This window comes from Microbulbifer sp. ABF4_143 (assembly GCF_056160225.1).
On record NZ_JBSWWT010000001.1, the window covers coordinates 229,222 to 338,228 of the forward strand.

Here is a 109,007-nt window from a genome sequence, read left to right on the forward strand (position 1 = left end):
CCCTCCTCGACGGTGATAACGCCGTCGCGGCCCACCTTCTCCATCGCCTCGGCGAGTATCTGGCCGATATCGGCGTTCCAGTTGGCGGACACTGTGCCCACCTGGCCGATGGACTTGCTGTCATTGCAGGGCTTGGACAGCTTGGTCAGCTCCTCGGTGGCGGCCTTCACGGCGGCGTCGATACCGCGCTTCAGGTCCATCGGGTTCATGCCCGCGGCGATGGCCTTGTGGCCCTCGCGCACCAGCGCCTGCGCCAGCACCGTGGCGGTGGTGGTGCCGTCGCCGGCGACATCCGCGGTCTTGGACGCGACTTCCTTCACCATCTGCGCGCCCATGTTCTCGAATTTGTCTTTCAGTTCGATTTCCTTGGCGACGGACACGCCGTCTTTGGTGATCCGCGGCGCGCCGAAGCTCTTGGACAGAACCACGTTGCGGCCCTTGGGACCGAGGGTGGCCTTCACCGCGTTGGCGAGGATATTCACACCGGCCAACATGCGCTCGCGGGCATCGTCGGAAAACTTAACGATCTTTGCGCTCATGCTGCTTGCTCCTGTGCTGCACTCTCATCCAGAATGGCCAAAATGTCGGACTCTTTTACGATCAGATAGGTTTCTCCGTCGAGCTTGACTTCCGTTCCGGCGTACTGGCCGAACAGGATGCGCTCGCCCACCTTGACCGCCAGCGGCCGCAGCTCCCCGTTGTCCAGCTGCGCGCCCTGCCCCACGGCAATAACCTCACCCTGGCTGGGCTTTTCCGCAGCCTTGTCGGGAATCACGATACCGCCTTTGGTGGTGGTTTCGGCCGGCAGCCTCTTGACGACCACCCGATCGTAAAGCGGTCTGATACTCATCGGATTTCCTCCCATAAGCATTCACAAAACACAGGTAAAAGAAATCGTACAGTCGGGAGCGGGCCGACAGATTTCCCCGGTCTCCCAAGCGGCAAAATAGGAGCGGGCCGGCTCTTTTCAAGAGCGCTGAAACGGCATTTTTTATAATTAATTTTTCTAAAAATCCGGGCTCTGCCAGTAGAAGGCGTATAAATCTGGACTTATATTTTTAGAAGGGTTAACGCCACAGGAGGAACGCAGATGGCCTTAGTTTCTCACCCCGCGTTTGAGAGCGCGCTCGCGGACTACTTTCGCGAGCGGTTACAGGATCTCGGCCGCCAGCTGCAGCCGCAGCCGCGCGAGGACACACTGTGGTATCTGGGCAACCTGCTCGCCCGCTTCGGCGACAGCGATCAGCTGTTCGGCTACGACCGCGAGGGGATGAGCATCCGCCCGCTGGCGCTGCTGTACAAGGACGCGCGCGAGGCCGGCAGCCACTGGGAGCGCTGTCAGCTGTTGCGGCAACTGGGGGATATGGCGCTGTTTCTCGGTGCGCTCTTCCCGGAGACCTACGCCCGGCGCGGCATCCGCCGGGACTACTTCGTCGGTATGGGCGGCGGCGCCTACGACTACCTGGGGGAAAACGCGCAGCAGAACCGCCATGTGTTCGTCGAACTGGCGCAGCGCTTCGTGCGCCTGCTGGAGCTGGTGGCCAGGGCCTGTGCGCGCGAGCAGGCGTTCGACGCCATAGATGTGCTCGATCTCTACCAGCGCTGGCGACAGAGCGGCAATCCGCACCTGGCCGAACAGCTGCGCGCGCTGGGTATTGCGCTGCCCGAGTCCAACGCGGCGCACTAGAAGCTGTTTCACAACTACTATACGGGCGCCCGGCGGTGCTCGGCCTCCTCATGTACTAGTCGTACACTGCGGTGCCTCCGCTCCGGCGGCCGCCACCAGGCGCCCGGAACAGCTTCTAGGGAAGAATACAGCTGCCCGTATCCCGCTCGTAGCTGCCGCCGGCATCCAGGCAGCGGTCGATCTGCCAGAACTCCGCCGTGTGCATACGCACCAGCAGCAGCGCGCCGAGGGCTATCAGCAACAGGCCGGCCGCGGTGGCCTTGTTGCTCCAGCGCAGTCGGGACAGGATCAACAGCAGCAGGCCGGCGGGGATCAGCAGTATCCCGGCCAGCACCAGCAGCTGTTCGAAAAATGATTCGCTCATCCCCATCGGTATAGCACCGGTGGGCGCGGGAGGGTTACTGCGGCAGCGGCCGTGTGCGCCCGCGGTCGTCGATGGCCACGAATACGAATTCGCCCTCGGTCACCTTCACCTGCTCGCCGGAATCCACCCGCGTCAGCCAGACTTCGACCATGGTGCGGATCGAGGAGCGGCCCACTTCGATGGCCTCGGCGTAGCAGCTGACCGTCGAGCCCACCGGCACCGGGCGCAGGAACACCATGCTGCCCACCGCGACGGTGGTGACGCGGCCGCGGGCGATACTCTGGGCGAGGATGGCACCGGCCAGGTCCATCTGCGACATCAGCCAGCCGGCGAATACATCCCCCTGCGGGTTGGTATCCCGGGGCATGGTCTGCGTCTGCAGCGTCAGGGTGCCTGTGGGTTGCGGATCTTCATCAAGTGCGGACATCGATTGCTCACGGATTGTTAGAGTTATTCGATCCCGCCGGCGCTTGGCGGGTGGCGCATTCTAGCACAAACTGACCAGCATTTAGCCAGCACCAACCGGCCCTAGCCGGAAAGCGCGGCCGGCAGCCAGGTGGCCAGCGACGGCCACAGGGCGAGCCCGCACAGCAACAGCAGCTGTATCGCGATAAACGGTATCACGCCGCGGTAGATGGCCCCGGTGGGCACCTCGCCCGGCGCGACGCCGCGCAGGTAGAAGAGCGCGAAGCCGAACGGCGGCGTCAGGAAGGAAGTCTGCAGGTTCAGCGCGATCATGATGCCGAGCCATACCGGGTCCACGCCCATCGCCAGCAGTACCGGGCCGACGATCGGCACCACGACGAAGGTGATCTCGATAAAGTCGAGAATAAAGCCGAGCAGGAAGATGACCACCATCACCAGCAGGGTCGCGCCGACCACGCCGCCGGGCAGGCTGTTGAAGATACCGGTCACCAGCTCCTCGCCGTCGTAACCGCGGAACACCAGCGAAAACAGCGAGGCGCCGATCAGTATCGCGAATACCATGGCCGTGACCTGCAGCGTGTTGCGCCCCACCTCGCCGGCGCGGTTCCAGCTCAGCGCGCCGCGGCTCCCGGCCAGTATGCCGGCGCCGAGTGCGCCGACCGCGGCGGCCTCGGTGGGTGTGGCGGCGCCGCTGATGATGGAACCGAGCACCAGCAGCATCAGCAGGATTGGCGGCAGCAGGCTCTTCAGTGTCTCGCGCAGGTTCACCGTTTCGCCGCCGGCCGGGGCAGCCGCCGCCGGTTCGCGGCCGGCCACGAACAGCAGGTAGATGATATAGGCCGCCACCAGCAGCAGGCCGGGCACAATCGCGCCGATAAACAGGTCGCCGACACTGACCGGCTGCGGGTTGAAGATGCCCGCGGACAGCTGCGCCTGCTGGTAGGCGTTGGACAGGGTATCGCCGAGCAGCACCAGCGCGATGGACGGCGGGATTATCTGCCCCAGGGTGCCGGTGGCGCAGATGGTGCCGGTGGCGAGCCCGGGCGAATAGCCGCGCTTCAGCATGGTCGGCAGCGACATCAGCCCCATAGTCACCACGGTGGCGCCGACGATACCGGTGCTGGCGGCCAGCAGCGCGCCCACTACGACCACCGATACCGCCATGCCCGCCGGCACCCGCGCGAAGACCCGGGCCAGGTTGACCAGCAGCTCCTCGGCGATGCGCGCCCGCTCCAGCATCACGCCCATCAATACGAACAGTGGCACCGCCATCAGGGTGCCGTTTTGCATGATGCCGTAGAGGCGGTCGGGGAAGGCGCGCAGCAGCTCCGGGTCGAAGATGCCGAACACGATACCCAGGCCCGCGGCCGCGAGCGCCGTGCCGCCGAGGGTGAAGGCCACTGGATAGCCGAACATCAAGAGCCCGCATACGGCGGCGAACATCAGCAGTGGGATCAGCTCGATCACGCGCCGGCCTCCTCAACTTCCGCGCGCACCGCCGCGCCCGCGGCGGCGCGCGGGGCCCGCGGCGCCACCTGCATCAGTTGCGCCAGCGCGCGCGCGAACTGAGCCAGGCCGGCCAGCGCCAGCGTGACGGCCGCGAGCGGAATCAGGCTCTTCAGCAGGAAGATGCCGGGCAGGCCGCCGGCGTTGGCGCTGCCCTCCAGCACCGCCCAGCTGCTGGCGGCGAACTGCCAGCTGCCGACGAGAATAAAGGCGCACATCGGCAGCAGGAACACCAGGGTGCCGGCCGCGTTGACCCAGGCGCGGCCGCGCTCTCCCATGCGGCGGTAGAAGACGTCGACGCGCACATGGGCGTCCGTGTAGAGCGCATAGGCCAGGCCGAGCATAAAGGCGGCGCCGTGCAGGTAGATGACCGATTCCTGCAGCGCCACCGAACCGCCGTCGAAGCCGTAGCGCAGCAGCACCACCGCGCTCTGCAGCAATACCATCGCCAGCGTGAACCAGCCGAGCAGTCGCCCGGCGCCGCTGGCCAGCCGGTCGAGGGCGCGCGCGCCGCCTAACAGAAGGGACATGGGGAGCTCTCTCAATGCATCTTATTGTTGTGGCTCAAAGCCTACCGCCTCGGAGGATCAGGCGCCAGTTGTGCAATTCGGTGATCTGTAACCTTTTTGTCATCTTTCATTCATAGAATCGTCACCCGTTGTTCGTAGTGTGCGCCTCGTACCTCAAACACACTCACTGGAGTAACCCATGAACAAGCACGGTTTTGCCAAGAAAATAGTGGCCTCCTCCCTGGCGGCACTGACCATCGCCGCCTCCCAGGCGGCCCTGGCGGCCCGCGATCATATCAGCATCGTCGGCTCCTCCACCGTATACCCCTTCACCACCACCGTGGCGGAGCGCTTCAGCCGCGCGACCCAGTTCAAGACTCCGGTTGTGGAATCCACCGGCACCGGCGGTGGCATGAAGCTGTTCTGCCAGGGCGTGGGCGAGAGCACCGCCGACATCACCGGCGCCTCCCGCCGCATCAAGCAGTCCGAGCTGGATATGTGTAACGACAATGGCGTCGACGTGGTGGAAGTGCAGATCGGCTACGACGGCATAGTGCTGGCCAACGCCAAGAGCGCCGAGCCTTTCGAGCTGACCCGCAAGGACATCTTCCTGGCCCTGGCCAAGGATGTGCCGAATCCGGACGGTTCCGAAACCCTGGTACCCAACCCCTACAAGACCTGGAAGGACGTGAATCCGGCCCTGCCCGCGCACAAGATCGAAGTGCTGGGCCCGCCGCCGACCTCCGGTACCCGCGACGCCTTCGCCGAGCTGGCGATGGAAGGCGGCTGCAAGCAGTTCGACTGGATCGCGGCCAAGAAGAAAGCCGACAAGAGCGCCTACAAGGCCATCTGCCACAACATCCGTGAAGACGGCGCCTATGTGGAGGCCGGCGAGAACGACAACCTGATCGTGAACAAGCTGGTGGCTAACCCGAATGCGCTGGGTATCTTCGGCTTCAGCTTCCTGGACCAGAACGCCGACAAGGTGCAGGGCTCCCTGATCGAGGGCCAGGCGCCGACCTTCGACTCCATCGCCGAGCAGAGCTATCCGGTGTCCCGCCCGCTGTTCATCTACGTGAAGAAGGCGCACGCCGACGTGGTGCCGGGCATCAAGCAGTTCCTGGCCGAGTTCACCAGCGAGCGCGCCTGGGGTGAGGACGGCTACCTGGCCGACAAGGGCATGATCCCGCTGCCGGCCGAGAAGCGCCAGCAGGTGGCCACCGACGTGCGCAAGCTGAACGCACTGGGCAACCTGGCCAAGAAGTAAGTTTCGGAAAAGCAGTAGGTAAAAGGATTTACCGGCCAGGCCCTCGGGCCTGGTTTTTTCGTTTTTTCGCACCCGCACCGGCCTGTGCCGGTGGCGGAACCGAGAGTCGAGCTGCCCTGCGGCAGCCATGCAAACGCAATAGAAAGCCCGGATAATGCCGGGAAAACTTTAGCCTAGAGCGAATCGATGCAAACACCCACACTGTTCGCGCTGTTGTTGCTGCTGATCCTGGTCGCCTACGGCATGGGCTTCAGCCGCGCGCTGGCGGCGGCGCGCGCCCGCGGCGGCCTGCGCAACCTGGCCTCGCTGCCCAGTTACTACGGCCTGCACACGGCTCTGCTGTGCGGCCTGCCGGCGCTGATCCTGCTCGGCGCCTGGCTCGCGTTCGACGACGCGATCATCCGCGCGCTGGTAATGCACAGTATCGCCGACAAGCCGGACAGTGTCTCAGGGCAGAACCTGCTCTACGCACAGATCCAGAACCTGGCCGCCGGCCATCTGATCGGCGAGGCGTCGCCGCAGCTGCAGGCCGCCGCGGAGCGGCTGCAGAGCCTGCAGAACAGCTCGCGTAATCTGCAGGCGGCGCTCAGCCTGATTCTCGCCACCGGTCTCGGCGCCTTCGCGCTGCTGCGCTTCTCCCCCGCACTGCGCGCGCGCGAGAAGGTGGAAAAGATCCTGCGCGGCGTGCTGATCACCTGCGCCTGCGCCGCCATCTTTACCACCGTCGGCATACTGCTGTCGGTGCTGTTCGAGTCCCTGCGCTTCTTCCAGTCGGTGCCGGTGACCGAATTCCTGTTCGGCCTGCACTGGAGCCCGCAGATGGCCTTGCGCGCCGACCAGGTGGGCTCCAGCGGTGCCTTCGGTGCAGTGCCGCTGTTTACCGGCACCTTGATGGTCTCCGCCATCGCGATGTTCGTGGCGGTGCCGGTGGGTTTGATGTCCGCCATCTACCTGGCCGAGTACGCCAGCAAGCGCGTGCGCGCCGTGGCCAAGCCGGTTATCGAAATCCTCGCCGGCGTGCCGACGGTGGTGTACGGCTTCTTCGCCGCGCTGACGGTGGCGCCCTTTATCCGCGATCTGGCCACCGCGGTAGGCCTGCAGGCCTCCAGCGAGAGCGCCCTGGCCGCCGGCCTGGTGATGGGCATCATGATTATTCCGTTCGTGTCGTCCCTGTCCGACGATGTGATCAACGCGGTGCCCCAGTCCCTGCGCGACGGCGCCCTGGGCCTGGGCTCGACCCATTCCGAGACGGTGCGCAAAGTCGTGATTCCGGCCGCCCTGCCCGGCATCGTCGGCGGCGTGCTGCTGGCGGTATCGCGCGCGATCGGCGAGACGATGATCGTGGTCATGGCCGCCGGCCTGGCCGCCAACCTGACCGCCAACCCGCTGGAATCGGTGACCACGGTGACGGTGCAGATAGTGACCCTGCTGGTGGGGGACCAGGAGTTCGACAGCCCCAAGACGCTGGCCGCCTTCGCCCTGGGTCTGATGCTGTTCCTGTCCACTCTGGTGCTGAACTTTATCGCCCTGCACGTAGTGAAGAAATACCGGGAACAGTATGACTGATTTGACCCAGACCAATCTGACACAGCAGCAGGTGCGCGCGCGCATCGAGCAACGCCTGGCCAGCCGCCACCGCAAGGAAAAAATATTCCGCGGCCTGGGTATCGCCAGTATCGCCTTCGGCGTGTTCGCGGTTGTTGTGCTCTTCACCGACATCATCTCCAAGGGCAGCGGCGCCTTCGTGCAGAGCGCGATTGAGCTGCGGGTGCACTACGACGCGCAGGTGCTCGGCATCGACAAGGTGGACGACGAGAGCCTGGCCTGGGCCAACTTTACCGGCGTGATCCGCGAGGCGCTGCGAGAGCGCTTCCCGGAGGCGCAGAGCCGCAGCGAGAAGCGCGAGCTCTACAGCCTGGTCTCCACCGGCGCACCCTTCACGCTGCGCGACCGCCTCGCGGCCAACCCGGAACTACTCGGCCAGACGGAGACGGTGTGGCTGGCCGCCGACGACGATGTGGACACCTTCGTCAAAAGTCTGGACGACTCCAAGGAGGGCTTTCGCGGCCGCACCTCGGATCAGAAGGCCGGCTGGATACAGCAGCTGCTGGACAGCGGCGAGCTGAAGAAGCGCTTCAACAGCACCTTCTTCACCAACGGCGACTCGCGCGAGCCGGAACAGGCCGGTATCCGCGCCGCGCTGGTCGGTTCGGCGCTCACGCTGCTGGTGACCCTGGTGTTGTCCTTTCCGATTGGCGTGGCCGCGGCCATCTACCTGGAGGAGTATGCGCCCAAGAACCGCTGGACCGACCTGATCGAGGTGAACATCAACAACCTGGCGGCGGTGCCGTCCATCGTCTTCGGCCTGCTGGGGCTGGCGATCTTTATCAACTTCTTCGAGCTGCCGCGCTCGGCGCCCCTGGTCGGCGGCCTGGTGCTGACGCTGATGACGCTGCCGACCATCATCATCTCCAGCCGCGCGGCGCTGAAGGCGGTGCCGCCGTCCATCCGCGAGGCGGCCATGGGCATGGGCGCTTCGCGGATGCAGGTGGTCTTCCACCATGTGCTGCCGCTGGCCATGCCCGGCATGCTCACCGGCGCGATTATCGGTATGGCGCAGGCCCTGGGGGAGACGGCGCCGCTGCTGATGATCGGCATGGTGGCCTTTATCGTCGACGTGCCGTCCGGTATCACCGATCCGGCCACGGTGCTGCCGGTGCAGATTTTCCTCTGGGCCGACAGCCCCGAGCGCGCTTTCGTCGAGCGCACCTCCGCCGCGATCATGGTGCTGTTGAGCTTCCTGATCGTGATGAATACCGCAGCGGTGCTGCTGCGCAAGAAACTCGAGCGCCGCTGGTAAGCCAGCGCAGATGCTAAGATAGCGGGACCATTTATGAACACCATGACCCTGGACGCCCCCGGCCACGCCGAGCCGGGACAGCCGAAAGCCCCCAATCCCGAAACTTTGGACAGAGAAGCCGTGGATACCCGGACCAAGGTACGCGAAACCGTCGGCAGGCCCTTCTGCGACGATGCCAAGCTGCGCATGCGCAACGTCAACGTCTTCTACGGCGAGACCCAGGCGATCCACGATGTGAGCCTGGATATCGGCCGCAACGAAGTGGTGGCGATGATAGGCCCGTCCGGTTGCGGCAAGTCCACTTTCCTGCGCTGCCTGAACCGTATGAACGACACCATCGAGGGCTGCCGCGTCGAGGGCGAGCTGAGCCTGGACGGCGAGCCGATCTACGGCCCCAAGGTGGACGTGGTGCCGCTGCGCGCGCGGGTCGGTATGGTGTTCCAGAAGCCGAACCCGTTTCCGAAGTCCATCTACGAGAACGTCGCCTACGGCCCCAAGATCCACGGCATCGCCAGCCGCCGCGCGGAACTGGATGAAATTGTCGAGAACAGCCTGCGCCGCGCCGGCCTGTGGAACGAGGTCAAGGACCGTCTCGACAAGCCCGGCACCGGCCTGTCCGGCGGCCAGCAGCAGCGCCTGTGTATCGCCCGCGCCATCGCCGTGAGCCCGGAAGTGATCCTGATGGACGAGCCCTGCTCGGCCCTGGACCCGATCGCCACCGCGCGCATCGAGGAGCTGATCGACGAGCTGCGCGAGAACTACACCATCGCGATAGTGACCCACTCGATGCAGCAGGCCGCGCGGGTCAGCCAGCGCACCGCCTACTTCCACCTGGGCCATTTGGTGGAGGTGAACGATACCGAGACGGTATTTACCAACCCGCAACACGAATTGACCGAGGCCTATATCACCGGCCGCTTCGGCTGAGGCAAACACTATGGAAATGCATTTCGACCAACACATCTCCCGTCAATTCAACGAGGACCTGGAGAGCATAAAGACAGAGATGCTGGAAATGGGCGGTATGGTCGCGCGCCAGGTGGCGGACGCGGTGGATGCGCTGTCCAACGCCGACAGCGAACTGGCGGAGAAGGTGCTGCGCATCGAGGAGGACATCGACAAGCGCGAGATGGCCCTGGACGAGCACGCGACCCTGATTATCGCCAAGCGCCAGCCGGCCGCCTCCGACCTGCGTATGGTGATGTCCGTGACCCGCATCGCCCGCGACCTGGAGCGCATCGGCGACGAGGCCAGCAAGGTCGCCAAGATGGCCATAGCCCTGACCGACGAGGGCACCTCGCCGCGCGGCTACACCGAGATCCGCCATATCGCCAACGCGGTGCGCCGGATGCTCAACGACGCCCTCGACGCCTACACCCGCTTCGACGTCGCCTCCGCGATGCGCACCCTGGCGGAAGACGAGCAGGTGGATATGGACTACCGCACCGCCCTGCGCGAACTGATCACCTATATGATGGAAGATCCGCGCAGCATCTCGCGGGTCATCAACGTCCTCTGGACCCTGCGCTCCCTGGAGCGCATCGGCGACCACGCGAAGAATATCTGCGAGCAGGTGGTCTACCTGGTCGAGGGCGCCGACATCCGCCACGGCCACGAGGGCAAGCTGAAAAAATCCTGATCTGTGGGGGCGAACCTTGTTCCGCCCCCTGTGTCAGATTAAAAATGGCCGCATCAGCGGCCATTTTTGTCGGGGTGGAATCTGTGAAATATATCTTCGAGGTCCGCATCAAGGAGGGGCACAGCGCGGAGGAGTACGCCGATATCTGGCTGCGCGCGTCCGAGCTGATTCAGCAGTTTCCCGGCGCGCGCGGCACCGAGCTCAGGCGCAAGATCGGTGATCCCAACACCCTGCTGGCCATCGCCAGCTGGGCCAGCAAGGCCGAGCGCGATGCGATGGAGGCGGATCACAGCGCGCGGATAGACGAAATCATCCGCAGCGCCGCGCCCTTCGTCGAGGTGCGCCCTATCGGCGAATTCGAGGAGCCTGAGTGGGTGGTGCTCCCCAGACCGGGCGGGTCTGAAACACCATAGACTCGTTAAGCGCGCTTCGTGCAAATATTTCCCGGCCAATTCATTTACCATTCAGGAAAAATCCTTAGAATGCGCGTCTCCTATTGGAAACAAGGTAATACAAGGAAATTGTGATGAAGTTCAAATTTGCCGCCCTGCCTCTGATGCTGCTGTCCGCCACCGCTGTCGCGGAGCAGTACACCTCCATTTCTGAGGCCGGCTACAAAAATACCGAATACGCTTCCGCCGATACCGATGAGTTCAAGATCGGCACCACCTATTACTTCGCGCCGAAGGAGAGCCTCGGTCCGCTGAAGGAATTCGAATATATCAACAAGGTCACCAACATATCCGCCGACTACAGCTATCTGGACTTCGATGGCGGTGACGTGGATGAACTGAACTTTGGTGGTGAGTACTTTGCCGCGAATGGCTTTGTCGTTGGCGCCACTCTTTCAACGACCAATGTGGATGTCGGCCAGCGCAGCGAGAATTTCGAACACCACACCCTGTCAGCGGGCTACCTGTTTACGCCGGATTTCCTCGCGCAGGTGCACCGCATAAAGCCAGAAGATGGCGATGCCGTCTACGTCGCGGACCTTCGCTACAACCATCGCCTGAGCGGCAATGACTATATCGGATTCAACTTCGAGACCGACGACGAATTCGACAGCCGCACCCTGTCTTCCAAGTTCTTCAAGGGCCTGGGCGGCGATACCTGGTTTGTGGCCGATGCCAGCTACACCAGCAACGACGAGGCGGATAACGACTGGAAAGTAGGTGGCGAGTACTACTTCAGCAAGGAGACCTCTGTTTTCGCAGACTACAACAAGGCCGAAACCTTCGAGCTGGGTGTTTCCCACTTCTTCAACCGCAACATCGCCGGCAAGCTGGCCTACAGCACCAACAGCGATACCGATGTTGACGCTTTCCAGCTGGGCGTAACCGTACAGCTGTAAGCTTTTACGGCGCAGAGATAAAAAGGGCTCCCTCGGGAGCCCTTTTTTTGTTTGCGCCGTTCCGCTATCCCCTGCCGCCCAGCGCCTGCATCCGCGCCTGCGCCCTGCTGCCGATATCCCCGCCGGCACGGGCGGCGGTCTGGTAGTGGCTGTAGGCGCTTCGGGTGTTGCCCTGCTGTTCATACACCTGGCCCAGGTAGTAGTGGGCGTGCGGCGTCTCCAGATAGCGCAGCGAGCGGTTCAGGTCCCGCTCGGCGGCCGTGTAGTCCTTCAACTGGGCGCTGACCATGCCGCGCTTGAGCCAGTTGGAGAAGAGGCCGGGGTTCTTCTGCACCGCGCGGTCGTAGGCGGCGTGGGCCTCCCTGTACTGCTTCTTGTAGGCGAGCAGGTCGCCCTCCAGCGCGTAGAAGGCCGCCTCCTTTGGCTGCTGTCTCTGCGCCTGCCTGGTCAGTGCCAGGGCGCGGTCGTACTGCTTTTTGTTGATGGCCGCCAGGGCCTCGTCGTAACTCTTGTAGGCGTCCGCGTCGCGCTTCAGCTGCGCTATGGCCTTTTGGTAGGCGGCGCGGTTGGTCGCGCCGCCCCTGGGCAGCTTTTTCGCGTGTTCGATATTGGCGTTCACGCGCGCCTGGGACGGCGGGTGGCTGGCGAAGAGCGCTTCCAGGGCACCGGCCTGGCGGCCCTTGGACAGCTCGACGAACTTGCGCTGCAGGCGCACCGCGCCCTCGGGGTCGTAGCCGGCGGCGGCCATATACTTCATGCCGTACTCGTCCGATTCCAGCTCGTTGCCGCGGCTGTAGCGGGCGATATAGGCGGAGCCGCCCAACTGGCCGCCGAGTGTCACCAGATCGCCGTAGGCGGTCTCGCGGGTGGCGGCACCGAGCACGGCCAGGCCGGCGCCGAGCACCTGCTGCTGGGACATGGCGGCGGCGGAGTGGCGCGCGGCGGCGTGCACTATCTCGTGGCCGAGCACCGCGGCCAGTTCCGCCTCGTCCTCGAGCAGCACCAGCAGGCCGCGGTTCACCGCTATCTTGCCGCCGGGTAGCGCCCAGGCGTTGGGCACCGAGTTGTTCAGGACGACGAACTCGTAGGGCAGCTGCGGCTGGTCGGATACCCTCGCCAGCTTCTGCCCCACCCGGCTGACGTAGTCCTGCAGTGACGGGTCGATGATGTACTGGCCGCCCTGCTGCTGCTGGTTGATCGGATACTGCTGCTCGCCCAGGGCCAGCTCCTGGCCCGGTGACAGCAGCGACAGCTCCTTCTCGCCGGTGACCGGGTTGACCGCGCAGCCGGCCAGCAGCGATGCGGCCAACGCAGCTGCGGTGAGGTTGAGTGCACGCGAGATCATCGCTTCCTCCCTGTATAATGTTCGGCTTGTTAGCGATCCATTTTACACAGTCCGGAGAGAGAGGTTATGACGGCACTGCAGGTGATCGAATTGTTCGCCGGTACCAATCCCGATGGCGAACCGGTGGTGGAGCGGCTGCAGGTGCGCGTCAACGAGGACGACAGCTGCCAGCTGGTGCGCTCGCCGGCCTTTATCAAGGGCATCGCCAGTGGTGACACCATCAAGGTGGACAGGGACAAGCAGCAGTTCGAGCTGCTCAAGCGCTCCGGCAACCTGGCCATCCGCGTCTTCTGCCGCAGCGACAGCGCCGCCCTGTCCGACCAGCTGACGCCGCAGCTGGAAAAGCTCGGCGGCGAGCTGGACTTGGAGAACCCGCGTCTGCTGGTCTACTCGATCCATGTCAGCTGCGGTTTCGACAAGATCGAAAAAATACTGAACGGCGCCTGCGACGGCGCCAACAGCGTCTGGTACTACGGCAATGTCTACGACCCCGAGGACGGGCAGACGCCGCTGAACTGGTGGCAGGACATCCTGAAACCGGAGTAGAGGCGCAAGTGCCGAGCCCCAGCTCGGCCTTGGCATCCATCGAAGCGATTGCCGAGCTGGGGCTCGGCGCTCCCGGTACACAAGGAAACCGATGTTAATCGTTATCTCCCCGGCCAAGACCCTCGACTACGAGAGCGAAATCCCGGAGTTCGAGACCACCCAGCCGGAATTCCTGAAGGAATCCGCCGCGCTGATCGAGGAGCTGCGCCAGCTGAGCCCGCAGCAGATCTCCGAGCTGATGAAGATCTCCGACAAGCTGGGCCTGCTCAACTACGACCGCTTCCAGCAGTGGAAGCGCCCCTTTAGCGCAAAGAACGCCCGCCCCGCCCTGCTCGCCTTTAAGGGCGACGTCTACACGGGGCTCGCGGCGGAGACGATGGGTAAACGGGATTTCAGCTATGCGCAGAAGCACCTGCGCATGCTGTCCGGCCTCTACGGCCTGCTGCGCCCGCTGGACCTGATGCAGCCCTACCGGCTGGAGATGGGCACCAAATTTGAAAATGCGCGCGGTGCAAACCTGTACGAATTCTGGGGCGACCGGATCACCGGGGCGCTGAACGAACAGCTGCGCAGCCTCCGCAGCAGAGAGCTGGTCAACCTGGCCTCGAACGAATACTTCAAATCGGTGCGGCCCGCCGGGCTCGACGCGGAGATCATCACCCCGCACTTCAAGGACCTGAAGAACGGCCAGTACAAGATGATCAGCTTCTTCGCCAAGAAGGCCCGCGGCATGATGGCCCGCTGGGCCATCGACAAGCGGGTCAAAAAGGCCGAAGCGCTGAAAGACTTCGATGTGGCCGGCTACGCATACAATGCGGCCATGTCCAGTGGCAATGACTGGGTCTTCACCCGGGACGAGCCGCAGTGAGCCCTGAGCTGCCGGACGCGCCCTCGTGCGCGCGCAATCGCGAGCCGATACTGGAACAGCTGAAGCGCCTGCTCGCCGACAGCCGCCAGGTGCTGGAAATCGGCAGCGGCACCGGGCAACACGCGGTGTATTTCGCCCCGCGCCTGCCGCATCTGGTGTGGCAGACCTCGGACCGGGCGGAAAACCTGCCCGGTATCCGCGCCTGGCTGGCGCACAGCCCCGCACCAAATCTGCGCGCGCCGCTGGCGCTGGACGTGAACGACGACTGGCCGCCGCTTGTCGTCGACACTATTTTTACCGCTAATACCCTGCACATCATGTCCGCCGATTCGGTGCGGCGGTTTTTTCGCAAGCTGCCTGAGATTTTGCAGCCCGGCGGGCAGCTGTTAGTGTACGGGCCGATGAAAATCGGCGGCGACTATGTGGGCCCGACCAATGCGGATTTCGACCGCTGGCTGAAGGCGCGCGATCCCGAGAGCGGTATCCGCGACCTGGAGTGGCTGGACCGGCTGGCGCTGGATGCGGGCCTCGCGCGCGAAGAACTGAATGACCTGCCGGCCAACAACCATCTTGTGGTCTGGCGCAGAACAGAGAAGGGGAGCTGAAATGCCCGAGTGGTTTGAAACGACGGTGATTATCGCATTCGCGATCGCGGCGGTGTTTTTCTTTGCCAAATACCGCGAGACGGCCGCGGCGCTACACGAGTGCGAGCGCATGAAGAAGCGCCTGTCCAGCGACCTGGACCGCTACCGGGACATGCCGCGCCTGCGCGCGCTGCGCGATGCCCTGGTGGGCACCGAAGCCCTGCCGGTGGACGACGACGGCCGCGAGCACCTGCTGCTGCGCGACGGCGACCTGCAGCTGCACCACCTGACTCTGCGCCGCCAGTGCAATGCGGTGGGTGAGGGAGAGAAGGTGACCTATACGAAAGGCGGCGAGGAAGTGGTATTGCAGGAGCTGGAGTAAAACGGTTATTTCCATGGTGTAGGAGCGGCCCATGACCGCGATCGGAGTCCGGCAGAATCCGGATAGATCGATCGCGGCCATGGGCCGCTCCTGCAGTGGGGGCAGAATACTCGAAACCGCTCAGGCGGCCGCAGTCGACCCCAGCTTCCTGGTTGGAAAGTGCAGGGTAAAGGTGCTGCCGCGCCCCGGTGTGCTGTCGACGCTCATCTCGGCGCTGTGGCGCAACAGCACGTGTTTGACGATCGCGAGACCGAGACCGGTGCCGCCGCTGTCGCGGGAGCGGCCGGCGTCGACGCGGTAGAAGCGCTCGGTCAGGCGCGGGATATGTATCGGGTCTATGCCGATACCGCTGTCCTTGACCGAGAAGTGGCCGCCGCGGCCGTCCAGCCACCAGCGCAATTGAATCGGCCCGCCGGCGGGGCTGTATTTCACCGCATTCAGGACCAGGTTGGCGAAGGCGCTGTGCAGCTCGCTGGCGTCGCCGGTGATGGTCGCGTCTTTTTCGCAGTCCACGCTGATTTCGTGGCGGCCGCCGCTGAAACTGCGCGCCTCCCGCGCCACGCGCTCCATCAGTTCCCCCACCGCCACCTGTTCGCGCCCGCTGTCGCGCTCCGAGGTCTCCAGGCGCGCGAGCAGCAGCAGATCGTTGACCAGCGCGGTCATGCGCGCCGTCTGCTCGCGCATCTGCGCCAGCGGCCGCTGCCAGCCCCGCGGCGCCTGGCCGCTGCCCTCGAGGGTTTCCAGATAGCCGGCGATCACCGTCAGCGGCGTGCGCAGCTCGTGGGACACATTGGCGACGAAGTCGCGGCGCATCTGCTCCAGATTGTGCAGGCGGGTGACGTCGCGCACTATCACCAGCGCCTCATCCTGGCCGTAGCGGGTCACCTCCAGCTGTAGGGTGCGCGCGTCGTCGCCCGGCGCCGGTAGGGTCAGCGGCTCGCGCGCGCCCTGCTCGCAGCGGTGGAGGTAGCGGACAAAGCCCGGGTCGCGCACGAAGTTGACCAGCGGCTGGCCGGCGTCGCCGGGCTGCAGGCCGAGCAGTTCGCCGGCGGCGGGGTTCCACCAGGCCAGGTTGCCGTCGTCCTCCAGCGCGACTATGCCCTCGCGCAGCGCGCTGGTGCTGTCCTGCACCCGGCGCAGCATCGCGTGTAATTTCTGCTTCTCGCGCCGGTGGCGGCGCTGCATGCGGTAGAAGTCGTCGGAGATCTCGCCCCAGATACCGAAGGCGGTGGGCGCGGGGCCGCGGCGGCCGTTGGCCAGCCAGCGGTTGAAGCGGCTCTGTTGCCACAGAATCCAGCACAGGTAGACCGCCAGCGCGAGGATCAGCGCCAGTGGCCAGTTACCGGTGGAGAAGCCGAAGATGGTGCAGCCGAGGGCGATAACTACAAAGCGCGAGAATTCGCCAATACTGCGATCCAGCATAGTGATGTCGTCTTATGCGGTGTTGCGCGCTAGCTTACACTTTTTCCGCGGTCTGCACAGAAAAGCGGTAGCCGGTGCCGCGCACCGTCTGTATATAGCGGTCGTGACCGTCCACCGCCAGCGCCTTACGCAGGCGGCGGATATGCACGTCCACGGTGCGCTCCTCCACATAGACGTTGCCGCCCCAGACGTGGTCCAGCAGCTGGGTGCGGGTGTAGGCGCGCTCCTGGTGGGAGAGGAAGAAGGTCAGCAGGCGGAATTCGGTCGGTCCCATCTCCACCGGCTGGCCGTTGATGGTGACGCGGTGGCTGAGGGGGTCCAGCACCAGGCCGCCGGCGGTCAGCGGCTCCTCCGGCGTGGCGGGGCCCGCGCGGCGCAGCACCGCCTTCAGGCGCGCGACCAGCTCGCGCGGCGAGAAGGGCTTGGTGATGTAGTCGTCGGCACCCGTCTCCAGGCCCTTGATCTTGTGGTCTTCCTCGCCCTTGGCGGTCAGCATGATGATCGGCAGTGCCGCGGTCAGCTCGTCGCGCTTCAGGCGCCGCGCCAGCTCCACGCCGGACACGTCCGGCAGCATCCAGTCCAGCAGTATCAGATCCGGCTTCTCGTCGATGACCAGCGCGTGGGCCTCCTGCGCATTCTCCGCCTCGATACAGCGGTAGTCCGCCATCTCCAGCGCCACGCGCAGCATATCGCGCACCGCGGCCTCGTCGTCGACTATCAGGATCGTTTTACTGTGCATCTGGCTGCCATACCCTAAATTCCTGTCGGACATTTAACGGCATTTTTGTGACAAATATATGACGAACGCCAGCCTATCCCAAACGGCAGCTCAACTGAGCAGATAGTGGAAGAAAATTCCTGCAAATAGCGCCGCGCCGACCCAGTTGTTATTCAGGAAGGCCCGAAAGCAGGCATCGCGTTCGCGTTCGCGCACCAGCCACTGCTGGTAGGCGAAGAGCGCGGCGGCGGCGCCCAGCCCGGCGTAGAAGGCCGCGCCCAGCTCGAAGCGCTGGCCGACCAGCAGCAGCGCGAACAGTGTCAGCAGCTGCAGGGCGCCGGTCATGGCCCTGTCCAGCTCGCCGAAGAGTATCGCGGTGGATTTGACGCCTATCTTCAGGTCGTCGTCCCTGTCCACCATCGCGTAGAAGGTGTCGTAGCAGACGGTCCACAGCAGGTTCGCTGTGTACAGCAGCCAGGCCTGCGGCGGCACCTCGCCGGTCGCGGCGGCGAAGGCCATCGGAATGCCCATGCTGAAGGCGGCACCGAGCACCAGCTGCGGCAGGTGGGTGTAGCGCTTTGCGAACGGATAGCAAAAGGCCAGTGCCAGCGCCGCCAGCGACAGCAGAATGGTCAGCCGGTTGGTGGTCAGCACCAGGGCGAAGGCGGCCAGGCTGAGACCGGCGAAGAGCACCAGGGCGCCGCGCGGGCTGACGCTGCCGGTGGCCAGCGGCCGCGCCGCGGTGCGCCTGACGTGGCCGTCGATCTCGCGGTCGGCGAAGTCGTTGACGGCGCAGCCGGCGGCGCGCATCAGCAGCACACCGAGGGTGAAGACTGCGAACAGGTGCAGGCCCGGCCAGCCGCCGGCGGCCAGCCACAGCGCCCACCAGGTGGGCCACAGCAGCAGCAGCGAGCCTATGGGTCTGTCGAAGCGCGCCAGCTGCCAGTAGGGCAGTGCGGCGGGCCAGCGCTGGGATATCTGTTGGCTGATCACAGGGTTTTCTCCGTATTCTGCCGTTATTCTGTCTCGACGGCGGCTTCGGCCTTGGCCTGCGGCGGCCGCTCGGGCCGGAAGGCGCTGAGGAAAGTCTCGGCGACCAGCAGCGGCTTCTCCCGCAGCCAGAAGGTGGAGCGACGCCCCCAGGCGCTGTCCCCCTCGCCGGCCAGTTCGCGCAGCTGGCAGCGCGGGTTGCGCTGCAGCTGGTTCAGCACGATCGGGCCGCGGCGGATATCCGGCTCGCTGAACAGCAGCTCCCCCAGCGGGCGGCTGTCGAGGCTGCGCAGGTAGCGGGATCTGCCCTGCAGGCAGCGCTCCGGCAGCACGCTGCGGGCGTAGATCCACGGCTGCCCGCAGCCGTAGAGCAGCACCTCGCGCACCAGCGCGCGGCTGCGGTCGCGCAGGTTCAGCTCGCGGCGCTCCTCCAGGCGCGGCTGTTGCCAGCGCTGGCTCAGCACCTGCACGCGAAAGTCGCCGCCGGAGAGCTGCTTCAGCGCCGCGGTCAGGGATCCGGGGTGCAGCAGCCACGGCAGCAGCGCCGCCGGCGGCTGGCGGTGCAGGGATTCCAGCGGCTGCGCCAGCCAGTCGCCGCTCGGCTCGAATGGGGATTCAAATGGGGACGGGTACAACGGTCACTCCGCGACTTCGCAAAGGGGCATTGTACAGTGGCCGGCGGCCGCTCGTCTTTGCCCCGGAAGGCGCCAGTGGCTATAGTGCTCGGCTGCTCTGACAACACAAAACAGAAGAGAATTTGTCCATGGGTCTCACTACCAGAATCCTGATCGCGATGCTCGCGGGCATTGTCGCCGGGGTGTTGCTGAACTTCCTCAACACCAGCCAGCTGCTCGGCAGCGGCGTCACCGGCGCCGTCAACGGCTACCTCACCGAGGGGCTGTTCGATATCGCCGGGCGCATTTTTATCGCGTCGCTGAAGTTGATGGTCGTGCCGCTGGTGTTGGTGTCGCTGGTGTGCGGCGCCTGCGCCCTGTCCGAGGGCAGCCGCATAGGCCCGCTGGCGGGCAAGACGGTGCTCCTGTATATGCTCACCACCGCGGTGGCCATCAGCCTGGCCCTGCTTATGGCGATGGTGGTGCAGCCGGGTGTCGGCGTGGATGTGGCCCCCAGCGGCAACTTCGAGCCGAAGGAGTCGCCGCCGCTCTCCGATGTGCTGGTGAATATCTTCCCGACCAACCCGGTGGCGGCGATGGCCCAGGGCAATATGCTGCAGATCATCGTGTTCGCGCTGCTGATGGGCTACGCCATCTCCCGCTGCGGCGAGCCGGGCAGGCGCGTGGCGGCCTTCTTCAACGACCTCAACGAGGTGATATTGCGCATGGTGGGCGTGCTGATGGTGTTCGCCCCCTACGGCGTGTTCGCGCTATTGGCGAAGACCTTCGCCACCCTGGGTATGGATTTCATCCTGGATCTGGGCAAGTACTTCCTGGTGGTGTTGGCCACGCTGTTACTGCACGCCTTCGGGGTCTACTCGCTGCTGCTGAAGCTGCTGTCGGGCCTCAACCCGGTGGAGCTGTTCAAGAAGATGCGCCCGGCGCAGGTGTTCGCGTTCAGTACCGCCTCCTCCGCCGCGACTCTGCCGGTGACCCTGTCCACGGTGGAGAAGCGCCTGGGGGTGGACAACAAGGTGGCCGCCTTCACGGTGCCGCTCGGGGCCACGATCAATATGGACGGCACCGCGATCATGCAGGGCGTGGCCACGGCCTTTATCGCGCAGATGTACGGTATCGAGGTGGGTCTGATGGGCTATCTGACCGTGATCCTGACCGCGACCCTGGCCTCGATCGGTACCGCCGGCGTGCCGGGCGTGGGGCTGATCATGCTGGCCATGGTGCTGCAGCAGGTGGGCCTGCCGCTGGAGGGGATCGCGATAGTGATGGGGGTGGACCGGCTGCTGGATATGGTGCGCACCGCGGTGAATATCACCGGCGATTCGGTGGTGAGCACGATCGTGGCCAAGAGCGAGGGCGCCCTCTCCGAGGAGACCTTCAACGACCGCAATTACGACAGTGTGGCCGACGGCAAGGTGGCCAGCGCCTGAAGGCCCCCGCTGGGTGGTTAGTGGGCCATGCGGAAAGTTGTGTAACAGTTTGCGTCGCCAAAGCGCCCAGCTCTGCGTTGAGAAAGCTTGATCTGAACGCTTTGGCTGTGCTCCTTTGTTACCGAACTTTCCGCATGGCCCACTAGCGGCGCGGCCGCTCAGCCATTCAGCAGTTCGCGCAGTTCGTCCGCCTCCAGCTCGTCCTCCAGCTCATCGAGGATCTGCTCCACCACTTCCGACAGGGCCAGCTTGATGGCCTCTTCGGTGGTGTCCTCTGCGGCGCCGCCATTCAGCGGTGATTTGACCCGGTATTTCTGCCGGATATCCATCTCGGCGATATTCAGGCTGCCCTCACGCAGCGTGCGGTCGTCGTAGCTTCGGAGCTGGTAGTGGAAGCTGCCGGACAGCTCCACGGTGCCCTGCTCCAGCTCGTAGCCGCCTTTGCTCTGCAGGTCGCTGAAGTGTTTTACCACCCTCACGTCCAGCCGATTGTGCAGGGAGAGAAGCCCTTCCCTATCCACCAGCGGAACCGCCTCGTCGTCAAAGAAGGCGCGCAGCCGCGTGTCGAGTTCGCGCTCCAGGTGCCGGTGGTACTTGCGCAGCGCGGCATCCTTGAGCGAACTCAGGTTGCCGCCCTCGCCCGCCTGGGCCAACAGCAGCGCCAGGTTGGCGCTGTTGACCGGCATCGGGACATCGATGGCGATTTCCGCCGGGGGCAGTTTGAGGCTGGGGTTTTCACTGTCTGCGCCGAGGCCGAGGAAGCCCTGGGCCTGGGCGGCGGAGGCGGCAAACAGCAGCACACCGGCGAGCGCGAGGCTACGGATTCTCATCAGCGTACTCTCCCTGAGTTCTCGTTATTGTGAAGTGGCGAACGGATTTCGCGCCGGGACTTCTCTATAGAACCCAAGGCTGCCACCGCCGCGGGGCGCTGGCAAAAAAAATTTTGACTGGTCGGTCAGAATCGGGCGGCTCAGCGCGCGGCCAGTTCCCGCAGCTGGTCCGCCTCCAACTGGTCCTCGATGCGATCCAGCAGCCGCCGCACCATTTCCACCAGCGCTTCTTCGATGGCCGCGTCGGTGGTGTCCTCCACCTCGCCGCCGCCGTGCGGGGTCTTCACGCGGTAGTTTTCGCGCACGCGCAGCGAGCCGAGATCGATGCGCTGCTCGCGCAGCGTGGTGCCGGCGGCATTCTGCAGCCGGTAGGAGAATTCGCCGGACAGTTCCAGCGTGCCGCGCTCCAGCTCGTATTTGTCCGAGGTCTTCAGGCCGATCAGCTGTTTGCCGACCGAAACATCGGCGGCGCTGTACAGCGTCAACTGGCCGTCTTGCTGTGCCAGCGGCACTTCCTCGTCGGCGAAGAATGCCTCCAGCCGGTGGTGCAGTTCGAGCCGCAGCTGGGCGCTGAATTTCTGCGCGGCCTTTTCCTTCAGCGCGCTGAGGCCGTTGCCGCTGCCGGCCTGGGCCAGCAACAGCGCCAGATTGTTGCCCTGAACCGGGGTGGGTACATCCACGGCGACCTCCGCCGGGGCCAGGGTCAGGCTGGGGGTCTGCTCGTCGCCGCCGATGCCGAGAAAGCCGCCCTGGGCGACGGCGCCGCTGTTCAAACAGAGAAACAACAGGCCGAACTGTAGCAGCCTGCTTATTGATGGATGGTGCACGGGACTCCCCCTGAGTGCTCTCAGATGTATCGCCGTTATCGGTCGCTGCTTTCGGCAACCGACAATTTTTATAGTGTTAGGGAACCTCTGAATAATTCCGCAATGCCTCTGCAAGCCCCGCAGAGGCATTGCGGAATTATTCAGAGGTTGTGCGGTCAGGCTGCCACTACGCGGGGCGCAGCGCAAAAATATTGGTGACCGCAGGGAGGGCTTCGGTATTGAAAACGGACTGCGGGGTCAGGCTTCGGCGAAGCGCGGCTTGTTCTGCAGCCAGCGCCGGATCAGCAGCCGGCGCTGTTCCTCGCCCAGCGCCGGCGAGGCGGCGATGCGCTGTACCTGCGGCAGCAGCTGTGCGTCCCGCTGCAGGTCGGCGATGCGGTGCTGTATCTCGCCGGTCTGGCGGGTGCCGAGTATCTCGCCGGGGCCGCGCAGGCGCAGGTCTTCCTCGGCGATGGCGAAGCCGTCGCTGTGCTGTCTGAGCGCCTGCAGGCGCGCGCGGCCGTTCTGTGACAGCGGCGTGCCGTACAGCAATACGCAGTGGCTGGCGATGGAGCCGCGGCCGACGCGGCCGCGCAGCTGGTGCAGCTGCGCCAGGCCGAGGCGCTCCGGATTCTCGATAATCATCAGGCTGGCGTTGGGTACGTCCACGCCCACCTCGATTACCGTGGTGGCTACCAGCAGATCCAGCTCGCCGGCCTTGAAGGCGTTCATGACCCTGTCCTTGTCGTCCGCCTTCAGGCGCCCGTGCACCAGGCCCACGCGCACGCCGGCGAGCGCCTCGGCCAGCTCGCTGGCGGTGGATTCGGCGGCCTGGGCCTGCAGGCGCTCGGACTCCTCGATCAGGGTGCAGACCCAGTAGGCCTGGCGCCCCTCGGCGATGGCGCTGTGCACCCGCTCTATCACCTGGTCGCGGCGCTCGTTGGAGATGGCGACGGTGTTGATCGGCTGGCGCCCCGGGGGCAGCTCGTCGATCACCGAGCAGTCCAGATCCGCGAAGGCGGACATGGCCAGGGTGCGCGGGATCGGCGTCGCGGTCATGATCAGCTGGTGGGGCTGCAGCCGGCCGGTCGCACCGCTTGCAGTGCCCTTCTCGCGCAGCTCCAGGCGCTGGCGCACGCCGAAGCGGTGCTGTTCGTCGATGATGACCAGGGCCAGGTTGTGAAAGGTCACTTCCGGTTGGAAGAGTGCATGGGTGCCGACGACCAGTTGCGCCTCGCCGCTCTCTATCGCCGCCAATTGGGCGCGGCGCTCGGCGGCCTTGAGACTGCCGGTCAGTTGCCCGACGCGGATACCGAGCGGCGCCAGCCAGGCGCTGAAGTTGCGCCTGTGCTGCTCGGCGAGTATCTCCGTCGGCGCCATCACCGCCACCTGGGCGCCGGCACCTATGCCTTTCAGCGCCGCCATGGCCGCCACCAGCGTCTTGCCGGCGCCCACGTCCCCCTGCAGCAGCCGCATCATCGGGCGGCTCTGCGCCAGGTCCGCGGCTATCTCGGTGCAGACCCGCTGTTGGGCGCCGGTCAGTGCAAACGGCAGCCGCGCGAGGAAGTCCCGCTCCAGCGCCTCGTTGGCGGGCAGCGGCGGCGCCGCGACGGCGGCGCTGCTGCGCCGCAGTTCCAGCAGGCTCAGGTGGTGGGCGAGCAGCTCTTCCAGCGCCAGGCGCTGTTGCGCCGGGTGCACGCCGGCGGCCAGCTGCGCCAGGTCGGCGCCGGCCGGCGGAGAGTGCAGATATTGCAGCGCATCCTTCAGCGGGTAGCGCAGCGCCGCCGGCAGCAGCTCCACCGGCAGCAGTTCCACCACGCCGCCGTCGGCCAGCAGCGCCAGCGCCTGCTGCACCAGGCCGCGCAGGCGCAGCTGGGTGACGCCCTCGGTCAACGGGTAGACGGGGGTCAGGGTGTCGGGCCTGTCCGGCGCCTCGCTGCCGACGATTTCCGTCTCCGGGTGGTACAGCTCCAGGCCGGCGGCGCCGCGGCGCGCCTCGCCGAAGCAGCGCAGGCGCACGCCGCGGGCGAAGCGGTTCTTCTGCGCGGCGGTGAAATGGAAGTAGCGCAGGGACAGGGTGCCGCTGCCGTCCTGCAGCTTCACCATCAGGCTGCGGCGGCGGCCGAAGACCACGTCGGCGGCGCGCACCTCGCCCTCTACCACCGCGTCCACACCCGGCATCAGCGCCGCGATCGGGGTCACGCGGGTGCGGTCCTGGTAGCGCAGCGGCAGGTGGAACAGCAGGTCCTGCACCGTGGCGATATGCAGCCTGGCCAGCACCTGGGCGAACTTGTCCCCCACGCCCTTGAGCGCGGTGACCGGTGTTTCGGCGAGGCTGTTTGCGGGTCGCTCAACGGACACGGGATTCTTTGTCTGGCTCCGGTTTCTTTACTCTTCGCTCAACTGGCACTGGCCTATGGCCTCGCGCAGTATGTCGATGGCCTTGTGGCGCGGGAAGCTGGCGCGCCAGGCCAGGGCCACGGTGCGGCGGGGGCTCGGCGCTGCGAAGGGGCGCGTTTCCAGCAGGCCGCTGGCGTACTGGGATGCGGTGGCGGCGGACAGCGGCAGCACCGTGATGCCGAGGCCCGAGGCGACCATATGGCGCAGCGTCTCCAGGGAGCTGCCGTCGGCGGCAGTGCGGATATGGCCGTTGCCGGCCTCGCGCTCGATCGTCTGCTGCAGCTGCGGGCAGGCCTCGAGCACCTGGTCGCGGAAGCAGTGGCCCTCGCCGAGCAGCAGCACATTGTCCCGGGACAGCTGGTCGGGGGTGATCTGCGCTTCCCGCGCCAGCGGGTGGCCGGACGGCATCAGCACCACGAAGGGCTCGTCGTAGAGCGGCTGGGTGACCACGTCCGGTTCGGTGAAGGGCAGCGCAATGATGATCGCGTCCAGTTCCCCTTTGCGCAGCCGCTGGCGCAGCGTGGCGGTATAGCCCTCCTCCACATACAGGGGCATCTCCGGAGCCAGCTTCTGCAGCTGGGGGATAAAGTGCGGGAACAGGTAGGGGCCTATGGTGAAGATGGCGCCCACCGACAGGGGGCTGGTCAGTTGGTCCTTGCCGGCGCTGGCGATATCCTTGATGGCCGCGGCCTGCTCCAGCACCAGCTGCGCCTGGGCGACAATGCGCTCGCCCAGCGGCGTCGCCTGAACCCGGGTCTTGGAGCGCTCGAACAGCGCCACGCCCAGTTCCTTCTCCAGCTTCTTGACCGCGATGGACAGGGTCGGCTGGCTGACGAAACAGCGCTCGGCGGCGCGGCCGAAATGCTGCTCCTGGGCCAGGGTCACGATATAGCGCAATTCATTCAGCGTCATGGCATTGACAATTAGCTGCTGGCAGGTGATAGCAATTATTCATAAATAATAGTTCCTGACTACTGGAGACTGTGACTCCGGCTTTTTCCGGGGTTGATTAGAAAATTTTGCTATTTATGGGACCAGTTCTGCGATAAAGGCGCAAAATTTTGCTATATCTGTATGGTCAAGTTTGCGAGGAATATCGCCATGGGCATTTTTTCCTGGATTATTCTCGGGTTGATCGCCGGCGCACTGGCGAAGTGGATTATGCCGGGGCCGGACCCGGGTGGCTGGATCGTCACCATTGTTATCGGCATCGTCGGCGCCTTTATCGGCGGCTGGCTGGGTTCCCTGGTGGGGATCGGCGGACCGGTGACCGGCTTTGGTCTGGGTGACATAGTCACCGCGACTATCGGTGCGATCATTTTTCTGGCCGTGTACCGGATGCTCAAGCGGCGCGGAAGCTAGGGAACCTCTGATTAAGTCCGTAATGTCTCTGCGGGGCTTTCATGGAGTTATTCAGAGGTTCCCTAGCGGTCGAGCCGATACGGGGGCGCCGTATCGGCAACTTTGCAGACAAAAAAATCTGCCGCCGCAGCTGCGTCGGCGGTGACAAATACGGGTTGATCAATTTTTTTCGAAGAGCGCGGCCGCCCGCTGATTCCAGCGGCGGGTTTCCTTTTGTTTGGGATGGGGAATTTTCCTTGCGGACCGGCGTTTCTTCGGCGGGGCTGATTACGACAAGATAAAGGGGAATGCGGCAGAGGGCCCTAGTGGTTCAAGCGGTAAATTCGGTAACTAAAGCTCACAGCCACAGGCATCAGGGCAAGGCGAAAAAGCGCAGGACTAGCAGGGCTAATTCAAGCTTTTTCAACGCAGCCCTGGGGCCTGTGGCGAAGAGATCGGTTAGCGAATTTACCGCTTGGACCACTAGCGGCCCGCAACTTCGCCGCGGCTTTTTATGGCAAAAGAAAAACTTTGGATTTTCGGTTGCGGCGACCTCGGCGCGCGCCTGGCGCTGCGCCTTAACCGGCAGGAATACGCCGCCTACGGCGTGCGCCGCAATCCGCTGGTGGCGCTGGCGAGCAAGCGCCGCGCGGATGTGGTCAACTGGCGCCGCGGCGACGCCACCAAGAGGGAGAACATAGAGCGCCTGTTGGCCGACGGCGCCGACGTGGTGCTCGCCACCTTCACGCCGGACGAAAACACCCGCAGCGGTTACCACAGGGCCTATATCGACACCGCCACCGCACTGGCTGAGGCGCTGCCGAATCTGCCGCAGCCGCCGCGCATGCTGATCTGGGTATCCTCGACCCGCGTCTACGGCCAGAGCGGCGATCAGTTTATTGATGAGCAGACACCGCCCATTCCCAGCGGTTTCCAGGGCGATATCCTGTTGGCCGCGGAGGAGATCATCCGCGGCGCGGTGCCGACCACCTGCGTGGTGCGCTTCGCCGGCATCTACGGCCCCGGCCGCGACCGGCTGTTGTCGCAGGTGCGCGCCGGCCGCTGCGCCCCGCCGCAACCGCCGCAGTACAGCAATCGCATCCACGTGGACGACTGTATCGGCTTCCTGCTGCACCTGATCGAAAAGCAAAAACAGGGCTGGTCGCCGGAGCAGCTGTATATCGGCGCCGATTCGGAGCCGGTACCCATGCACGAACTGCAGCAGTGGCTGGTCAAGGCCATGGGCTACACCAGCGCCCACCTGCGCGAAATCGTCGAGACCAGCGAGCGCCGCTCGAAAAAGCTCAGCAACAAGCGCATGCTGGCGAGCGGCTACGAACTGAAATACCCGGACTACAAGGCCGGCTACAGCGCGCTGCTGGAGTCGGAGGGCTGAAGGCGCCGCGAATACCTGCAGCGGCCGGACTGGCCGGGCCGGAGTGCGCCCCGGGATGGCCGCTTGAGAAGAATGATCCCGCGTGGGGGCATAACTATCGCGAAAATTTAGTTCCTCCTTAGACCGCCCTCCATGACTGCAAACCACCGCACCATCTGGCAGACCCCGAAGGCCGGCAGTATCGCCAGGCTCCGCCAGAAAACCGAACCTGTGAGTGCCCTGGCGCCGGACCGCGTGCGCGTCGATGTGCGTGCGGTGGGGCTGAACTTCGCCGATATCTTCGCGCTGACCGGTCTCTACTCCGCCACGCCCAGCGGTCCCTTCGTTCCCGGCCTGGAGTTCGTCGGCACGGTAGTGGAGACCGGTGAAAACACCGCGGGCTTCGCCGCCGGGGACAGGGTCATGGGCGTGACCCGCTTCGGCGGTTACGCCTCGGTCATCGACAGCGAGCCGGATTACCTGATGCCGCTGCCGGGGGATTGGGATTTCGCCCAGGGCGCGGCCTGGCCGGCGCAGACGCTGACCGCTTGGTATGCGCTGACCCGACTCGGCGCACTGCGCTCGGGCCAGACGGTGCTGGTGCACAGCGCCGCCGGCGGTGTCGGCCTGCAGGCGATGAAGCTGACCCGCGCACTGGGCGGTATTCCGGTGGCTACGGTCGGCAGTGCCGACAAAGCCGGCTGGCTGGCGGCACAGGGGTTCGATCGGGTGCTGGTGCGCGAGAAGAACTTTGCCCGCCAGCTGCGGCGCGAGGGACTGCACTTCGATCTGGTCCTCGACGGGATCGGCGGCTCGGTACAGAGAGCCAGTTTCGACGCGCTGAGACCCATGGGGCGACTGGTGGTCTTCGGCGCGGCGGAATTCACCCCGCGGGGCAGCCGCCCGGACTACCTGCGCGCGGCCTGGCGCTACCTGCGCCGCCCGCGCTACGACGTAATGGAGATGATCAGCAGCAACCGCTCGGTGCTGGCCTTCAACCTGATCTGGTTGTGGGAACAGAGGGCCGAACTGAAATCGCTGCTGGCGGAGCTGGGCCAGGTGCCGCTGCCGCCGCCCCATGTGGGTCATCGATTTCCGTTCGACGAGGCCCCGGCGGCGCTGGAGCTGCTGCGCTCGGGGCGCTCCATCGGCAAGGTGGTGCTGGAGTGCTGAGCGCGCAATGATGGATGGGGGTGGAGGGCCCGTGCCAGTCGCTGTGGCCGGTGCGGGCCGATCGTCAGATCGCGGCCAACGGCCGCTCCCGCGGGGATGTGCCCGATCGCGTGTTCATCATTCCTCATTCATCGTTTATTAGATGACCATAACCCCTTCCGCCTCGAACAGTGCGCCCTTCGGTAGCTCCTTGACGCCGACCGCCGCGCGCGCGGGATAGGGTTGCTGGAAAAACTCCGCCATCACCTCGTTGACGGTGGCGAAATTGCCGAGGTCGGTCAGGTAGAGGTTCAGTTTGACGATATGATTCAGGGAGCCGTTGGCCGCCTCGCACACAGCGCTCAGGTTGCGGAATACCTGCCGCGCCTGGGCGGCGAAGTCGCCCGGGACTATCTCCATGCTCTGCGGATCCAGCGGAATTTGCCCGGACAGGTAGATGGTGTTGTCGACCTTGACCGCCTGGGAATAGCTGCCGATGGCGGCCGGGGCCTTGTCGGTCTTGATTACGGCGCGGTTGGGCATGGGGTACTCCGTGACTTTGTGAAAGAGTGTTTGCCGAAAAAGAAAGCCGGCAAATATAGCGCCCTTCTGCGCTGATTGGGAGCGGGGGGAATCGAGAAAGCGTCACTTTTGCCGGCCGGGCGGCCTTTGGCTGCCGGCCGTCACAAAATCGTCAGGGCCGCGCGATGCGAATCACCGAGGGCAGGTTGCGCAGCCGCTTCATGACCCGCGCCAGGTGCACGCGGTTGCTGACTTCGAGGGTCAGGGAGATGACGCTGTTGTGCGCGTCCTTCTCGTCCACGTGGATCTGCTCGATGCTGGCGCCCTCCTCGGTGATGCGGGTGGCGAGCCGCGCGATGATGCCGCGCTCGGACTCCACTTCGACGCGCACGTCGCCGAGGAACTCCCCCTTCACGTCCGGCGACCAGTTCACCAGCATGATGTTTTCCGGGTGTTCGCGGAATTCGGTGGTGTTGCGGCAGGTGTCCCTGTGCACCACGACGCCCTTGCCGGAGCTGATATGGCCGATAATGGTATCGCCGGGAATCGGGCGGCAGCAGCGCGCAAAGCTGATCAGCATGCCCTCCTGGGCATCGATGGTCAGCGGCGAGGAGATATGGCTCGCCTCCGCCTCCTCGCTGCCCTCGGGCGCCAGCAGCTTGGCCGCGGAGAAGGCCACCTTGTTGCCGAGGCCTATCTCCTCCAGCAGCTTTTCCAGGGTCGCGCACTTGGTCTCCTGCAGGCCCCTTTCCAGCTGCTCCTCGGTCAGGTCCTCCAGGCGCGTATTGAACTTGCCCAGGGCCTTTTCCAAAAGGCGCCGGCCCAGGGCCACGGAATCGTGGTGGCGCTGGTGCTTCAGGTAGTGGCGTATCGCGCTCCTGGCCTTGGCGGTGACGACGAAGTTGAGCCAGTTGGGGTTCGGCTGCGCATTCTTGCGGGTCAGAATCTCCACCTTCTGGCCGCTCTCCAGCGGCTGCGACAGCGGCGCCAGGCGCTGGTTGATGCGCACCGCGACACAGGAGTTGCCTATGTCGGTGTGCACCGAATAGGCGAAGTCCACCGCGGTGGCACCGGCGGGCAGGTCGACTATCTGCCCCTTGGGGGTAAACACATAGACCTCGTCCGGGAAGAGGTCGATCTTCACGTTCTCGATAAATTCCAGCGAGTCGCCGGCGCGCTGCTGCATTTCCAGCAGGCCCTGCACCCAGCGCCGCGCGCGCACCTGGCTGGTGCCGCCGGTGTTGATCACCTCGTCGCCGGAGGCCTTGTACAGCCAGTGGGCGGCGATGCCGCTGTTGGCCATCTCGTCCATCTCCTTGGTGCGCACCTGTACCTCGATGGGTACCCCGTGCATGCCCAGCAGCACCGTGTGCAGCGACTGGTAGCCGTTGGATTTGGGGATCGCGATATAATCCTTGAACTCGGAGATCACCGGCTTGTACAGGTTGTGCATCACCCCCAGCACCCGGTAGCAGGTGTCCACGCTGTCGACGATGATGCGGAAGGCGTAGACATCCATGATCTCCTTGAACGACTTCTTCTTCGCGCGCATCTTCTGGTAGATGCTGTACAGGTGCTTCTCGCGGCCGATCACCAGCGCATCTATGCCCTCGCGCTGCAGGCGCACCTCTATCGCGTTCTGGATCTTCTCCAGCAGTTCCTTGCGGTTGCCGCGCGCCGCTACCAAAGCCGCGCGCAGGCGGCTGGCGCGCAGCGGGTAGATGGCGAAGAAGGCGCGGTCCTCGAATTCGATGCGCACGTCGTTCATGCCCAGGCGGTGGGCGATCGGGGCGTAGATCTCCAGGGTCTCGCGCGCGATGCGCGCGCGCTTTTGCGGTTTCAGCGCGCCCAGGGTGCGCATGTTGTGCAGTCGGTCGGCCAGCTTGACCAGGATCACGCGGATATCCCGCGCCATGGCCAGGGCCATCTTCTGGAAGTTTTCCGCCTGCTTTTCCGCCGGGCTGTCGGTCTCGAACTGGGTCAGCTTGGAGACCCCGTCCACCAGGTCCGCCACCTCGTCGCCGAACTGCTCCGCCAGCGCCGCCTTGGGAATGCCGGTGTCCTCGATCACGTCGTGCAGCATGGCCGCGGCCAGGCTCTGGTGATCCATATGCATGCCCGCCAGTATCGTGGCGACGGCCAGCGGGTGGGTGACGTAGGGTTCGCCGGAGCGGCGCTGCTGGCCGTCGTGGGCCTGCTCCGCATAGAAGTAGGCGCGGCGGACGAACTGGATCTGGTCGGGTGGCAGGTATGAGGAGAGGCGGTGGGCCAGACTATCGATGGTGTGCAAAGCCGTGCGCGCCTCTCAGTGTGCAATCGGTGGAAGGGATAAATCAGATTTCCTGATCGGACAGGTAGACAGGCGCGGCCATGGACTGGGCCGGGGCCTCCTCCTCTTCCGGCTCGTCGAGGATGCTGGCGTCCACCAGTCCCTCCTCGATCTCGCGCAGGGCGATTACCGTGGGCTTGTCGTTTTCCTCCGGCACCAGCGGTTCTTTGCCGCCGGTGGCGATCTGGCGGGCGCGCTTGCTGCCCACGATAACGAGCTCGAAGCGGTTGTCGACGTGCTCGAGGCAATCTTCAACGGTAATACGTGCCATAAACTTTCGGTTCCATTAACAGTGCGTATAGGGTGCCCCGTGGGCGAATTCGGTTCAGGGGACCGGCTATTTTACCGGACCGCGGAGTGTACGTAAATCGATCAGCCGGCGCCGCGGCGCCCGGTTTACGCGCGCTTCAACAGCGCCTGCAGCAGTTCGCCGTGGCGTTCCTGCTGGTGCTTCAGGCGGTTCCGCTGGGCGCTGACTATGGCGCGCAGCTCGGCCAGCGCCTCGTCGAAGTTGTCGTTGATCACCAGGTAGTCCGCCTCCACATAGTGGGACATCTCGTCGATGGCCTGCGCCATGCGCCTGTCGATCACGCTCTGCTCGTCCTGGCCGCGGCCGGTCAGGCGCTCGCGCAGCGCCTGCTGCGATGGCGGCAGTATAAAGATGCCCACGGTGTCCGGCAGCAGCCGGCGCACCTGGGCCGCGCCCTGCCAGTCGATTTCGAGGATCACGTCGCGGCCCTCGGCCAGTGTCTCCTCGACCCACTCCTTCGAAGTGCCGTAGTAGTTGTCGCCGTATACCTGCGCGTGTTCGAGGAAGGCGTCCCGTTCCAGCATCTGCAGGAACTCGTCGCGGCCGACGAAGTGGTAGTTGACCCCGTCCTGCTCACCCGGGCGCATCGGCCTGGTGGTATGGGACACCGACACTGTGACCTGGCTGTCGCTGTCCGCCAGCGCCTTTACCAGGCTGGTTTTTCCCGCACCGGAGGGCGCGGACACGGTAAAAAGGGTTCCTGTTTGCACAACTGATCCTGTATCCGGGCAAAGCGGTCATTATAACGGAAGCAGTTGGATAGGGCGGGTAAAAGGCTAAACCCCGGCCGGGTTGGGGGGGGAGTGTTGGGATTTTTCAGGGGCGCGGCATCCACCACAAACTGCGTGGCGCCTGCTGCGCCCCCGAGCCCGGCCGGGATCGCCCGGCGGAAGCCGGTCCGGCCACCACCTACAGTCTGTGACCGGGTTCAACTTCCTGTTGCTAATCGCTAACGAGAGCGACTGTAGCGCCTTTGCCCGTAAAAGCCAACCACCACCAGCCGAGCGCGCTGAAAAGGATATAGCAGCCGAGGGCGGCGGACAGCGCCGGCGGCAGCAGGGCGACGGCCGGAACCAGCGCCGCCAGGCGCACCAGTTCCGCGATCCGCGCGAGGCGGTGGCCGTCGAGAATGCGGCCGTTGACGATCAGGCCGAGGGCGAGCAGCGCCACCGCGATCAGCTGTTCGGAGTAGGTCATTTTCTGTGCATACCAGAGCAGTGCCAGGGTCGCGGCGGAGTAACACAGGTGCTGCACCAGCGCGTAGATGCGCCGGCCGCGGCCTATCTGTGGATCGAAGCGCTGGAAGTTGTCCAGGTCGCAGGAGGGCACCGGCATGGCCGCCTCGGCGTCCGCCGGGCGGTAGCCGGTGCGGCGGAACCAGAGGGTGAGCTTGTCCCACCAGCTGTTCGTATACCAGGCATCCAGGGCCATGCGTTTGTAGTGCTGCAGGTTGGCGGCCAGTGGGTCGAAGCTGTTCAACGGCTTGCGCACGCCGTAGATGCACGGCTCCTCCTCCAGCTCCTCCTGGTAGGTCCCGAACAGGCGGTCCCAGACGATAAAGACACCGCCGTAGTTGCGGTCCACATAGATCTTGTTCTGTGCGTGGTGCACGCGGTGGTTCGACGGCGTGACGAAAATCCACTCCATCCACTTCACCTTGGGGAACTTCTGCGTGTGCACCCAGAACTGGTAGATCAGGTCGATGGCGCCGGCGGTGATCAGCAGTTCCGCCGGCAGGCCGATCAGCAGCAGCGGCATATAGAAGATCCAGCCGATCGGCGGCCCGCCGCTGGGCTGGCGCAGCGCCGTGGTCAGGTTGTAGTCCTCGCTCTGGTGGTGCACCAGGTGGTCGGCCCAGAAGATGTTGATCTCGTGGGCGATGCGGTGCTTCCAGTAGTAGCAGAAGTCGTAGGCCACCACCGCCAGCAGCAGGTGCCAGCCGTTGTCCATGGACCAGTTGAAGCCCACCGCCTGATAGTAGGGCTGCAACAGCTCGTACAGCGGGATATAGATCAGCAACAGCACGCCAGAGCGCAGCAGCCCGGTGATGCGGCTCAGGATGCCGGCGCTGAGACTGCCGATGGCGTCGTTGAGCCGGTACAGGCCCCAGCCGCGCCAGCGATCCAGCGCCAGCTCCACCAGTACGGCGATCAGGAAAAAGGGGATGGCGAGGGTGACGAGACTCACGGGCACCTCTTTGAATATTCTTATCGGTCGAATTGTGTCCACTCTGCCACAGGCGGCAGGCGCGGCCCAGGCAATTCGCGGCGCAATTTTGAAATCCGTTAGCCATTTATGGCGCGCGTAAAAAAAGGGCGGCCCGCGGGCCGCCCTCCTGTGGTCGCGTGCGCCGGTTTACGGACTCGCCTGTGCGTCCAGAGTCACGCCGGAATAGGCGTCGTAACCGCGGATGCTGATATACCAGGTACCGGCGGCCGGATTGCTGAAGCTGCAGTTCTCGTTATTACCCCACTTGTACGGGCGGCAGTCGTAGCTGCCGGTGGTGGGCTGAGCGCCGTGGCGCACATAGAGGTCGCCGTCTCCGCTGCCGCCGGACATCTGTACGTCCAGCGTCGCCATGCCGGAGTTCACCTCCAGTGTGAAGTGCTGCCAGGTGCCCTGTCCTCCGGACAGGTTGGTCTCGGTCCAGCCGCTGGCGCCGCCGCTGCCGCCCTCATCGTAGCTGCCCACCAGACTGACGCCGGAGAAGCTGCTGTAGGCGCGCACCATCACATAGTAGGTGCCGGCCTGCACGTTGGAGATGCTGCAGGTCTCGTTGTTGCCGTTCAGATAGGGGCGGCAGTCGTAGCTGCCAGTAGTGGGCGCAGAGCCGAACTTCACATACAGATCCGCATCGCCGCTGCCGCCGGAGATCTGGAACTGCAGGTTGGTCGCGCCCGCCGGTACTTCGAGGGTGTAGTGCAGTTCGTCGCCGGTGTTGCCGGAGAGCCCGCTTTCGGCCACGCCGTTCTGCAGTTCGCCGTTGCCCGGGTTGCCGCCACCGCCGCCGGAGACTTCGGCCACGGCCGCCGCCGCATCGACGATACCGGAACCGCACTGGTTGCAGCTGGCGGGGAAGCTGCGCGCGGTGTTCTTCAGGATCGACTCGACATCGTCCGGCGACAGGGAGCTGTCCACCGCGTACATCAGCGCAACGGCGCCGGCCACGTGGGGCGTCGCCATACTGGTGCCCTGGTAGAAGGCGTAGTTGTCGCTGCCGGGGCCCTGGCTGCCGCTGTTCAGGGTGGAGAGTACGCCGTTGCTGGCCACCGAGGTGTCGCCGCCGGGCGCGGCCACATCCACCACACTGCCGTAGTTGGAGTACCAGGCGCGGCCGCCAGAGCGGTCGACCGAGGCCACGGTCACTACGCCGGAGCAGTTGGCCGGTGTGGCGTTGCTGGCGTTGGTGTTGGAGTTGCCCGCGGCCACCACCACGGTCGCGCCGAGGCTGCGCGCGGTGTTGATCGCGTTCTGGGTGGTGCTGCCGCAGCTGCCGCCGCCGCCCAGGCTCAGGTTCAGCACCTTGGCCGGGTTGGCGTTGGCGGGTACGCCGCTGACGGTGCCGCCCGCGCCCCAGATAATGGCGTCGGCGATATCCGAGGTGTAGCCGCCGCAGCGGCCCAGTACGCGGATCGGCACTACCTTGGCCTTGTAGGCCACGCCGGCGATACCGATGCCGTTGTTAGTGGCCGCTGCGACGGTGCCGGCGACATGGGTGCCGTGCCAGCTGCTGTTGCTGCCGGGGTCGTTGGGGTCGCACACGCCGGCCGGTGCCCAGTCGCCCGGATCGGTGGCGTCGCTGTCGCGGCCGTCGCCATCCTGGGCTACATCTGGATCGGAAATCATGTCGTAACCGGGCAGCAGGTTGTCCACCAGATCCTCGTGTGGGCGGTAGCCGGTATCGATCACGGCCACCACAACACCCTCACCCTGGCTGGTGTCCCAGGCCGCGGGCAGGTTCAGGCCGCCGGTGGATTCGAAGTAGTGCCACTGCTCGTTGTAGCGCGGGTCGCTGGGGGTGGCCATCGGCTTCATCAGCAGGTCCGGCTCCGCGTACTCCACGTTCGGGTCCTGCTGCAGACGGCTGATGATGGCGTCCAGTTCGGCCTTGCTCTTGCGCTTGTTCAGGCGCATCAGCTGCGCGCCGGTTGCCAGGCGGCGCATATGGCGCAGTTCAGTGCCGGCCATGCGCGAGGCGTGCTCCAGCGCCGAATGCGACATGCTGGAAGCCAGCCCCATCTGGGAGGCGTTCTTGTATTTGATGATGATGCGGTCGGTGACGGCCTGCGCACTGGCGGGCACCGCCGACGGCGAGTTGGTTTCGACTGCGTGCGTCGCGAGCGGTGCCGCGCACAGCAGAGAGACTGCACTCAGCAGAGCCGATTGTTGCAGCAGGTTTTTAAACGGTAATTTCATTGTTGCTAGGATCTCCGTAATTATTGTTATCGGGCGCGTCCATGTACCGCGGGGGCGCCTGTGTACCTCTGATACCTCGCTTACTGCTATTTGCCTTGCGGGCGGAGAGCGTTTTCCGCGTGAAGGCCGACAATAGGCCGCCTGGAGTTATTCAGCCGGCGCAAATGCCGTCGTGTACAAAAGGATATTTATCCAAATGTATGGATTTAACGGAGGTTCACTCCTAAGCCTCAACGGTTTGCGGGGACAATATTTGGAATAAGGCGCCAAATGCCAATTTTTTTTGGTGCGTCCGTACCGGTCAAAAAATAAGTGAGAAATACTTCACTGCGGATATGTGAAGACGCAGCGCGGTGCGCTTTTTGGGTGCGTGAGGCCGGTATAAAAAACAGCTCTCGGTGGAGCTGTTTTTATTTTAGGGGGGGCGTGACCTAACTACCCAATTTACTACCCATAAAGATAATTTCATCACTGGATAGTTCGAATGAGTTATTGTCAAATCTGGGTTTCACCACTCATTCATTGATGTCCTTACTGACAATTTTATCGCCAATCCACTTATCGACGTCTGCACGTCTGAAGCGCTATGAGCCACCGACCTTGAACCCTGGCAGCTTACCTTCTGCCGCGAGTCTATAGGCCGTTTTCTCGTTGAGCTTCAGATACTGCGCAACCTCTCGTATGGTCAGCATGTCATCACTCATCACGGCAGCCCTGTTCTGAATGTGGGTGGCCAAAAGAGGCGGGAGAATAGAGGAAAATTACAGAATCAGGGCGTGGGCCATGAAGGGGTACCCAAACGAGTCAAAATGAGCGCTCGCTGTGTTGAGCCTGGCGGCTCTCGGATTTACTGCGGTGGATTGAGCGGCGAAAGGCGACTTGAGCAAGATCCGGTCCCCGGTTCATGGTGTATTGGGGATTTTTAGCTCTTCAAAATTTGTTCAAGTCGGCGGTAAGCCTCTGCATGTTTTTCCGGTGTCATCCTGGCTAGGTTCTGTAGTTTCCAGCGCACGGCTGGTAACTGGTCAATGTCGGAGAGTCCCAGGAGAGTCCCAGGAGAGTCCAATCCGGTGTGCGATTCTTAAATGACAGTAAAAATGTTCGCTCCTGCGGTGTCAGCGAGGTATTGATGAGTCTTACCAGTTGCTCCCGGGTCGCTTCCAGGTCGGCCTGGGGAATGTCTTGATCGGCCATGTTGCGAAATTCACCTTCGTAGACGCCGGAAATGTCCTTGAAGTGTGGCCTGAGCAGCTCGGCAATGGGCCGAGGATGGCTGATGATGTAAACCAGCAGAGCCTTGCGCAGGTCATCGGTGAGTCCTTCGTTATCGAGTAGCTGCTTGACGTCGAACAGATCTCGCGGGTGTTGGCGATCTAGCGCTGCGCAGATTTTACCAGCATACAGATCCGCGAAGCTCACCACGGCCATCTCGGCAAAGCCAAACTCTTCTTGAACGGCCTCACTGACAGGTATGACCTGGGGCTCGTAAACCGTGCCGCGCAATACGGGGGAGAGTTCTATTTTGATTTGCACACCATCCCGTTCCACCAGTAGGCGCAGGGCATCCGCTCTATCCTGGAAGGAGCGGATAACCCGAGTATTGTCGATGCTGGTCGTGATGGTGGAAGCCAGTGTATCCAGATTGTTCTTGATGGTCTGCAGGGCCTCATGCCGTTCCATCATGGGCAGGAAAACCAGATCGATATCGACCGAAAGTCGGGGAAAGTCACGAACGAACAGATTGATAGCCGTTCCACCTTTGAGGGCGAAGCAGTCGTGCCGGGCAACGAAGGGAATAAGCCGTATCAACAGCTGGACTTGTCGATAGTAGTGGCTTTGTCTATCCATGCTATTTACATGTCCTTCGGCACGGTGATCTGCCAGGTTGGCTCCAGCCTGCCGCCTTTGGCGAGCAGTCGCTTTCCAGTGCCCAGCGCGTATTGATCTGGTGTCAGGTACTTGAGCCAGGCGTGTTGATGTCTTCCTGCCAGCCAGAGAAAGAGCCGTTTCGCTTTGATACTGCGACAGGTTTTCAGCAAGGCGTCCAGCTTGCGTGGCGAGAGGTTGTGCAGCCCCTGCATCAACTGGTCAGCATGTTCAAAGCTGAGGGTGTTGGGCACCGCCGCCAAGAGTTCGAGAATGGCTTTTTCTGGACAGGAGTAGTGCAGCGGGGGGCATGATGCCTGCCAATTGTCTTGCCGGAGGTACTTATTGTCTTGCATCAGCGTTTCTGGCCACAGGCGGCGTGTGCCGTGCCACTCAAACTGTGCCGGAGCATCGATTCGGCTGAGCCATCGGGGGAGCGCTGCATCGGAGTAGAGATGAACCCTTGGCTTGCTTCCTTTGGACAGGTAATGGCCAAGCCCTTCCAACTCTAACGCGGTTAAACCTCCGACGTGAACGGGGGCATCGGACATGCGCTGCAAAGAGGCAACAATACCTTTCCAGGACAGCCTTGCTTCCTGCCTGGCGTAAACACCGGCTACGAGAGGGATCAGGGTCTGGTTGCGTACCGCATTGTCCAGAAAATGCAGATTGAGTCCCTGTGCCTTCAGCCATGATTTGGTGGCTACCATATCCAAAGGCAGCACCTTCTGTAGCTGCTTTCTGGCTTCAGTATTCAGCATGGCTGGCCCCAAGCAGGTTTGTAAAACTCCAAATATACGTTAATTGTTGACGTGATTTAGATATTTATCAAACCAATCTGCTTCAGGCGGTTTGTAAAGTTTCAATTTCACGCCAATTAATGCCGTGAAAATGAGGTTTTTCAAACCCTGTCTTGCCGAGCATAGTTCTGGCGGCACCGCGCAAGTCATGGACCCGGCGCGTATCAAACGAGAGGAAGTACTACCTGAACAGTTTCTTCAGTGCATGTTTCAAGGTGTTCCCACAGATATGGGGGGACGCGCCTGCTTGCTGATCCGCCTGGCTGGGAACACAGAAAGGCTGAAAAGATCATTCTATGTTTTGTACTTGCTCGCGCATCTGCTCGATCAGCACCTTCAGCTCCACCGCCGCCTGGGTGGTGTCGGTGACGACGGATTTGGACGACAGGGTGTTGGCCTCGCGGTTGAATTCCTGCATCAGGAAATCCAGGCGCCGGCCTATGGCACCGCCGCCTTCGAGCACGCGGCGGGTCTCGGCGATATGGGCTTCGAGCCGGTCCAGTTCCTCGTCCACATCGGCTTTTTGCGCCAGCAGTACGATTTCCTGTTCCAGCCGGTCCCTGTCCAGCTCACCGAGCAGTTCCTCCAGGCGCGCGTGCAGTTTTTCCCGCTGCGCCTGCAGTATCTGCGGCAGCAGGGCGCGCACCTTGGCGACCTGTTCCTCGATGCTTTCGAGGCGCGCCTCGATAAATTTGCGCAGTTCCGCGCCCTCGCGCTCGCGGTTGGCCTTGAGCTGCTGCAGCGCCTCGCCGAAGGCCCGCTGCACGGCGGCGCTCAGTTGTTCCGAGTCTGTCTCCGGTTCCGCAATCACGCCGGGCCACTGCAGTATCTGCAGCGGGTTCAGCGGCGCCGTGTCGAGCCCCGGTGCCACCTGTCTGGCGGCCTGTACCAGCGCCTCCGCCAGCGGCTGGTTGATTTCCAGGCCGGTGCTCTCGACGTTGTTGGGTTTCAGGGTCAGGGTCAGTTCCAGCTTGCCGCGGGACAGGGCCTTGCGCAGGGTCTCGCGCAGCTGGGTCTCCAGCGGGCGCGCGGCCTCGGGCAGGCGGAAGTGGGGTTCCAGGTAGCGGTGGTTGACCGAACGCAGTTCCCAGATGGCGGTGCCGGTTGCGTAGGATGCCTCGGCGCGGCCGAAGGCGGTCATGCTGCGCACTGTATTCTGTTCCCGGCGGTTGGCCATTGTCGCTCCCCTGCTGGCGTTGGAAATTGGCCCGGCATCATAGCACAGCCCTGAAGTCGCACCGCTGACCGCGGCGATTGCGCGGAAGTCGGGCGAGGTCTTCCCGCGGGGGATATATAATGCAGAGCTCGCAACCAACAATCAGAGGTGAAGCATGCAGCGACCCAGTGGCCGCGCGCCGGCACAACTGCGCCAAGTCCGAATTACCCGCAACTACACCCGCCACGCGGAGGGCTCTGTACTGGTGGAGTTTGGCGATACCAAAGTGCTGTGCAACGCGTCGGTGGCGAGCGAGGTGCCGCGCTTTCTGCGCGGTCAGGGCAGCGGCTGGATCACCGCCGAGTACGGCATGCTGCCCCGCTCCACCGGCACGCGCATGCCGCGCGAGTCGGCCAAGGGCAAGCAGAGCGGGCGCACGGTGGAGATTCAGCGTCTGATCGGCCGCTCCCTGCGCGCGGCGGTGGATCTGGAACAGTTGGGGGAGCACCAGATCACCATCGATTGCGATGTGATCCAGGCCGATGGCGGTACGCGCACTGCAGCCATCACCGGCGCCTGCGTGGCGCTGGTGGATGCATTGCGCTATATGCAGCGGGAGAAAATCATCACCACCGACCCGCTGAAGAACCTGGTGGCGGCGGTTTCCGTCGGTATCTACGAGGGCGAAGCGGTGCTGGATCTGGACTACCCGGAGGACAGCGGTGCCGATACGGACATGAACCTGGTGATGGCGGAAGACGGCGGCATGATCGAGGTGCAGGGCACCGCCGAGGGGGCGCCCTTTACCGAGAAGCAGTTCGCGCAGATGCTGGGGCTGGGCAAGGCGGGGATCGGCGAGTTGATCGCGCTGCAGAGGAAGGCGTTGGAGGAGTGATGAAAGGTGGATGCGGACAAATCTGCTCCCGGCACATTTGTCCGCATTCGCCGCTCGATCAGACCTCGAGGTCGTAATCCATGATCAGCGGCAGGTGGCTGGAGAAGTCGACGTTCTTGTTGATGGCGCCGTACTCGATGCGGTTTTTCAGGGTCTGGGAGACTATCTGCATGTCGGTGCGCCAGCCGTCGCCCTCGCCCACCTTGCCGCTCGGCCACCAGGTGAACTCGTCCGCGTCCTTGACCACCTTGCGGAAGGCGTCCACATAGCCGATCTCGTTGAACAGCTGGTCCAGCCAGCGCTGCTCGTGGCGCATAAAGCCGGGGGTGTCCTGGTGGTCCTGCCAGTTCTGTACGTCGGCGCGGCGGTGCGCCATGCCCCAGTTGCCGCAGAAGATGAAGTCGCGGCGCTTGCGGCTGATCTTGTGCAGGTGGGCCTGCATGTCGTCGAAGAACTGCACCTTCTTCTCCAGCGAGGCCTCATCGGTGGCCACCGGTGCCAGCAGGGAGCCGACGCTGAGGCGCTCGAAGTCCGCCTGCAGGTAGCGCCCGTACATATCCTCGCCGTTGGCGAAACCCATGCCGAAGATGATCGCCTTCGGCTGGCTGCGGGTATAGATGGCCACACCGTTCTCGTGCGGCGTACCGGAATCGAAGAAGTAGCTGTAATAGCCGTCGGGGTGGAAGATCGGGTGGTCCAGTTCCGGCTCCAGGGAGCGCAGATCCTGCAGGCAGATGATATCCGCGTCCTGCTCCGCCAACCAATCATAGAGGCCGCGCTGTGCCGCCTGATGAACGCCGTCTACCGACAGACTCACTATTCGCATTATTAGCCCCTTACCAGCGGACTGTGTATCATTAATAACATTATGTGCACACTTCTCCCCCTTAGTTCCCGCGGGGGAGGTCTCCCTTCACCTTAGCCAATAGTTAACAAATTGCCATGCAGCAGTATCAGCGCGATTTTATCCAACTGGCCCTGGATCATCAGGTGCTGTGTTTCGGTGATTTCACCCTGAAGTCCGGCCGCCGGAGCCCCTATTTCTTCAATGCCGGCCGCTTCCACACAGGCGCCGCGCTGGCGGCGCTGGGACAGGCCTACGCCGAGGCGATTATCGCCTCTGGAGTGGAGTTCGATGTCATTTTTGGACCGGCCTACAAGGGTATACCGCTGGGTGCGGTAACTGCCGTGGCGCTGGCTCAGAAAGGCGTGGACAAGCCCTTCTGCTACAACCGCAAAGAGGCCAAGGATCACGGCGAAGGCGGAACCTTAGTGGGTGCGCCGCTTGTTGGCAAGGTTTTGATTATCGACGACGTGATTACCGCCGGCACTGCGGTGCGCGAGGTGATGCAGATCATCGAGGCGCACGGGGCCGAGGCCGCCGGCGTGGTGATCGGCCTGAACCGCCAGGAGAGGGCCAGCGAGGACTGTGAACTCTCCGCTATTCAGCAGGTGGAGAGGCAGTACAATATCCCGGTCCTCAGTATTGTGCAGCTGGACCATATCATCAGCTACCTGAAGGAGCAGTCGCAGGACAGCGACACGGTACGGAAAATCGAGGACTACCGGCAGCGCTATGGCGTCTCGGGATCATAATACCGAGAGCGCCGGCACGCCCGATCATTCAGCGAGAAGCGCGATGAAAGTCGTCCCCCTACCAGCACTGATTCTCTCCGCCGCTCTGGCCTGGCCCTGCGCCCAGGCCTGGCAGGGCGATGAATTCAAAGGCAGGGTTCTGTACCGCTACACCGACGAGAAGGGTGTCCAGGTGCTCGACGACCGGGTGCCGCCGCGCTTTGTGGCCAAGGGCTACGAGGTGCTCACGCCCAGCGGCCGCGTGCTGAAGGTGGTGCCGCCGCAGCTTTCCGGCGAGGAGCTGGCCGAGCAGAAGCGCCGCGAGGCGCAGCGGGAGGCGGACCGCCAGCTGCTCAAGCGGTACAACAGCGTGGCCGATATCGAGAGCGCGCGCGCGCGCAAGCTGGCGATCGTCGAACAGGATATGGCCATCATGCGCTCGAACATTACCAGCCTGGGCCGGCAGATAGCGCAGGAGGAGGCGGCGGCCGCGCGCACCCAGCGGGCTGGCCGCGAAGTGCCGCCGGAACTGCTGAAGAGGATTGCCGACCTGCGCGAGGAGGTGGCGGTGTTGCAGGAGCGCCTGAGCCGGCGCGAGACGGAGGCGGTTGCGATCAACGAGGAGTTCGACAGGGCCGCGGCGCGCTACGGGGAGATCGCCGGGAAGTAGACCGGCAACCAGACCCGCCCCTCGATCAATACACCCCGCCCGTCACTGGCTCAGCGCCGTCTCGCGAAAGAATCCCGCCATCAGCACCGGCCACTGTTCCGCCCAGTACTCGGTGGGCTTGCGCTTGAAGCCGCTGCGCACGTACTGGACTATGCGCCCCTCGGCGCTGGCCAGCAGCAGGTTGGCGGCGCCGCCGAGCGGTATGGCCGGGCGCAGCTGCTCGCGCAGTTCCGCCTCGCGCAGTATCTGTTTCAGCTGGGTCTCCAGCCGGTCGAAGAACTGCAGTATGCGCCCGTGCAGCCGCTCCGTCTCGCCGGTCAGGGCGTCGCCGGTGAGCAGGCGGGTGATGCCCGGATTGCGCTCGCAGAAGGCCAGCAGCAGGTGCAGTATCTTCTGGCAGCGGGCCAGGGCCGAGGGCTCCTCCTGCAGTATCAGCGACACGCGGCTGAACACCGTCTCCTCGATAAACTCGATCAACCCCTCGAACATCTTCGACTTGCTGGGAAAGTGGCGGTACAGCGCCGCTTCGGAGAAGCCGACCTCCTTGGCCAGGGCCGCAGTGGTGATACGTGCGCCGGGGCTGGCCTCCAGCATATGGGCCAGGGCCTGCAGTATCTGTTGACGCCGGTTGATTTTTTCGCTGCTCATTCGCTGCCTTTTATAATCCGGCGGCTGGCCGGAAGCTGGTTTTGTTGTTGTGCCTTTCTGCTGCGGCGGCGGAATCCTACCGATTCGCCGGGCCGGCTTCAATTGCCGGGCGTTTGCTGCGCGCGGGTTTGCGCTCCGTCGTCGGTGATCAGTGTGCCGACGCCGCTGTCGGTGAAGATTTCCAGCAGCACCGCGTGGGGCACGCGGCCGTCGATGATATGTGCCGAGGTCACGCCGGCCTTGACCGCATCCAGCGCGCAGGCGATCTTCGGCAGCATGCCGCCGTAGATGGTGCCGTCGGCGATCAGGCCGTCCACCTGCAGCGTGCTGAGGCCGGTCAGCACCTCGCCGTTTTTGTCCTGCAGGCCGGCCACGTTGGTCAGCAGCATCAGTTTTTCCGCCTTCAGGTACTCGGCGATCTTGCCCGCCACCAGGTCGGCGTTGATATTGTAGGAGGCGCCGTCCTCGCCCACGCCGATGGGGGCGATCACCGGGATAAAGTCGCCGTGGATCAGCATGTCGATCACGTCGGTGTTGACACTCTCGACCTCGCCCACATGGCCGATATCGATGATCTCCGAGGCGTGCAGGCCGGCGGCCTCGCTCCTGATCTGGAGTTTTTTCGCGCGGATCAGCAGGCCGTCCTTGCCGGTCACGCCCACGGCGCGGCCGCCGTTCTTGTTGATCAGGTTGACGATCTGCTTGTTCACGGTGCCGCCGAGCACCATCTCCACGACGTCCATGGTCTCGCTGTCGGTCACGCGCATGCCGTCGACGAAGCGGGACTCGATGCTGAGTTTGTCCAGCAGCGTGCCTATCTGCGGGCCGCCGCCGTGCACCACCACCGGGTTCATGCCCACCAGCTTCATCAGGATGATGTCGCGGGCGAAGCTGTTTTGCAGCGCTTCGTCCACCATCGCGTTGCCGCCGAACTTGACCACGATGGTCTTGCCGGTAAAGCGCTGGATATAGGGCAGCGCCTCGTTCAGTACCTGGGCGACGCGCAGGGCGGATTTGCTATCCAGTGACATAAATCGGGCTTCCTTTATACAAGCTGCCAGTCTGGCACTACGAGTTTCGGGTTCACTTTCTTGAGTTGTGCCGTCACCTGCGCGCGGATACGTTCCAGCGCTTCATCGCTCTCCGCCTCGAAGCGCAGCGTCAGCGCGGCACTGGTGTTGGAGGCGCGCACCAGGCCCCAGCCGTCGGCGTATTCGATACGCAGGCCGTCGGTGGTGTTGATATCGGCATCGCCGAAATCGCCCTGCTCCCTCAGTTTTTCGATGACCGCGAACTTCTCGCTCTCGTCCGCCGGCAGCAGTATCTCCGGGGTGCTGACCATCTGCGGCAGTGAATCCAGCAGCTCGTCCAGGCTCTGCTCGCGCAGCGCCATGATTTCGAGGATGCGCGCGGCGGCGTAGATGCCGTCGTCGAAGCCGAACCAGCGGTCCTTGATAAAGATGTGCCCGGACAACTCGCCGCCGAGTATGGCCTTTGTCTCCAGCATTTTTGTCTTCATCGGCGCGTGGCCGGTTTTCCACATGACCGGACGTCCGCCGTACTGGTTGACCAACTGCGCCAGCGCGCGGCTGCTCTTGACGTCGAAGACGATATTCTCGCCCGGGTTGCGCGCGAGTATGTCGCGGGCCAGCAGCATTACCAGCTGGTCCGCCCAGGCGATGCGCCCGGAGGCGGAGACCAGGGTCACGCGGTCGCCGTCGCCGTCCAGCGCCACGCCCAGATCGGCGCCGGTTTCCGCGACCTTGTCGATCAGCGCCTGCAGGTTTTCCGGGCGCGACGGATCCGGGGCGTGGTTGGGGAAGTTGCCGTCTATCTCGCAGAAGAGCGGCGTCACCGCGCAGCCGAGCTGTTCGAACAGCCGCGGCGCCAGCAGTGAAGTGGCGCCGTTGCCGGCATCCACGACCAGATGCGGCTGCCCGGCGAGGGCCACGTCGTTGAAGATCTCGTCGATATAGGTGTTGCGGATATCCTGCTCGCGGTTGCTGCCCTGGCCGCTCTTGAAGGGGCCCTTCTGCATCAACAGGTGCAGCCGTTGCAGCTTGTCCTCCGCCAGCGGGCGGCCCTTCATCACTATCTTGAAGCCGTTGTATTCGGCGGGGTTGTGGCTCGCGGTCACCATAACCCCGCTGCTGGTGTTCTTGCCCTTGGCGCAGGCGTAGTAGAGCAGCGGTGACGGTACCAGCCCCAGGTTCACGCTGTTGCAGCCGCTGTCGATGATGCCTTCCACCAGGCAGTTGCTGAGCAGTTCGCTACTGTTGCGGCCATCGCGCCCCACCAGCAGTATCTCCTCGCCGGCGTGCAGGGCCAGGGTGCCGAGGGCGCGGCCGAGCTGGTAGGCGAAGGGCTCGTTGATCTCACTGCCGGCGATACCGCGAATATCGTAGGCGCGGAATACCTGCCGGGGAAATTCCACCCCGACCTGCAGCTCGGACTTGCGCGGCATTTGGTTGTCTTCAGCCACCTCCTCGCCGGCGCTGGGCGCCGCCGCCACCGCCTGCAGGGCCGGCTCGCCTGTGCGCCCGGGCTGGAGTTCCGGGTAGTCGGAACTGCCGCGGGCCTTCGCCCCGCCCTGTGTTTTTTGTCCGCCGCGATCCCAGGGGGCCGGGATTTTGCGCGGCAGGAAGCGCAGCAGCAACAGGAGGGTGATCAGCAGGCCGATAGCCGCACCGATGTAGACCCAGTGCGCGGACAGGGCGTGTGCGCTGGCAAAGGCCGCCGAAGGGCTGAACTCCACCGTCAGGTAGCTGCCGTCCACGGTCGCGCTGGCCGCACTGCCGCTGCCCTGCCCCCCCTGCCACAGGGGCTGCGGCGGCGCGTCGGGGAATTTTTGTACCAGTCTGATCCGGCCACTATTGCTGTCGAGCTTTTTCAGCTCCGCTTCGAAGACGGAGAAGGGCTGGCTCACCAGCAACAACTGCCCGCCCAGATCCAGCGCGCTGTGCAGTTGCCAGCCGTTATCGCTGCCGGTGCGCAGGAACTCCACCGGCTGCCCACCTTCCTCGCCGCTGCGCTTGAGCAGATCCACCAGGGCGAAGTTCAGCGCGGGGTTTGCGCCGGCGCCCACGCGCACCTGGTCGGCGGTAAAGGCCTGGGCGGAGGCGCCCTCCGGCAGCGCGGCGCCGGTCAACAGCTCGGCGGCGGGCTTGTTTTGGCCCTGAATACGGCGCAACTGCCGCTCGCGGGTGGCGAGGTATTGCTGCAGCTCGGCGGCGTAGGCCTGCGCCTTCTGCTGTGCCGCCTGCTCCACCTGCGCAGCGCTGCGCGGTGCAATGATATTGCTCGCTATATAGTAGGCCCCGCCCAGCCAGGCGACGGTGGCCAGCAGGGCGGGCAACAGCAGGCCGCTGTGAAAGAGCGGCTGGCGATGGGCATCGTTGCGGGAAACCACGGGATTTTTATTAACCTTTTAACCTTTCCAGTAACGCGGGTTGTTATCGTTTCTGCGCTTGGGCGGCGACCATTTCTATCAGCCGTTCCGCGAGTTCGGTTTTCAGTGCCGGCGGCAGGGTTTTGCTGCCCGCGGCATCGATCACGGTGACGGCGTTGCGGTCGCTGTTGAAGCCGCTGTCCGCGGCGCTGACATCGTTGGCGATGATCATGTCGAGTTTTTTGCGCGCCAGCTTGCCCCGGGCGTGCTCCATGACCTTTTCCGTCTCCGCGGCAAAGCCGACGGTGAAGGGGCGCCTCTCGCTGCGCGCGGCGATTGCGGCGACTATGTCGGGGTTCTTGACCAGTGCCAGTGTTTCTTCGCTGTTGTCGTCCCGCTTCTTGATCTTCTGCTGCGCGACCGTCGCCGGGCGGAAATCCGCTACCGCGGCGGCGGCGATAAAGATGTCGCACAGGTCGGCGGCGCGCTCGGCCGCGTCGCGCATCTCCAGGGCTCCGGTCACGTCCACGCGCTTGACGCCGGGGGGCGTCGGGAGGTTCACCGGGCCGGCGATCAGCGTCACCTCGGCACCGGCGCGCCGGGCTGCCGCGGCCAGAGCGAAGCCCATCTTGCCGGAGCTGTGGTTGCTCAGATAGCGCACCGGATCCAGCGCCTCGCGGGTGGGGCCGGCGGTGATGGCGACCCGCTTGCCGGCCAGTGACTGGCGCGGGCGGAACAGGGCTTCGGCCTCCTGCACCAGCGCGTCCGGCTCCAGCATGCGCCCGGGACCCACATCGCCGCAGGCCTGGGGGCCTCCGGCGGGGCCCCAGAGCAGGGCGCCGCGTTCCCGCAGCGTCTGCACATTGGCCGCGGTGGCGGCGTGGCGCCACATGGCCTGGTTCATCGCCGGCGCCAGCGCCAGCTTGGCCTCGCTGGCCAGGCACAGGGTGGTCAGCAGGTCGTCGGCGAGGCCACAGGCGAGTTTGGCCAGCACCTGGGCGCTGGCGGGGGCGATCAGGATCAGCTCGGCCCATTTGGCCAGTTCGATATGCCCCATGGCCGCCTCGGCGGCCGGGTCCAGCAGATCCGTGTGCACCGGGTTGCCGGACAGCGCCTGGTAGGTCAGCGGCTTGACGAACTCCTGGGCGCCGGCGGTCATGACCACCCGCACCTCGGCGCCGCGCTCCTTGAGACGGCGCACCAGGTCGGCGCTCTTGTAGGCGGCGATACCGCCGCTGATACCCAGCAGTATGCGTTTGTCGGCCAGGGAGGACATAGGCGCTGTACCCGAGACAGTGTTTCCGAAATTGGGAGAGCGGGTAAGATTAGCATTTCTGCGCCTGTTCAATAAGGCAATAGCCGATTGGCATACAAACTTCAGGGAGGAAGGGATGCGGATCAAGGACTGGCCGGCGGCGGAGCGGCCGCGGGAGAAATTGCTCGAGCGGGGCGCCGGGGCCCTGTCGGATGCGGAGCTGCTGGCGATCTTCCTGCGCACCGGGGTGGCCGGCATGTCGGCGGTGGATCTGGCGCGCCAGCTGCTGGCGGATTTCGGCAGCCTGCGCCAGCTGCTGGAGGCGAGCCGCGAGGACTTCTGCGCCGGCCGCGGCCTCGGCGACGCCAAATACGTGCAATTGCAGGCGGTACTGGAAATGGCCCGGCGCCACCTGGCGGAGACGCTGCGGCGCAGCGATGCGCTGTGCAGCCCCGGCGCGGTGCGCGACTACCTGTCCGCGCAGCTGCGCCACCGCCGGCGCGAGGTCTTCTGCTGCCTGTACTTGGACAGCCAGCACCGGGTGATCGCCTTCGAGGAGCTGTTCGAGGGCACCCTCAACGCCGCCAGCGTCTATCCCCGCGAGGTAGTGCAGGTGGCCCTGCAGAAGGGCGCCGCCGCGGTGATCCTGGCCCACAACCACCCCTCCGGCGTCAGCGAGCCCAGCCAGGCGGATATCTGGATCACCGAGCGCCTGACCCAGGCGCTGGAACTGGTGGATATCAAGGTGCTCGACCATATGATCGTCGGCGAGGGTGCGGCGCTGTCTTTTGCCGAGCAGGGGCTGATTTAGCGCCGGCAATGGCGCTAAGACGCTGTGGCGGCCCTGATGCCGGTAGGCCTTTGCGGGACACGCCGTGAATCCATCCCTGGAGGCTTGTCGGCGAGGTCCCTCTCGCCGACAGTCCCGCGCCTACCGGCATCAGGGCCTCAGCATCTCGCTGGCTTTCCTCGAACGCCGATAATCGCTGTACAAAACTTGCCCCGCAGGGGCGCTTCTGGTATAAAACGCCGCTCTTTGCGGCCGGGCCAGATTCTGAACAGTTTCCGCCGCCGCCCAGGAACCGGATTAGAATCCCGAATTGATGTCCCCGCATCCCCTGACGCGGGCACGAGAGAGTTTTGAAGAGGCCAACAGATGTCCAAGGTATGTCAGGTAACCGGTAAGCGCCCGGTCACCGGTAACAATGTATCCCACGCCAAGAACCGCACCAAGCGCCGCTTTGTGCCCAACCTGCACAGCCACCGTTTCTGGGTAGAGTCCGAGAAGCGCTTCGTGAAGCTGCGGGTTTCCGCCAAAGGTATGCGCGTTATCGATAAGAAAGGTATCGATACCGTACTGAGCGAGCTGCGCGCCCGCGGCGAAAAAGTGTAACTGGCGGCGAGCCGCTGAGAGATCGGAGACAGAACAATGCGTGAGAAGATTCGTCTGAACAGCAGTGCCGGCACCGGCCACTTCTACACCACCACCAAGAACAAGCGCAACATGCCGGAAAAGATGGAGATCAAAAAGTACGATCCCGTCGTTCGCAAGCATGTGATGTACAAGGAAGGCAAAATCAAGTAATTGCCCTCCCTGAACGTTCGAAAAAGCCCGGTAAAAACCGGGCTTTTTTGTGGCTGGATGATCGGGGCTCGGATAAACAGCGTAAGCCAAATGCGAAGGCCCCGCAAGCAGCTACCGGCAGCGGCGTCGCCACTGAGCAAAAAACCAAGAACAAATGCCTGAACTACCAGAAGTAGAAACCACCCGCCGCGGTCTGGCCCCGCACCTGGAGGGCCATACAGTGCGCACGGCCAAAGTGCGCCAGCGCCAGCTGCGCTGGCCGGTGGAAAAAGACTTCGAGAAGCGCATCGCCGGCGCCGAGATCCTGCGCCTGGAGCGCCGCGCCAAATACCTGCTGGTGCACACGGATCGCGGCTGCGCCATCTGGCACCTGGGTATGTCCGGCAGCCTGCGCCTGGTGGGCCCGGAAGTCGCGGCGGGAAAGCACGACCATATCGACTGGGAACTGGATAGCGGTCTGATCCTGCGCTATCGAGATCCGCGCCGCTTCGGCGCCCTGCTGTGGACCGACGCCGATCCCGCCGCCCACGACCTGCTGGTCCACCTGGGCCCGGAACCCCTGTCGGAGGACTTTGACGGCGACTACCTGTTCGAGAAATCCCGCCGCCGCAGCCAGTCGGTGAAGACCTTTATCATGGACGGGCGCATCGTCGTCGGCGTCGGCAATATCTACGCGAGCGAATCCCTGTTTCTCGCCGGTATAGATCCCGCCAGGGCCGCCGGCTCCCTCTCCCGCGCCCGCTACGGGCGCCTGGCCGACGCCATCAAACAGGTGCTTGCGCGGGCCATAGAACAGGGCGGCACCACACTGCGCGACTTTATCGGCGGCGACGGCCAGCCCGGCTACTTCGCCCAGCAGCTCAATGTCTACGGCCGCGCCGGCCAGCCCTGCCCCAACTGCGGGCGCCCGGTGCGCGAGCTGGTGCTCGGCCAGCGCAACACCTTCTTCTGCAGGCGCTGCCAGCGCTGAGACGCCGCTGGGGGCGGCCGCCTCGCCACACTAGCATCACTGTGTCGCCAGCCCCGGAAGTCGAGGAGCCCTGCCGGCCCATGATCATGATGCTGCCCTTTGTCACCGCCTCCCTGTCGGCCTGGTACGCCTGGCGCGGCAAGCGCGGCGCCTGCACCGCCTGGTGGTGGGTCACCATGGGGATCTTTATCGCCTGGTGCTTCTATCACATGACGAGCCCGCTGAATATCTCCCTGTAGGAGGTGCGCCATGCTTTCGCTTCTCGGCCGCCACGCCCGCTGGCTGGACAGTCTGGCCCTGTTGGCGGTGAGCGCTACCCTCTGGTTCGCCTTCGCCTGGCAGCTGGTATTGAAGGAGCTGCCCTGCCCCCTGTGTCTGCTGCAGCGCGCCGCCTTCGCGATGGTCGGTATCGGCCTATTGATGAATCTGCGCTTCGGCACCCGGCCCCTGCACCAGGGCATAGTGCTGCTGTCCGCGCTGGCGGGCGTCGTCGCGTCCACGCGCCAGGTGCTGCTGCATATAGCGCCGGGCGATCCGGGGTTCGGCTCGCCCTTTCTCGGGCTGCACTTCTATACCTGGGCGCTGCTGGCTTTCCTCGCGCTGCTGCTCTACTGCGGGCTGATGCTGATGAGCGACACCACAGCCGGCAGCGCTGCCCCGCGCAGGCTGACGCCCCTGGCCCGTTTCGCCGCGCTGGCGTTCCTCTCCATCCTGCTGATCAATCTGGTCTCGACGACTCTGGAGTGCGGCCTGGGTCCCTGCCCGGACGACCCGACCCGCTACCTGTGGCTGCCGTAGCCGGCACCCTTTCTATACTTTGGGCAGAGTCTGGATCTGAGCCGCGGAGGGAATATGAAAATCGTCTGGCTGGTTTGCGCCGCCGCACTGCTGGCCGCCTGCGAACGCCCGGAGCCGGAGGCGGCCGGGCGGCGCGCGCCCGAGCCTTCCGTGGAGGCGGCGGCACCGCCCGCCGAGTCGCGCAGGCCCGAACCGCAACGTGAACTGCAGCAGGAGCCGCTGGAACTGCCCGGCGTGGAGCGGCTGCTGGACTTGCGCGCGGGGCGCAGCGCGGCGGACTATGTGCGGGCGGTGGAGACGTTTGTGCGCGACAATCCAGATCTGCAGGTGATCGTCGGCAAGGGCTGGGACGCGGCCGCCTTTGGCGCTGTGCCGCCGCACAAGGAGCAGCTGGACCAGGTGAACGACCTGATTCCCATCGTCCTCTTCTCCCGCGATCACCGGAGCGTCTGGACCAACTCGGAGGGGATCGCCGCGGCCGGTATCGACAGCGACACGCCGAATCCCGAGGGCGGTGTGATCGAAAAGGACGAAAACGGTATTGCGATCGGCGTGCTGCGCGGAGAGAGCGCGGTGCAACTGCTGGAAAGAATTATTCCGCGCTCAGGGGGAGGTCAGCTTCAGGCCGATGATACCCGCCACGATCAGACCGATACACGCTAGCCGCGGCAGCGCGGTGGACTCGGAGAAGAGCACTATACCGAGAATCGCCGTGCCCACCGCGCCGATACCGGTCCAGACCGCGTAGCCGGTGCCCACCGGAATCACCTTCAGCGCCTGGGCGAGAAAATAAAAGCTGCCGATCATCGCCAGTACCGTCAGGCTGCTGGCCAGCGGGCGGGTGAAGCCCTGGGTGTACTTCAGGCCCACGGCCCAGCCTATCTCCAGCAGCCCGGCAACAAACAGCAGGAACCAGGGGCTTGTCATTCCGGGCAACTCTCTACCGCCTAGCGTCGGTCCAGCGCCAGCCGGTCCTCGGCGCGGAAGGCCCACAACACCAGGCAGCCGGCAAAGATAATCAGCGATGGGTAGAAGAGCACATTGCTGCCCTCGAGCACCCAGCCCCAGGGATCTACGACGGACTGCCAGACCCCGAGCAGAGTCGCGCCGTTGATCAGTGTCTGCAGCGGATAGGTCCAGCGGCGCCAGAGCCCCAGTACCACCGCCAGCCCCAGGGCTATCTGTACCGCGCCGAAGACTTTCCACAGGGCGGGCGCGGTGATCAGGCCCAGGTAGAAACGCTCGGACACCGCCACCGCGTGGGCGACGTTCACCAGCTTGTCGAGGCCCCAGATCACCAGCAGCAGGCCGAGGCTGATTCGCAGCAGAAGCAGGGAATAGGCGCGCATGATTTTTCCTTGAATAAACCGGTTTACTTGCCGGCGGCACTGCCCTCGCGGCGCGGATCGGCGCCGCCGTGCAGGCGGCCGTCGATCAGTGCGATGGCGTGGATGCCGCTGTTCAGATCGCGTTGCACCACCTTATGTCCGAGTTCTTCCAGTTTTCTTACAGTATCCGCGCTGAAGAAGCCCGGCTCCAGCTCCACGCGCCCGCCGATGGCGCCGATATTGCCGGCCGCAATGGCCTCCGCAATCGGCGTGCCCAGCCCCAGGTGATAGAGGATGGTGCGCGCGGTGTAGTTGATAATCCGAGAGCCGCCGGGGGAGCCCACCAGCAGGCGCATGCTGCCGTCTTCGTTGAACACTATGGTCGGCGCCATCGAGGAGCGCGGGCGCTTGCCCGGCTGGATGCGGTTGGCCACCAGGGCGCCGTCGGCGTGCCTGGGGGTAAAGGAGAAGTCGGTCAGCTGGTTGTTGAGCAGGAAGCCCTTCACCAGCAGGCGCGAGCCGAATCCGGTTTCGATACTGGTGGTCATGCTGACGCCGTTGCCGTAGCGGTCGACGATGACCAGGTGGCTGGTGTTGGGCAGCTCCGGCGACTGGGCCATCAGCCTCTTCTGTGCGAAGGCCACCGGATCGCCGGGCACGGCCTCGGTGGCGGCGTCGGGGTCGATCAGTTCCGTGCGCTCGTTCAGGTAGCCGGCCGCGACCATGGACTCGCTCGGCACGGCGACAAAGTCCGCGTCCGCGGAATAGGTGTTGCGGTCCGCAAAGGCCAGCTCCGAGGCCTCGATAAACAGGTGTGTCAGTTCGCCGCTGCCGATTTCATAGTCGCGCAGCGGGAACTGCTGCAGCATGCCGAGGATCGCGCCCACGGTGGTGCCGCCGGAAGAGGGTGCGTTGGCGCCGCATACGCGGTACTCGAGAAAGGACGAACACAGTGGCTCGCGCACCTTGGCCCGATAGGAGGCCAGGTCCTCCTCGGTGAGCAGGCCCGGGTTGAGGGGATCCCCGGTGACGGCTTCGACGATGGCCGCGGCGATTTCGCCCTTGTAGAAGGCGTCGGCGCCGCCCTCGGCGATCGCCCGCAGTGTGCGCGCGTATTCGGGGTTTTTCAGCCGGTGCCCCACCGGCAGCGGCTCGCCCTCGGCATCGAAAAAGTAATCGCGGATCGCCGGGCGCGCGGCCACCTGCGGCAGTCGCGCCAGCAGCTGGTGCAGGCGCGGCGAGATCGCGAAGCCGGACTCCGCCAGTTCTATCGCGGGCTGGAACAGGCTCTTCCAGGGCAGGCGGCCGTCGCGCCTGTGCGCCAGCTCCAGCATGCGCACCACGCCGGGCACACCCACCGAGTAGCCGCCGATCACCGCCTGCAGGAACGGGCGCGGCCCGCCGTCGACCATAAAGTAGTCTTCATCCACGCCCGCCGGCGCCGTCTCGCGGCCGTCGTAGTACTGCAGCTGCTTGCGCGCCGCGTCGTAGCTGAGCATAAAGGCGCCGCCGCCGATGCCGGAGGACTGCGGTTCCACCAGTCCCAGCACCAGCTGCGCGGCGATGGCCGCGTCCACGGCGCTGCCGCCGCGGGCCAGAATCTGTACCGCGGCGCGGGTCGCGTGCGGATTGGCGGTAACCGCCATATATTCGCTGGCGGTTGCGGACTTGATCTGGCCGCGGCCGGTGGCGACTTCCGGCTGCACTTCTTCGGCGATGGCCGGCGTCAGGGCGATGGAAAATGCGAGCAGGGCGGATTGAAGGTAGCGCACGAAACACCCCGTGAACTTTGGGTAAATCCGCCCGAGTGTATCAAATTTCGCCAGTGTTCGAATCAGGCGAACTTTTCCTCGAGGGCCCGCTGCACTTCGGGGGGAACGAATTTGGTCACGTCGCCGCCGAGGGAGGCGATCTCGCGCACCAGGGAGGAGGAGATGTAGGACAGGTGCTCCGCCGGGGTCAGGAACAGGCTCTCCATGTTCGGCGCCAGCTGGCGGTTCATATTGGCGAGCTGGAACTCGTACTCGAAGTCGGACACGGCGCGCAGGCCGCGCAGTACGCCGTAGGCGTCTACTTGACGCACCAGGTCGGCGAGCAGGATATCGAAGCCGATCACTTCCACATTCGGCAGGTGCCCCAACACCTTCTGCGCCAGCTCCACCCGCTCGTCCAGTGTGAACAGCGGGTTCTTGCGCGTGCTGGCCGCCACCGCCACGATCACATGGTCAAACAGCCGGCAGGCCCGCTCCACCAGGTCCATATGGCCGTTGGTGATGGGGTCGAAGGTTCCGGGGTAGACGACTTTTTTCATAAGTCAGGGCTCAATGCGGGCCGAACGGGACGCGCATGGTAAACAATTTGCCCCACAGGCTCAAAATCGCGGGATAGACGCCGGTGTCGGCTCAGCAGGTAAGAGCGGCACAGGGATGTGCCGCCATTGGCCGCAGGCCAATGCGAGCGGCCGGCAAGCCAGCGAGTCCGCGCACTCGCGCCAGCCTTGCGGGCTCGCGACGAGCCGGAGAATTCAGGATGAATTCACCGGTTCAGTAGGTAAGAGCGGCACAGGGATGTGCCGCCCGGGCATTGACAAGCCCCGCCCCTTTCCCAATCAGGCGCGGTGGCGGCGAAGCACTAGGACGAGTATTTCGAAACGCTGTGAATACATCCCTGTACGCTCCGGCGGCGACGTCCTGTCGCCGACGGTTCGAAATACTCGTCCTAGCACTTCGCCTTCAAATCTTACTGCAGAGCTTTGCCATTGGCCGCAGGCCAATGCGAGCGGCCGGCAAGCCAGCGAGTCCGCGCACTCGCGCCAGCCTTGCGGGCCGCGACGAGCCGGAGAATTCAGGATGAATTCACCGGCTCAGCAGGTAAGAGCGGCACAGGGATGTGCCGCCATTGGCCGCAGGCCAATGCGAGCGGCCGGCAAGCCAGCGAGTCCGCGCACTCGCGTCAGCCTTGCGGGCCGCGACGAGCCGGAGAATTCAGGATGAATTCACCGGCTCAGCAGGTAAAAAGCCGCATACACACCTGCCCCGCCCGCTTCTCCTTCTGCAGCTGCCAGCCGTCCGGAGTCTCGATGGGTTTGTCGCGCGGCGTCTCCACATAGACCAGCGCGCCCTCCGCCAGATGGTCCGCCAGCGCGCTCAGGGACTGCTGCCACAGGTCGCCGGCGAAGGGCGGGTCCACAAAGACGATATCGTAGCGGCCCTGCGCCCGCGCGAGGAAATCGGCGGCGCCGCAGTGGTGCACCCGGCCCCCTTCCGCGCCGAGCAGCCGCAGTTGCTCTGTCAGCGTCTGCGCCGCGCTGCGGTTCAGCTCGACGAAATCCACCTCCGCTGCGCCGCGGGACAGGGCCTCCAGGCCCAGCGCGCCGGAGCCGGCGAACAGGTCCAGGCAGCGGGCGCCGGGCAGGTGGAACTGCAGCCAGTTGAACAGCGTCTCGCGCAGCCGGTCGCCGGTGGGGCGCAGCCCCTCTAGCGGGGCGAAGCGCAGTTTGCGCCCGCGCCAGCGGCCGCCGATGATGCGCAGCTGGGACAGGGGTTGCGGGGCGCTTGTGCGCGGGGAGCGTCTGGCCAAGGTAATTCTCTACTGGGGGCTTGAGCGGTGCTAAGATTAGCGCCTTTCTGCAAGCGGTACACCCGGACTCAAGAATGATCTTTGACTTCCTGCGCAAGAAGAAGCCCAAGCCCGAAGAAGCCGAACCCGATCAGGCGGCGCCTGAATCGGAGCCCGCGGCACCTGAGCCGGCGGAGGCGCCCGCCGCCGCCGAGGCGGAGCCGGCTGCGGAAAGCGCGCCCGAGCCCGCCGCCGCGGCGCCGGCAGAGGTGGAGAAGGAGAAGCCGGCAAAGAAAGAGGGTTTCTTCGCCCGCATCCGCCGCGGCCTCAGCCGCACCAGCAGCCAGTTCGCCGAGGGGATGGGCAACCTGTTCCTCGGCGCCAAGGAGATCGACGAGGAGCTGCTGGAGGAACTGGAGACACAACTGCTGATGGCGGACGTGGGCGTCGAGGCCACCAGCGAAATCGTAGAGCGTCTGACCGACCGCGTTTCCCGCCGCGAACTGGCGGATGGCGACGCCCTCTACCGGGCGCTGCAGCAGGAGCTGGCGGAGCTGCTCGACGCGGTGGAGGCGCCGCTGGCCGTAGACTGCGCCAAGAAGCCCTTCGTGATTCTGGTCGTCGGTGTCAACGGCGTCGGCAAGACCACCACCATCGGCAAGCTGGCGCACCGCTTCCTCGGCGAGGGCAAGTCGGTGATGCTGGCGGCCGGCGACACCTTCCGCGCCGCGGCGGTGGAGCAGCTGCAGGTCTGGGGTCAGCGCCACGGGGTGCCGGTGGTGGCCCAGCACACCGGCGCCGACAGCGCTTCGGTCATCTTCGACGCGGTGCAGTCGGCCCAGGCCAGGGGTGTCGACGTGGTGATTGCCGACACCGCCGGGCGCCTGCACACCAAGTCCAACCTGATGGAGGAACTGGCCAAGGTGCGCCGGGTCATGGGCAAGCTGGATCCCTCGGCGCCCCACGAGGTGCTGCTGGTGCTGGACGCCGGCACCGGACAGAACGCCATCAGCCAGGCGGAGCAGTTCCGCGACGCAGCCGGTGTCACCGGTCTGGTGCTGACCAAGCTGGACGGCACCGCCAAGGGCGGTGTGATCTTTGCCCTGGCGCGCAGGTTCGGCATTCCGGTACGCTTTATCGGTGTCGGCGAGCAGGCCGATGACCTGCAGCCGTTTGTGGCGAAGGACTTTGTCGCGGCGCTCTTCGGTCGCGAACCGAGCTGATTTCCAACTCTGTGCAGGGGCGGCCAACGGCCGCTCCTACAGTGAATAACAACAAAAATATTGCCCCGATGATCACCTTCGACAACGTCAACAAACGCTACGAATCCGGCCAGGATGCCCTGGTGCGCGTCAGCCTGGAGATCGAGCGCGGCGATATGGTGTTCCTGACCGGGCACTCCGGCGCCGGCAAGAGCACGCTGCTGAAGCTGCTCACCGCGATAGAGCGCCCCACCCGCGGCAGCATTCTGGTCGCCGGGCAGAACCTGAACCGGCTGCGCAACGGCCAGATCCCCTACTACCGCCGCAATCTCGGCATCGTATTCCAGAACCACCAGCTGCTGTTCGACCGCAGCGTCTTCGACAATGTGGCCCTGCCGCTGGCGGTGTCCGGCTGCAGCAGGCGCGAAGTCGGCCGCCGCGTGCGCGCGGCGCTGGACAAGGTGGGCCTGCTGCACAAGGAGAAGCAGAACCCGATAGTGCTGTCCGGCGGCGAGCAGCAGCGCGTCGGTATCGCCCGCGCGGTGGTGAACAAACCGGCGATACTGGTGGCCGACGAGCCCACCGGCAACCTGGATCCGCAGCTGTCGGCGGAAATCATGCGCCTGTTCGCCGAGTTCAATGCGGTGGGCGTCACCGTGCTGGTGGCCAGCCACGATCTGGAACTGATCGCGCGCATGCAGCGCCGGGTGCTGACCCTGCAGGCCGGTCAATTGATCTACGACGGAATCCCGAGCCGTGAAACAGCCAGCGTATAAATCGCCGCAGTCGCCCCGCAGAGCGCAGAGACCCGAGCCAAAAGCCCAGCGCGGCGCCGGCGCCGTGGCCGCGCGCACCGGCTTCGGCGACCGCTGGCGCAGCTGGCTCGGCCACCACCGGGAGATGGCCGCGGAGTCTCTGCGCCGCTTCTTCGCCACTCCGCTCGCCAGCGCCATGACCGCGCTGGTGATCGCGATCGCGCTGGCCCTGCCGGCGGCGCTGCAGCTGGGGCTGATGAATCTCCAGCGCGCGCTGGCGGGCTGGGACGGCCAGCCGCAGATCTCGGTGTTCCTGCACAAGGGTGCCCGCGAGGCCGCGGTGCAGTCCTTCGCCGACAGCCTGCGCGCGAACCCGGCCATCGCCGAGGTCACCTATATCTCGCCGGAACAGGCGCTGGCGGAATTCCAGCAGGCCTCGGGTCTCGGCGACGCGCTGGCCGGACTCGACAGCAACCCGCTGCCGGCGGTCTTGCTGCTGCGCCCGCGGGATATCTCCGGCGAGCGGCTGCAGAGCCTGGCGCGCGAGCTGCGCGACAGCGCGCTGACCGACTCGGTGGTGCTGGATATGGCCTGGGTGCAGCGCCTGGCGCAGCTGACCGAACTGGGGCGGCGCCTGTCCGCCGGCCTGGCGCTGCTGCTGGCGCTGGGGGTGCTGCTGGTGGTGGTCAACACGATACGCCTGCATATCGAGAACCGCCGCGAAGAGATACTGGTGGTCAAGCTGGTGGGCGCCACAGACGCCTTCGTGCGCCGGCCCTTCCTGTACAGCGGCCTCTGTTACGGCTTTTTCGGCGGCCTGCTGGCCTGGCTTCTGGTGGCGCTCGGCGTCGCGCTGCTGTCGGGCCCGGTAGCCGGCCTGTCTTCCTCCTACGGCAGCGGTTACACGCTGCAGGGGCCCGGCCTGCGCTACCTGTTCGGCCTGACCGCCGGCGCCGCGCTGCTGGGGCTGCTCGGTGCCTGGCTGGCGGTGGCGCGGCATATCAGGGCGATAGAACCGCGCTGACCGGCCGGTCCGATAAAGAAGCGTAAAGAGCGCCCGAACGCGGAACCCGACCTGTGGATAACCCCTCTAAAGGTCCGGTTTTTCAAGGTGTTGGAACGGATTGCGGCATCGGCGTGCGGACTTCCTATTCCGTTTGCGCTAGTGCTACACTGACCCCGATTCCCGCCCGTCCCACAGACGGCGCGGCCGCCGGCGGTGCCGGCCATTGATTTGAGAGGAGAGATCTACATGGGAACCAGCCTACAGCCAGCACAAGTGCTGTCTCCGGGCGCTAATCTGGGTGCCTACATCCAGACGGTCAGCAGCTTCGAGGTACTGACCGCCGAGGAGGAAAAGCGCCTGGCCGAAGACCTCTACTATCGTCAAGATCTGGACGCGGCGCGCCAGCTGGTGCTCTCGCACCTGCGCTTCGTGGTGCATATCGCCAAGTCCTACTCCGGCTACGGCCTGAACCAGGCGGACCTGATCCAGGAGGGCAACGTCGGCCTGATGAAGGCGGTCAAGCGCTTCAACCCCGAGAAGGGAGTGCGCCTGGTGTCCTTCGCGGTGCACTGGATCAAGGCCGAGATTCACGAATTCATCCTGCGCAACTGGCGCATCGTCAAGATCGCCACCACCAAGGCGCAGCGCAAGCTGTTCTTCAATCTGCGCGGGCAGAAGAAGAAGCTGGCCTGGCTCACCAACGAGGAGGCCAAGGCCGTGGCCGCGGACCTGAATGTCGACGTGGCCCAGGTGCACGAGATGGAGGGGCGCCTGGCCGCCCACGACGCCGCCTTCGATGCCGGTGTCGATGACGACGACGACAGCGCCTGGCAGGCGCCGGCCCACTACCTGGAGGACCGCCGCTACGACCCGGCCGCGCAACTGGAGCAGGACAACTGGCAGGAGACCAGCCTCAACAGCCTGGCCGCGGCGCTGGAGCAGCTGGACGACCGCAGCCGCGATATCATCCAGGCGCGCTGGCTGTCCGAGGAGAAGTCCACCCTGCACGAACTGGCGGACAAGTACGGCGTCTCCGCCGAGCGTATCCGCCAGCTGGAGAAAAACGCGATGAAGAAGGTGCGCGCCGTCATGGAAGCCTGACGGGGAGCAGCTTCACCTCCGGCAAAAACCGCGCACCCGCGCGGTTTTTTTATTGCGCGGAGCGCCGCCATGCCGCCATGTAGGAGCGGCCGCTGGCCGCGATCGGACTATTGGAAAACCCCGGCATCGTTCGCGGCCAACGGCCGCTGCTACAGGTGAAGGTCAAAAAGAACGACAATGGCAAAAATTTATTTACTGATCGCCGCCTTCCTCGGCGGAACCGGCGTTGTGCTCGGCGCCTTCGGCGCCCACGGCCTGCGCGGCCAAGTGGCGCAGAACCTGCTCGAGGCCTACAAGACCGGCGTTCACTACCAGATGCTCCACGCGCTGGCGCTGCTGGGTGTTGCGCTGCTGATGCAGCACTGGGGTGAAAAGACCGCGCTGCTGGCCAGCGGCGCCCTCTTCGCGCTGGGCGTGCTGCTGTTTTCCGGCAGTCTCTACGGCCTCACCTTTGGCGGCCCGCGCTGGCTGGGCCCGGTCACACCGCTGGGCGGGCTGATGATGATCGCCGGCTGGGCGGCGCTGTTTGTCGCCGCGCTGAATTTCTCCAGATAATTTCTACCCTTGTAGGAACGGCCGACGGCCGCTCCTGCAATAAAATTCGCAGCAGAGGTCGCGAATAATGCAAGAAGAGTCCCAGGAAGACTTTCCCTACCGCACCGAGTACAAGAAAAAGTCCATCCGCAGCTATGTGATCCGAGCCGGGCGTATGACCGAGGGGCAGCGCCGCGCCTTTGACAACTACTGGGGCCGCTACGGCCTGTCGCTGTTCGACGGGCCGCTGGACCCTCAGGCCGTATTCGGCCGCGCCGCGCCGCTGGTGCTGGAGATAGGCTTTGGTATGGGCGACTCGTTGCTGGCCATGGCCGAGGCGGAGCCGGACAAGGACTTTATCGGCATCGAAGTGCACCCGCCCGGTGTCGGCCGGCTGATCAACAATGCCGGCAAACTGGGTGTGGAAAATCTGCGCGTCTATATGGCCGATGCGGTGGATGTGTTGAACGACTGTATCGCCGACGCCTCGCTGGACCGCTTCCAGCTCTACTTCCCGGATCCCTGGCACAAGAAGAAACACCACAAGCGCCGCATAGTGCAGCCGGAGTTCGTGCGCCTGGTCTGCTCGAAGCTGAAACCCGGCGCTCTGCTGCATATGGCCACCGACTGGGAAAACTACGCCGAGCACATGCTGGAGGTACTGGAGGCGGAGGCGCAGCTGCAAAACACTGCGGGTGAAAAGCAGTATGCGCCGCGCCCGGATTTTCGCCCGGAGACGAAATTCGAGCGCCGCGGCCAGCGTCTCGGCCACGGCGTCTGGGACCTGCTCTACCGCCGCGTGTAGGCCTCCGCGGCGCGTTCACCCCCGCTTGTGCCGCGCCATTGTCTGCTATCTTCAATCCAATACAGCGCCGGCCATCGACCGGCGCCGGCCCTGGACGCGCAGTGGCGCCGCCATTTCAGGCGACAATCACCCCGGTGAAGGATCACCCGTTGGATTGCCGGGTTGAGAAAAGGACCTTCCGGAGCAGACAATGACAAACCGCCGCCCTTCCCCAGCGCTTATTTCCATCATATTGCTGTCACTCGGCCTGTGCGGCGCAGAGGCTTCCGCGGATGAGGAGGGAACCCTGACCCTGTATCTGAACGGCGGCCAGTACTGGTTCGACCGCGACCGCCTGGACGGCACCCCGTTCCAGGGGCTGGAGCTGCGGGACAGCACCGGCGGGGGCGGCGGTTTCGGTTTTATGATCACCGACCGCTGGGGCATGGAGGGCGCGCTCGACTACTTCAGCGTGAGTCTCAAGGACATCGACGACAAGGTCGATGTCTACAACTACCACCTGGATCTGCTGTATCAGTTCGGCGGCCGCTTCTGCGGCAACTATTGCTGGCAGCCCTATGTGGCCTTCGGCGCCGGTGAAATACGGACCGAGTTCGACGATTCCCCCGACGACCTGTTCAACTGGCACGACCGCCAGACGATGGTCAACCTCGGTCTCGGGGTCAAATACCGCCTCGGTCCGCGCTGGCAGGCGCGCGCCGATGCGCGCGCGTTTCAGGGGGTGGAGGAAGGTGGCCTGGACGGCTTCGTCAGCGTGGCTATCGGCTACCAGTGGATCGAGTACCCGGATGTGTGGCTGGATCTGGATGCGGACGGTATTCAGGACGGGGCGGACCAGTGCCCACAGACGCCCCCGGGTATCGGTGTGGGCGCCGACGGCTGCCCGATCGACTCGGATCGCGACGGTGTGCCCGACTATCTCGACCGCTGCCGGCACACCCCCTTTGGCACCGCTGTGAACGAGGACGGCTGCCCGCTATAGGGGAGAAGCCCGTGTTCGCTTGCCTGGTCGCCTGTGCGCAATCCGGCCGTCAGTTTCCCCGGGCCGCCTCCAGCTGTTCGGAAATCTCCAGCCACTGCATCTCCAGTGCCTCGAGCGTTTCGCGCTGCTGTGACTGCTCGCGGTTCAGGCGCGCTATCTCCTCCTGCTGGCCGCCCTGGTAGAGGCTTTCGTCGGCGAGCCTTTCCTCCAACTCGGCCAGTTTCTTTTCCGCGCGCGCCATCTGCTGTTCGACGCTCTTGAGTTTGTTGTTCAGCGGTTTCAGCTGCTCGCGCAGGGCCGCGGCGGCGCGGCGCTGGGACTTTTTGTCCTCGGCGGGCCCGGCGGTTGCGGAGGCGGGCTGCGCGGCTTTTTCGTCCCGCCTGCGCTCCCGGTTGAAACCCAGCAGCCACTGCTTGTAGTCCTCCAGATCGCCGGCGTAGGGCTCGGCGCGGCCGTCGGCCACCAGGATGAATTCGTCCGCGGTGTTGGCGAGCAGGTGGCGGTCGTGGGAGACCAGCACCAGGCTGCCGGGGAACTCCGCCAGCGCCAGGGTCAGCGCGTGGCGCATCTCCAGATCCAGGTGGTTGGTGGGTTCGTCGAGCAGCAGCAGGTTGGGCTTCTGCCAGGCCAGGATCGCCAGCGCCAGGCGCGCCTTCTCGCCGCCGGAGAAGCCCGCCACCCGCTCGAACACCCGGTCGCCGATAAAGCCGTAGCCGCCGAGAAAATCCCGCAGCGACTGTTCGCTCGCCTCGGGAGTCAGCCGCTGCAGGTGCAGCAGCGGCGAGGCGTTGCCGTCCAGCGCCTCCAGCTGGTGCTGGGCGAAGTAACCGATCGCCAGGTGTTCGCCGCACTGGCGCTCGCCGCGCAGCGGCGCCAGCTCGCCGGCCAGGGTCTTGATCAGCGACGACTTGCCGGCGCCGTTGGGCCCCAGCAGGCCGATGCGCCGCCCGGGCTGGATACCCAGCTGCACCCGCTCGACGACCGCGCGGCTGTTGCCGGCCTCGTCGATATAGCCGATATCCGCATCGCGCAGGTCGATGAGCGGGTCTGAGGTCTTGTCCGCGGCCGGCAGTGTAAAGCGAAACGGGGAGTCGACATGGGCGGGGGCGATGGTCGCCATGCGGTCCAGCGCCTTCAGGCGGCTCTGCGCCTGCTTGGCCTTGCTGGCCTTGGCGCGGAAGCGGCGCACGAAATCCTCCATATGCGCGCGCTCCGCCTGCTGCTTCTCGTACTGGGCCTGCTGCTGCGCCAGCCGCTCGGCGCGGGCGCGCTCGAAGGCGCTGTAGTTGCCGCTGTACAGGACCAGCTTCTGTTGCTCGAAGCTGACGATGCCCTCCACCACCGCGTCGAGAAAATCCCGGTCGTGGGAGATGATCAGCAGGGTGCCGGGGAAGCGCTGCAGCCACTGCTCCAGCCACAGGGTCGCATCCAGGTCCAGGTGGTTGGTGGGCTCGTCGAGCAGCATCAGGTCCGCCGGGCACATCAGCGCGCGGGCCAGGTTCAGGCGGATGCGCCAGCCGCCGGAAAAACTCCTGACCGGGCGGCTCTGCTCCGCGTGGGAGAAGCCGAGGCCGTCGAGCAGTTGTGCCGCGCGCGCCGGGCCCGAATAGCCGTCGATCGCGGCCATGCGCTCGTGCAGTTCCGCCAGCCTGTGGCCGTCCGTCTCACCGCCCGCCTCGGCGCGCTCCAATTGCTGCTGCAGCTGGCGCAGCTCGGCGTCGCCGTCCAGCACATAGTCCAGTGCGCTCTGTTCGCTGGCCGCCACCTCCTGCGCCATATGCGCGATGCGCCAGCCCGCGGGCACTTGCACCCGGCCGCTGTCGCTCTCCAGCTGTCCGAGCAGCAGTTTGAACAGGGTCGATTTGCCGCAGCCGTTGGCGCCGATGACGCCCACCTTGTGGCCGGGGAAGATGCGACAGTCCGCATGCTGCAGCAGTTCGCGCCCGCCCCGCTGCAGGGAGACGCCTTGCAAATTGATCAACGGAAATAACCTCTTGGACCCAGCTGGTGCTAGGCTATCCGATATAAAAACGCCGGAATTCTATCGTGTCGAAAAGCGCACCTCCATCTTCTCCCCTCGACAATCCCCTGTGGCGGTTCAGCCTGGATTTCTACGGCCGCGGCGATGTGGCGGCCTTCCTGCTCGACTGCCAGGACCGGAAGGGGGCGGATGTGTGCCTGCTGTTGTGGGCCAGCTACGTCAGCGCCTGTGGCCGCCAACTGAGCGAGGAGAGCTGGCGCGTGGCCGACCGCGGCCTGGCGCCCCGGCGGCGCATGATCTCGAGCCTGCGCCGCCTGCGCCGCTGGCTCGGGCGCATGCGCCCGCGCACCCGTCGGGTGTACGAATTCTGCAAGCGCTATGAGCAGAAACTGGAGCAGCGCCAGCTGGCGGCGCTGTGGAAGCTGCACAGCGAGGGCTGGCCGGAAGACCGCTCGGCGCTGGAGCTGGCGGGGCAGCAATACGGGCTGCTGCAAAAAGATCAGGCCCGCTGGGCGGGCCTGATCGAGAGTTACAAAGCTGGAGTCAACAGGCCCTAGGGCCCGGAGATTACTCGTCGCCGGGATTCTCCATCGGAAACAGGCTGTTTGCCGGCGTGACCGGGGTGATGCTCGGCTTGGGCGCTTCGGCCGGCTTGGTTTCAGCCTGGGTCGGGGTGCCGAAGGGGCGCGACTCGGGCGTCTTGCCCATGATCGGTGCGCCGCTGGCGGGGGCCGCTTCCGGCTTTTTCTCCGCGGCCTGCGCTACCGGCGCGGCGGGTTTCGCTGCGGGCGCCTTGGCCTCTTTCTCGGGTGCGGGTTTCGCCGCAGCGGCTTTTTTCACTGCCGGCTTGGTTGCCTTGGTCGCGGTTTTGGCAGTGCCGGCCTTCTTCACCGGGGCTTTCTTTGCCGGGGCTTTCTCTGCAGCCGCTTTTTTGCCTGCGGCCTTCTTGCTCGGGGCTTTTTTCACTGCCGGTTTCGCCGCCGGCTTTGCAGCCGCCTTCCGCGTCGGTGCCTTGGCCGCGGTCTTTTTCGCGGCTGAGGTTTTCACCTTCGCTTTCTTCTTGGCCTTGCCGCCCGCCGCGGCCTTCTCCGCCTTGGCGGCTGCCTTGCCGATGGATTCCGCGAGCTTCAGTTCCATCTTGGCCGTCGCCTCCGCCTGCTTGGCTTCGGCCACGGCATCCTTGGCCTGCTGAACCGCTTCGCTCAGCTTGTCCACATTCGCCTTGGCGGTATCCACGCGTTTCTGTGCCGCCGCGGTTTTGCTCTTCTTGGCCGCGGCGCGGGCCTGGGCGAGCTTGGTCTTGGCTTTGGCGAGTTTATCCTTGGCGGCGGTCAGGGCCTTTCCGGCTTTTTGAACAGCCTTGCCGGCGTCGGCGACCTGCTTGGCCCGAGCCTTGTCCAGTTTAGCGGTAAGCTTGGCGATTTGTGCTTCCAGTTCTGCGACCGGATTGACAGCTTTTCGTTTGGCAGCCATGAGTCAATATCCTGAGGTTTATTATCGATAGGCGCACCCGGGCAGTGCATATACCCGGCGTTAGTGCGGTCGACGCCGCTGAAACAGATTCATGCACTGATCGGTTGCTCCGGAAGCGGCAGACCACCCCTGAAGACTCCGGAACAACAACCGGTGGAGGGCCGATAATAGCGCTGTTTTCCTGAAAAATGTATGCCGCCACCGGCGAAAAAAAGCGCAGCCCGCCTGTTTTGTCGAACTTAAGGTGTAAAGGTGATGTCTTGCACAGTGCGGGCGCGTCGGTATGCAGTGTCAGTCGCCATGGGGTAGACTTGCTGGGCACTGGCGAATGCGGCGGCCGGGCAGGATAGCCGCAGGCCCTGGAAGAGAAGCCTCTCGAGGCGCAGGCCTCTGGTCAGGCGCGATTCAACAAATGCAATACGGATAAAGAGACAACTCCCATGAATAAATATCCTTTGGCTGCAGCGGTTGCCCTTGGCCTCGCGCTGGCTGGCTGCAACAAGCAGGAATCCAAGCAGGCCTCCGAGGTCGCGCTGGATTCCCAGGAGAAGAAGGTCAGCTACATCATCGCCGAAGATATGGCCAAGCGCCTGGAGACCCAGGACGTGAAACTGGATCCCCAGGTGGTGCTGATGGCGCTCGACGATGTGGCCAACGGCCGCGAGTCGCGCCTCTCGGATGAAGACAAGCAGCAGGTCATCGCCGTGTTCCAGGAAAAGATGCAGGCCAAGCAGCAGGAGATGCTGGCCAAGCAGGAGGAGGAATTTAAGGCGACCGCGGAGAAGAACCTGCAAGAGGGCAAGGCATTCCTGGAGGAAAACGCCAAGAAAGAAGGCGTGATGACCACGGATTCCGGCCTGCAGTACAAGGTCATTACCGAGGGCAGCGGGGATACCCCGAGCGCCGACAGCACCGTCGAGGTGGACTACAGGGGCACCCTGATCGACGGTACCGAATTCGACAGCTCCTACGCCCGCGGCGAGCCGGTACAGTTCCCGGTCAACGGTGTGATCAAGGGCTGGACCGAGGCGCTGCAGATGATGAAGGAGGGCGCCAAATGGGAGCTGTATATCCCGTCCGACCTGGCCTACGGCCCGGGCGGTGCCGGCGGCCTGATCGGCCCCAACGCGACCCTGATCTTCGAGGTGGAGCTGCACAAGGCGAATGTGGGCGCAGCCGAGGACGAGAAGAAAGAGGAAAAGAAAGAAGAGAAGAAGGAAGAGGCCGAGCGGGAATAAGTATTCCGCTCACGGCTGCAAACAAAAGGGGCGACCTCGAAGGTCGCCCTTTTTCGTTTTGGCCCTATAGAGAAAGGTTGCCTAGGCCAGCTGGTTTTTGTGTGCCGTGTGGAGCACGGCGATCATCTTGTCCTCGGAGCTGAAACGGGTCTCCAGCGCCTCCCCCAGCAGGGACAGGTCCTGCACCAGGCTGGATAGATCGTCGGTCTCCTGGTACTTGTCGTTGAAGTCCACTGCGATATCGGTGGTCTTGTCGATGTCCCTGTAGAGTTCGCGGGCCTGTTCCAGCCCCTGCTTGTCGTCAAAGGCCTGACCCTCGCGGATCAGCTGGTCGTAGACTTCGAAGTGGCCGGCGGAGACATAGTCCACTAGAAGCTGGCACAGCTGGCGCACATTTTCTTCCGTTTCGGCGTCGCCGTCGGCGATCTCCTTTTTCTCCGATAGACTGCAGAAGCGCACCAGCAGTGATTGTCGCGACTGCAACCAGCGGTCGATGATTTCACTCACGCCGCCCCAACGCTCGCGCGCCGACTTGCAATTTTCCAGCATCTCCAAGCTTCCTTTTGTTTCTGTTACCGCTCTCGCCAGAACATTCGTTGTTCTTCGGATAGCCCGGCCATGGATGGCCGGGTCGCAAATCAAGCACTTAAGTGCTTGATTTGTCGTGGAGGGTTTGCGGACATGCGCCGCAAACCCGGGCTGAAAAAACCAAGAATGGTTTTTTCAGCAACCTGCTATGCAAGATAGGAGATTACCCCGCCTGCGGCAAGGCTCAAGGCGCAACGGGCGCCAGCAGCAGCGGTAGCAAGAGTGCCGTCAGCGCGCCGCACAGCCCCATGGCCAGCGCGGCGAAGGCGCCGCACAGGGCGCTGATTTCCAGCGCGCGGGCGGTGCCCACCGCGTGGGCGTTGATGCCCAGCGCAAAACCGAGTACGCGGTGGTCGCTGATATTCAGTTTCTGCAGCAGCGGCGGTCCGGCTACGGCGCCGACCACGCCGGTAAACACCACTATGCCCGCGGTGAGGCTCTGAGCCGCGTGGATCTTGTCCGCCAGTGCCAGCGCGATCGGCGTGGTGATGGACTTGCCGGTGAGCGCCAGCAACACCGGCTCTGCGGCGCCGAACAGCAGCGCGATCACCACCGCCACCACCGGCGCCAGCAGCGCGCCCACGGCCAGGGTTACCGCCAGCGGCCAGCCGGCGCGGCGGATGAGAGCGAGGTTCTGCCGCAGCGGTACCGCCAGTGCGACCACCGACGGCCCCAGCAGTGCGTACAGCAGTCCGCTGGCACTGCGGTAGTCCTCGTAGGAAATATCCAGGCTCCAGAGCAGTGCGGCCACCAGCAGTGTGGCGCCGACGATCGGGTGCAGCAGCGCGGTGCCGCTGCGGCGATAGAGGGCGACGCCGAACAGGAAGGCGCACAGGTTCAGGGGCAGGATAAACAGCGGGCTCAGCAGCAGTTCACTCATCGCCGCCCTCCCCGCGGCGCTTGAGCAGCCGCGTCAGCAACAGCGCGCACAGAATCAGGCTCAGCAGGGTGCCGAACACGGTCGCGGCGAGCAGGCCGAGCCAGTCGGCCGCGGAGAGGTCGCGCAGGTAGAAGACGCCCACCGCCGCAGGCAGGAACAGCAGCACCAGCAGGCGCAACAGCTGCCCGCTGACTTGCGCCAGCCCGCGGGGCACGCCGCCGTAGGCGATCAGTCCACACAGCAACAGCAGCATACCGAGCACCGAGCCCGGCAGCGGCAGGGAGAGGGCCGCGCCGATTTTGCCGCCCAGCCAATTGCAACCGAGCAGTACCGCCGCGCCGCCGAGCCAGTGCGCGGTGTTCCGGAGAGGGGCCCGAAGAGCGTTGCGAAGAGAATCCATTCCGAATGACTATAAGCGTGCGCGACGCAGGCTAACCGATAGGAGTCTGAAAGACTTTCAGTGTTTGCGGAATGCCTGCCAGCCGCCGAACAGTATCAGCCCGCCGAAACCGATCGCGGCCCAGCCGGGAATGCTGAGCCCCATCATGGTCCACTGCACCTCGGCGCAGTTGCCGTCGCCGGTGAGCAGCGTCTTGATCACCTCGGCCATCGGAAAGGTCTCCAGCATATAGGTGATACCGGGACCGCAGGCGGGCACCTGGTCTTCCGGCAGGCTCTGCAGCCACAGCTGGCGGCCGGAGAAATACAGGCCGCCGATGGCCCACAGGGAGATCAGCAGGCCGTAGAAGCGCCGGCCGATGGTGGCCGGGTTGTGCAGGAAGGCGATCAGGGACACCAGGCCCACGCCCAGCAGCATCACCCGCTGGGTGATGCACAGCGGGCAGGGTTCCAGGCCGCGGACATATTCCAGATAAAAGGCGGCGCCGAGCAGAAAGGTGACGCCGAGGAAAACCAGCAAAAACGTAATACGCGGGTTGGGTAGACTCATGATTGTTCGGGTCCGGCTATTTATTCGCTAATTCGTGCTGTCGAAACCGGGCGGCTTCGCGATCCAGGTCGGCAAACAGCGTGTCAAAATTGCGCTGCAGCGCATCCCGGGCGGCGGTCAGTTCCGGCAGTGCCTCGTGCAGTGCGACCGGCCGGCGCAGCCGCTGGCCGACGCGCTCGAGGGTGCGCGCGATCACCTGCGCGTCGCCGTAGCTCTGCAGCAGTCCAAATTGCCGCGCGCGGTCGATAAACGCCTGGGCGCGCGGCGGAATATACCGGCTGCGGGCGTGAAAGTCCCGCCAGCATTGGTCACAGAAGGCGTCCAGTGGCTGCGCGCACCAGCGCGACCAGTCGCGGCTGAGCAGGTGGTCGAACCAGATATCCAGAATAACGCCCGCGTAGCGCCGCCAGCGCGGGTCCAGCCTGGTCACGGAATCCCGGTAGGCGGGGTGGTCGTCGGTGCTGGCATCGATGCGCCGGTGCAGGCGGATGCCGGCCTCTATCGCCGCCGGCCTTTCGCCCCTGAGCGGCCCCTTGACGAAGTCGCCCAGCAGCCCGCCCAGACGCCAGTCCGGGTCGGGCCCGGATAGCAGCAGGTGGGCCAGATAGTTCATCGGTGTCTCTGATCTGCGCGTGCGCTCGCCGCGGGCTTCTGCCGGCTACCTCTGGCAGAAGATGTACTGCGCATAGTAGTGGCCGAGAAAATCCTCGAAAGTTCCCCTGTCGGCGTCCTCGACCTGTTTCTGCTTCTGCAGCGACACTTCCGCCTGGCGTGCGAACTCGCGCTGGGTGGCCGCGTCCAGAGGCCGCTCGAGGAAATACTGGCGGTGCTGTTCGGCTTTGTCCGAGGCCCACTGGAAGAAGCTCTGTCCGTGCGCTTTCATCTCCGCGAGTAGATGCGCCGCGGGCGTCGGTATCTCGCCCTTCAATTTACCGCGCTGTGCGCCGACCGCGCGGCGGTAGTCATCGCCGCCCCAGGCGCTGTCGAGCAGCGCCGCGATCGGCTCCATCTCGACCAGCAGGCGCTCGGCCCAGTCGGTCAGCTTCATCTCGCCGCCGTTGTGGATCAGCTGCAGCTGGGGGTCGCGGCCGCGGTAGACGATGCGGTTCTGGTTCTCCTGAGTGGCGCGGTAGTCGGCGTCGTCGGTCTTGGGGCTGTCGTGCAGCAGGCAGTGCAGCAGGAAGCTGTCGAGGAAGCGCATCTGCTGCGCGTCTATGCCCAGCGGCGCGAAGGGGTTCAGGTCGAGGCAGCGCACCTCGATATATTCGACCCCGCGGTTGTCCAGCGCAGACAGCGCCGTCTCGCCCATCCTGGCCGGGTTTTTGGGCCGGATCGGCGAGTAGAATTCGTTCTCGATCTGCAGCAGGCCGGTGGACAGCTGCTGGTAGTGGCCCGCGGCGTCCTTCACGCCCAGCTCGTGATAGGGGCCGTAGGGGCGGCTGATGGCCGCGCACAGGGTGGAGAGGTAGCTGGGCAGGTCGTTGTAGCAGACGATCAGCGACTGCTGCGCGTCGCTGTTGTAGCCCAGGTCGCCCATGCGCAGCGAGGTCGCGAAGGGGGCGTGCAGGCTGTGCTCGTCGCCCTCGAAGGGCTCCAGGTTGTGCTGGCGCCCCTCGACGAAAGAGGCGCACACCGCCGGCGCGGCGCCGAACAGATAGATCAACAGCCAGTAGTTGCGGCGGAAGTTGCGGATCAGGTCGAAGTAGCGGCGTGTCTTGAATGCGCCCAGGTCCTCGTCGCTGCCCTCGTGTTCGTGCAGCCACTGCCAGAGCGCGTCGGACAGCGAGAAATTGTAGTGAATGCCGGCGATGGTCTGCATCGCGCGGCCGTAGCGCAGCCCGAGGCCGAGGCGGTAGATGGTCTTCATGGTGCCGCTGTGGGAGCGGCCGTAGCGGGCCACCGGGATGTCCTCGTCCGCGCCGATACGGCAGGGCATGCTGTTGACCCACAGGCGCTCCTCGCCGATCTGGCTGTAGGTATAGCGGTGGATGCGATCGAGGATCTGCAGCGCCTCCTCCGGTGTCGCCACCGGCGGCGTGATGAATTCCAGCAGCGCCTCGGAAAAATCCGTGGTGATACTGTCGTGGGTCAGCGCCGAGCCGAGCGTCTCGCCGTGGGGCGTCTGCGCCAGGGTGCCGTCCGGCGCTACACGCAGGCTCTCCTTCTCGATGCCGCGGCGAATGCCCTTCAGCAATTGCAGTGTTTGCGGCTGGGCCAGTGCGGCCAGGTGGGAAATGGGCACTCGGGACTCCTTACTGAGCTGTAGGCACCGTACAACTGCCGGAACCTTTGGATAGCGGCCGCGATTGCGGAGGATATGGGGCCGGCGGCGCTTTTCTCAAGCTGCGCTCGGGATCGGTTCAGCCGGCGGTGGCAGCGGATCCGGCGCCGCCCTCGTCGGGCTGCTCGGGCTCGATTTCCGGGGTCTGTTCTGGCGTGACCTCCGGTACCTGTTGCGGCTCCGTCTCCGGCGCCTGCTCGGGGGGCACTTCGGGATTGCTCGCGGGCGGCATCTCCTCCGGCGCGCCGGGCTCGATTTCCGGCTCCCCGGCCTGCGCGGTGAGCGCCATTTCACCCGGTGCCGCTTCGGCCAGGGCTTCCCTGGGTATCTGCGGCTGCCCCTTGCTGTTCAGCTCACAGCGGAGCAGCTCGATGCGCAGGCTTACATCGCGGGTGTTGGCCTCGAACATCTGGTTGATGGCGACATCCTTGTGCTCGCTGCGGAACAGGCGATTCGCCTCGCGGCCGTCGATCCACTCGTTGCTTTTGCTCAGAAACTGCTGGTGCTGGTTGGTCAGCACGTAGACGTGGCTCATTCGGTAGGGAACTTTTAACACTGTAACAGAGGGGCAGTGTAGCGACGGCTCGAGCGGTGCTCAAGCCGTCGCGGTGACGAGTGCAGGGCGAGCCGGGGCGACCCACCAGCCGTTCGATCAGAGGGGCGCCAGCGGGTAGTGCGCCGGATAGGGCAGCCGCGCGGCGCCGCTGTCCACCGCGGCCTTCGCCACGGCCGCGGCCACCTCCGGCAGCAGGCGCGGGTCCGTGGGCTTGGGCAGGATATAGTCGGCGCCGAAGCGCAGCTCGACGCCGCCGTAAGCCGCGCGCACCGAGTCCGGCACCGGCTGGTGGGCGATCTTGCGGATGGCCTCTATCGCCGCCAGCTTCATCTCCTCGTTGATGCGGGTCGCGCGCACGTCCAGGGCGCCGCGGAAGATGAACGGGAAGCAGAGCACATTGTTGACCTGGTTCGGGTAATCCGAGCGGCCGGTGGCCATGATCAGGTCGTCGCGCACGCTGTGGGCCAGCTCCGGGGCGATTTCCGGATTGGGATTGGAACAGGCGAAGACCACCGGCTTGTCGGCCATGCGCTTCAGCTGCTCGGCGGACAGCAGGTCCGGGCCGGACACGCCGAGGAACACATCGGCGCCCTCGATGGCGTCGTCCAGCGTGCGCATTTCGGTATCCCGCGCCCACTCGCCCTTGTAGGCGTTGATATCGGTGCGCCCGGAGTGGATCACGCCGCGGCTGTCGAGCATGGTGATCTGCTCCTTGCGCGCGCCGGCGGCCAGCATCAGCTTGCAGCAGGCGGTGGCGGCGGCGCCGGCGCCGAGGCACACCATGCGCACCTCGTCGATCCTCTTGCCCTGGATTTCCAGCGCGTTGAGCATGCCGGCCACGGTCACAATCGCGGTGCCGTGCTGGTCGTCGTGGAAGACCGGCACCGGGCAGCGCTCGATCAGTGCCTCCTCGATATGGAAGCACTCCGGCGCCTTGATGTCCTCGAGGTTGATGCCGCCGAAGGTGTTGGCGATGGCCGCCACCGTCTGGATAAACTGCTCGGGGCTGTTCGCGTCCACCTCGATATCCACCGAGTTGATATCGGCGAAGCGCTTGAACAGCAGCGACTTGCCCTCCATCACCGGCTTGGACGCCAGCGGGCCCAGGTTGCCGAGGCCGAGGATGGCGCTGCCGTTGGAGATCACCGCCACCAGATTGCCCTTGCCGGTGTACAGGTAGGCGGCCTCGGGATCCTTGGCGATCTCGCGCACCGGCTCGGCGACGCCCGGGCTGTAGGCCAGGGACAGGTCCTCCTGGGTCTGGGCGGGGGTGGTCACTTCTACCGATAGCTTGCCGGGGGTCGGCAGCGCGTGATAGTCGAGCGCGGCCTGGCGCAATGATTCCGTCATCTTGGGGTAATTCTCTCGAATACTGCGGGGGAGTCTCTGCGGATTCCGCCCTGATTACTGCGGGTCGGAGAGCATAACCGACAGCGACTCGTCGCCACAAGCGCAAAAATCGAGCGGGACCGCTAATTCCTACTAATTTTGACGGATAATTTTGAATCGCCTGCAATAAAAAGGCGTTTATTTTGGGTGAGTTGGGATGCTTGTTTCGCCTTCCTGCCCGCCGACCGGCCTTTCACCCCTATCTGCGCCCTTGCCAATCGCGCCGGGCCGGCTGGCCAGAATCGCCGAATGGGTGCGGGCTCGGGCCCGGGAGTCGTTCCTCCCGGAGGCGGTCAGTGGTCGATGATTTCCAGGGTGTGGTGTGAATCCACCGCGATAAACCAGCGCTTGTTGTGCGGAGCGCGGGAGGCGTATTCCGCTCCCCTGTCCACGAGCCAGCCCTTCACCAGCACTTGCGCACCGCGCCAGTCGCGCCGCTCCAAGCCTCCTTCGGGGTCGAGGCGCAGGGCCACGGGGCCGTCCAGCTCCAGCCACAGGTGGCGCTTGCGCGCCACCTCGCGCACGGTGCCGCGCAGCAGCACGAAGCCGCCGTCGCCGGGGCGCAGATCCGCGGCGTTCACGACCGGCCATACGCCCGGGGCCCAGACGCCGAGGCCGCGGCGCCGCGCCTGCCGCTCCCGCTCGGCCAGGCAGTCCGCCAGGGTCAGGTTCGGGGCTATGGCGATATGGAACGCGAGTCCGGCGGACAGCAGCGCCGCCTCGAGGCTGTCGCCGCGGTGGTTGTAGACGTGGGCGAGCAGGCGCCCGTAGCGGTCGCGGCGCTCGCGGTCGTAGGCGATCCGCAGGTCGCCGCCGGCCAGAAAGCGCTCGGTGAACGCTTTCGCCTCGCGCGCCAGCGGCTGCGCCGGGCGCCCGCGCCCGGCCAGTTCCGGCGCGTTGACGCCGATCAGGCGCAGGTGGCGGCCGTCGCGCAGCACCAGGGTGTCGCCGTCCTGAACCCGCGCCAGCGCCGCCAGTTCGCCCGCGCCGCCGGGTGTGCAGTCGGCGGCCGCTGCCAGAACCAGTGCCGGCAGCCAGAAAATAAAAAAAGCACCGAGGACAAGCCAGGGTGCTTTTTTCGAAGTCATGGCGCTGCGCTCCGCGAAGCGCGGGGCGGACTTACTTGCCGATACGGCTGCCGAAGCGCTTCTTGAAGCGGTCTACGCGGCCACCGGTGGTCGCCTGCTTCTGCTTGCCGGTGTAGAAGGGGTGGCACTGGGAGCAGACGTCGATCTGCAGGTCCTTGCCCAGGGTGGAGCGGGTCTTGATCACATTGCCGCAGGAGCAGGTGGCGGTAATGTCTACGTAATTCGGATGGATATCTGCTTTCATGATGGCCTCTTTTCGAATCCGCCACCCGGTCTGTTGCCGAGCACGGAGTCGTCGTTGGTGCAGGAATTGCCAGCTGGGTAGCCGGTATTCCGGGCTGTGTAAAAAGTCGGCGCATACTATCAGATTAGCGCGGCGGTTCAAGCACAAAGTGCCCGAGGCCGCCGCGCCGCCTACTCCGCCGCGGAGATCAGCTGGCGCAGCGCCGCCAGGTGCCGCTCCAGCGCCTCGCGGCCGGCCGCCGTGAGCCGATACCAGGTCACCGGCTTGCGCTCGACGAAGTCCCGCCGCAGCGCCACGTAGCCCTGCTCCTCCAGTTTGCGCAACTGGGCGCCGAGATTGCCGTCGGTCACCGGCAGCTGTTCCTTGAAGCGCGAGAAGCTGATCTCCTCGTGTTTGGCCAGCAACACGCAGATGCCCAGGCGCACCCGGTGCTCCAGCAGCGCATCCAGGCCCGCCAGCGCCTTCATGACGGCGACTCGCCACGCAGGGCTGCGCGGCGGCAGATACCTGCCAGCAGCAGCGCTGCGCCGACTACCAGCCCGGTCAGGGTCCAGGCGTAGGGCGGTGCAAGCAGCGTCATCACGCCGTAGGCGGCCAGCATCAGCAGCCCGCTGTACAGCAGCGGCCGCTCCAGGTGCACGCCCGCGAGGCCGTAGCTGAGGCCCGCCACCAGCAGGAAGTTGCTCGCGCCCAGCTCCGCCGGCACGCGGCCCGCCAACATCGGCAGGAAGCAGAGCGCAAAGGCGATACCGGCGATGATCCAGTGCAGCCCGTAGCGGCGCCCGAGCGCCGTGTTGTTGACGCCCCGGCGGCGGTCGCTGCGCGCCCCCAGCCACCAGCTGAACAGGCCGCCGCCGACGCCCGCCAGCAGCCAGTAGGGCGCCGCCAGCTGCGGCGCGAAATCCGGCAGCGCGAAACCGACGGCGATCAGCGCAGCCCACAGAAAATAGAGGGCCGGTATGCCGCCGGGTGAATCGTTGGCGCGCACCGCAGCGCTGACGTAATCCAGGTTCTCCCTGAGTCTCTCTACATCGGTCATGGTCATATTCCCGTTTCCTTGGTTGGTTCAGAGTGCTCTAATTTATAGAGTGTGGGCAGAGTACTCTAAATTTCAGAGTTTGCAAGCACATTTTGTTCGCGCTGTACCTTGCGGCGCCAGCCAGTACACTAGCGCGATTTGGCGAATGCAGACGGAGGTGCGGTGCAACAGGCGCAGACACACGGCGCAATACTGCGGCTGGCGGTTCCGGTACCGCTGCGGCGCCTGTTCGACTACCTGCCCCCGGAGGGTGTGGATCCGGCCACGCTGGCGCCGGGTCAGCGCCTGTGGGTGCCCTTCGGCGGGCGCAAGCTGGTGGCGGTGCTGGTGGATATCGTCAGCGAGTCCCCGCTGGCGCAGCTGAAACCGGCGCTGGAGCTGATCGATCGCACGCCGCTGTTCGACGCCCGCAGCCGCGAATTCCTGCACTGGGCCGCCGACTACTATCAGGCGCCGGTGGGCGAACTCTACGCCGCCGCCCTGCCCGCCGCGCTGCGCAAGGGCAAGCCGGCGGATCACTGGGCCGAGCAGTGGCTGCAGCTGACCACCGAGGGCAAGGGGCTGCCGCAGTCCGCGCTGGCGAGGGCGCCGAAACAGCAGGCGCTGCTGCAGCTGCTGCTCGCGCGCGGGCGCCAGAGCCGCACCCAGTTGAAGGCGCAGGGGCACTCGACGACCACCGCGCGTGCGCTGGCCGAGCGCGGCCTGGTGGCGTGGAGCGCCGGCCCGACGGTCCCGCCCCCGATCCCCGCCGCCGAGGCGGCGGCGCCGCCGGAACTGAACGAAGAGCAGCGGCAGGTGCTGGACGCGATACCCGCCGACGGGTTTTCCGCATCCCTGCTCGAGGGCACTACCGGCAGCGGCAAGACCGAGGTCTACCTGCGCCTGATGGCCCAAGTGCTCGAGCGCGGTCGCCAGGCGCTGTTGTTAGTGCCGGAGATCGGCCTGACCCCTCAGACACTGCGCCGCATCGCCGCGCGCTTCCCGGATCACTGTATCGCCGCGCTGCACTCCGGCCTGGCCGAGGGCGAGCGCGCCCAGGCCTGGCTGTCCGCGGCCGCGGGCACTGCGGATATCGTCATCGGCACCCGCTCGGCGATACTGACGCCGCTGCCGCGCCTCGGCGCGGTGATCGTCGACGAGGAACACGACGGCTCCTTCAAACAGCAGGACGGGGTGCGCTATTCCGCCCGCGACCTGGCGCTGGTGCTGGGCCGCAACGCCGGCGTGCCGGTGTTGCTCGGCTCGGCCACGCCGTCCCTCGAGAGTCTGCACAACGCGCTCTCGGGCCGCTACCAGCACCTGCGCCTGCGCAGCCGCGCCGGCAATGCGCGTCCGCCGCAGATCCATATAGTCCCGACCCTCGGCCAGACGCTGGAGGAGGGCTTCGCGCCGCAGGTGCTGCGCCATATCGGCGACACATTGGCGCGCGGCGAACAGGCGCTGGTGTTCGTCAACCGGCGCGGCTTCGCCCCGGCGCTGACCTGCGACGACTGCGGCTGGCTGGCCGACTGCCCCCACTGCTCCAGCAAGCTGACCATGCACCGGCGCCAGCGCCAGCTGCGCTGCCACCACTGCGACTACCGCAGAGCGCTGGTGGACAGCTGCCCGCAGTGCCACAGCCGCTCCCTCAGCGCCCTCGGCGGCGGCACCGAGCGCAGCGAGGAACTGCTCGCCAGGCGCTTTGCCGATTACCCGGTGATCCGCGTCGACCGCGACACCACCGCCAGCAAACAGGCCCTGGACCGGCTGCTGGCCACCGCGCGCGACGGCGCGCCCTGCCTGCTGCTCGGCACCCAGATGCTGGCCAAGGGCCACCATCTGCCGAAAGTGACGCTGGTGGTGATCCAGGACGCCGACGGCGGCCTGTTCAGCGCCGACTTCCGCGCCCCGGAGCGCACCGGCCAGCTGCTGGAACAGGTGGCCGGTCGCGCCGGCCGCGGCGATCTGCCCGGGCGCGTGCTGGTGCAGAGCCGCTACCCGGAACACCCGCTGCTGCAACTGCTGCTCGAAAAGGGCTACGGCGCCTTCGCGCGCCAGCTGTTGCGCGAGCGCGCCATCGCGCAGCTGCCGCCGCACCGGGCCATGGCGCTGGTGCGCGCCGAGTGCGAGGAGCCCAGATGGGCGGAGGAATTCCTGCAGGCCGCGCGCGACTGTATGCAGGCCCTGGCGCCGCCGTCGCCGGAACTCGCCTACCTGGGCCCGGTGCCGGCGCTGCTGGAGCGCAAGTCCGGCCGCTTCCGCTTCTATGTGCAGGTCACCGCGGAAAGGCGCGGCCAGTTGCAGCCGCTGCTGGCGCGCCTGTGCCAGTGGGCCGAGGGCTACAGGAACCGGCGTTTGCGCTGGGCGGTGGATATGGACGCGCAGGAGCTGTCCTAGGGAACCTCTGATTAAGTCCGTAATGTCTCTGCGGGGCTTTCAGAGCGATTCACACTCTGCGTTGCGACTTCTTGAAAGGTCTAGACATTCCTGCGAAGCCGCGCCTTGATTGTGAACCGCTCTGAAAGCCAGAGGCATCATGGAGTTATTCAGAGGTTCCCTAGCCGTGCCCGCAGCGGCCGGATTAGCGTTACAATCCCCCGCCAGCCCAGTGAATGAAGGAAAGTGAATTCCATGAGCCGTCGCAACGCCAGCCGCCGCCGCAGCAGTTCCGCGGGCAAGCCCGCCTGGGTCTGGTTTGTACTGGGCAACTTTGTCGGCGGATTCGTGGTGTTTATGATCTTCCTGCACGGCCTCAAGGAGGATGGCAAGCCCGCCGCCGGCGCCGAGCGCCGGCCCGCGGCCCAGCAGCGCGAGGACAAGCCCGCGCAGCCGCGTTTCGATTTTTACACCCTGCTGCAGGAAAACGAAGTGGCGGTGCCGCCGCCGAAGGTCCCGCGGCCGGCGCGGCGCGGCGGCGACCGCGCCGAACCGGCGGCGCAGGAGCCGGAGCTGGTCTACATACTGCAGGCGGCCTCATTCCGCGAGGCGGCGGAGGCGGAGCGCCTGCGCGCCCAGCTCACCCTGGCCAACCTGGACGTCAAGGTGGAGACCGCGAGCGACAGCCGCGGCACCTGGCACCGGGTGCTGGTCGGCCCCTACACCAGCCGCTCCCGTGTCGCCAAGGCGCGCGAGGTGCTGGCCGACCACAAGCTGATGCCGCTGGTCCTAAAGCGCCCGGCCCGTTAGCTCCTCGTCTTTACCAGCCTGCGCGTCAGCCGGTGCGCCAGCGGCGCTATCAGCGACACCAGCGGAAAGGCCACCACCCAGGCAACGGCGAAGGCGCGCAGCCAGCGCAGCGGGAAGCCCGCATCTAGCCCGGTATTGATAAAGGTAATCACCCCGGACATCAGCAGCGACATCAGGCAGGACATGATCAGGGCGAATACCAGGGTGTAGTAGCGCGAGGACAGAGAGGCCAAAACATTCTCCGCGAGATTACAGCAGCGCGCATTATAGCCGCCCCTGTTGAAATCCCGCCCCGCTGGCCTCACTTACTGAATTCAGAACAGAATCTCTCTTGCTGTAGGAGCGGCCCATGGCCGCGATCGGACTGGGATTCCAGCCACCATCGATCGCGGCCATGGGCCGCTCCTACAACAGAAGACCCGGACAACCCAAGGGGGCCCCAGTGGAACAATATCGCGGAACCACCATTCTCTCCTGCCGCAGGGGCGGCAAAGTCGTGATCGGCGGCGATGGGCAGGTCTCCATGGGCAACACCATCATGAAGGGCAACGCGCGCAAGGTGCGCCGTTTGCACAACGACAAGGTGCTGGCCGGATTCGCCGGCGGCACCGCCGACGCCTTCACCCTGTTCGAGCGCTTCGAGGCCAAGCTCGAGGCCCACGGCGGCCAGCTGACCCGCGCCGCGGTGGAGCTGGCCAAGGACTGGCGCACCGACCGCGCCCTGCGCCGCCTGGAGGCGCTGCTGGCCGTGGCCGACGCCACCGCCAGCCTGATCATCACCGGTAACGGCGACGTGATACAGCCGGAGGACGACCTGATCGCGATCGGCTCCGGCGGCCCCTTCGCCCAGTCCGCGGCGCGCGCGCTGCTCGACAACACCGACATGGACGCGCGCTCCATCGTCGAGCAGGGATTGAAGATCGCCGGCGATATCTGTGTCTACACCAACCAGAATCACACCATCGAAGAGCTGAACTTTTAAGTTCTGTTGAATGCATCCTGCATTCAACAGAAAACGCCGGGTCGGCGCATGTCCGCCCCGACTCCCGCAAATCTTGCGATTTGCGCGCAGGCCATCCATGGCCCGCGAGTGCCACTAGGTAGTGAGAATTTCCATGACCCAATCGCAAATGACCCCCCGAGAAATCGTCCACGAACTCGACCGCCATATCGTCGGCCAGCACGACGCCAAGCGCGCCGTGGCCATTGCGTTGCGCAACCGCTGGCGGCGCATGCAGGTGAGCGAGGAACTGCGCGCGGAAATCACCCCGAAAAACATTCTGATGATCGGCCCCACCGGCGTCGGCAAGACCGAAATCGCCCGACGTCTCGCCAGTCTCGCCGGTGCGCCCTTTATCAAGGTCGAAGCCACCAAGTTCACCGAAGTGGGCTATGTGGGCCGCGACGTCGAATCCATAGTGCGCGACCTGGTGGAGACGGCGGTCAAGCTCGAGCGCGAGAAGGCCAAGTCCGGCGTGCAGCAGCGCGCGCTGGACGCCGCCGAAGAGCGCATCCTCGACGCCCTGCTGCCGCCGGCGCGCGCCGCCGAACCCGGCGACAGGGACTCCAGTACCCGCCAGCTGTTCCGCAAGAAACTGCGCGAAGGCCAGCTGGACGACAAGGAAATTGAAATCGAAGTGTCCGCCGCGCCGGTGGGGGTGGAAATCATGGCGCCCCCCGGCATGGAGGAAATGACCAGCCAGCTGCAGGGCATCTTCTCCAATATGGCCCAGGGCAAGACCAAAAAGCGCAAGCTCACGGTCAAGCAGGCGTTGAAACAGCTCGCCGACGAAGAGGCGGCCAAGCTGGTCAACGACGAGGAGGTCAAGGCGCGCGCGATACAATCCGCCGAGCAGAACGGCATAGTGTTTCTCGACGAGATCGACAAGATCGCCAAGCGCCAGGAGAGCGGCGGCGCGGACGTGTCCCGCGAGGGCGTGCAGCGCGACCTGCTGCCGCTGATCGAAGGCTGCACCGTCACCACCAAGTACGGCATGATCAAGACCGATCACATACTGTTTATCGCCTCCGGTGCCTTCCACCTGTCCAAGCCGTCGGATCTGATTCCGGAACTGCAGGGCCGCCTGCCGATCCGCGTCGAACTGAGCTCGTTGACCTCCGAGGACTTCCAGCGCATCCTGACCGAGCCCAAGGCGTCGCTGACCGAACAGCAGAAGGCGCTGATGGCCACCGAGGGCACGCAGCTGGAATTCACCGAGGACGGTATCCGCCGCATCGCCGAGGTGGCCTACGAAGTGAACGAACGCACCGAAAATATCGGCGCGCGCCGCCTGCACACGGTGCTCGAACGGCTGCTGGAGGAGGTCTCCTTCGACGCGGACCGCAACAAGTCGGTCACCATCGACGCCGCCTATGTGGACGACCACCTGGGCGAGTTGAGCCAGAACGAAGACCTGTCCCGTTTTATTCTCTAAGGAAGCTCTGATTAATTCGCATGAGCGCTGTAATTGGTTCAGGGGCGCTCAAGCAATGGAACGGACATTTCGGAAACGCACGAGTACGTCCCTGTATCCGACGGTTTCGAAATGTCCGTTCCATCAATTGAGCTTTTCATCCGGTTGAGGAGTCTAAAAGCTGTTTCATAACGTGGCGAGCGGGTGGCTGGTGGTGGCCGCCGGAGCGGAGGCACCGCAGTGTACAAGTAGTACATGAGGATGCCGAGCACCGCCGGACGCCGCTAGGCGCCCGCGCAGTAGTTATGAAACAGCTTCTATACAAAGCCGGGGAGCGAATTAATCAGAGGTTCCCTAAAGCTTCACTCTCCCGTTTTCGGGAGGGTGGTTGGGAGAGGGGGTATCAATGAAACCGAAAAAAATCCGACTCAACCGCGCGCAGAAAACCCTGCAGATAGCGTTCGAAGACGCCGAATACACGCTGCCGGCGGAATATCTGCGCGTCTTCTCCCCCAGCGCCGAAGTGCGCGGCCACGGCGCGAGCGAGCCGGTTCTGGTCAGCGGCAAGCTGCACGTCGGCATCGACAGTGTCGAAACCGCTGGCCGTTACGCCCTGAAAATAAATTTCGATGACGGCCACGACAGCGGCATCTACACCTGGGAATACCTGCGCGAACTGGGGCAGAATCAGGCGGCCAACTGGGAAAATTATTTGCAGCGCCTCGCGGCCGCGGGCAAGGGACGCGACCCGGACGAGAGTGCGGTGAAAATTATCGGCTGAAAAGCGCCGCGACCCCGCAACAGACTCCACACCCGATCCAATAAATTAATCGCACCGTAACGCCCCCGTCATATTTCCGGACTCTAATGCGCGCCAGACAATTGAGTACCGGAGACCCACCATGGCAAAACGACTTGCCCGCGCGCTCGGCGCCTGCTGTTTTATTCCACTGATGCCCGCAGCGCTGGCTGCCGAGCTGCCGGATTACCAGCGCAACAGCCCCTGGTTCACCGACGGAGAGACCCGCATCGAAGCCAGAGCGGAAACGCCGAGGGAACTGAAGCGTGCGAAAAACGTGATCCTGTTCGTCGGCGACGGCATGGGGGTTTCCACCCTGACCGCGGCGCGCATTCTCGAGGGCCAGCTGCGCGGCGAGAGCGGCGAGGAAAACGCGCTGTCGTTCGAGGAGTTTCCCCACAGTGCCCTGATCAAGACCTACAACACCAACCAGCAGACGCCGGACTCCGCCGGCACCATGACCGCGATGATGACCGGCGTGAAAACCAGAGCCGGCGTGATCAATATCGACGGCGACGCGCTGCGCGCCGACTGCGCCGGCAGCAGGGGCAGGGAACTGAACACCTTCCTCGAGCTGATGGAGAGCCGCGGCAAATCCACCGGTATCGTCTCCACCGCGCGCATCACCCACGCGACTCCGGCGGCCACCTATGCGCGCAGCCCGGAGCGCAACTGGGAATACGAAGCGGAAGGCGATTGTGCGGACATCGCCGCGCAGCTGGTGGAACTGGAAGTCGGCGACGGCATAGACGTGATACTCGGCGGCGGCCGCCGCAACTTCATCCCCGCCGATGACGGCGGCAAGCGCACCGACGGCCGCGACCTGACCGCCGAGTGGCTGGCCCGCTACGACGGCGAGCAGCGGGCGCAGTATCTGCAGAGCGGCTCTGAGCTGGCCGCGCTGGATACTTCCGCAACCGACAAGCTGCTGGGCCTCTTCACCAGCAGCCATATGAGTTACGATGCGGACCGCGTCGCCAAGGGCGCCGACGAGCCGAGCATCGCCGAGATGACCGCGGCGGCGATCGAGATGTTGCAGAAAAACGACGACGGCTATTTCCTGATGGTGGAGTCCGGCCGCATCGACCACGGCCACCACGCCGGCAACGCCTACAACGCGCTGCACGATACCATCGCCTTCGCCGCCGCGGTCGAGACCGCGCTGCAAAACGTGGATCTGGACGAGACCCTGATCCTGGTGACCGCGGACCACAGCCACGTGATGACCATCGCCGGCTATCCGACCCGCGGCAACCCGATTCTCGGCAAGATGGTCACCAACGACGGCAGCGGCGCGCCCAAGGCGGAGGTCGCCGCGGCCGCAGACGGCCTGCCCTATACGACGCTCTCCTACGCCAACGGCCTGGGTTTTGCCGACCTGGGCGGCGAGACGGACGCGGATGCGCGCTACGATCTCGCCGCGCACAGCGGGCGCGTGGATCTGAGCGGTGTGGACACCGAGGCGCCGGGCTTTCACCAGGAGGCACTGGTACCGCTCGGCTCCGAGAGTCACGCCGGTGAGGATATCAGCCTGCACGCCACAGGCGCCGGCAGCCAGCTGGTGCAGGGCACGCTGGAACAGAGTGCGGTTTTCCACCTGATGGTCGGGGCTACCGGCCTGTCGGTGACCGCGGAATAATTTGGGGGTAATTGACGATGAACAAATTCAATAAACTGGCCCTGGCCTTCTCCGTCGCCCTGCTGGCCGCCGGCTGCAGCGACGACAATTCCGGCTCCGACGAAGTCGCGGTGCTGCCGCAACCGCAGCCGAAAGCACTGGGTCTGTCCGAGGCGCAGCGCGACAGCAGCTGGTTCAAAGACGGCCAGCAGGCCGTCGAGGCGGCGCGCGAACGGAAAATCGACAACACCCCCGGCGCGGCGAAAAATATCATCCTGTTTGTCGGCGACGGCATGGGCATCTCCACGGTCACCGCCGCGCGCATTCTCGCCGGCCAGCAGCAGGGGCTCGACGGCGAGGAGTACCAGCTCAGCTTCGAGAAGATGCCCTTCGCCGGCCTGGTCAAGACCTACAACACCAACCAGCAGACCCCGGATTCCGCCGGCACCGCCACCGCGCTGATGGCCGGCGTCAAGACCAAGGCCGGCGTGATCAACGTGGACGAGACCGTCGCCCGCGGCGACTGCGCGGCCAGTCTCGAGCGGCCGCTGACCACGGCGCTGGAACTGGCGGAGGCCAGGGGCAAGAGCACCGGCATTATCAGCACCGCGCGTGTGACCCACGCGACCCCGGCGGCCACCTACGCCAAGGTGCCGGAGCGCGGCTGGGAGTACAAGGCGCCGGACGGCTGCGTGGATATCGCCGCGCAGCTGGTGGCGCTCGCCGCCGGCGACGGCGTGGACCTGGTGCTCGGCGGCGGCCGCCGCAACTTCCTGCCCAACACCGTCACCGACCTCGAGGGCAAAAACGGCAAGCGCGAAGACGGTCGCAACCTGGTGGAAGAGTGGCGGAGCCGCTATAGCGACGGCGTGACCAACGCCGCCTATATCGAGGACCAGTCCGGCTTCGACGCGCTGGATGTTGCCGCCACCGACAAGCTGCTCGGCCTGTTCAACGCGTCGCATATGCGCTACGAGGCGGACCGCGGCAACGACGTCGCCGGCGAGCCGTCGCTGTCCGAGATGACCGCCAAGGGTCTGCAGCTGCTGCAGAAGAACGACAAGGGCTACTTCCTGATGGTGGAGTCCGGCCGCATAGACCACGGCCACCACGCCGGCAACGCCTACAACGCACTGAACGACGCGGTGGAATTCGCCAGGGCGGTACAGGTCGCGATGGACAACACCAGCGCCGAGGACACGCTGATAATCGTCACCGCCGACCACAGCCACGTGATGACCATCGCCGGCTACCCGACCCGCGGCAACCCGATTCTCGGCAAGGTGGTGGCCAACGACGGCAGCGGCGAGCCGGAGACGGCCCCGAGTCTGGCCGCAGACGGCCTGCCCTACACCACTATCACCTACGGCAACGGCTTCGGCTATGCGGACTTCGCTGACGAGACGGACGCGGACGAGCGCTACAAGCACGATATAAAGGCGGGCCGCGTGGATCTGACCCACGTCGACACCACCGCGCCCGGCTACCACCAGGAGGCGCTGGTGCCGCTGGCGTCCGAGTCCCACGCCGGCGAGGACGTGGGTGTCTGGGCCCGCGGCCCCGGCGCGCATCTGGTCAGCGGTACCAACGAGCAGAGCTACCTGTTCCACGTGATGGCGCGCGCGGGCGGCCTGCTGGACTGAGCCGTTTCCCACCGCTGGAATTGGCCGGTATCCCCCCTGTAGGAGCGGCCCATGGCCGCGATCGGTGTCCGTTCGGAGTCCGATCGCGGCCACCGGCCGCTCCTACAAAAAATCCCCGAATAGCCCGCCCTTCGACTCTTCTGCTATTATCCCGCCCGCAAAACCTAAGGGGTGGCCCAGGCCTGAGATGCTCCGCGAGCGAACCCTTGAACCTGATCCGGTTAATACCGGCGTAGGAATAGGTAGTCCCTAAACAGCTCTCCTCCGTCGCACCCGGGTCTCTTTCACTTCGATTTCCTGCGAGAGAGAACCATGAATCATCCAGCGAAACTACATCCGATCGCCTGGTCAATCGGCCTCTGCCTGTCTGCGGCCGCGGCCGCGCAACAGAACGCCGGCCTGGAAGAGGTCGTAGTCACCAGCCAGCTGCGCGCGATAGAGCAGCTCGATCTCCCCGGCAGTGTCAGCGTGCTGGACCGGGAGGCCATCGGCGCCCGCGGCGCCGGCAACCTGGAACAGCTGCTGGGCATGGCTCCCAACGTCAACTTCGCCGCCGGCGCGTCCCGCGGCCGCTTCGTGCAGATCCGCGGTATCGGCGAGCGCAGCCAGTTTATCGACCCGGTCAATCCGTCGGTGGGCCTGCTGATCGACGGTATCGACTTCACCGGCCTGGGCCTGGCCGCCAGCACCCTGGATATCGAGCAGGTGGAAATACTGCGCGGCCCCCAGGGTACCCTCTACGGCGCCAACGCCCTGGCCGGCCTGATCAGCATGAGCAGCGCCGCGCCCAGCGCCGAACCCATGGCCAGGGTGTCCGCCGAGGCGGCGCAATACAATGGCCGCACCCTGTCCGCGGTCGGCAGCGGCGCCCTGACCGAAAAGCTCAGCTACCGCCTCGCCGCGCGCAAGCAGCAGTCCGACGGCTTTATTGAAAACCAATTTCTCAACCGCAGCGACACCAACAATATCGACGAGTCGGTCGCACGGGCCAAGCTGCGCTACAGCGCCGGCGAAGACCTGCAGCTGGACTTCACCGCCTTCTATCTCGACGCCGACAACGGCTACGATGCCTTCTCCCTCTACAATACCCGCGAGACACTGTCCGACCAGCCCGGCCACGACCGGCAGGAGACCCTGGCCGGCTCGGTGAAGGGGCAGTGGAGCGGCAGCGAGCTGTTCACTCTGGAGGCCACCCTGAGTGCCGCCCGCTCGGATACCGAGTACGGCTACGACGAGGACTGGACCTATGTCGGCTTCCACCCGTGGGAATACAGCTCCACCGACAACTACCTGCGCGACAGGGACAACCTGAGTGCCGACCTGCGTATCCTGTCGACCGACGCCTCCGCCCTGTTCAACGGCCGCGGCAGCTGGGTCGCCGGCGTCTACTTCCGCGATGAGAGCGAGCGCCTCGAGCGCAACCGGAGCTTTACCAGCGAGTTCGATACGCAGAATGCCGCCGTCTACGGCCAGCTGCGCACGCAACTGGGCGAGCGTTTCGCCCTGGTTACCGGCCTCAGGTTTGAGCAGCGCGATGCCGACTACGCCGACTCCCTCGCGGTGGATTCCAGCAAAAAAGAAGACCTCTGGGGCGGCAACGTCTCGCTGGAATACAGGCCCGGCGACAACACCCTGATCTACGCCAGCGTCTCCCGCGGCTACAAGGCCGGCGGCGTCAACGGCAGTATTATCGCGGCCTCGGCGACAAACCCGAATATCGGCAGCGACCAGTTCGAATTCGACACAGAGCAGCTGCTCAACTACGAACTGGGCCTCAAGGGCGCCTGGCTCGATAACCGTTTGCAGGCGCAGCTGGCGGCCTTCTACCAGGACCGCAGCGATGTGCAGGCCAAGCAGTCGGTGTTCGATCCGAACGATTTCTCCTTCGACGACTTCCTGACCAACGCCGCCGGCGGCGAGACGACGGGCATCGAAGTCGAACTGAATTACCTCGCCAGCGACTCCCTGCGCTTCTTCGCCGCCGCCGGCTGGCTGAATGCGGAGTTCGAGGATTTCGTAAGCAGCGCCCACGTCGACGCCCGCGACGACTACAACGGTATCGCCCTGGCGCCGGTGGACTTCGACGGCCGCGACCTGGCCCACGCGCCCAACTACCAGTTCTTCACCGGCGCGGAAATTTCACTGCTGCCGGAACTGATTCTGCGCCTGGAAGTGGAGGGCAAGGACGACTTCTATTTCTCCAACAGCCACGACGAGAAGTCACAGGCCTACGAACTGCTGAACGCCCGCCTGACCTACCTGGGTGAAAACTGGGAGGTTGCACTCTGGGGCAGAAACCTGACCGACGAGGACTACTACACGCGGGGTTTCTACTTCAGCAACCAGTTCGGCAACAACCCGGAAAATTTCTATGCGCCGGAAGCCTACTACCAGTTCGGCGAGCCGCGCGTGGCGGGTATCAGCGGCAGCTACACCTTCTAGAATCTCTGCGCGGCTACCAGTCCCTGTAGGAGCGGCCCATGGCCGCGATCGATATCCGGCCAAACGCGCAAGCCAGATCGCGGCCATGGGCCGCTCCTACAGAGAAACACCGGTTTAATCGGAAGAGCAGTGAATTCTGAGGAACAACACCCATGCAACTCTCGGTAGAAATCAGCATGTACCCGCTAAAAGACGAGTACATCCCCAGCATCCAGGACTTTATCGAGCGCCTGAACCGCCACCCGGATCTGCGCGTAATCACCAATACGATGAGCACCCAGGTGTTTGGCGACTACGACCTGCTGATGGACCTGCTGAAGCAGGAAATGCGTACATCCTACGAAAAACACGGCCGCGCCATCTTCGTGTGCAAATTTATCGACGGCGACCTGGCCCCGGAAGCAGGCGATGTTTAATCAGGATATCGCCGGCGCCGTAATTGCGTCTCTCGCCGCCATGTCGGGCTGGGAAATTATCGCGGTCATCCTCGCCCTGGCCTACCTGCTGCTGGCCATGCGGGAAAATATTCTCTGCTGGTATGCCGCCTTCGCCAGCACCGCGATTTACCTGTTCCTGTTCTGGGATGTCAGCCTGCTGATGGAGTCCGCGCTGCAGCTGTTCTACCTGGCTATGGCCGTCTACGGCTGGTGGCAGTGGCGGCACCACCGCGACAGACAGCGGGACCTGAAAATCCACCGCTGGCCGCTGCGCACGCACCTGATGGTTTTTGCGGGCGTCGGCGCACTGACACTGGTCTTCGGCTATCTGCTGGATACCAATACCGACGCCGCCCTGCCCTATTTGGATTCCTTTACCACCTGGGGCGCCGTGATCACCACCTATATGGTCACGCGCAAGGTGCTGGAGAACTGGCTCTACTGGATAGTGGTGGACGGTGTCTCCATCTATCTGTATCTCGACCGCGAGCTCTACCTGACCGCGCTGCTGTTTGTGCTCTATGTGATTATCGTGATTGTGGGTTTCTTCCAATGGTTGGCCATCTACAAAAGCGAGGCGGCAACCGGTGAAGGCGCAGCGGTACCCGCATGAGCGCCACCGCTGCCGACATTATCCCGCCCGACTGGCAGCGCTGGAGCGCCACCGAGCCCTCGGTGATCGGGTCACTGAGCGGCGGACTGACCAACCGGAGTTTTCTGATTGCCGCCGGCAAAGACCTGCTGGTACTGCGCAAGAACTCCGCGATCAGCGCTGCGCTGGATCTAGACCGCACCGCCGAACACCAGGCGCTCCTCCACGCAGATCGCGCCGGCCTCTGTGCGCCGCTGATCCACTGCGATCCGAAGCACCGATATCTGGTCACCCGCTATATCGACGGCGAGCCCTGGCGGGCGACCGGCGCTGATAAATTGCGGCAACTCGCCCGATTGGTCCGGCGTATTCACGCGCTGCCGGCCATCGATGCCCAGCTGGAAATTGAAGCCAAGGCCGCCAGTTACTGGCGCTCGATCGACGAGCGCGCGGATTTCTATTCTCCCTTGTGCGCACTCGAGCAGAAAGTCCGGCGGCATATCGCCGCCGCCAAATCGCTGAACAGCGGTGTCTGTCTCTGTCACAACGACTTGCTGGCGACGAATTTGATCACCGCGAAAGACGGCAAGCTGTACACGATAGACTGGGAGTACGCCGCCATGGGCGATCCCTTCTATGAACTGGCGGTGATTGTCGAAGAGTTCGGGTTGGAAAAGCGGCAAAAGCAGTTGTTACTCGCGGAGTATCTGCAACGCCCGACGGTACAGATCGACTGGCAGCGGCTCGATCGCTGGCGGGTGATCTACGGGTATTTATGCGTGCTGTGGTATGCGGTGCAGTCGTGCAGCGGGGCCATGACCGGCCCCTGTATCAACGATGAAATTCGCAACAGAATCCTCGCCTTATCTGTGCTGAGCTGCACAATCGGATAGTCTGGGTGGTGTGACTGTTATTGTCTTCCCGGGAGTCGTTTAAACCGAGGACGAAGGTGCGGCAGCAGGCTGCCACTAGTCCGGCTTGGTACATTCGATAAAAATTAGACCTGTCAATCCAGCTCCCTCGTACGCCTGTTTAAACTCATTGGTTGAAAACAGCATGTTTCGTTGGGTTTCAGGTGTTTGGAACAGACTTTTTCGCCAATCCTGGAAAGATCTATCGACGGCTTAAGCAGGCGACCTATATTGCCATTGCGACGGATGTTGTATTGAGAAGTCGACACATCCAGGCAGTCCTGGACACTAAGGGGATTAAAAGCCATTAATTTATCCCCTTCCACCTCAATAGGCAGAAGCTCCCCCGCAGCCTCCAGCAATCCGCCCAGAGCTTCAATGGCCCTCTGACTAAATGTGAAAAAACCCGGCCCTAACCAGCTGACATCGGCAATAGAGTCCTTAGAGCTTTCCGGTATTGAGTAAGCCAGTTCAGGCGGATACCAGGATTTAGCCTTGCTCTCACGATTCAACCAAAGTAAATCCGAATCCAGATCGGAGGGATTTAATGGCCCAATTCCTCGGAACCGGTTAGCGTCAAATTCCAATTTGTAGGCATTCATCGTTCTGCTTATTTGAACAAGTCGCCCACGTCGCAGCGTAGACTTTTCGTGATCTGATCCAACGTCTTGAGGGTGGTATTTTGGGAGGCGCTTTCCAGGCGCGTCAGAGTGGCCCTGCTAATACCTAGTTTGCGGGCGAATGCATCCTGCGTTTGCTGGCCTCGACGGGCTCTCAGGTTTCTGGCCAATTTTTCTGATAAATTCATAGTTCACATGTGAACACGCCTGCATGTTCACATGTGAACGGGGCTCATCAAGGAGATTTGGGTTATGGATAAGTATAATGGGGCAGCCATCGATTCGAGGATGTTAGGTGAGCGGGCAGATAAAGGCCGACCCATATTCCAGCTTCGACCAGGGTTACCTGTTGATGTATTGCAAGAAGCCATCTGTCACCGGCTGGAGATGCTGTCCGGTGTGGTACAGATAATGTCCAGGGTAGAGTTTACATCCGCCGATGTGTGGCAGCTTCAACGCTACGGTTGGGCTATGAGTGAAATGGTCGACGAGCTAAAGGAATTGTTCTATTCCGCATGGGAGAAGAGCCATGCCGAATCGACATGAGAAGCCGCCGACTTTTGGGTGTGATCCCATGACCGGCTCCATGCCCAATGTCTTGTGGACTTTCACGCCACATTGGTTCTTGTGAACTACTGAATTAAGCTGGCACAATCTCTTCCGGTGCCGTAGGTATCCCATTTGGACGGCTACATAGATAAAAGGAGTTTCAAGTGGATCGGATTCTGTACCATTACACTAATGAGGCCGGATACACAGGTATTCTGGAAAGCATGTCTATCCGCCCGTCGTTGAAGGCGAACAACCCCAAAGACGCCCGCTTTGGCGACGGTCAGTATTTGAGCGATATTGTTCCCGGATCTAAACGCCCGGGTCAGTTGTCAATGATATTCTTTAATATCCCTTGGGCAGGGCATCGCTTTACTCACCACATAAATATAAACGTCAAGGGATTGAGTGTGATATGTGGTAGGAAACACGTTCATCTTGTCCCCAATTCAAAACCCTTGGACATAACTGAGAGACTTACAGGTCACGGCAGGAATTAAGAGAGGTCACGCCATGCCTTCCTACATTTACTCGAAGTGGCACAACAGCCCAGCAGACAGTCCCGTTGAGTTTTACAGCGAGCTCAACAATGACCGTTTCGAAACTCGTAAGGTAGAGGTTTTTAAAGATGGGTCATTGGGGTTTGCTTCTGAAAAATCGTCGTCTAAAACCACCAAGCTTGGAATTGCAGCTGTTCCATCAGTAGCGGAAATAGCAAAACAGCCTGAATTCGATATACGAACTATCACGCAGCAACAGTTTGAAGAAAAATGGAAGGAAGCCACTGCTAAGTGAGCATACATTACGTTAAAGGTGATGCAACCGCCCCTCAGACTGATGGTAATGCAGTAATTGCCCATGTGTGTAATGACATTGGAAAATGGGGGCGTGGTTTTGTTCTTGCTATCAGTAAGAAATGGAAAGAGCCAGAACGGCAGTATAAAGCCTGGTTTGATAGGCAAACGAAGCCGGGCCTTGGAGAAGTCCAGTTCGTTGAAGTCAGTAAGACGATTACAGTAGCGAATATCATCGGTCAGCATGGAATTCGCTCGCCGAAAAATAAAACTGCTCCAGCGCCCATCCGTTATGGCGCCGTTCGCGACGGACTCGCTAAAGTTGCCGATTTTGCGCTGTCGAAAATGGCTTCTGTTCATATGCCGAGAATCGGCTGCGGGCTTGCGGGCGGTACATGGGAGGAAATAGAGCCCATCATCAAGGAGTGCCTAGTTTCCAAAGGGATCGAAGTGTTCGTCTACGATTTTTAATCTCAAGCCCGAACAAACTGGATCGGCGGTAATCTTCCAGGCTGCAGTTGGAATAAGTGGGGCCAGAGTAACATATTGTCGTGCTGGTCATTGGGGGTGGACACCAATATGTTGCTCTGACGCCTGGGTTTCCCAGACTTTACCCTTACAGGTATCCAGTTGCTATTAATCTGTTCGCTTTTTCTTTTAGAGCTTCGGTTCTCAAGCGAATAAAGTCATCGAATTCTAAGTTTCCATCACGTGCCTCGTCAGGTATGAGGGCCGCGTCAAAAATTGCAGATTTATGGTCATATGGAATCTCTTTGAAATAGTCGGCTGGGTCTTTGTCGCTTATTTTTTTGTTTTCAGAGGCTGCTAGAAAACATATGTTAGATATTACATTGGCTTCGTGAAATGAAACGCCTTTGGATGCCAGAAATGCTTTCGGATATATATGATGAAACTGTCTGGCATTATAGGCAGATAGAACAGTTCCTAAATCTACTTCTGAACCTGTTAAGAAAGAGCGTGGGCGTAGCTGAGCCATTAGACATAAGGCTGCTTTTGCGGCAGTTGAATTTATTCTCCATGTACCATTAAATAAGTCATTCTTAACCGTCACTACGTTCGCGTCGAATGGTTTTTCACCATCGGCTATTTTTTTTACTCTATCTAGGTCTTCTAATACTAAGCGATTAGTGCCTGCTTTATATCTGAGAGTAAACGCACACTGCCAAAACCATTTTCTAAGTTGTGTAAGCTGTCCCGCATTGGGGTGAGATATGATTGAGTAGAACTTTACAATCGGTATAAGCATGATCGGAAAGGGTAGAAAAATAACATTCTTTATCTTGAGCTGCCCTTCAAGGAAGTCTACTGCAGACATAATAGCTTTTTTTAGCGACCCCATGCCCTCAACTAAGACATCTGGATCTACGTCAACAAGATCATCAGAATCTATTGAGTCGCAGGTTAGGGAAGCTAGCATCCTCATTAAAAGTGTCTGATCTATTTGTTCATACCCTTTATCAGACAAGGTATCTAATAGTTCGTCTATTTCTCGGCGAAGATCAAATTGATCTGACCAAGTCCATGCTGTCAACAGCTCAATATTACTCAATGGCGTTCCAGATGAATTAATTCTCTGGAAAATGCTGCACACTTCCTTGTTGCTTCTTTCTCTGATTGTAACCACAGGAAATTCATAGTCCTTAAATGATTCGGTTACTTTAGCAATTTTCTGTTTTTGTTCATCGTTGAATTTTGGCAGTTCTACTAGGAGTTTTGTTGTGTCAAGAATTGTGTTCAAGTGTATTTTATTTTTTCCGCCAGCAGCAGAGTGATGGACGAAGACATCGTCATCAGGTATGTAGCAAATATTGAAGCGATCTGCTAAAGCGGCATCTGATGTATTCTTGTCAGAATGAAAAACGCCATAAAGAGTCGTAAGTCGTTGCTGGCCATCAAGAATATAGTTAACGGGATAGTCCTCCGGAGTTTCTGGTAATTTGAATCCTCCAACATTACGTTCATGTTTTAGCTCTTCTTTAGTTGACCACATCAAGAGTGACCCTACGGGGTATCCGCGATATATTGAGTCCAGCAAGCTAATTATCTGCTCGTCGCTCCATATATATTGCCGTTGGAATACTGGTATTTTTATATTGCCACGGTCAACATCTGACAATAGTGATGCTAGCCTAGGACTAGAAGGCGTAATCTTGTTCGATGCACCCATCTTTAATTCCTTTTTTCGATTCCTGAAGTGGCTGTTTCCTATTTGGGATGGGTGTCCAAAGAAATGGAGCACCCATCATATGGTGTAATTGTGGATCTATGTTTAGTATTGGTGTCGACGCTCACCAAGTTGCTTCATAACGATCTCTTGCAGGCCGAGTCATACCGTGTCAGCCCTTGGGCTTTGTTATACGGCCTACCGATTCAGTAGCCCCTTCACCGCCTGCGGCAAATCCGCCGGCAAAATCACATTCTTGGCATTATCGGATTGGGACAGTTCCGACAGCGCGCCGATATAACGCTCGCCCAGCAGGTACATGACCGGCATTTCCTTGTCGCCGATCGCGGAGGAGACGCGCTCGATGGCCTCGCGGCTGGCGTCGGCCAGTACTACCTGGGCCTTGGCGTCGCGCTTGGAGGCCTCCAGGCGGCCGTCGGCTTCGAGGATCGCGGCCTGCTTCTCGCCCTCGGCGCGGGTCACTGTGGCGCGGCGCTGGCGTTCGGCGGCGGCCTGTTCTTCCATCGCCTTCTGCATGGTCGGGGACGGGTTGATATCCTGGATCTCGACGGTCTTCAGGTTGATACCCCAGTCGGCGATATCGTCGGAGATACCCTCCTTCAGTTTGGCCTTGATCAGTTCGCGGGAGGACAGCGCCGAGTCGAGCGACATCTCGCCGACGATGGAGCGCAGCGCCGTCTGCACCAGGTTCTGGATCGCGATTTGGTAGTCCTCGACACCGTAGACGGCCTTTTCCGGCGAGACGATATTGATATAGGCCACGGCATTGGCAATGATGGTGGCGTTGTCCTGGGTGATGACTTCCTGGGAGGGAATATCCAGCACTATGTCCTTGGTGGTAACTTTGTACGGGATCTGGTCGATATAGGGGATGACCACATTCATGCCCGGCGACAGAGTTTTGTGGTATTTGCCCAGGCGCTGCACTATATGCTTGGAACCCTGCGGCACTATGCGCACACCCTTGGCGATGGTGATAACCACTAGCGCGACCAGTGCCAGAACTACATATAAACCTTCCACTACTGTTCCCTCTCGGATAAAAGCTCGCTAGAGCTGGATTGAAATTAAAATTTGAGAATCTTGAATTGCGCGGGCCCGCCACTCCGGCGCATGCCGGAATGGCGATCTGTTGGCTCTCTCAGATGCGGGTGACGATCAGCGAGTTGCCGGAGATATCCGTCACCTTGACCCGGTCGCCGATGGCCACTTCCTCGGTGCAGATAAACAGCCACTCCTCCTCGCCGAGAATCGGCGCCGGGAACTTGAGTCTGCCGCGGCTGCGGCCGGCGTTGGATTCGAGCACCAGCCCCACCTGTCCTTTCAGCGCCTCGGCCCCCATGCCGGATAGGCTGCGGTCTTTCCAGCGGGGTTTGATGCTCTTGACCCAGATCACGACGAACGCGACTGAAGCGGCGGCCCACAGGATCAGTTGCAGCGTGAAGGGTATGTCCACCGCCAGGGTCAGCACACCCATCAGCAGCGCGGCGAGGCCGAACCAGAAGAGGACGAAGCCGGAAACGAAGATTTCTGCGGTGACCAGCAGCAGGCCGAGTACCAGCCAGTGCCAATAGGCGATATGTGCGTTCAGCCATTCCAGCATCGGCGCAACTCCCTGTCGTTTTGTATCGGGAGGACGATTATGCCAAAGATTGGGCGGCGCATGTGGCACTTTAGCCGGGGAGGCGGGATGGTTCGCGTGGAGGCCATCCGCCTACGGCTATCCCGCTCGCCGACGGCTTGACCGCAATTCCCCGGCCAACAGGTGGGGCACTGGCTGCTCTCTCCTATGTATCGCGATGCATCCGCACACCGTGCGCCTGTCGGTATTTCACATCAGCCACTCAACTGTAGTGGCTGACAATGAAGTCGCGTAGCTGTTCGAATAACAGCTGGTGCCCGGCGGGATTCGCGTGTAGCCCATCTTCGGCCAGCAGGTCCTGCCAATCCATGGCGGACCACAGGGAGAAATAGTCGAGCAGCGGCACGCTGTTGTCGCTGCACACCGCGCGCACTATTTGGGTGAATTGCTCGGCATCCTCTTTCAGGTAGAACGCATCGGACCCCGGGTAAGGCGTTGTCCGCGTCTCGTCAAACGGAAAGCCTGTCATCATCATTACCGGGGCGACGGATTCCGCTTCGGAAATCAGTGATGCCATGGACGACCTGAACCTGTCCGGCGACGTTATCCTCTCAGAATTCACGCCGCCGTCTCGGCGGATGTCGTTGAACCCGGGATACAGCGCGATCAGGTGCGGCCTGCGAACGGATGCCTCGGCAGCCAACCTGGCGATCAGGGACTCTGTGGACTCGCCAAACACACCGAGCTCATAGACAAAATTCTTGGGGCCACAGGATTCATGCCAAAGCCGAAACCGATGCACAAACCCGCCGAGCTCGCTGTCTCCGCGCCCGTGCACCGAGCTGGAGCCGGCAAATACCATTCTCCGTGGAATCATGTTTCACCTTTGATCAGTCGGGGACTTCAAACTTTTTGCCCGGGAAGAGCCTGCCGCCCAGTTTCTCGATATCCCGATGCAGTTCCTGCAGACGCCGCCCGGCGTCGTCCAGCAGCGGAATCAGTTCACCGGAAAACGCCTCGCTGTACTGGCCGAGCAGGCGGCACAGCAGGCGCAGGTCGCGCCAGTCGCCGAGGGCCTGTGCGAGCTCCTTCAGCGGCCTGCAGCGGGGTTTGGCGGTCTCCGGGTGTTTTTTCGCCAGCAGGCGGCTGTGGTACCAGTGGTCCTTCACCCGTTTGCGGAATTCGTGAAAGCTGGCCGGATCGTCACCGGCGAGGGCCTCGTTCATCGCCCTGAAGGCCCGCCGGTAGTAGCTTTTGTAGCCCTTGCGCGCCTGCTTCCATTTCAGCTGCGCCAGCGGCCAGTCGTCGATGCGCTCGCCGCCCTGTATCAGCAGCGCCCGGGTATCCTGCAGTGCGCCCGGAGCCCGGTGGCCGTGGGCGCGCGCCTCGAGGAATTGTTGCACCTGTGGATAGCCGCCGGCGGGCGCCAGTGCCAGCAGTGCATCGCGCATCGACACGGCGTCGCGGCTGCCGGCGAGGCTGTTGGCCAGGGTGCGGTAGTGGGCGTTCTCGTAGCGGTAGAGGTCGCCGATCTCGGTGCGCACCAGGCGCAGCAGCGCGCGCTGTTTCTTGCAGTGCTTGCGCAGCTGGTGCACCGCCTCCTCTTCGGGCAACTGCTCCAGCTCCGCCAGCGCGGCGGCGACTTCCCCGCGCGCTGTGTCGCGCAGGGTTTCCGCCAGGGGTTTCTTGTCGCTCAGCCGGTAGGCCATGGCCACTCCTCGGTTCTTCCTGCCAATTTTAGTGAGCGGCGGTGCCGGCGGGGGCGGGTCGATGTACAATACCGGCCCTCAAATTTGACTAAACGGGGCCGCACAGGGGCCCGGCGGGCACAGCATGAAGGAACGCAAGACCACCCACTTCGGTTACCAAGAGGTACCGGTGGAAGAGAAGGCGGGGCGCGTGGCGGAGGTTTTCCACTCGGTCGCGGCGCGCTACGACGTGATGAACGACCTGATGTCCGGGGGCATTCACCGCCTGTGGAAGCGCTTCACGATAGAGCTGTCCGGAGCGCGCCCGGGGCAGACGATCCTGGATATCGCCGGCGGCACCGGCGACCTGACCGCGCGCTTCTCGCGCATCGTCGGCAGCCGGGGCACCGTGGTGCTGGCGGATATCAACGAGTCTATGCTGAAGGTGGGGCGCGACCGGCTGCTGGACCGCGGCATTGCCGGCAATGTGGTGCCGGTGCAGGCGGACGCCCAGTACCTGCCCTTCCCCGACGATACCTTCGACTGCATCACCATCGCCTTCGGCCTGCGCAATGTCACCGACAAGGACCTGGCGCTGCGCTCGATGCTGCGGGTGCTGAAGCCCGGCGGCCGCCTGCTGGTGCTGGAGTTCTCCAAGCCGCAGTCGAAGCTGCTGGAGAAGGTTTACGATCAGTACTCCTTCCGCCTGCTGCCGTTTATGGGCAAGCTGGTGGCCAACGACGCCGACAGCTACCGCTATCTGGCGGAGAGCATCCGTATGCACCCGGACCAGGAGACCCTGAAGCAGATGATGGGCGACGCCGGCTTTGTGGACTGCGAGTACCACAATATGACCGGCGGCATAGTGGCACTGCACAAGGGCATCAAGCCTTAATAGTGGGGCGGAGTTTCGTGGCGGCGCCGCTACCGGTAGCTGTGCGCGAGACACGCCGTGAATCCATCCCTGGAGGCTTGTCGGCCGGGGTCCAGCCGCTGCATGTTTTCGCGGCGCCTTCGGCCCCTCCGTCGACAGTCTCGCGCACAGCTACCGGCATCGACGCCTTCGCACCGGCGTTTCGGAAGAGCCAGAACAAATAGATGACCGACCCGACATTTCGCATCGGCTTCGACGCCGCCCTGGAAACCGCGATCAACACCGCGTTGAAATACGACCCGGGTACCCGCGCGCGCCTCGAAAAACTCGACGGCAGCGTGCTGGAACTGGACCTGACCGCGCCGCGCATGCACCTGCTGTTGTGTATCGAGGGCGAGCAGGTGCGCGTGCGCCAGCACTGGGAGGGCGAGATCGCGACGCGCCTGTCCGGTTCCGCCATCGCCTTCCTGCGCCTGCTGCGCGATCCGGCCGCGACGCCGGCCGGTGTGGGCGTCAGCGTCGGCGGCTCCAGCGCGCTGTTGGCGGAGCTGCAGTCGATACTGCGCGACCTGGATATCGACTGGGAGGCGCCGCTGGCGAAGCTGGTCGGCGATGTGCCGGCGCATGCGGTCGGCGAGACGCTGCGCTCCGCGAGCCGCTGGCTGCGCGACAATTTGAGCCGCGCGCCGGTTGCGGCCGCCGAGGCGGTCAGTGAGGAGTGGCGCCTGACGCCGCCGCAGGCGCAGTTCGAGGCCTTCGTCGAGGATCTGCAGGATCTGTCACTGGCCACCGAGCGCCTGGAGGCGCGGATCAATCTGTTGAAAGAGCGGCTGCGCCCATCCGGAAACGGTTTCTCCCGGCGGGAGGCGCAGTAACCTTGCCGATCTCGCGAAGCTTCACCATAGCGCGGGTCGTACTGCGCTACCGCCTGGACCAGCTGCTGCCGCTGTCGCGCCGGCCCCTGTGGCTGCGCGGCCTGATGAGCCCGCTGAAGCTGCTGCCGAAGTCGAAACTGGCCCGCGGCGAGCGGCTGCGCCGCGCGCTCGAGGAACTGGGGCCGATTTTCGTCAAGTTCGGCCAGCTGCTGTCCACACGCCCGGACCTGCTGCCGCCGGATATCGTCGAGGAGCTGGACCGGCTGCAGGACCGGGTGCCGCCCTTCCCCAGTGAACACTGTATCGCGCTGATCGAAGAGGCGCTGGGGGACAGTGTCGAGGCGCTGTTCGCCGAATTCGAAAAGGCGCCACTGGCGTCCGCGTCCGTGGCCCAGGTGCACGGCGCCAGGCTGCACTCCGGCGAGTCGGTGGTGGTCAAGGTGCTGCGCCCGGGGATCGACCGGGTGATCGCGCAGGATCTGCGCCTGCTGAATATGCTCGCGCGCTGGGTGGAGCGCTGGGTACCGGACGGCCGCCGCCTGCGCCCGGTGGAGGTGGTGGAGGACTACCGCCACACCATCGAGGGGGAACTGGACCTGGTGCGCGAGGCCGCCAACGGCACCCAGCTGAAGCGCAATTTCGCCGGCTCGCCGCTGCTGTATGTGCCCGAGGTCTACTGGGACTACACGCGCGCGAATGTGCTGGTGCTGGAGCGCATCGACGGCATTCCGGTCACCGACGTGCGCCAGCTGCGGGCCCAGGGCACCGACATGAAGCTGCTGGCCGAGCGCGGCGTGGAGATCTTCTTCAAGCAGGTGTTCGAGCACAATTTCTTCCACGCCGACATGCACCCCGGCAATATCTTCGTGTCGCGCAAGCATCCCGAGCGGCCCCAGTACATCGCGATAGACACCGCCATCGTCGGCAGCCTGTCGCGGGAGGATCAGTACTACCTGGCGCGCAACCTGCTGGCCATGTTCCGCCGCGACTACCGCATGGTCGCCGAGCTGCATGTGCAGAGCGGCTGGGTGCGGCGCGATACGCCGGTGAGCAGCTTCGAGGCGGCCATCCGCGCCGTGTGCGAGCCTATCTTCGAGAAGCCCCTCGGTGAGATCTCCTTCGCGCGGGTGCTGATCAGCCTGTTCCAGACGGCCAGAAGGTTCGATATGGCGGTACAGCCGCAGCTGGTGCTGCTGCAGAAGACGCTGCTCAATATCGAGGGCCTCGGGCGGCAGCTTTATCCCCAGCTGGATCTGTGGAAGACTGCCCATCCATTTCTGGAGCGCTGGATGCGCGAGCGCATCCACCCGAAGACCATCGTCGGCGAGATCAGGCGCTACGGCCCCGAGTGGCTGGAGAAGTTCCCACAGCTGCCGCAGCTGGTCTTCTCGTCGCTGGAACAGGCGCGCGAGCTGGCGCCGCAGCTGGACAAAATCGGCGACAAGCTGGCCCAGAGCCACCGCCGCGGCCGCCGCCAGTACCTGCGCCGGATCGCCGGTGTGGCACTGGCCGTCGGCGCCGTGGCCGCGTCCGGCACACTGGCCCAGCTGCCGCCGGCGGCCTGGATCCTGGGCACGGCCGCGCTGGCGCTGCTGCTCTGGCCGTAAACCGGGCAACGAAGTTTTGTAGGCTCGGCAAAAGCGCGTAGCGACGCGCCCATCCACTGCGACATGGTGGACACGCTGCGAGCCCGGCCGCTGCATGTTTTCGCGGCGCCCGCGGCCCTACAATGTGACAGACTGAAAAGGCGAAACAACGGTTTGAGTGACGCAGACTTTATCGACCAGGTCAGTTGGAACGGCGACGGTCTGGTGCCGGCCATAGCGCAGGATTTCAAGACCGGGCGCATACTGATGATGGCGTGGATGAACCGCGAGTCACTGGCGATCACCGCCAGCGAGGGCTACGCGGTCTACTGGTCCCGCTCGCGCAACAAACTGTGGCGCAAGGGCGAGTCCTCCGGGCACCTGCAGCAGGTGCGCGAGATACGCCTCGACTGCGACGGCGACACAGTGCTGCTGCTGGTGGAGCAGCAGGGCGGTATCGCCTGTCACACCGGACGCAGCAGCTGCTTCTACCGCCTGTTGCAGGACGGCGAGTGGCGGGTGACGCAGCCGGTGATCAAGGATCCGGGTAAGATTTATGAGTGACCTGCTGAAGCAACTGGACGCGGTGCTGGAAAGCCGCAGGCGCGAGGGCGACGCCGGCAGCTCCTATGTGGCCAGTCTGCACGCGAAGGGCCTGAACAAGATTCTGGAAAAGGTCGGCGAGGAGGCCACCGAGGTGATCCTCGCCGCCAAGGATGTGGAGCGCGGCGGCGAGCGGCAGGCGCTGATCGGCGAAACCGCCGACCTCTGGTTCCACTCCCTGGTGATGCTCTCGCACCTGGGCGCGGACTCACAGGACGTGCTGAACGAACTCGCGCGCCGCTTCGGCCTCTCCGGGCTGGAGGAAAAGGCCAGCCGCACGGAATAACTGTTGGATAGGGCGGCGGCCGCCCCGTCAATTGTGCAATCTGGAGAAAACTATGGGATTCGGTGGAATTAGTATCTGGCAGCTGCTGATCATTCTCGTCATAGTGCTGCTGCTGTTCGGCACCAAGCGCCTGCGCAACCTGGGCAGCGACCTGGGCGGCGCCCTGAAGGGCTTCAAGAAAGCGATGAAGGACGAGGACAAGGAAAAGGAAGAGGAGAAGGAGCCGGAGAAGCTGGAGCACGACGAGCAGGAAAAGCCGCAGCAGAAAGAATCCGCGCGGGACAAAGACAAACAGTCCCAGGACAAGTGACTCTGAACCCAAACCAGAAACAGCCAGCGCGAGTAACAGTCCGTGTTTGATATCGGCTTTTTTGAGCTTCTGTTGGTTGCCATAGTGGGCCTGCTGGTGGTGGGCCCCGAGCGGCTGCCGGATGCCATCCGCACCACCGCGCGCTGGTGGTCCGGTATCAAGCGCACGCTGCAAAGTGCGCGCGAGGAGCTGGAAAAAGAGGTGGGTGCAGACGATATCCGCCGCGAGCTGCACAACGAGCGCATACTGCGCGAACTGGAGGAGAGCCGCCGCGAGATGGAGCAGGCCTTCACCGAGGTGGACCGGAAGGAGGAGTTGCAACCCCGGCCCGAGCCGACCGAGGAGCCGCCCCGCGACCCCAAGCACCCGACGGCGGACGCGGACGACTACCTGCCGGAACAGGACGAGAACGCCGAGGAGCTGCAGGACCCGGAATACCCGGAGCACTGGCACGACTACGGCGATCCGGAACTGAACCCGCACCACCCGGACCGCGCTGCCCACTCCGCCGGAAAAGACCTGGCCCCGGAAAAAACGCCGCAGGAAAATGACAGGCAGCCTTGAGCTAAGGTAGCAGTGACATGAGCGACCAGTCGCAACAGAGCCCTCAGCCCAATGAGGAGGAGAGCCCTCAGCCCAATGAGGAAGGGAGCCCTCAGCCCTCCCAGGAAGACAGCACCCAGCCGTTTATCGACCACCTGATCGAACTGCGCGACCGCATATTGCGCACCCTGCTGGTGGTGGTGGTCATCTTCGCCTGCATGGTGCCCTTCGCCGCGGAGATCTACGACTTCGTCGCCGACCCGCTGCAGGCGCGGCTGGTGGAGGGGGCCGGCATGATCGCCACCGAGGTGACCTCGCCCTTTTTTACCCCGTTCAAGACCACGTTTATCCTGGCCTTCTTTGTCGCCATCCCCTATGTCCTCTATCAGGCCTGGGCCTTTATCGCCCCGGGCCTGTACCAGAACGAAAAGCGCTTCGCGGCCCCGATTCTGATCTCCAGCGTCATCCTGTTTTACGCCGGCATGGCGTTCGCGTACTTCGTCGTCTTCCCGATCCTGTTCGATTTCTTCGTCAGCTCCGCCCACTCGGATATCAAGGTACTGCCGGATATCAGCCGCTACCTGGATCTGGTGCTGAAACTGTTTTTCGCCTTCGGCTTCGCATTCGAGATTCCCATCGCCACGGTGCTGCTGATCTGGAGCGGCGCCGTGGACGCCAAGACCCTGGCGAGCAAGCGCGCCTATGTGATCGTGGCCTGCTTCGTGATCGGCATGCTGCTGACCCCGCCGGATGTCATCTCCCAGTCGCTGCTGGCGATCCCGATGTGGCTGCTGTTTGAGGTGGGGATACTGCTGGGGCGCTGGATAAAGTCCGCACCGAAGGAGCGCAGCGCCTGACAGCGCGCCTGTAGGAGCCTGCTCGCAGGCGAATAATAAGGTTGAACAAGGCCTGGAAATATTCGCCTGGCAGATTTCTGCTCCAGCCCTTTGCAAGAGCTGCAACGCCGCAGATGCATGCTTCAGGGCCCGCCCTACGGGGCTTTCAGAGCGATTCACACTCTGCGTTGCGACTTTTTGAAAGGTCTAGCATTCCTGCAAAGTCGCGCCTTGATTGTGAACCGCTCTGAAAGCCAGAGAGGCCATGGAGTTATTCAGAGGTTCCCTAGAAACCTCGCCGCAAAGCACCACCCTGTATCTGGCGCTGACCGGCGCCGGCCGCCGGCGACGATGCCGCGCTACACTTGGCCCGGTATAGTGATCTGCTCCTGGGCTGATCCCGCTCCGGGCAGGAGCGGGAACTCAAGTCGGTGCGCTTAAGAGTGGTTTTTTGAATCGGCCTCGATATTGCGCAGTGTCAGGCGGATCAGATAGGCCGCCATCACGCAGATAAAGGCGATCACCCCCAGGCTCAGCAGGCCGGAAAAGCTGGTAAACAGGTCAATGAGCGCGTCCATTTCAGGCTCCGTCTTTCACATCGGTTACGGAGCCAGTCTAGGGGGCTGCGTCGGGCGCGGCTTGATCTGGATCAAGGTTGGGGCCCGCCGCGGCGCGGAGGAGGCGGGTGCGGCGGCTAGAAGATCCCGGCTATGCTGATAAAAATCAGCGCCGCGGCGGCCAGCGCGAAGAGTTCGCGCTCCTCTTCCCAGCGCGGCAGCAGGATCAACAGGGCCAGGGGCGGCAGGAAAACGGCGATCAGGCCCAGCAGCAGGTGCTGGCGAAAACAGACGCGCAACAGGCGCAGCCAGCCGATGAAAGCGAAGACCAGCGCAAAGACGGTCAACACGGCGGCGACCGGCGCCATACCCGGCCCTATGGCTGTCGACTCCATGCAAACACCTCACGCGAACGATGGTTAGAGTGTATATCAGCATTCGGCGTTTTTTCGTGCCAGTGGCGGCGGCCGCGCTGGGGCTGTTGTTTTTGGGCGGCTGCGAGACGGCGGGCTACTACGCCCAGGCCGCCGGCGGCCAGTGGCGCATACTCGCCGCGCGGGAGCCCATCGAGGAAGTGGTGGCGGCGCCGGGAACGGAGGAAAAGCTGCAGCAACGGCTGCGCCTGGTGCAGTCGATCCGCGCTTATGCCGGCGCGGAACTGCGGCTGCCGGTGGGCAGGGCCTACGGCGCCTATGTGCAGCTGGATCGGGACTACCCGGTGTGGAATGTGCTGGCGGCAGAGGAGTTGTCCCTGAAGCCGAAGCGCTGGTGCTACCCGATCGCCGGCTGCGCCAGCTACCGCGGTTATTTCAGCAAGGCGGCCGCGCGCGCCAAGGCGCGGGCGCTGCTGGCCCAGGGCTACGACGTCTACCTGGGGCCGGTGCCGGCCTACAGTACCCTCGGCTGGTTCGACGATCCGGTGCTGTCGAGCTTCGTCAACTGGTCGCCGGAGCGCCTCGCCGGACTGCTGTTCCACGAACTGGCGCACCGGCGCGTGTATATCGCCGGCGACACCCGCTTCAACGAGAGCTTCGCCACCGCCGTGTCGGAACTGGCACTGCCGGACTGGCGCCGCCGCTACGGCATAGAGGGCATGGGCGCGGACGCCCGCGCCCAGGCGCTGGCGGTCAACCGGCTGATGACGGCGGCGCGCAAGCGGCTGGAATCGATCTACGCGGCGGAAATTCCGGACGACGCCAAGCGCGCGCGCAAGGCCGAGACCCTGGCGCAGTTGCGCCGCTGCTACCGCGTCCTGTCCGCGGACTGGCCCAACCCGGAGCGCTACCGCGCCTATATCGAGAAGACCAACAACGCGACCCTGGCGCTGGTGGCCGAATACCAGTCCCTGGTGCCGGCCTTCAAGCAGCTGTACGCAGAGAGCGGCGGCTGGGAGGATTTCTACCGGGCCGCGGAGCGGTTGGGGGAGGAGAGCGAGGAGCTGCGCAAGCGGCGGCTCGCGCAGCTGGCGGCTCGCTACCGGGCGTCCGGTGTTCAGGTCTCGAGCAGGAAGGTCACAGGCCCGTCGTTCAGCAGCGACACCTGCATGTCCGCCGCGAATAGGCCGCAGGCCACCGGCGCGAACTGAGCCCGCGCCCGCTCGACGAAGTAGTCGTAGAGCGCCTCCGCCTGCTGCGGCGCAGCGCCGCGGCTGAAGCTGGGCCTGAGCCCTCTGGCCGTGTCCGCCACCAGGGTGAACTGGCTCACCACCAGTAGGCCGCCGCCGGCCTGCTGCACATTCAGGTTCATGCGTCCCTGCTCGTCGCCGAATACCCGGTAGTGCAGCACCTTGTGCAGCAGCTTGTCCGCGCTCTCGCGGTCGTCCCGCGCCTCCACGCCCAGCAGCAGCAACAGGCCGCGGTCGATGGCGCCGACCGTCTCACCATTTACCTCCACCCGCGCGTGGCGCACGCGCTGAATCAATCCCTTCATCGCAAATAAACCGCCCTGGAAGCCAACGAGGAAATGCCCTAGATTAGCCAACTGTCTGCGGCGAATAAACCGAAAGAGCAGCGCCCCTCTCCCGCTTGCGGGAGGAGGACGGGGAGGGAGGAATAATAATGCACGCATTCGTTACCGGCGCTACCGGCTTCCTCGGCGCCAACCTGATCGAACAGCTGCTCGCCGAAGGCTGGCGGGTCACCGCGATGCACCGCGGCGGTTCGAATACGCAGCTATTGCGGAAGATGGGCGCTGAGCCGGTGCAGGCGTCGCTGACCGATATCGGCTCGCTGCGCGCGGCCCTGCCGGAAAATATCGATGCGGTTTTCCATGTTGCCGCCAACACCAATATGTGGCGCGGCGGCAATGCGCAGCAGTGGTGTGACAATGTCGAGGGCAGCGGCAATATCGCGCGGGTGGCGCGGGAGAAGAACGCCGGCAGGCTGATCCTCACCAGCTCCATCTCCGCCTACGGCTACCACCGCGAGACCATCACCGAGGAGAGCCCGCAGCTGGCGGACGACCCGCGCCACCACTACCTGTTCACGAAGAAGCGCGCCGAGCAGGCGGTGCGCGCGGAAATTGCGCGCGGGCTGGACGCGGTGATCCTGAATCCCTGCGCCATCGTCGGCAAATACGATACCGGCAGCTGGGCCCAGACCTTTTTTATGATCGACAAGGGGCAGCTGCCGGGCGTGCCGCCGGGGCGCGGTTCCTTCTGCCACGCCGGGGCCGTGGCGCGCGCCCATATCAGCGCCTATCACCGGGGCCGCTGCGGCGAAAACTATATCCTCGCCGGTGTGGATGCCAGCTTCCTGGAGTTCTTCGGCCAGATAGCGACGCTGCTGAATAAACCGGTGCCGAAACGCACTGCGCCGGCGGTCGCGATCCGCGCGATCGCCCGCCTGTCGGATCTGTGGTCGCGGGTCAGCGGGCGCGAGCCGGTGATCACGCCGGAGAAGGCCGCGCTGATCACCCGCCGCGTCACTGCGAGCAGCGCCAAGGCCGAGCGGGAGCTGGGCTACGACCCGGGCGTGAAACTCGAGACCATGCTGCGCGAGTGCCGCGACTGGCTGATCGAACAGAAACTGCTGGAGGCGCGGGCGTGAATCGCGGCAATATCGTTTTCGTGTTGGTTATGCTGCTGTTGGTGCTGCAGCTGATACAGCACTATTTCTTCTCCGGCGCGTGATAACCCCGCTTTGTAGGAGCCTGCTGTGACCGCCATGGGGGGCGGTCACGGCAGGCTCCTACAGGACGCTTTTGCCCGCCAACACGGGAAAACATAGGGACATTTGTGGAAGACAAACGCTGCGCTTGGTGTCTCAGCACACCGCTCTATCAAAAATACCACGACGAGGAATGGGGCCGTCCGGTCACTGACAACGGCAAGCTGTTTGAGTTTCTGATCCTCGAAGGCGCCCAGGCCGGACTCTCGTGGATCACGATACTGAACAAGCGCGAACACTACCGCCGCGTCTTCGACAATTTCGATGTGGAAAAAATCGCGCGCTACACGCCGCGCAAGATCGAAAAACTGCTGCAGGACCCGGGCATAGTGCGCAACCGGCTCAAGGTGGAATCCGCGGTAAAGAACGCCCGCGCGACCCTCGCCCTGCGCGAGCGCGGCATCGGCCTGGCGGAATTCCTGTGGCAGTTCACCGACGGCCGCGTAATGGTGAACGAGCGCCGCAGCCTGAAACAGGTGCCGGCCACCACGCCGGAATCCGATGCGATGAGCAGGGCGCTGAAGAAGGCCGGCTTCAGCTTTGTCGGCAGCACCATCATGTATGCGCATATGCAGGCCACCGGCATGGTCAACGACCACCTGATCGACTGCCCGGCCTATCGGCAGTGTGTGGACGAGGCGGCGGCAAAGAATTTACTGTAGTTCCCCGCCCGGGCGGCAAAATTTCGCGCAAGAGGTGACGTGCAGATGGATTTAAATGAACTGATGAAAGACTACGGGCCGCAGATCCTGAACGGCCTGTTCAGGCTCGGCTCCGCAATTCTGGTGCTGATCCTGACCGTCGTCGCCGCAAAGCTGGCGCGCCGCGGTGTGCGCCGCCTGTCCAACCGGCTGGACGCGACGCTGATCCCGGTGTTGAGCAATATCGCGGTCTGGTCCGTGTATATCGTCGGCGGGCTTGTGGTCCTGGACAAGTTCGGGGTCAATACCACCAGCCTGATCGCGCTGCTCGGCGCCACCGGCCTCGCCGTGGGCCTGGCCCTGAAGGACACGCTGCAGAATATCGCCGCCGGTTTCATACTGCTGGGCCTGCGCCCCTTCCGCGTCGGCGACACCATTCAGTTCGGCAGCACCATGGGCACGGTGCGCCAGGTGGGCCTCTTCACCACCGAGCTGGACACCGTCGACGGCCTGCGCGTCAGCGCCCCGAACAGCGCCGTCTGGGGCGAGACGCTGATCAACTACAGCCGCAACGCCACCCGCCGCCTGGAGATAGTCGCCAGCATCGCCTACGGCGACGATATAGAGACCGGCATGGAGGTGCTGCGCCGGCTGGTGGCGGAGGAGCCGCGCATCCTCG

122 protein-coding genes, 1 other RNA gene and 1 riboswitch (2 of these 124 only partly in view) are annotated in these 109,007 nt (G+C 64.0%); of the genes, 62 read left to right on the forward strand and 61 right to left on the reverse strand.

Features of this window, described 5'->3' with window-relative positions; all coding sequences use genetic code 11:
• Positions 1-539: the 5' end (the start) of a chaperonin GroEL gene (gene groL / locus ACXAF3_RS01030; protein WP_475110441.1), read on the reverse strand. It extends 1,093 nt beyond the left edge of the window; only the first 539 of its 1,632 coding nucleotides appear in the window; the start codon lies at positions 537-539; its stop codon lies beyond the left edge, outside the window.
• The gene (gene groES / locus ACXAF3_RS01035) at positions 536-850 is read right to left on the reverse strand and encodes a co-chaperone GroES (protein ID WP_475110442.1); all 315 of its coding nucleotides are present in this window, start codon (positions 848-850) and stop codon (positions 536-538) included. The genes groL and groES overlap by 4 nt, the downstream gene beginning before the upstream one ends.
• 240 nt (positions 851-1,090) lie before the next feature.
• Here groES and ACXAF3_RS01040 point away from each other — a divergent pair, with 240 nt between their 5' ends.
• The gene (locus ACXAF3_RS01040; protein ID WP_475110443.1) at positions 1,091-1,687 is read left to right on the forward strand and encodes a hypothetical protein; all 597 of its coding nucleotides are present in this window, start codon (positions 1,091-1,093) and stop codon (positions 1,685-1,687) included.
• A 115-nt stretch (positions 1,688-1,802) separates the two neighbouring features.
• Here ACXAF3_RS01040 and ACXAF3_RS01045 read toward each other — a convergent pair whose 3' ends face one another.
• From ACXAF3_RS01045 to ACXAF3_RS01060, 4 genes are all read right to left on the reverse strand, one after another.
• The gene (locus tag ACXAF3_RS01045) at positions 1,803-2,051 is read right to left on the reverse strand and encodes a hypothetical protein (RefSeq protein WP_475110444.1); all 249 of its coding nucleotides are present in this window, start codon (positions 2,049-2,051) and stop codon (positions 1,803-1,805) included.
• Between the two features lie 34 nt (positions 2,052-2,085).
• A complete protein-coding gene (locus ACXAF3_RS01050) occupies positions 2,086-2,478 on the reverse strand; it encodes an acyl-CoA thioesterase (protein ID WP_475110445.1) in 393 nt (130 codons plus the stop codon).
• A 101-nt stretch (positions 2,479-2,579) separates the two neighbouring features.
• Positions 2,580-3,944, reverse strand: a complete 1,365-nt coding sequence (locus tag ACXAF3_RS01055; RefSeq protein ID WP_475110446.1) for a TRAP transporter large permease — start codon at positions 3,942-3,944, stop codon at positions 2,580-2,582.
• Positions 3,941-4,513, reverse strand: a complete 573-nt coding sequence (locus ACXAF3_RS01060; protein ID WP_475110447.1) for a TRAP transporter small permease subunit — start codon at positions 4,511-4,513, stop codon at positions 3,941-3,943. The genes ACXAF3_RS01055 and ACXAF3_RS01060 overlap by 4 nt, the downstream gene beginning before the upstream one ends.
• 178 nt (positions 4,514-4,691) lie before the next feature.
• Here ACXAF3_RS01060 and ACXAF3_RS01065 point away from each other — a divergent pair, with 178 nt between their 5' ends.
• The 7 genes from ACXAF3_RS01065 to ACXAF3_RS01095 all read left to right on the forward strand — a co-directional run bounded on the left by ACXAF3_RS01065 (position 4,692) and on the right by ACXAF3_RS01095 (position 11,609).
• The gene (locus tag ACXAF3_RS01065; protein ID WP_475110448.1) at positions 4,692-5,759 is read left to right on the forward strand and encodes a PstS family phosphate ABC transporter substrate-binding protein; all 1,068 of its coding nucleotides are present in this window, start codon (positions 4,692-4,694) and stop codon (positions 5,757-5,759) included.
• Between the two features lie 186 nt (positions 5,760-5,945).
• Entirely contained in the window at positions 5,946-7,325 is a 1,380-nt protein-coding gene (gene pstC, locus ACXAF3_RS01070; protein ID WP_475110449.1) for a phosphate ABC transporter permease subunit PstC, read from the forward strand.
• A gap of 1 nt (position 7,326) precedes the next feature.
• Entirely contained in the window at positions 7,327-8,619 is a 1,293-nt protein-coding gene (gene pstA, locus ACXAF3_RS01075; protein WP_475110576.1) for a phosphate ABC transporter permease PstA, read from the forward strand.
• Positions 8,620-8,805: 186 nt separating this feature from the next.
• Positions 8,806-9,546, forward strand: coding sequence for a phosphate ABC transporter ATP-binding protein PstB (pstB, locus tag ACXAF3_RS01080; protein ID WP_475110577.1), 741 nt, complete (start codon positions 8,806-8,808; stop codon positions 9,544-9,546).
• A 10-nt stretch (positions 9,547-9,556) separates the two neighbouring features.
• On the forward strand, positions 9,557-10,258 hold the full coding sequence (phoU, locus tag ACXAF3_RS01085) for a phosphate signaling complex protein PhoU (RefSeq protein ID WP_475110450.1): 702 nt from the start codon (positions 9,557-9,559) through the stop codon (positions 10,256-10,258).
• 83 nt (positions 10,259-10,341) lie between these two features.
• Entirely contained in the window at positions 10,342-10,671 is a 330-nt protein-coding gene (locus tag ACXAF3_RS01090; RefSeq protein WP_475110451.1) for an antibiotic biosynthesis monooxygenase family protein, read from the forward strand.
• 113 nt (positions 10,672-10,784) lie between these two features.
• On the forward strand, positions 10,785-11,609 hold the full coding sequence (locus ACXAF3_RS01095; RefSeq protein ID WP_475110452.1) for a putative porin: 825 nt from the start codon (positions 10,785-10,787) through the stop codon (positions 11,607-11,609).
• A 64-nt stretch (positions 11,610-11,673) separates the two neighbouring features.
• Here ACXAF3_RS01095 and ACXAF3_RS01100 read toward each other — a convergent pair whose 3' ends face one another.
• Positions 11,674-12,954, reverse strand: a complete 1,281-nt coding sequence (locus tag ACXAF3_RS01100) for a M48 family metalloprotease (protein ID WP_475110453.1) — start codon at positions 12,952-12,954, stop codon at positions 11,674-11,676.
• Positions 12,955-13,020: 66 nt separating this feature from the next.
• On the opposite strand from ACXAF3_RS01100, the gene ACXAF3_RS01105 reads away from it, so the two are divergent.
• The 4 genes from ACXAF3_RS01105 to ACXAF3_RS01120 all read left to right on the forward strand — a co-directional run bounded on the left by ACXAF3_RS01105 (position 13,021) and on the right by ACXAF3_RS01120 (position 15,334).
• On the forward strand, positions 13,021-13,500 hold the full coding sequence (locus ACXAF3_RS01105; protein WP_475110454.1) for a DUF4265 domain-containing protein: 480 nt from the start codon (positions 13,021-13,023) through the stop codon (positions 13,498-13,500).
• 91 nt (positions 13,501-13,591) lie between these two features.
• Positions 13,592-14,368 (forward strand): peroxide stress protein YaaA, encoded by a 777-nt coding sequence (gene yaaA / locus ACXAF3_RS01110; RefSeq protein WP_475110455.1) that lies wholly within the window; start codon positions 13,592-13,594, stop codon positions 14,366-14,368.
• On the forward strand, positions 14,365-14,973 hold the full coding sequence (locus tag ACXAF3_RS01115; RefSeq protein WP_475110456.1) for a DUF938 domain-containing protein: 609 nt from the start codon (positions 14,365-14,367) through the stop codon (positions 14,971-14,973). The genes yaaA and ACXAF3_RS01115 overlap by 4 nt, the downstream gene beginning before the upstream one ends.
• Before the next feature lies 1 nt (position 14,974).
• Positions 14,975-15,334: a hypothetical protein gene (locus ACXAF3_RS01120; RefSeq protein ID WP_475110457.1), complete on the forward strand. Its 360-nt coding sequence runs from the start codon at positions 14,975-14,977 to the stop codon at positions 15,332-15,334.
• Positions 15,335-15,454: 120 nt separating this feature from the next.
• Here ACXAF3_RS01120 and phoR read toward each other — a convergent pair whose 3' ends face one another.
• The 4 genes from phoR to ACXAF3_RS01140 all read right to left on the reverse strand — a co-directional run bounded on the left by phoR (position 15,455) and on the right by ACXAF3_RS01140 (position 19,099).
• Entirely contained in the window at positions 15,455-16,756 is a 1,302-nt protein-coding gene (gene phoR / locus ACXAF3_RS01125) for a phosphate regulon sensor histidine kinase PhoR (protein WP_475110458.1), read from the reverse strand.
• Between the two features lie 34 nt (positions 16,757-16,790).
• Complete coding sequence (phoB, locus tag ACXAF3_RS01130) at positions 16,791-17,495, reverse strand: phosphate regulon transcriptional regulator PhoB (protein WP_475110459.1); 705 nt, start codon at positions 17,493-17,495, stop codon at positions 16,791-16,793.
• Positions 17,496-17,585: 90 nt separating this feature from the next.
• Complete coding sequence (gene ubiA, locus ACXAF3_RS01135) at positions 17,586-18,467, reverse strand: 4-hydroxybenzoate octaprenyltransferase (RefSeq protein WP_475110460.1); 882 nt, start codon at positions 18,465-18,467, stop codon at positions 17,586-17,588.
• Positions 18,468-18,490: 23 nt separating this feature from the next.
• Positions 18,491-19,099, reverse strand: coding sequence for a chorismate--pyruvate lyase family protein (locus ACXAF3_RS01140; RefSeq protein ID WP_475110461.1), 609 nt, complete (start codon positions 19,097-19,099; stop codon positions 18,491-18,493).
• 128 nt (positions 19,100-19,227) lie between these two features.
• Here ACXAF3_RS01140 and ACXAF3_RS01145 point away from each other — a divergent pair, with 128 nt between their 5' ends.
• Positions 19,228-20,526, forward strand: a complete 1,299-nt coding sequence (locus tag ACXAF3_RS01145) for a dicarboxylate/amino acid:cation symporter (protein WP_475110462.1) — start codon at positions 19,228-19,230, stop codon at positions 20,524-20,526.
• A gap of 158 nt (positions 20,527-20,684) precedes the next feature.
• On the opposite strand, the gene ACXAF3_RS01150 is transcribed toward ACXAF3_RS01145, so the two are convergent.
• The 4 genes from ACXAF3_RS01150 to ACXAF3_RS01165 all read right to left on the reverse strand — a co-directional run bounded on the left by ACXAF3_RS01150 (position 20,685) and on the right by ACXAF3_RS01165 (position 25,474).
• The gene (locus ACXAF3_RS01150) at positions 20,685-21,356 is read right to left on the reverse strand and encodes a hypothetical protein (protein ID WP_475110463.1); all 672 of its coding nucleotides are present in this window, start codon (positions 21,354-21,356) and stop codon (positions 20,685-20,687) included.
• Between the two features lie 140 nt (positions 21,357-21,496).
• Positions 21,497-22,183, reverse strand: a complete 687-nt coding sequence (locus ACXAF3_RS01155) for a hypothetical protein (RefSeq protein WP_475110464.1) — start codon at positions 22,181-22,183, stop codon at positions 21,497-21,499.
• 237 nt (positions 22,184-22,420) lie between these two features.
• Positions 22,421-24,523, reverse strand: a complete 2,103-nt coding sequence (recG, locus tag ACXAF3_RS01160; RefSeq protein ID WP_475110465.1) for an ATP-dependent DNA helicase RecG — start codon at positions 24,521-24,523, stop codon at positions 22,421-22,423.
• Positions 24,524-24,550: 27 nt separating this feature from the next.
• Positions 24,551-25,474, reverse strand: coding sequence for a hydrogen peroxide-inducible genes activator (locus ACXAF3_RS01165; protein ID WP_475110466.1), 924 nt, complete (start codon positions 25,472-25,474; stop codon positions 24,551-24,553).
• A gap of 189 nt (positions 25,475-25,663) precedes the next feature.
• Here ACXAF3_RS01165 and ACXAF3_RS01170 point away from each other — a divergent pair, with 189 nt between their 5' ends.
• From ACXAF3_RS01170 to ACXAF3_RS01180, 3 genes are all read left to right on the forward strand, one after another.
• Positions 25,664-25,924: a GlsB/YeaQ/YmgE family stress response membrane protein gene (locus ACXAF3_RS01170; RefSeq protein ID WP_475110467.1), complete on the forward strand. Its 261-nt coding sequence runs from the start codon at positions 25,664-25,666 to the stop codon at positions 25,922-25,924.
• A gap of 493 nt (positions 25,925-26,417) precedes the next feature.
• Positions 26,418-27,299, forward strand: a complete 882-nt coding sequence (locus tag ACXAF3_RS01175; protein WP_475110468.1) for an NAD-dependent epimerase/dehydratase family protein — start codon at positions 26,418-26,420, stop codon at positions 27,297-27,299.
• A gap of 132 nt (positions 27,300-27,431) precedes the next feature.
• Positions 27,432-28,451, forward strand: a complete 1,020-nt coding sequence (locus ACXAF3_RS01180; RefSeq protein WP_475110469.1) for a zinc-binding dehydrogenase — start codon at positions 27,432-27,434, stop codon at positions 28,449-28,451.
• Between the two features lie 138 nt (positions 28,452-28,589).
• Here ACXAF3_RS01180 and ACXAF3_RS01185 read toward each other — a convergent pair whose 3' ends face one another.
• From ACXAF3_RS01185 to ACXAF3_RS01230, 10 genes are all read right to left on the reverse strand, one after another.
• A complete protein-coding gene (locus tag ACXAF3_RS01185; protein ID WP_475110470.1) occupies positions 28,590-28,973 on the reverse strand; it encodes a RidA family protein in 384 nt (127 codons plus the stop codon).
• Positions 28,974-29,124: 151 nt separating this feature from the next.
• Positions 29,125-31,242 carry a bifunctional GTP diphosphokinase/guanosine-3',5'-bis pyrophosphate 3'-pyrophosphohydrolase gene (gene spoT, locus ACXAF3_RS01190; RefSeq protein WP_475110471.1) on the reverse strand — a complete coding sequence of 706 codons (2,118 nt, stop codon included), beginning with the start codon at positions 31,240-31,242 and terminating at the stop codon, positions 29,125-29,127.
• Positions 31,243-31,285: 43 nt separating this feature from the next.
• On the reverse strand, positions 31,286-31,552 hold the full coding sequence (gene rpoZ, locus ACXAF3_RS01195; RefSeq protein ID WP_475110472.1) for a DNA-directed RNA polymerase subunit omega: 267 nt from the start codon (positions 31,550-31,552) through the stop codon (positions 31,286-31,288).
• Between the two features lie 125 nt (positions 31,553-31,677).
• Positions 31,678-32,301, reverse strand: a complete 624-nt coding sequence (gene gmk, locus ACXAF3_RS01200) for a guanylate kinase (RefSeq protein ID WP_475110473.1) — start codon at positions 32,299-32,301, stop codon at positions 31,678-31,680.
• Positions 32,302-32,533: 232 nt separating this feature from the next.
• Entirely contained in the window at positions 32,534-33,778 is a 1,245-nt protein-coding gene (locus ACXAF3_RS01205) for a sterol desaturase family protein (RefSeq protein WP_475110474.1), read from the reverse strand.
• Between the two features lie 168 nt (positions 33,779-33,946).
• Positions 33,947-36,007, reverse strand: a complete 2,061-nt coding sequence (locus ACXAF3_RS01210) for a S8 family peptidase (RefSeq protein ID WP_475110475.1) — start codon at positions 36,005-36,007, stop codon at positions 33,947-33,949.
• A gap of 584 nt (positions 36,008-36,591) precedes the next feature.
• Entirely contained in the window at positions 36,592-36,711 is a 120-nt protein-coding gene (locus ACXAF3_RS01215; RefSeq protein ID WP_475110476.1) for a helix-turn-helix domain-containing protein, read from the reverse strand.
• Positions 36,712-36,994: 283 nt separating this feature from the next.
• Positions 36,995-37,855 carry a nucleotidyl transferase AbiEii/AbiGii toxin family protein gene (locus ACXAF3_RS01220; protein WP_475110477.1) on the reverse strand — a complete coding sequence of 287 codons (861 nt, stop codon included), beginning with the start codon at positions 37,853-37,855 and terminating at the stop codon, positions 36,995-36,997.
• Positions 37,856-37,860: 5 nt separating this feature from the next.
• Positions 37,861-38,634, reverse strand: coding sequence for a type IV toxin-antitoxin system AbiEi family antitoxin domain-containing protein (locus ACXAF3_RS01225; RefSeq protein ID WP_475110478.1), 774 nt, complete (start codon positions 38,632-38,634; stop codon positions 37,861-37,863).
• 328 nt (positions 38,635-38,962) lie between these two features.
• Positions 38,963-39,850, reverse strand: a complete 888-nt coding sequence (locus ACXAF3_RS01230; RefSeq protein WP_475110479.1) for a YicC/YloC family endoribonuclease — start codon at positions 39,848-39,850, stop codon at positions 38,963-38,965.
• Positions 39,851-40,004: 154 nt separating this feature from the next.
• Here ACXAF3_RS01230 and rph point away from each other — a divergent pair, with 154 nt between their 5' ends.
• Positions 40,005-40,724, forward strand: coding sequence for a ribonuclease PH (gene rph, locus ACXAF3_RS01235; protein ID WP_475110480.1), 720 nt, complete (start codon positions 40,005-40,007; stop codon positions 40,722-40,724).
• Between the two features lie 58 nt (positions 40,725-40,782).
• Here rph and ACXAF3_RS01240 read toward each other — a convergent pair whose 3' ends face one another.
• Positions 40,783-41,550, reverse strand: coding sequence for an exodeoxyribonuclease III (locus ACXAF3_RS01240; RefSeq protein WP_475110481.1), 768 nt, complete (start codon positions 41,548-41,550; stop codon positions 40,783-40,785).
• Positions 41,551-41,666: 116 nt separating this feature from the next.
• On the opposite strand from ACXAF3_RS01240, the gene pyrE reads away from it, so the two are divergent.
• Both pyrE and ACXAF3_RS01250 read left to right on the forward strand, forming a co-directional pair.
• Positions 41,667-42,320: an orotate phosphoribosyltransferase gene (pyrE, locus tag ACXAF3_RS01245; protein ID WP_475110482.1), complete on the forward strand. Its 654-nt coding sequence runs from the start codon at positions 41,667-41,669 to the stop codon at positions 42,318-42,320.
• Between the two features lie 43 nt (positions 42,321-42,363).
• A complete protein-coding gene (locus ACXAF3_RS01250) occupies positions 42,364-42,969 on the forward strand; it encodes a hypothetical protein (protein WP_475110483.1) in 606 nt (201 codons plus the stop codon).
• A gap of 42 nt (positions 42,970-43,011) precedes the next feature.
• Here ACXAF3_RS01250 and slmA read toward each other — a convergent pair whose 3' ends face one another.
• The 4 genes from slmA to coaBC form a co-directional block, all read right to left on the reverse strand.
• Positions 43,012-43,617 carry a nucleoid occlusion factor SlmA gene (gene slmA / locus ACXAF3_RS01255; RefSeq protein ID WP_475110484.1) on the reverse strand — a complete coding sequence of 202 codons (606 nt, stop codon included), beginning with the start codon at positions 43,615-43,617 and terminating at the stop codon, positions 43,012-43,014.
• Positions 43,618-43,715: 98 nt separating this feature from the next.
• Entirely contained in the window at positions 43,716-44,648 is a 933-nt protein-coding gene (argB, locus tag ACXAF3_RS01260) for an acetylglutamate kinase (protein WP_475110485.1), read from the reverse strand.
• 14 nt (positions 44,649-44,662) lie between these two features.
• Positions 44,663-47,026 carry a phosphomannomutase/phosphoglucomutase gene (locus ACXAF3_RS01265; protein WP_475110486.1) on the reverse strand — a complete coding sequence of 788 codons (2,364 nt, stop codon included), beginning with the start codon at positions 47,024-47,026 and terminating at the stop codon, positions 44,663-44,665.
• Between the two features lie 43 nt (positions 47,027-47,069).
• Entirely contained in the window at positions 47,070-48,281 is a 1,212-nt protein-coding gene (coaBC, locus tag ACXAF3_RS01270) for a bifunctional phosphopantothenoylcysteine decarboxylase/phosphopantothenate--cysteine ligase CoaBC (RefSeq protein WP_475110487.1), read from the reverse strand.
• 115 nt (positions 48,282-48,396) lie between these two features.
• Here coaBC and radC point away from each other — a divergent pair, with 115 nt between their 5' ends.
• The 7 genes from radC to ACXAF3_RS01305 all read left to right on the forward strand — a co-directional run bounded on the left by radC (position 48,397) and on the right by ACXAF3_RS01305 (position 52,276).
• Positions 48,397-49,071 carry a RadC family protein gene (radC, locus tag ACXAF3_RS01275; protein WP_475110488.1) on the forward strand — a complete coding sequence of 225 codons (675 nt, stop codon included), beginning with the start codon at positions 48,397-48,399 and terminating at the stop codon, positions 49,069-49,071.
• Positions 49,072-49,416: 345 nt separating this feature from the next.
• Complete coding sequence (gene rpmB / locus ACXAF3_RS01280; RefSeq protein ID WP_067083837.1) at positions 49,417-49,653, forward strand: 50S ribosomal protein L28; 237 nt, start codon at positions 49,417-49,419, stop codon at positions 49,651-49,653.
• 36 nt (positions 49,654-49,689) lie between these two features.
• A complete protein-coding gene (rpmG, locus tag ACXAF3_RS01285; protein WP_020413983.1) occupies positions 49,690-49,845 on the forward strand; it encodes a 50S ribosomal protein L33 in 156 nt (51 codons plus the stop codon).
• A 154-nt stretch (positions 49,846-49,999) separates the two neighbouring features.
• Positions 50,000-50,815 carry a bifunctional DNA-formamidopyrimidine glycosylase/DNA-(apurinic or apyrimidinic site) lyase gene (gene mutM, locus ACXAF3_RS01290; protein ID WP_475110489.1) on the forward strand — a complete coding sequence of 272 codons (816 nt, stop codon included), beginning with the start codon at positions 50,000-50,002 and terminating at the stop codon, positions 50,813-50,815.
• A gap of 80 nt (positions 50,816-50,895) precedes the next feature.
• Positions 50,896-51,054, forward strand: a complete 159-nt coding sequence (locus ACXAF3_RS01295; protein ID WP_475110490.1) for a DUF5993 family protein — start codon at positions 50,896-50,898, stop codon at positions 51,052-51,054.
• Positions 51,055-51,064: 10 nt separating this feature from the next.
• Positions 51,065-51,613 carry a disulfide bond formation protein B gene (locus ACXAF3_RS01300; protein ID WP_475110491.1) on the forward strand — a complete coding sequence of 183 codons (549 nt, stop codon included), beginning with the start codon at positions 51,065-51,067 and terminating at the stop codon, positions 51,611-51,613.
• A 54-nt stretch (positions 51,614-51,667) separates the two neighbouring features.
• Positions 51,668-52,276: an amidohydrolase family protein gene (locus ACXAF3_RS01305; protein ID WP_475110492.1), complete on the forward strand. Its 609-nt coding sequence runs from the start codon at positions 51,668-51,670 to the stop codon at positions 52,274-52,276.
• Here ACXAF3_RS01305 and sugE read toward each other — a convergent pair.
• The 5 genes from sugE to rsmD all read right to left on the reverse strand — a co-directional run bounded on the left by sugE (position 52,217) and on the right by rsmD (position 56,520).
• The gene (gene sugE / locus ACXAF3_RS01310) at positions 52,217-52,540 is read right to left on the reverse strand and encodes a quaternary ammonium compound efflux SMR transporter SugE (RefSeq protein WP_475110493.1); all 324 of its coding nucleotides are present in this window, start codon (positions 52,538-52,540) and stop codon (positions 52,217-52,219) included. The genes ACXAF3_RS01305 and sugE overlap by 60 nt on opposite strands.
• A gap of 20 nt (positions 52,541-52,560) precedes the next feature.
• Entirely contained in the window at positions 52,561-52,962 is a 402-nt protein-coding gene (locus ACXAF3_RS01315) for a DoxX family membrane protein (protein WP_475110494.1), read from the reverse strand.
• A gap of 23 nt (positions 52,963-52,985) precedes the next feature.
• The gene (gene ggt, locus ACXAF3_RS01320) at positions 52,986-54,713 is read right to left on the reverse strand and encodes a gamma-glutamyltransferase (protein WP_475110495.1); all 1,728 of its coding nucleotides are present in this window, start codon (positions 54,711-54,713) and stop codon (positions 52,986-52,988) included.
• Positions 54,714-54,775: 62 nt separating this feature from the next.
• The gene (gene coaD / locus ACXAF3_RS01325; RefSeq protein ID WP_475110496.1) at positions 54,776-55,252 is read right to left on the reverse strand and encodes a pantetheine-phosphate adenylyltransferase; all 477 of its coding nucleotides are present in this window, start codon (positions 55,250-55,252) and stop codon (positions 54,776-54,778) included.
• A gap of 692 nt (positions 55,253-55,944) precedes the next feature.
• Positions 55,945-56,520 carry a 16S rRNA (guanine(966)-N(2))-methyltransferase RsmD gene (gene rsmD / locus ACXAF3_RS01330; RefSeq protein ID WP_475110497.1) on the reverse strand — a complete coding sequence of 192 codons (576 nt, stop codon included), beginning with the start codon at positions 56,518-56,520 and terminating at the stop codon, positions 55,945-55,947.
• A gap of 74 nt (positions 56,521-56,594) precedes the next feature.
• Between rsmD and ftsY the strand changes: the two genes are divergently transcribed.
• From ftsY to ACXAF3_RS01365, 7 genes are all read left to right on the forward strand, one after another.
• Positions 56,595-57,722 carry a signal recognition particle-docking protein FtsY gene (gene ftsY / locus ACXAF3_RS01335; RefSeq protein WP_475110498.1) on the forward strand — a complete coding sequence of 376 codons (1,128 nt, stop codon included), beginning with the start codon at positions 56,595-56,597 and terminating at the stop codon, positions 57,720-57,722.
• 68 nt (positions 57,723-57,790) lie between these two features.
• Positions 57,791-58,477: a cell division ATP-binding protein FtsE gene (gene ftsE / locus ACXAF3_RS01340; RefSeq protein WP_475110578.1), complete on the forward strand. Its 687-nt coding sequence runs from the start codon at positions 57,791-57,793 to the stop codon at positions 58,475-58,477.
• Positions 58,458-59,480, forward strand: coding sequence for a permease-like cell division protein FtsX (ftsX, locus tag ACXAF3_RS01345; protein WP_475110499.1), 1,023 nt, complete (start codon positions 58,458-58,460; stop codon positions 59,478-59,480). The genes ftsE and ftsX overlap by 20 nt, the downstream gene beginning before the upstream one ends.
• Positions 59,481-59,708: 228 nt before the next feature.
• Positions 59,709-60,563, forward strand: a complete 855-nt coding sequence (gene rpoH, locus ACXAF3_RS01350; RefSeq protein WP_475110500.1) for an RNA polymerase sigma factor RpoH — start codon at positions 59,709-59,711, stop codon at positions 60,561-60,563.
• A gap of 177 nt (positions 60,564-60,740) precedes the next feature.
• Positions 60,741-61,118, forward strand: coding sequence for a DUF423 domain-containing protein (locus ACXAF3_RS01355; RefSeq protein ID WP_475110501.1), 378 nt, complete (start codon positions 60,741-60,743; stop codon positions 61,116-61,118).
• A gap of 67 nt (positions 61,119-61,185) precedes the next feature.
• A complete protein-coding gene (gene trmB / locus ACXAF3_RS01360; RefSeq protein ID WP_475110502.1) occupies positions 61,186-61,902 on the forward strand; it encodes a tRNA (guanosine(46)-N7)-methyltransferase TrmB in 717 nt (238 codons plus the stop codon).
• A gap of 190 nt (positions 61,903-62,092) precedes the next feature.
• Positions 62,093-62,884 carry an outer membrane beta-barrel protein gene (locus ACXAF3_RS01365; protein ID WP_475110503.1) on the forward strand — a complete coding sequence of 264 codons (792 nt, stop codon included), beginning with the start codon at positions 62,093-62,095 and terminating at the stop codon, positions 62,882-62,884.
• Positions 62,885-62,933: 49 nt separating this feature from the next.
• Here ACXAF3_RS01365 and ACXAF3_RS01370 read toward each other — a convergent pair whose 3' ends face one another.
• Positions 62,934-64,865, reverse strand: a complete 1,932-nt coding sequence (locus ACXAF3_RS01370; protein ID WP_475110504.1) for an ATP-binding cassette domain-containing protein — start codon at positions 64,863-64,865, stop codon at positions 62,934-62,936.
• A gap of 65 nt (positions 64,866-64,930) precedes the next feature.
• Between ACXAF3_RS01370 and ACXAF3_RS01375 the strand changes: the two genes are divergently transcribed.
• On the forward strand, positions 64,931-65,422 hold the full coding sequence (locus tag ACXAF3_RS01375; protein WP_475110505.1) for a TIGR02444 family protein: 492 nt from the start codon (positions 64,931-64,933) through the stop codon (positions 65,420-65,422).
• A gap of 10 nt (positions 65,423-65,432) precedes the next feature.
• On the opposite strand, the gene ACXAF3_RS01380 is transcribed toward ACXAF3_RS01375, so the two are convergent.
• The gene (locus ACXAF3_RS01380) at positions 65,433-66,338 is read right to left on the reverse strand and encodes a hypothetical protein (RefSeq protein WP_475110506.1); all 906 of its coding nucleotides are present in this window, start codon (positions 66,336-66,338) and stop codon (positions 65,433-65,435) included.
• A 440-nt stretch (positions 66,339-66,778) separates the two neighbouring features.
• Here ACXAF3_RS01380 and ACXAF3_RS01385 point away from each other — a divergent pair, with 440 nt between their 5' ends.
• Positions 66,779-67,576, forward strand: coding sequence for an FKBP-type peptidyl-prolyl cis-trans isomerase (locus ACXAF3_RS01385; RefSeq protein WP_475110507.1), 798 nt, complete (start codon positions 66,779-66,781; stop codon positions 67,574-67,576).
• Positions 67,577-67,657: 81 nt separating this feature from the next.
• Here the strand turns inward: ACXAF3_RS01385 and rsd are convergent, their stop codons facing one another.
• The 12 genes from rsd to ACXAF3_RS01445 all read right to left on the reverse strand — a co-directional run bounded on the left by rsd (position 67,658) and on the right by ACXAF3_RS01445 (position 76,596).
• Positions 67,658-68,125, reverse strand: a complete 468-nt coding sequence (gene rsd / locus ACXAF3_RS01390; protein WP_475110508.1) for a sigma D regulator — start codon at positions 68,123-68,125, stop codon at positions 67,658-67,660.
• Between the two features lie 223 nt (positions 68,126-68,348).
• Positions 68,349-69,044: an LrgB family protein gene (locus ACXAF3_RS01395; RefSeq protein ID WP_475110509.1), complete on the reverse strand. Its 696-nt coding sequence runs from the start codon at positions 69,042-69,044 to the stop codon at positions 68,349-68,351.
• On the reverse strand, positions 69,037-69,444 hold the full coding sequence (locus ACXAF3_RS01400) for a CidA/LrgA family protein (protein WP_475110510.1): 408 nt from the start codon (positions 69,442-69,444) through the stop codon (positions 69,037-69,039). Before ACXAF3_RS01400 ends, ACXAF3_RS01395 begins: the two co-directional genes overlap by 8 nt.
• Before the next feature lie 57 nt (positions 69,445-69,501).
• A complete protein-coding gene (locus ACXAF3_RS01405) occupies positions 69,502-69,993 on the reverse strand; it encodes a disulfide bond formation protein B (RefSeq protein ID WP_475110511.1) in 492 nt (163 codons plus the stop codon).
• A 16-nt stretch (positions 69,994-70,009) separates the two neighbouring features.
• Positions 70,010-70,606, reverse strand: a complete 597-nt coding sequence (locus tag ACXAF3_RS01410; RefSeq protein ID WP_475110512.1) for an acyl carrier protein phosphodiesterase — start codon at positions 70,604-70,606, stop codon at positions 70,010-70,012.
• 45 nt (positions 70,607-70,651) lie between these two features.
• A complete protein-coding gene (gene gshA / locus ACXAF3_RS01415) occupies positions 70,652-72,235 on the reverse strand; it encodes a glutamate--cysteine ligase (RefSeq protein WP_475110513.1) in 1,584 nt (527 codons plus the stop codon).
• Between the two features lie 118 nt (positions 72,236-72,353).
• On the reverse strand, positions 72,354-72,809 hold the full coding sequence (locus ACXAF3_RS01420; protein ID WP_475110514.1) for a hypothetical protein: 456 nt from the start codon (positions 72,807-72,809) through the stop codon (positions 72,354-72,356).
• 117 nt (positions 72,810-72,926) lie between these two features.
• The gene (locus ACXAF3_RS01425) at positions 72,927-74,180 is read right to left on the reverse strand and encodes a malic enzyme-like NAD(P)-binding protein (RefSeq protein ID WP_475110515.1); all 1,254 of its coding nucleotides are present in this window, start codon (positions 74,178-74,180) and stop codon (positions 72,927-72,929) included.
• Between the two features lie 332 nt (positions 74,181-74,512).
• The gene (locus tag ACXAF3_RS01430; RefSeq protein ID WP_475110516.1) at positions 74,513-75,307 is read right to left on the reverse strand and encodes a thermonuclease family protein; all 795 of its coding nucleotides are present in this window, start codon (positions 75,305-75,307) and stop codon (positions 74,513-74,515) included.
• 31 nt (positions 75,308-75,338) lie between these two features.
• Positions 75,339-75,551 (reverse strand): 50S ribosomal protein L31, encoded by a 213-nt coding sequence (gene rpmE, locus ACXAF3_RS01435; RefSeq protein ID WP_475110517.1) that lies wholly within the window; start codon positions 75,549-75,551, stop codon positions 75,339-75,341.
• 170 nt (positions 75,552-75,721) lie between these two features.
• Entirely contained in the window at positions 75,722-76,018 is a 297-nt protein-coding gene (locus ACXAF3_RS01440; RefSeq protein ID WP_475110518.1) for a winged helix-turn-helix domain-containing protein, read from the reverse strand.
• Positions 76,015-76,596 carry a hypothetical protein gene (locus ACXAF3_RS01445; RefSeq protein WP_475110519.1) on the reverse strand — a complete coding sequence of 194 codons (582 nt, stop codon included), beginning with the start codon at positions 76,594-76,596 and terminating at the stop codon, positions 76,015-76,017. The genes ACXAF3_RS01440 and ACXAF3_RS01445 overlap by 4 nt, the downstream gene beginning before the upstream one ends.
• A 156-nt stretch (positions 76,597-76,752) precedes the next feature.
• Here ACXAF3_RS01445 and ACXAF3_RS01450 point away from each other — a divergent pair, with 156 nt between their 5' ends.
• Entirely contained in the window at positions 76,753-78,966 is a 2,214-nt protein-coding gene (locus tag ACXAF3_RS01450) for a primosomal protein N' (RefSeq protein WP_475110520.1), read from the forward strand.
• Between the two features lie 234 nt (positions 78,967-79,200).
• Entirely contained in the window at positions 79,201-79,755 is a 555-nt protein-coding gene (locus ACXAF3_RS01455) for an SPOR domain-containing protein (RefSeq protein WP_475110521.1), read from the forward strand.
• Here the strand turns inward: ACXAF3_RS01455 and ACXAF3_RS01460 are convergent.
• On the reverse strand, positions 79,752-79,988 hold the full coding sequence (locus tag ACXAF3_RS01460; RefSeq protein WP_475110522.1) for a DUF2798 domain-containing protein: 237 nt from the start codon (positions 79,986-79,988) through the stop codon (positions 79,752-79,754). The genes ACXAF3_RS01455 and ACXAF3_RS01460 overlap by 4 nt on opposite strands.
• 209 nt (positions 79,989-80,197) lie before the next feature.
• On the opposite strand from ACXAF3_RS01460, the gene hslV reads away from it, so the two are divergent.
• Positions 80,198-80,737, forward strand: a complete 540-nt coding sequence (gene hslV, locus ACXAF3_RS01465; RefSeq protein ID WP_475110579.1) for an ATP-dependent protease subunit HslV — start codon at positions 80,198-80,200, stop codon at positions 80,735-80,737.
• 133 nt (positions 80,738-80,870) lie between these two features.
• A complete protein-coding gene (hslU, locus tag ACXAF3_RS01470) occupies positions 80,871-82,190 on the forward strand; it encodes an ATP-dependent protease ATPase subunit HslU (protein ID WP_475110523.1) in 1,320 nt (439 codons plus the stop codon).
• 158 nt (positions 82,191-82,348) lie between these two features.
• On the opposite strand, the gene ACXAF3_RS01475 is transcribed toward hslU, so the two are convergent.
• A non-coding RNA gene (locus ACXAF3_RS01475) (sX9 sRNA) lies at positions 82,349-82,426 on the reverse strand.
• 149 nt (positions 82,427-82,575) lie between these two features.
• On the opposite strand from ACXAF3_RS01475, the gene ACXAF3_RS01480 reads away from it, so the two are divergent.
• The 7 genes from ACXAF3_RS01480 (at position 82,576) to ACXAF3_RS01510 (ending at position 90,593) form a co-directional block, all read left to right on the forward strand.
• The gene (locus tag ACXAF3_RS01480; RefSeq protein ID WP_475110524.1) at positions 82,576-82,950 is read left to right on the forward strand and encodes a gamma-butyrobetaine hydroxylase family protein; all 375 of its coding nucleotides are present in this window, start codon (positions 82,576-82,578) and stop codon (positions 82,948-82,950) included.
• Between the two features lie 121 nt (positions 82,951-83,071).
• Entirely contained in the window at positions 83,072-84,607 is a 1,536-nt protein-coding gene (locus ACXAF3_RS01485) for an alkaline phosphatase (RefSeq protein WP_475110525.1), read from the forward strand.
• A gap of 17 nt (positions 84,608-84,624) precedes the next feature.
• Positions 84,625-86,229, forward strand: coding sequence for an alkaline phosphatase (locus tag ACXAF3_RS01490; RefSeq protein WP_475110526.1), 1,605 nt, complete (start codon positions 84,625-84,627; stop codon positions 86,227-86,229).
• 157 nt (positions 86,230-86,386) lie between these two features.
• Positions 86,387-86,485, forward strand: a riboswitch (TPP riboswitch).
• Between the two features lie 56 nt (positions 86,486-86,541).
• Positions 86,542-88,671: a TonB-dependent receptor gene (locus ACXAF3_RS01495; RefSeq protein WP_475110527.1), complete on the forward strand. Its 2,130-nt coding sequence runs from the start codon at positions 86,542-86,544 to the stop codon at positions 88,669-88,671.
• A gap of 152 nt (positions 88,672-88,823) precedes the next feature.
• Entirely contained in the window at positions 88,824-89,087 is a 264-nt protein-coding gene (locus tag ACXAF3_RS01500) for a hypothetical protein (protein ID WP_475110528.1), read from the forward strand.
• Positions 89,080-89,721, forward strand: a complete 642-nt coding sequence (gene pnuC / locus ACXAF3_RS01505; protein WP_475110529.1) for a nicotinamide riboside transporter PnuC — start codon at positions 89,080-89,082, stop codon at positions 89,719-89,721. The genes ACXAF3_RS01500 and pnuC overlap by 8 nt, the downstream gene beginning before the upstream one ends.
• On the forward strand, positions 89,718-90,593 hold the full coding sequence (locus ACXAF3_RS01510) for a phosphotransferase (RefSeq protein WP_475110530.1): 876 nt from the start codon (positions 89,718-89,720) through the stop codon (positions 90,591-90,593). Before pnuC ends, ACXAF3_RS01510 begins: the two co-directional genes overlap by 4 nt.
• 113 nt (positions 90,594-90,706) lie before the next feature.
• On the opposite strand, the gene ACXAF3_RS01515 is transcribed toward ACXAF3_RS01510, so the two are convergent.
• Positions 90,707-91,213 carry a hypothetical protein gene (locus ACXAF3_RS01515; RefSeq protein WP_475110531.1) on the reverse strand — a complete coding sequence of 169 codons (507 nt, stop codon included), beginning with the start codon at positions 91,211-91,213 and terminating at the stop codon, positions 90,707-90,709.
• Between the two features lie 8 nt (positions 91,214-91,221).
• The gene (locus ACXAF3_RS01520) at positions 91,222-91,419 is read right to left on the reverse strand and encodes a helix-turn-helix transcriptional regulator (RefSeq protein WP_475110532.1); all 198 of its coding nucleotides are present in this window, start codon (positions 91,417-91,419) and stop codon (positions 91,222-91,224) included.
• Between the two features lie 64 nt (positions 91,420-91,483).
• On the opposite strand from ACXAF3_RS01520, the gene ACXAF3_RS01525 reads away from it, so the two are divergent.
• The 4 genes from ACXAF3_RS01525 (at position 91,484) to ACXAF3_RS01540 (ending at position 93,045) form a co-directional block, all read left to right on the forward strand.
• Positions 91,484-91,777: a hypothetical protein gene (locus tag ACXAF3_RS01525; RefSeq protein ID WP_475110533.1), complete on the forward strand. Its 294-nt coding sequence runs from the start codon at positions 91,484-91,486 to the stop codon at positions 91,775-91,777.
• A 167-nt stretch (positions 91,778-91,944) separates the two neighbouring features.
• On the forward strand, positions 91,945-92,280 hold the full coding sequence (locus tag ACXAF3_RS01530) for an HYD1 signature containing ADP-ribosyltransferase family protein (RefSeq protein WP_475110534.1): 336 nt from the start codon (positions 91,945-91,947) through the stop codon (positions 92,278-92,280).
• 13 nt (positions 92,281-92,293) lie between these two features.
• The gene (locus ACXAF3_RS01535) at positions 92,294-92,575 is read left to right on the forward strand and encodes a DUF6881 domain-containing protein (protein WP_475110535.1); all 282 of its coding nucleotides are present in this window, start codon (positions 92,294-92,296) and stop codon (positions 92,573-92,575) included.
• Positions 92,572-93,045, forward strand: a complete 474-nt coding sequence (locus ACXAF3_RS01540) for a macro domain-containing protein (RefSeq protein ID WP_475110536.1) — start codon at positions 92,572-92,574, stop codon at positions 93,043-93,045. Before ACXAF3_RS01535 ends, ACXAF3_RS01540 begins: the two co-directional genes overlap by 4 nt.
• 145 nt (positions 93,046-93,190) lie before the next feature.
• Here the strand turns inward: ACXAF3_RS01540 and ACXAF3_RS01545 are convergent, their stop codons facing one another.
• From ACXAF3_RS01545 to ACXAF3_RS01565, 5 genes are all read right to left on the reverse strand, one after another.
• Entirely contained in the window at positions 93,191-94,762 is a 1,572-nt protein-coding gene (locus ACXAF3_RS01545) for a GmrSD restriction endonuclease domain-containing protein (protein WP_475110537.1), read from the reverse strand.
• 195 nt (positions 94,763-94,957) lie between these two features.
• Entirely contained in the window at positions 94,958-95,803 is an 846-nt protein-coding gene (locus ACXAF3_RS01550) for an SPFH domain-containing protein (RefSeq protein ID WP_475110538.1), read from the reverse strand.
• A gap of 118 nt (positions 95,804-95,921) precedes the next feature.
• A complete protein-coding gene (locus tag ACXAF3_RS01555) occupies positions 95,922-96,383 on the reverse strand; it encodes an NfeD family protein (RefSeq protein ID WP_475110539.1) in 462 nt (153 codons plus the stop codon).
• 241 nt (positions 96,384-96,624) lie between these two features.
• Complete coding sequence (locus ACXAF3_RS01560) at positions 96,625-97,239, reverse strand: SGNH/GDSL hydrolase family protein (RefSeq protein WP_475110540.1); 615 nt, start codon at positions 97,237-97,239, stop codon at positions 96,625-96,627.
• Between the two features lie 13 nt (positions 97,240-97,252).
• Positions 97,253-98,071 (reverse strand): CHAD domain-containing protein, encoded by an 819-nt coding sequence (locus ACXAF3_RS01565; protein ID WP_475110541.1) that lies wholly within the window; start codon positions 98,069-98,071, stop codon positions 97,253-97,255.
• Positions 98,072-98,195: 124 nt separating this feature from the next.
• Between ACXAF3_RS01565 and ubiE the strand changes: the two genes are divergently transcribed.
• The 8 genes from ubiE to tatC all read left to right on the forward strand — a co-directional run bounded on the left by ubiE (position 98,196) and on the right by tatC (position 103,984).
• Positions 98,196-98,945: a bifunctional demethylmenaquinone methyltransferase/2-methoxy-6-polyprenyl-1,4-benzoquinol methylase UbiE gene (gene ubiE, locus ACXAF3_RS01570; RefSeq protein ID WP_475110542.1), complete on the forward strand. Its 750-nt coding sequence runs from the start codon at positions 98,196-98,198 to the stop codon at positions 98,943-98,945.
• A 203-nt stretch (positions 98,946-99,148) separates the two neighbouring features.
• Positions 99,149-99,799, forward strand: a complete 651-nt coding sequence (locus ACXAF3_RS01575; protein ID WP_475110543.1) for a ubiquinone biosynthesis accessory factor UbiJ — start codon at positions 99,149-99,151, stop codon at positions 99,797-99,799.
• 2 nt (positions 99,800-99,801) lie between these two features.
• On the forward strand, positions 99,802-101,406 hold the full coding sequence (gene ubiB / locus ACXAF3_RS01580; protein WP_475110544.1) for a ubiquinone biosynthesis regulatory protein kinase UbiB: 1,605 nt from the start codon (positions 99,802-99,804) through the stop codon (positions 101,404-101,406).
• Positions 101,407-101,559: 153 nt separating this feature from the next.
• Positions 101,560-101,949 (forward strand): phosphoribosyl-AMP cyclohydrolase, encoded by a 390-nt coding sequence (gene hisI / locus ACXAF3_RS01585; protein WP_475110545.1) that lies wholly within the window; start codon positions 101,560-101,562, stop codon positions 101,947-101,949.
• Positions 101,942-102,274 (forward strand): phosphoribosyl-ATP diphosphatase, encoded by a 333-nt coding sequence (locus tag ACXAF3_RS01590; protein ID WP_475110546.1) that lies wholly within the window; start codon positions 101,942-101,944, stop codon positions 102,272-102,274. Before hisI ends, ACXAF3_RS01590 begins: the two co-directional genes overlap by 8 nt.
• A gap of 52 nt (positions 102,275-102,326) precedes the next feature.
• Positions 102,327-102,584: a Sec-independent protein translocase subunit TatA gene (gene tatA, locus ACXAF3_RS01595; protein WP_475110547.1), complete on the forward strand. Its 258-nt coding sequence runs from the start codon at positions 102,327-102,329 to the stop codon at positions 102,582-102,584.
• 42 nt (positions 102,585-102,626) lie between these two features.
• Positions 102,627-103,148 carry a Sec-independent protein translocase protein TatB gene (tatB, locus tag ACXAF3_RS01600; RefSeq protein ID WP_475110548.1) on the forward strand — a complete coding sequence of 174 codons (522 nt, stop codon included), beginning with the start codon at positions 102,627-102,629 and terminating at the stop codon, positions 103,146-103,148.
• Positions 103,149-103,165: 17 nt separating this feature from the next.
• A complete protein-coding gene (gene tatC, locus ACXAF3_RS01605; RefSeq protein WP_475110549.1) occupies positions 103,166-103,984 on the forward strand; it encodes a twin-arginine translocase subunit TatC in 819 nt (272 codons plus the stop codon).
• 416 nt (positions 103,985-104,400) lie between these two features.
• Here the strand turns inward: tatC and ACXAF3_RS01610 are convergent, their stop codons facing one another.
• Together ACXAF3_RS01610 and ACXAF3_RS01615 are read right to left on the reverse strand one after the other, a co-directional pair.
• The gene (locus tag ACXAF3_RS01610; protein ID WP_475110550.1) at positions 104,401-104,541 is read right to left on the reverse strand and encodes a DUF3149 domain-containing protein; all 141 of its coding nucleotides are present in this window, start codon (positions 104,539-104,541) and stop codon (positions 104,401-104,403) included.
• A 116-nt stretch (positions 104,542-104,657) separates the two neighbouring features.
• Positions 104,658-104,915 carry a hypothetical protein gene (locus ACXAF3_RS01615; RefSeq protein ID WP_475110551.1) on the reverse strand — a complete coding sequence of 86 codons (258 nt, stop codon included), beginning with the start codon at positions 104,913-104,915 and terminating at the stop codon, positions 104,658-104,660.
• Positions 104,916-104,944: 29 nt separating this feature from the next.
• Here ACXAF3_RS01615 and ACXAF3_RS01620 point away from each other — a divergent pair, with 29 nt between their 5' ends.
• Positions 104,945-106,105: an aminopeptidase gene (locus ACXAF3_RS01620; protein WP_475110552.1), complete on the forward strand. Its 1,161-nt coding sequence runs from the start codon at positions 104,945-104,947 to the stop codon at positions 106,103-106,105.
• Here ACXAF3_RS01620 and dtd read toward each other — a convergent pair.
• On the reverse strand, positions 106,012-106,449 hold the full coding sequence (gene dtd, locus ACXAF3_RS01625; protein ID WP_475110553.1) for a D-aminoacyl-tRNA deacylase: 438 nt from the start codon (positions 106,447-106,449) through the stop codon (positions 106,012-106,014). The genes ACXAF3_RS01620 and dtd overlap by 94 nt on opposite strands.
• Positions 106,450-106,577: 128 nt before the next feature.
• On the opposite strand from dtd, the gene ACXAF3_RS01630 reads away from it, so the two are divergent.
• From ACXAF3_RS01630 to ACXAF3_RS01640, 3 genes are all read left to right on the forward strand, one after another.
• A complete protein-coding gene (locus ACXAF3_RS01630; protein ID WP_475110554.1) occupies positions 106,578-107,567 on the forward strand; it encodes an SDR family oxidoreductase in 990 nt (329 codons plus the stop codon).
• Positions 107,568-107,755: 188 nt separating this feature from the next.
• The gene (locus ACXAF3_RS01635) at positions 107,756-108,349 is read left to right on the forward strand and encodes a DNA-3-methyladenine glycosylase I (protein WP_475110555.1); all 594 of its coding nucleotides are present in this window, start codon (positions 107,756-107,758) and stop codon (positions 108,347-108,349) included.
• Positions 108,350-108,394: 45 nt separating this feature from the next.
• Positions 108,395-109,007: the 5' portion of a mechanosensitive ion channel family protein gene (locus ACXAF3_RS01640; RefSeq protein WP_475110556.1), read on the forward strand. 236 nt of this gene lie beyond the right edge of the window; only the first 613 of its 849 coding nucleotides appear in the window; the start codon lies at positions 108,395-108,397; the stop codon falls past the right edge of the window.

Coding starts and splice junctions, on each gene's coding strand:
- ACXAF3_RS01100 (WP_475110453.1), bottom strand. CDS start 12,954: ATGATCTCGCGTGCACTCAACCTCACCGCAGCTGCGTTGGCCGCATCG.
- ftsY (WP_475110498.1), top strand. CDS start 56,595: ATGATCTTTGACTTCCTGCGCAAGAAGAAGCCCAAGCCCGAAGAAGCC.
- ACXAF3_RS01500 (WP_475110528.1), top strand. CDS start 88,824: ATGCAACTCTCGGTAGAAATCAGCATGTACCCGCTAAAAGACGAGTAC.
- ACXAF3_RS01185 (WP_475110470.1), bottom strand. CDS start 28,973: ATGCCCAACCGCGCCGTAATCAAGACCGACAAGGCCCCGGCCGCCATC.
- pyrE (WP_475110482.1), top strand. CDS start 41,667: ATGCAGCAGTATCAGCGCGATTTTATCCAACTGGCCCTGGATCATCAG.
- ACXAF3_RS01240 (WP_475110481.1), bottom strand. CDS start 41,550: ATGCGAATAGTGAGTCTGTCGGTAGACGGCGTTCATCAGGCGGCACAG.
- ACXAF3_RS01225 (WP_475110478.1), bottom strand. CDS start 38,634: ATGCTGAATACTGAAGCCAGAAAGCAGCTACAGAAGGTGCTGCCTTTG.
- ftsE (WP_475110578.1), top strand. CDS start 57,791: ATGATCACCTTCGACAACGTCAACAAACGCTACGAATCCGGCCAGGAT.
- ACXAF3_RS01490 (WP_475110526.1), top strand. CDS start 84,625: ATGAACAAATTCAATAAACTGGCCCTGGCCTTCTCCGTCGCCCTGCTG.
- groES (WP_475110442.1), bottom strand. CDS start 850: ATGAGTATCAGACCGCTTTACGATCGGGTGGTCGTCAAGAGGCTGCCG.
- rpoZ (WP_475110472.1), bottom strand. CDS start 31,552: ATGGCACGTATTACCGTTGAAGATTGCCTCGAGCACGTCGACAACCGC.
- coaD (WP_475110496.1), bottom strand. CDS start 55,252: ATGAAAAAAGTCGTCTACCCCGGAACCTTCGACCCCATCACCAACGGC.
- rpmB (WP_067083837.1), top strand. CDS start 49,417: ATGTCCAAGGTATGTCAGGTAACCGGTAAGCGCCCGGTCACCGGTAAC.
- ACXAF3_RS01040 (WP_475110443.1), top strand. CDS start 1,091: ATGGCCTTAGTTTCTCACCCCGCGTTTGAGAGCGCGCTCGCGGACTAC.
- ACXAF3_RS01615 (WP_475110551.1), bottom strand. CDS start 104,915: ATGGAGTCGACAGCCATAGGGCCGGGTATGGCGCCGGTCGCCGCCGTG.
- argB (WP_475110485.1), bottom strand. CDS start 44,648: ATGTCACTGGATAGCAAATCCGCCCTGCGCGTCGCCCAGGTACTGAAC.
- ACXAF3_RS01300 (WP_475110491.1), top strand. CDS start 51,065: ATGCTTTCGCTTCTCGGCCGCCACGCCCGCTGGCTGGACAGTCTGGCC.
- ACXAF3_RS01590 (WP_475110546.1), top strand. CDS start 101,942: ATGAGTGACCTGCTGAAGCAACTGGACGCGGTGCTGGAAAGCCGCAGG.
- ACXAF3_RS01495 (WP_475110527.1), top strand. CDS start 86,542: ATGAATCATCCAGCGAAACTACATCCGATCGCCTGGTCAATCGGCCTC.
- ACXAF3_RS01575 (WP_475110543.1), top strand. CDS start 99,149: ATGACCGACCCGACATTTCGCATCGGCTTCGACGCCGCCCTGGAAACC.
- hslU (WP_475110523.1), top strand. CDS start 80,871: ATGACCCAATCGCAAATGACCCCCCGAGAAATCGTCCACGAACTCGAC.
- ACXAF3_RS01445 (WP_475110519.1), bottom strand. CDS start 76,596: ATGACCATGACCGATGTAGAGAGACTCAGGGAGAACCTGGATTACGTC.
- tatA (WP_475110547.1), top strand. CDS start 102,327: ATGGGATTCGGTGGAATTAGTATCTGGCAGCTGCTGATCATTCTCGTC.
- ACXAF3_RS01400 (WP_475110510.1), bottom strand. CDS start 69,444: ATGGATTCTCTTCGCAACGCTCTTCGGGCCCCTCTCCGGAACACCGCG.
- ACXAF3_RS01175 (WP_475110468.1), top strand. CDS start 26,418: ATGGCAAAAGAAAAACTTTGGATTTTCGGTTGCGGCGACCTCGGCGCG.
- ACXAF3_RS01610 (WP_475110550.1), bottom strand. CDS start 104,541: ATGGACGCGCTCATTGACCTGTTTACCAGCTTTTCCGGCCTGCTGAGC.
- phoR (WP_475110458.1), bottom strand. CDS start 16,756: ATGCTGGATCGCAGTATTGGCGAATTCTCGCGCTTTGTAGTTATCGCC.
- coaBC (WP_475110487.1), bottom strand. CDS start 48,281: ATGTCCTCCCTGGCCGACAAACGCATACTGCTGGGTATCAGCGGCGGT.
- ACXAF3_RS01455 (WP_475110521.1), top strand. CDS start 79,201: ATGAGCCGTCGCAACGCCAGCCGCCGCCGCAGCAGTTCCGCGGGCAAG.
- ACXAF3_RS01560 (WP_475110540.1), bottom strand. CDS start 97,239: ATGATTCCACGGAGAATGGTATTTGCCGGCTCCAGCTCGGTGCACGGG.
- ACXAF3_RS01065 (WP_475110448.1), top strand. CDS start 4,692: ATGAACAAGCACGGTTTTGCCAAGAAAATAGTGGCCTCCTCCCTGGCG.
- ACXAF3_RS01165 (WP_475110466.1), bottom strand. CDS start 25,474: ATGACGCTGAATGAATTGCGCTATATCGTGACCCTGGCCCAGGAGCAG.
- slmA (WP_475110484.1), bottom strand. CDS start 43,617: ATGAGCAGCGAAAAAATCAACCGGCGTCAACAGATACTGCAGGCCCTG.
- ACXAF3_RS01105 (WP_475110454.1), top strand. CDS start 13,021: ATGACGGCACTGCAGGTGATCGAATTGTTCGCCGGTACCAATCCCGAT.
- ACXAF3_RS01395 (WP_475110509.1), bottom strand. CDS start 69,044: ATGAGTGAACTGCTGCTGAGCCCGCTGTTTATCCTGCCCCTGAACCTG.
- ACXAF3_RS01425 (WP_475110515.1), bottom strand. CDS start 74,180: ATGACGGAATCATTGCGCCAGGCCGCGCTCGACTATCACGCGCTGCCG.
- rpmG (WP_020413983.1), top strand. CDS start 49,690: ATGCGTGAGAAGATTCGTCTGAACAGCAGTGCCGGCACCGGCCACTTC.
- ACXAF3_RS01295 (WP_475110490.1), top strand. CDS start 50,896: ATGATCATGATGCTGCCCTTTGTCACCGCCTCCCTGTCGGCCTGGTAC.
- yaaA (WP_475110455.1), top strand. CDS start 13,592: ATGTTAATCGTTATCTCCCCGGCCAAGACCCTCGACTACGAGAGCGAA.
- ACXAF3_RS01250 (WP_475110483.1), top strand. CDS start 42,364: ATGAAAGTCGTCCCCCTACCAGCACTGATTCTCTCCGCCGCTCTGGCC.
- ACXAF3_RS01220 (WP_475110477.1), bottom strand. CDS start 37,855: ATGGATAGACAAAGCCACTACTATCGACAAGTCCAGCTGTTGATACGG.
- ACXAF3_RS01305 (WP_475110492.1), top strand. CDS start 51,668: ATGAAAATCGTCTGGCTGGTTTGCGCCGCCGCACTGCTGGCCGCCTGC.
- pstC (WP_475110449.1), top strand. CDS start 5,946: ATGCAAACACCCACACTGTTCGCGCTGTTGTTGCTGCTGATCCTGGTC.
- ACXAF3_RS01180 (WP_475110469.1), top strand. CDS start 27,432: ATGACTGCAAACCACCGCACCATCTGGCAGACCCCGAAGGCCGGCAGT.
- ACXAF3_RS01535 (WP_475110535.1), top strand. CDS start 92,294: ATGCCTTCCTACATTTACTCGAAGTGGCACAACAGCCCAGCAGACAGT.
- ACXAF3_RS01150 (WP_475110463.1), bottom strand. CDS start 21,356: ATGAGAATCCGTAGCCTCGCGCTCGCCGGTGTGCTGCTGTTTGCCGCC.
- ACXAF3_RS01365 (WP_475110503.1), top strand. CDS start 62,093: ATGACAAACCGCCGCCCTTCCCCAGCGCTTATTTCCATCATATTGCTG.
- tatC (WP_475110549.1), top strand. CDS start 103,166: ATGAGCGACCAGTCGCAACAGAGCCCTCAGCCCAATGAGGAGGAGAGC.
- ubiE (WP_475110542.1), top strand. CDS start 98,196: ATGAAGGAACGCAAGACCACCCACTTCGGTTACCAAGAGGTACCGGTG.
- ACXAF3_RS01380 (WP_475110506.1), bottom strand. CDS start 66,338: ATGGCTGCCAAACGAAAAGCTGTCAATCCGGTCGCAGAACTGGAAGCA.
- ACXAF3_RS01485 (WP_475110525.1), top strand. CDS start 83,072: ATGGCAAAACGACTTGCCCGCGCGCTCGGCGCCTGCTGTTTTATTCCA.
- ACXAF3_RS01420 (WP_475110514.1), bottom strand. CDS start 72,809: ATGAGCCACGTCTACGTGCTGACCAACCAGCACCAGCAGTTTCTGAGC.
- pstB (WP_475110577.1), top strand. CDS start 8,806: ATGCGCAACGTCAACGTCTTCTACGGCGAGACCCAGGCGATCCACGAT.
- ACXAF3_RS01430 (WP_475110516.1), bottom strand. CDS start 75,307: ATGACTTCGAAAAAAGCACCCTGGCTTGTCCTCGGTGCTTTTTTTATT.
- ACXAF3_RS01480 (WP_475110524.1), top strand. CDS start 82,576: ATGAAACCGAAAAAAATCCGACTCAACCGCGCGCAGAAAACCCTGCAG.
- ACXAF3_RS01120 (WP_475110457.1), top strand. CDS start 14,975: ATGCCCGAGTGGTTTGAAACGACGGTGATTATCGCATTCGCGATCGCG.
- ACXAF3_RS01515 (WP_475110531.1), bottom strand. CDS start 91,213: ATGAATGCCTACAAATTGGAATTTGACGCTAACCGGTTCCGAGGAATT.
- ACXAF3_RS01440 (WP_475110518.1), bottom strand. CDS start 76,018: ATGAAGGCGCTGGCGGGCCTGGATGCGCTGCTGGAGCACCGGGTGCGC.
- radC (WP_475110488.1), top strand. CDS start 48,397: ATGCGGATCAAGGACTGGCCGGCGGCGGAGCGGCCGCGGGAGAAATTG.
- dtd (WP_475110553.1), bottom strand. CDS start 106,449: ATGAAGGGATTGATTCAGCGCGTGCGCCACGCGCGGGTGGAGGTAAAT.
- phoB (WP_475110459.1), bottom strand. CDS start 17,495: ATGCACAGTAAAACGATCCTGATAGTCGACGACGAGGCCGCGGTGCGC.
- rph (WP_475110480.1), top strand. CDS start 40,005: ATGCAGCGACCCAGTGGCCGCGCGCCGGCACAACTGCGCCAAGTCCGA.
- sugE (WP_475110493.1), bottom strand. CDS start 52,540: ATGACAAGCCCCTGGTTCCTGCTGTTTGTTGCCGGGCTGCTGGAGATA.
- ACXAF3_RS01545 (WP_475110537.1), bottom strand. CDS start 94,762: ATGGGTGCATCGAACAAGATTACGCCTTCTAGTCCTAGGCTAGCATCA.
- ACXAF3_RS01565 (WP_475110541.1), bottom strand. CDS start 98,071: ATGGCCTACCGGCTGAGCGACAAGAAACCCCTGGCGGAAACCCTGCGC.
- ACXAF3_RS01050 (WP_475110445.1), bottom strand. CDS start 2,478: ATGTCCGCACTTGATGAAGATCCGCAACCCACAGGCACCCTGACGCTG.
- ACXAF3_RS01355 (WP_475110501.1), top strand. CDS start 60,741: ATGGCAAAAATTTATTTACTGATCGCCGCCTTCCTCGGCGGAACCGGC.
- ACXAF3_RS01230 (WP_475110479.1), bottom strand. CDS start 39,850: ATGGCCAACCGCCGGGAACAGAATACAGTGCGCAGCATGACCGCCTTC.
- ACXAF3_RS01060 (WP_475110447.1), bottom strand. CDS start 4,513: ATGTCCCTTCTGTTAGGCGGCGCGCGCGCCCTCGACCGGCTGGCCAGC.
- rpoH (WP_475110500.1), top strand. CDS start 59,709: ATGGGAACCAGCCTACAGCCAGCACAAGTGCTGTCTCCGGGCGCTAAT.
- ACXAF3_RS01145 (WP_475110462.1), top strand. CDS start 19,228: ATGGGTCTCACTACCAGAATCCTGATCGCGATGCTCGCGGGCATTGTC.
- ACXAF3_RS01510 (WP_475110530.1), top strand. CDS start 89,718: ATGAGCGCCACCGCTGCCGACATTATCCCGCCCGACTGGCAGCGCTGG.
- ACXAF3_RS01095 (WP_475110452.1), top strand. CDS start 10,785: ATGAAGTTCAAATTTGCCGCCCTGCCTCTGATGCTGCTGTCCGCCACC.
- ACXAF3_RS01405 (WP_475110511.1), bottom strand. CDS start 69,993: ATGAGTCTACCCAACCCGCGTATTACGTTTTTGCTGGTTTTCCTCGGC.
- rpmE (WP_475110517.1), bottom strand. CDS start 75,551: ATGAAAGCAGATATCCATCCGAATTACGTAGACATTACCGCCACCTGC.
- phoU (WP_475110450.1), top strand. CDS start 9,557: ATGGAAATGCATTTCGACCAACACATCTCCCGTCAATTCAACGAGGAC.
- pnuC (WP_475110529.1), top strand. CDS start 89,080: ATGTTTAATCAGGATATCGCCGGCGCCGTAATTGCGTCTCTCGCCGCC.
- ACXAF3_RS01315 (WP_475110494.1), bottom strand. CDS start 52,962: ATGCGCGCCTATTCCCTGCTTCTGCTGCGAATCAGCCTCGGCCTGCTG.
- ACXAF3_RS01525 (WP_475110533.1), top strand. CDS start 91,484: ATGGATAAGTATAATGGGGCAGCCATCGATTCGAGGATGTTAGGTGAG.
- ACXAF3_RS01555 (WP_475110539.1), bottom strand. CDS start 96,383: ATGCTGGAATGGCTGAACGCACATATCGCCTATTGGCACTGGCTGGTA.
- ACXAF3_RS01520 (WP_475110532.1), bottom strand. CDS start 91,419: ATGAATTTATCAGAAAAATTGGCCAGAAACCTGAGAGCCCGTCGAGGC.
- mutM (WP_475110489.1), top strand. CDS start 50,000: ATGCCTGAACTACCAGAAGTAGAAACCACCCGCCGCGGTCTGGCCCCG.
- ACXAF3_RS01410 (WP_475110512.1), bottom strand. CDS start 70,606: ATGAACTATCTGGCCCACCTGCTGCTATCCGGGCCCGACCCGGACTGG.
- ACXAF3_RS01045 (WP_475110444.1), bottom strand. CDS start 2,051: ATGAGCGAATCATTTTTCGAACAGCTGCTGGTGCTGGCCGGGATACTG.
- ACXAF3_RS01210 (WP_475110475.1), bottom strand. CDS start 36,007: ATGAAATTACCGTTTAAAAACCTGCTGCAACAATCGGCTCTGCTGAGT.
- ACXAF3_RS01170 (WP_475110467.1), top strand. CDS start 25,664: ATGGGCATTTTTTCCTGGATTATTCTCGGGTTGATCGCCGGCGCACTG.
- ACXAF3_RS01630 (WP_475110554.1), top strand. CDS start 106,578: ATGCACGCATTCGTTACCGGCGCTACCGGCTTCCTCGGCGCCAACCTG.
- trmB (WP_475110502.1), top strand. CDS start 61,186: ATGCAAGAAGAGTCCCAGGAAGACTTTCCCTACCGCACCGAGTACAAG.
- ACXAF3_RS01385 (WP_475110507.1), top strand. CDS start 66,779: ATGAATAAATATCCTTTGGCTGCAGCGGTTGCCCTTGGCCTCGCGCTG.
- ACXAF3_RS01215 (WP_475110476.1), bottom strand. CDS start 36,711: ATGAGTGATGACATGCTGACCATACGAGAGGTTGCGCAGTATCTGAAG.
- rsd (WP_475110508.1), bottom strand. CDS start 68,125: ATGCTGGAAAATTGCAAGTCGGCGCGCGAGCGTTGGGGCGGCGTGAGT.